Below are 114,379 nucleotides of genomic sequence, written 5' to 3'. Positions count from 1 at the left end.
CAAGCGGACCTGCACATTGACGCCGAGATTGGCCAAAAAAAACCATTCCGGATGGAAACTGCTGCGCACGAAGCTTCCGGGATACGCACAGCGAAAAGTTCAGTCCATCGCCGGTACGGATCGCCGTCTTACGCGCCTTGCGGCCGCACGGTGCATTGGAGTGTCGGCTGCGGGAGAGCCCTGCCTCCCGATCCAGCCCCCTGCATGGATTCAAATGCGTCGAACGACAGACACCCTGACCAGACTGTTTCGAGGACAACCACCGTCAGGGTTCCACCCCTTCTCACCCCCTGCAATCCTTAGATGATGGAGCGTTGCCATGAAGCGAGACAAGGCGGTCGTTGTATTGGGCACTTTCGATTCCAAGGCGGAGGAACATGGCTATCTCAGGGACGTAATCAAAGAACGGGGTTTTCCGGCGCTGACGATTCACGCCGGGACCAGGGCGCCGGCGCCTTTTCCCGTCGACTACGATCTTTACACGGACGTGATTGCGCCCCGCGGCGGCCTGGGCCGGGACGAGGCCATCGAGGCCGTCCTCGAGAAAGGTCGATCCCTCGTTCATGATCTTTACCGGCAGGGTGATTTATCGGCTGTCATCTCGGCAGGCGGAGGAACCGGGACCTATCTCTGCACCGAGATCATGCGCATCCTCCCCATGGGCATCCCCAAGGTCATGATCTCCACGGTGGCCTCCAGGGACATGTCCCGAACGGTCGGAACCAAGGATATCACCATGATGCACAGCGTCGTGGACATGCTGGGCATCAACAGCCTTTCAGCCGGGGTGCTGGAGCGGGCCGCCGGCGCCGTCTGCGGCATGGTGGAAAGCAACGAGCAGTACAAAACCTCCATCACGAAAAAACGGGTCGCCTTGACCCTGTTCGGATTCATCACGGAGGGGGCGGAGTACGTTCGCTCCCAATTAGAGGCGCTGGGATACGAAGTCATCCCCTTCCACGCCAATGGAACCGGCGGCATGGCGATGGAAGAACTGGCATCAGAGGGGTTGTTTGCGGGCATCCTCGACTTCGCGACGCATGAACTGGCCGATGCCCTTCTGGACGGTTACTGCGGAGGCATCGGGCCCGGAAGGCTCGTACCCTTCACCGGCGGCCCCAACCCACCCCGGCTGGTGGTCCCCGGGGGCCTCGATTGCGCGGTGCTGATCTTCGACCGCAATCATATCCCGGCGCCATACCGGGGCCGCCGCATCTTCTTCTACGATTTCCGGTCCGCCGTTCGATTGAGCCGTGAGGAGGCAAGGACGCTGGCGGAACAGCTGGCGGAGAAACTGAATCGTTTCGGCCGGGCAGCCCGGCTGTTTGTCCCTATGCCCGGGTGGTCGGAGGCCGACCGGGAAGGGGCGCCTCTTTACGATCCGGACATGAACCGTTTTTTCCTGGACGCGGTCCGTGAACATCTCTCCCCTGATGTAGCCATCCAGGAGTCAGGGCATCACATCAACTCGAAGGCCTTCGCCGAGCAGTGCGCACGGGAGATGCATGCCATGATCCAGCAGAACAACCCTTAGACGGAATCTTTCCGCCAGGCGTAAAAGCGAGGGCGGCGCGGCGATTCAGAAAGCCGCCTCACTCATTCCGGGCGTCTTCCCGGATCCAGGCCAGGATCCGCGCAGTGAGGGCGCCGATGCCCTCAACCGGGGAGGGGTTGTCGCCGGACAGGGTCTCGAGCATGCGAAGAAAGGCCTTGGCGGGTCTCGAAAGGGACTGGTCCTTGAGGTAGGCTATGCTGACATCGAGGTACAGGTGCTCGCCCCTTATTTCGGGCGTCACCAGCCTCTTTTCCTTGACATCCTGCATCACGGCCGCCTTGACGAGAAAAGAAAACCCTTCACCCCTTCCGACCAGGTCCTTGATAAACTCGACATTGTTGGTTTCCATCAGGATATTCGGGACTCGGCCGTACCTCGCGAAAAGATCGGCCACGCGCAGACGTGTGCCCGATCCAGCGTCCTTCATGATGATCGGCTCCCCGGCCAACTCGGTGAAGTGTACGCTGCCTCTATCCGCAAGCCTGTGAGCGGGGGAAAGAATCGGCAACAGTTCTTCCTGGCTGAAAGGCCTGAAAATGACCGCACGGTTTTCCTCCGCCTTGGCGATGACCGCGATCTCGATACTGAGATCGAGGAGGCTGCGGGTCATCTCGGCGGAGCTGCCCTCGTTCAGAAAGACCTTTATATCCGGATAGTGCTTCAAATAGGCGCTGACGAGGTAAGGCATGAAGTAGCGGGCATAGGTCTTCGTAGTCCCTACCCGCAGGACACCGCGCTTGAGTTCGTGCATCTTGTCGATCGCGACCTCTATCTCCTGCTCGAATTCGAAGACCTTCCGGGCGTAATGGAACAGGGCCTTGCCTTCATCCGTCAGATAGACGTGCCGCCCCTTTTTTTTGAACAGTTTCAGATTGCAGGCTTCTTCGAAGGCCCGGATCTGGGCCGTCACAGCGGGTTGGGTTATAAAAAGCCTCTCTGCTGCTTCGGTAAAACTTCCCGCTTTCGCAGCGTAGTAGAATATCCTGAAATGATTGAAATTAATCATGATCTAGGACCTCACGCCACCCAGCGCTTCCCGCCGTGCCAGGGGCCGCCCAAACCTTCCGCTCGTCTCGAACGGGCCCCGGGGCCGGATGCGGCCTTCGCCATCCCAATCGCTGCCTGCCCCTAAAAACCTGTTTCTCCCGGATACGCATCAAGGGAAATTCCACCCACACTCGCCTCTCGCAACGCCGCCGCATGCTCGGGCCGCTCGCACCGATCTGCGCAGGAGGCGGCAATGCCGGTTCCCCGCCGCGAGAGGATCCGCCGCTCTGACCCCTAACAACTGATTATAGATAAATCTCATTCATAACCAGCGTTTATTAATACCATAAAAAAAATGCATTTGACAGTTTTCTTTGAAAAGGCGATTTAAGGGGTAACGATTGCAGAACAGGATTCCGTCTACGGTCGCTTTCCCCGCATTTCAAGCCTGGGGTGCGCAGGAGACACGGAACTCCGACGGGATGCAGCATGACATTCCTCCAAATTCAAACTGTATTCGAACCATTCCTGATACGGCGACAACTTTTATCGCCGGTTATCTCGAGACTCACGGCTGGAAAATCTGAGCAACATGCTCCTGCCCTGCCAAGCAGGGGATCGAGTTCAATCGAGATGGCCCGCGTTGCCGATGCAGGCGAGAACGCTGGCTTTCTGAACCCGCACAGACCGCTGTGCATCTGACCAGGCAGGTTTTTTGGACGAATATAGGCTTAACGAACAGATACGCGGATATTCATTCCTCCCCTCAATCCAACCTGCTCGTTTCTTACGTATCACGGTAGGGGGGGCAAATTCCTGATATATATTCGATCGCAAATTACGTACTGCATTGCGTAGCAATAGCGTAACCATATTGTCCTTTTTCACTAATTTAAACCAAATGGAGGGCATTTTGAAATGAAAAGCATGAGAGATTTCATCAAACTGGCGGAAGAACATGACGCGCTGAAGCGGATCAAGGCCAAGGTCGATTGGAACCTGGAACTGTCCCACATCGCCAAGCTGAATGAAGAAAAGCACGGCCCGGCGCTCCTTTTCGAGAACGTGAAGGATTACAGCACACCGGTCATTACGAGCGTCTGCACAACCACGGAGCGGCTTTCCATCATCATGGGGATGGACAGGACATCTTCTCTGACCCAGATTATGGAAGAGTGGGTCAAGCTCGGTGACAAGAAGGTTCCCCCGAAGATGGTCGACAAGTCCGCCGCGCCTTGCAAAGAGAATATCATGATGGGCGACGAGGTCGACCTTTACAAATTTCCCACGCCACAGTGGTATCCTCTCGACGGCGGCCGCTATCTCGGCACCGCCCATTTCATCATCTCGAAAGACCCCGAGACCGGCTGGGTGAACCTCGGCACCTATCGCGCCCAGCTCCTCGGCAAGAACAAGATGGGTACCCAGTTCATCAAGGGCAAACATGCCGACATCATGCTCAAGAAGTATCAGGCCATGGGCAAAAAGATGCCGGTCGCCTCGATCATCGGCTGTGATCCTCTGCTCTTCATCCTCGGCGCCGCGCGCGTCTCCGCGTTCGTTTCCGAGTATGATGTCGCGGGCGCCATCCGCAACGAACCGGTCGAGGTGGTCCAGGGCGAAACCGTGGATCTCCCGATCCCCGCGCACGCCGAAATCGTTGTCGAAGGAGAGGTCGACCCCGAAGCCTTCATGGAAGAGGGGCCGTTCGGTGAATACACCGGGTATTATTCCGGCGTCGGAACCGATCCCAGGAACTTCATCGATGTCAAATGCGTGACCCACCGCAACAACCCGATCCTCTGGGGCACCACGGTCGGCCGCGCGGTCACCGACACGCACATGACCATGGCCCTTTCCTACGGGGCAACCCTCTGGCAGCAACTCGTCGCCATGAAGATCCCCGGTATCCGCTCAGTCTACTGCCCACCCGAAGGCTCCGGACGCTTCCTCGCCATCATCTCCATGAAGCAGATGTACCCCGGCCACGCCGACCAGGTGCTAACCGCCGCCATCTCGACGGAGATGGGCGCCTACGGCCTCAAGACCGTGATCGTCGTCGACGAAGACATCGAACCCTGGGATATTCCGCGCGTCCTGTATGCTCTGAGCTTCCGCTTCCAGCCGAACCGCTGCCAGGTCATCAAACGCGGCCGCTCCACTCCGCTCGACCCCTCGCTACCCATCGACGCCAGGGATATCACGGGGCGCCTCCTCCTGGATGCCACCATCCCCTATGACTGGAAAGAGAAGCCCATCCCGATCAAACTCGACCCGGAGATAGTCAAGAAGGTCGAAGCGCGCTGGTCAGAACTGGGGTTCTAACCCTCAAACCGGAAACCCTCCCCCGGGAGGCGCATCCCCCGGCCTTTCAGGGCGGGGGATGCGCCGAAAACCGTTTGGGCGGGCAAGTCCGTTTAAAGCCGGCCGCCGGACGGACAATCGCATGAAGGCAGACGAACATCCATCCAATTCGAGAGGGACGCAAAGATGAAACCGATCCGTTATCAGCAGAAGATGGTCGATGAATTCCTGAAAAAGGGCTACTGGACTCAGGAGACCTTTTATGATTTTTATGATCGCAACGCCCGCGAGCTGGGTGATCGTGAAGCGCTGGTGGACTCGAAGTACCGGGTCACATGGGCCGAGGCCAAAAAGCTGGTGGATGCCATCGCCATCTCGTGGGTGGAAATGGGCATCCCCAAATTTTCCCGTATCATCATCCAGTCGCCCAACAGCGTCTACGGCTTCCTGGCGCGCGTTGCCAGCGAACGCGCCGGCCTCATCTCCCTGACCGTTTACCCCTACCTGCGGGAGAAGGAGCTGGAGTACATGGTCGAACGGACCGAGGCCGCGGCCGTCGTCATCCCGACGGTCTATCGCAAGTTCGACTACCTCGCGATGTACAAGGGGCTCCAGGCCCGCTTCCCCTATCTCAAACATTTCTTCCTCTTCGATGATGCGGTCCCCCCCGACGCCCCGGCAGGCACCCACTCCATCACGAAACTCGCCGAGGGTCGAAGCCTGAAACCGGCCGATGAAGCCGTCCTCAAGGAAAGACGCCTCGATCCCATCTGGAATGTGGGCCTTCTCACCAGCACGACAGGCACTACCGGACTTCCCAAACTGGTCGAATGGCCCATCGCTCCCAGGGTCTGCACGTCGAAGGCCCGCGTCGATATCTGGGGTCTGAACCAGAACGACATCACCATGGCCATCGCCCCCCACGCAGGCGGCGCCGCCGGGACCCTGACCTATTTCGCGGCCCCGTTGGCCGGTGCGAAGACCGTCATGCTCGAGGAGTTCTCTCCGGAAGACGCCATGGCCCTGATCGAAAAAGAGAAAGCGACGGCCATCGGCGTGGTGCCCACGCATCTCGTGCGGATGCTCGAGGTCGACACCAAGAAATACGATCTGAGTTCGCTCCGGTTCATCCGCTCCGCGGGAGGCTACCTCTCGCCGCAGGTGGCCGAAGAGGCAGAAAACGCCTTCGGGGCCGCCATTACGAGCGACCTGGGTACCCAGGATATGGGTTCGGTTTCGGGCTGCCGCGTGGAAGACGCGAAGGAACTCCGCCGCCGCACCGTCGGCCGCATGCTGCCCGGCAACGAAGTGCGCCTGATGGACGAGGAAAACAAAAAGGAGGTCCCGGAGGGTGAGCCCGGAGTCCTCTGGTTCCGCGGCCCCCACGCCCCGGCCGGTTATTACCGGGACGAGAAGCTTACGGCTACGGTCTTCGACGAAAACGGCTGGACCACCACGGGCGACATCGTCAAGTTCGACCAGGGCTGCCTCTGGATCCTCGGACGCGCGAAAGACATGATCATCCGCGGCGGCCAGAACATTTACCCGGCGGAGATCGAAGGGCTGTTGAACGAACATCCGAAGGTGGCCTCGGTCGCCATCGTGGGCTACCCCGACCGCGAAATGGGGGAAAGGTGCTGCGTCTGTGTCATCCCCAAGGCCGGTCAGACCCTGACCTTCCAGGAGATGGTGGACTTTTTGAAGTTGAAGAAACTGGCCATGTTCAAGCTGCCCGAAAAGATGGTCCTCATGGACGCGTTCCCCACGGTGGGCGACTCCGGCAAGATCAACAAGAAGGAACTGAAGGTCGATATCGAAAAGCGGATCGCAGCAGGGGAGATATAGATCATGGCCAAGAAAGTCCTGGTGATATCCACCCTGGATACCAAAGGGCAGGAGACCCTGTATCTGAAAGAAAGGCTCGAGGCCAGGGGCCTCGAGCCCCTTTTGATGGATATCTCGATGCGCGGCGATGAGGCTTCCCCCGCCGACATCGGCCCCGGCCGCGTGGCCGAGGCCGGCGGAAGCAGCCTCCAGGAGGTTCGCGATTCCCGCGAGCGCTCCAAAATCACGAACACCATGATCCGGGGCGGGGCAAAGATCGCCCAGGATCTTTACAAGGAAGGCAAGCTTAGCGGCGCAGTCGGGCTCGGGGGCTCGACGGGGTCCCTCATGGCAACGGATGTCATGCGGGCGCTGCCTTTCGGCGTACCCAAACTGATGATCTCCTCCACCGCCGCCCTGCCGGGCCTTTCCACCCGGTATATCGGGACGGGGGATATCGCCCTCTTTCACTCGGTCATCGAGATCTCGGGCCTCTCGGATCTCCTGAAAAACGTCCTCGACCGGGCGGCCGCCGCCATGGCGGGCCAGGTGCAGGACGACATCGTTTCCCCCCGCTCCGCCGCAGGCAAGGCCATCGCCCTTACCATGCTCGGACCCTGCGAAAAGTGCGCCAGCTCCGTCCGTGACGCCTTGACCCGGGAAGGCTACCAGGTCATCGGGTTCTCCGCGGCCGGCGTCTGCGACCGTGCGATGGAAGACATGATCGCCGATGGACTGTTCAGCGGCGTCGTCGATCTGGCGCCCGGCGGCGTCGGCGAGCACCTCTTCGGTTTCATGCGGGATGCGGGCCCAAGGCGTCTCGAGTCGGCCGGGGAGGCCGGACTTCCGCAGATCATTTCGACTTGCAGCGTCAATCACATGACGCCGGCCAAATCCAAGTACAAGCCGGATTACGCCCAGAGGCCCAAGTACGATCTCGACCGGTTTCGGACCTGGATCCGTCTCTCGGCCGACGAACTGCGGGAGGTTGCAGGGGCGTTCCGGGAAAAACTCAACCGGTCCAAAGGTCCCGTCAAGATCCTTGTCCCCCTTGATGGCTGGTCCTCCGTCGATTATCCGGGGAATGCCACCTATAATCCCGAAGAGGACCGTGTCTTTGTGGAAGAATTGCACAAAGGTCTCAACCCTGGAATCGAGATCGTCGAAGTGGACGCCAACATGGAGGATCCGGCCTTTGCCGCGGCGGTCGTCAAGGCCTCCATCGAGATCCTCTGAATGAAAGATCGCAGCCGGTTTCACAGCAGCGTGCCTCCGATCGAAGAGGACCCAAGGGGGCATCCGTCCGGAAGCGAGGATCAACCGGCTGCCAGATTCGCATGCGGAAACTCTGAGCGGGCGAAGCGCATGAAGAAAAAACCATTTCCGAATGGAGACTGAGCGAGAACCAAAAAGGGATGATCCGCCTATGACATACACGACTACCGGCAAGGATCACGGCTTTCCATCAAGTGTCCGGGGTGTATCTCATCGCAGCGGCCCGAATCCCTTCCCGCTGAAACCCGAACCTCCGGCCAGGCCGGGGGAATGGAAGGGGCTGCCATGAAGCAACGAATCGTCGTGGCCATTTCAGGCGCCAGCGGCGTCATTTATGGCGTACGTCTGCTGGAACACCTCAGTAAAACGGATATCGAAACCCACCTGATCATCTCCCCTTCAGGCAGAAAAAACATCGAGATCGAAACCCGGTATGCAGCCAAGGACGTTGAAGCCATGGCCGCATATTGTTATGATCACCGGGATGTCGGCGCCGCCCTGGCCAGCGGATCCTTTCTCACCTCGGGAATGGTCGTGGCACCCTGCACGATCAAAAGCCTCTCGGGGATCGCCAATTCCTATACCGAAAACCTCCTCGTCCGAGCCGCCGACGTCACGCTGAAGGAAAAGCGCAAACTGGTGCTGGTCGTCCGCGAAACACCTTTGCATAAGGGGCACCTCAGGCTCATGATGACCGCCGCCGACATGGGCGCCCATCTTCTGCCTCCCGTGCCGTCTTTCTATCACAAACCCAAAACCATCGAGGACATCCTCGATCAGACCATTGGAAAAATCTTTGATTACCTCGGAATCGAGCACAGCCTGTTCCGGCGCTGGGGCGAGGATTCATCCGGAAAGCCCCGCCAGGCGTAAGGGTTTGAGCCCAGGGACAACAAAGGAGAGACGAAGATGCTTTTACCTAGATTTGATTACCATGAGCCCGGGAGCGTGGCGGAGGCCTGCGAACTGCTGTCACAGTTCAAAGGGAAAGGAAAAGTACTGGCAGGCGGGACAGACCTTCTGGTCAACCTGAAGAAAAAGGTGTTCACGACTGCGAATGTGATCTCCGTCGGGAAACTCACGGACCTGAAAGGGGTGGAGAAAAAAGACGGGCGTGTGCGTATCGGCGCCCGTGAAAACGTGGCGGATCTGGCTGAAAATGCCTTGGTAAAACAGACTTTCGCCGCCCTCGCCTCGGGCGCAGGCTGGCTCGGTTCCCCGCTGGTCAGAAACCTCGCGACCATCGCCGGCAATGTGGTCTCGGCCCGTCCGGCGGCGGACCTTCCCCCGTCCCTCATCGCCTACGGTGCAGAGGCCATGCTCCAAAAAACGGGCGGCGAGCGCACCGTCCCGGTGGAATCGCTCTTTACCGGCCCGGGCGCCACGATCCTGGCCCCGGATGAACTCCTGACCGCTCTTATACTGCCTGCACCGCTCCCGAACTCAGGAGCCGGCTACCAGAAACTGGGGGTTCGTGAAGCGCTCGAGATCTCCCTCGTCAACGTGGCTGCCTTCATCGCCCTGGACGGTCCGGACGGCCCTATCAAGGCGGCACGGGTGGTCCTCGGTTCGGTCGGCCCCACTCCCATCCGGGCGCCATCGGCCGAAAACGCACTGATCGGTGAAAAACCTTCCGAAGCGCTCTTCGAAAAAGCGGCGAATGCAGCCTCGGGCGACAGCCGTCCGATCGATGACTTCCGCGGATCCGCCGCTTACCGGCGTGCCATGGTGGGAGTCCTTACAAAACGCGCCCTCGATGCGGCCCTCGAGGACGCCCGGGCCAGAAGCTAGAGGAGAATGTGACCATGAAAAAACTGATCCGACTGACCATCAACGGTGAAGAAATGGAATTGGCCGTGGCGCCGAACCTGACCCTCACGGATCTTCTGCGCTACGAACTGGGCCTGACAGGCACCAAGAAAGGTTGCGACGTCGGGGACTGCGGGGCCTGCACGGTCATTCTGGACGGCAAACCCGTCAATTCCTGCCTCGTTCTGGCCGTGCAAGCCAACGGGAAGAGCATCACCACCATTGAAGGCGTGGAAACAGGCAAAGGCCTGCACCCGCTGCAGCAGTCCTTTATCGATCACGGTTCGATTCAGTGCGGCTTCTGTACGTCCGGAATGATCCTCTCGGCCAAGAGCCTGCTCGAAAAAAACCCGCACCCCAACGAGGCCGAGGTCAGGCGCGCCCTGTCCGGGAATCTTTGCCGCTGCACAGGCTACCAGAAGATCGTCGAGGCGATCCTCGACGTCGGACGCGCCGGTTGATGCGCATGAAAAGGACAACTCGAGCCTGCATCGACCGTCCGCTGCATCCAAGCGGTTCACGGTCTGCGCCCTGGATTTCCTGAGCGCAACGGCAGGAAAGAACGCAGAAATCAACACGCGATCAAAGCTATCGAGAGGAGTGAAAGACCATGAGCCAATACAGCGTCATCAACCGCAGGTCGCCAAGGCTGGATGCACCGGCCAAGGCCACGGGACGCGCACAATATGTCGACGATCTGAAGATGCCGGGGATGCTTTACGGTGCCTTGCTGCAAAGCCCGATCGCCCACGCCAAGATCCTGAACATCGACACCTCGAAGGCCCTGAAACTTCCCGGGGTCAAGAGCGTCGTTACAGCCGCGGACGCCGGCCTCGTCAAATACGGCGTCAGCCCGGCCCGTTACGATGAAACCCTCTTCTGCCACGACAAGGTGCGCTATATCGGGGATGAGATCGCCGCGGTGGCCGCGATCGATCTCGAAACGGCGATGGAGGCCGTCTCGCTGATCCAGGTGGATTACGAAGAACTCCCGCTCCTCATGACGATCGAAGACGCCATGGCCGAAGGGGCCCCGCTGATCCACTCGGACTATCCGGGCAATATCTGCGCCGAGGTGCACCAGGAGTTCGGCAACGTCGAAGAGGCCTTCAAGCAGTGCGATCTCATCCGCACCGACAAATTCGTCAACAAGCGTCAGGACGCCGCCTTCCTCGAGGCGCACGGATGTCTGGCGGCCTTCGATCCTCTGGCCGGCGAACTCACCCTGCACACTTCAACCCAGACGCCGCACTATGTCCAGCGCACCACGGCCATGGTGTTGCGGCTCCCGATCGGGAAGGTGCGCGTGATCAAGCCCTACGTGGGGGGAGGCTTCGGCCCCAAGGCCGAAGCGATCCCGATCGAGATGGCGGCCTCGCTGATGTCCATGAAAACGGGCAAGCCCGTTAAAATGATCTATTCCCGGGACCAGGTCTTCCTGCACTCCCGCGCCCGGCACCAGTTCTTCCACGAATTGACCACCGGGGTCAAGAAAGACGGGACCCTGATGGCGTTGACCAACAAGTGCTACCTGGAAGGGGGCGCTTACACGAGCTTCGGGATCGCCACGGTCTACTACGCCGGATCCCTGCTCGGCGGACCCTACAGGCTGCCCAACATGAAATACGACGGCTACCGGATCTACACGAACAGACCCACCTGCGGCGCCCAGCGAGGCCACGGCGGAGTGGCTGCACGGGCAGCCTGGGAGCAGCAACTGGATGCCATCGCCCAGGAACTGGGCATCGACCCGGTCGACTTCCGCCTGAAAAACATGATGGAGCGCGGAGACACCACCTGCAACGACCTGAACATGAGCAGCCTCGGCATGAAGGAATGCATCGAGGCGGTCAAGAACGGTTCGGACTGGAGCACCAAGAAAGGCAAGCTCCCTCCCGGCAAAGGGATCGGAATCGCCTGCGGATTCTTCGTTTCGGGCGCCGGGTATCCCATCTACCGCTCGGATACCTACCATTCGACGGCCGTCCTGAAGCTTCGGGAGGACGGCGGCACGGCTGACCTTCTGACGGCCTCCGCCGAAATCGGGCAGGGCTCCGACACGACGATGGGGATGATCGCGGCCGAGGCCCTCGGGGTGAGACTCGAGGACATCAAGGTATCCTCGGGCAGCACGGACTACGGCGTGGACCTCGGCGCCTACTCGAGCCGGCAGACCCTGATGAGCGGCCATGCGGCCAAAGAGGCGGCCGAAGACGTCAAGCGTCAGGTACTGGAGGTCGTCTCCGAGATCCTCGGCGTTCCAATGGACGAGATGGACATCAAGAACGGCCTGATCCACTTCAAGAAGGACGTGGATTTCAGCGGCCTGCGCACCGCTTACATCAAGGAGCACAGGGGCTGGACCGATCCGCCGACCGGTGACAAACTCACATTCAAGGAAGCGGCCCGCATGGCCTACCTCGCCAGAGGCAGCATCGTCGGGACTGGAAAGTACAAACCCCCGGCACTCGGCGGCAAATTCAAGGGGGCTGCCGTCGGAACCTCGCCGGCCTACGGGTGCTCGGCCCAGGTCGTTGAAGTCACAGTCGACCTCGAGACGGGCCGCGTCAAGGTGGATCAGATGACGGATGCGCACGACTGCGGCCTGGCCATCAACCTGACCTCCGTCGAGGGACAGATGCAGGGCTCTCTCTCCATGGGGCTCGGTGAGGCCCTGTACGAAGAGGTGAAGATCGATGCCAAGGGACGGGTGCTGAACGCCAACCTCGGCGAGTACAAGATCGCTACGGCCCTCGACATGCCCAACGTCAACACCATCGTGGTGGAAACCGGCGAACCGAACGGTCCTTTCGGGGCCAAGGAGGTCGGTGAAGGGGCCATCATGCCCACGATCCCGGCCATCCTGAACGCGGTCCACGACGCCATCGGCGTTCGGATCGACGAGCTTCCGCTCACGCCGGAAAGGGTCTTCATGGCTATTCAGAAGGCCAAGGGGAAGTAACCAGGGGCTGACCCGCTCCCGCGCAAGATGCGGGCGGCGGGTCAAAAGAAAACCGGGCATTCAACCAAAATGAGGGGGGAACATCATGGCAGCACCGATTCAATTTCCGTTCGCAGATGAAATCGTATTGCCACCGGAGATGGAGGGATGGGAGGAAATGTACGCACCCCAGCGTCTTTTCAGCAAGGACCGAGAGGCCTGGGAAAAGCGCCATTTCTGGTACCACGACAAGATCCACGCCGCCGATCCGCTTTACCCGCTGGACGACATCTTCCAGGAAGCCTGGCAGATCGCTCTGTCCCAGTACAACACCAGGGTGTTCTGCATCCCCCCGGCCCAGGGTGTCGCCCAACGGATCCTGGGGTGTTACATGTACATCAGCGCCGTCGAATCGCCCCCGGGAGACGTCATCCAGAAAAAGGCCGAACTTTTCGGGAAGAGGGTCCCCTATACCTTCGAGAATTACGCCCGGCAGTGGGAAGAATGGCTCGTGAAATTCCACAAGCTCGGCCACGACATGGAAGCCATCCACATCCCGAAAGAGCTGTATGAGTTCGTGCCCGAAGAGGACGTCATCCCCACCCCCAAGGGGTTTACCGAAGCCAACGTCCTCATGGAAAACTTCAACGACATCGTCAATCTCATCATCCGGGCCTGGCAGTATCACTTCCAGTATCTCAATCTGGCCTACCTGGCCTACCTGATGTTCGTAGACACCTGCCGGAAGCTCTTCCCGGGGATCAAGGAAGGCACGATCGGCAAGATGGTCGCCGGGGCGGACGTCTCCATGTTCCGTCCCGAAGAAGAGCTCTGCCGCTTGAGCCGCCTCGCCATGAGCCATCGCTCCGTCGCCGAGGTCCTGAAGAAGAAGGGCACCGCCGAGGAGAAGATGAACACCCTCAAGACCACGCCTGAAGGACGGGCCTGGATCGAGGAGATGGACAAGATCAAGAATCCGTGGTTCTATGTCTCGAACGGCAGCGGCTGGTTCCACTACGAAGGCAGTTGGATCAACACGATGGACCTTCCTTTCAGCTATATGCAGAGCTACGTCGAACGCCTCGAGAAAGGCGAGACAATCGAGCGGAAACTCGAGAGCATTTCCGAGGAAAGAGAGCGGATTGTCGCCGAATACAAGGCCCTCATCCGCTCCGAAGACGACCGCAAGACCTTCGAGGATGCCCACAGGGTCGTCCGCTCCATTTACCGCTATGCAGAGGATCACCTTTTCTGGGTCGAACACTGGCTGCATACCATCTGGTTCGAGCGAATCGATCAGTTCGGCAAGATCCTCACCAAGCACGGCGTCCTGGGCGAACCTGAGGAAATTTACCTCTTCAACCGCTTCGAGGTCCCCATGCTCCTCGAGGATCTGGCCACTGCCTGGGCCCTGGGCGAGGGCGTACCCACCAGGGGCCCCTTCTGGCAGGCAAAGGCCGAAAAGCGGAAGAAGATACTCGAGGCAGCGGCGAAGTGGAATCCCACGCCCGCCATCGGGGTGCCGCCCGAACAGATCGCGGAACCGTTCACCCTCATGCTCTGGGGCGTCACGACCGACCTGGTGCAGGAATGGCTGAAGGGTGCGGGTATGGAAGTCGGAGATCTGGATGAAATCACCGGGTTCCCCTCGTCCGCCGGCGTGGCCGAAGGACCCGCCCGCGTGCTCAAAATGCTGGCCGACGTTGCCAAGCTGGAACCCGGAGAGATCATGGTCGCACCGACGACCAACCCCTCCTGGGCGCCCGTTTTTACCAAGATCAAGGCGGCTGTGACGGATATCGGTGGTCTCACATCCCACGCCGCCATCGTGTCGCGGGAATACGGCCTGCCCTCCGTAACGGGAACCGGGGTCGCAACCCAGGTCATCAAGACCGGCGACATCATCCGTGTGGATGGAAGCACCGGCAAGGTGACCATCGTCAAACGGGTTTAATATTTTTTACCCCTTCGCGCCGGGGGCGAGGAAAGGATACCCCGGCGCCCCTTGCGCGAAGGCGCTGCATGGCAGCAACATAGAGGAGGATGAAGAAGATGCCGGAACAATGGATTTACTGGCTGAGCGAACTGTCAAAAGACCATAACGATATTGTGGGTAAGAAGTGTGCGAATCTCGGGGAACTGACACAGGCCGGATTCCACGTCCCGCCTGGATTCGCGCTGAGCGTTGTCGCTTACGACCGGTTCATGAAAGAGACTGAAGCCACCGAGCGTGTATTGAAAATCATTTCAAATTTCAAGGCCGACGCGGAAAATGTGGCCGACACGGAAAAATTCGACATCCTTTCCAAGGAGGTCCGCAGCACGGTTGAATCGGTTGCTTTGCCGCCCGACATGGAAAAGACCATCCGCGAGTACTACGCCGAACTCTGCCGGCAGACCGGCAAAGAAAATCTGTTTGTCGCGACACGCTCGGCGGGTCCCGTCAGCCATCCGGGACAGTATGAAACTTACCTGAACGTGAGCGGCGCGGATGATGTCGTCAAATACGTCCGTAGCGTCTGGGCGAGCACGTTCAACACCCGTTCCATCATCGCCCGCGCACGCTTGGGCCTCAAACTCGAATACGACCCGATCGGGGTGGCAGTCCTCACGATGGTCGACGCAAAGGCAGCCGGCGTCATGTTCTCGCTCAACCCCATCAACGGCGACGAGTCGAAGGTGTCCATGGAGGCCGGTTTCGGCTTCGGCGAGGCCGTGGTCTCGGGCAACGTCAACCCGGACCGCTATCTGATCGACAAGATCACCCTGGAAATCGACGAAAGGGTCATCTCCGATAAAGGGAGCGAATTCGCCTACAACCCCGAGACCCGCAAGATGGAATACAAGGAATTGCCTCCCGACCAAAAGAAGCTCCCCTGCTTGGAAGACCGGGAGATCATCGAACTGGCGCGCATCGCCAAAAAGGTGGAGGCCCACTTCGGCGTCCCGCAGGATATCGAGTTTGCCATCTCCGGGAGCCTGCCGTTCCCCGAATCGATCTATCTCGTACAGGCCCGTCCTGAAAGTGCCTGGGGTAAAAAGAAGAAGGAATCCGTTCTGGGCAAAAAAACCGGTTTTGAATTGTTGTTCGAAAAAGCGACAACGCCCATAAAGCTGAAGCTCGATTAAGGAGATTTTACAATGACCGAAAGCAGTCTGTTAAAGGGCAAAAAAATCCTGGTGGTGGATGACGAGCAGGATATTCTCGACGTGCTGTCAGAACACTTGAGCATGTGCCAGGTCGTTACGGCCTCTACGTTCGAGGAAGCCAAAAAACTGCTCGAATCGCGTCGTTTCGATGTAGCCGTCCTGGATATCATGGGCGTCAGGGGGTACGACCTCCTCGAGATCGCCAATCACCAGGATATACCGGCCCTCATGCTGACGGCCCACGCCTTCACACCGGATAACGTCATCAAATCCGTCAAGGAAGGTGCGGCCGCTTATGTCCCGAAGGAAGAAATATCCCGGATAGAGGACTTTCTGACCGACATCTTGCTCGCGCGCGCCAAGGGTGAAAGCCCTCTGGTCGCCTGGCAGAAGAGACTGCCCCGATCCTATTTCCAGATGAGGTTTGGAGCGGCTTGGGAAACCGCCGATAGAGAGTTCTTGGACACCCTCAGATCCGCCATCCAAACCAGGGCACGTGAACAGAAAAAGAAGGAATGAGAGGCAATCGAGACCTTTTTCGGGCTCATCAGGCTTTCTGAAAGACCGGTGGCCGGTTTCATCGAGGGGATTCCCGGACTTGCTCTGGCCACCGTCGTTGTGCTAAAATAATAATGTGAGCAAGTGGTTTTGTAACACTCGGGGACCCCCGGGAGCCTGACCGAGACCGCCCGTCCGAAACCGTATTTTGCGCCGCCTTCCTTAACCGAGATGGTACGCCATGGCTCAGGACCAGACCTATTGGAATCCGGTGATCGAGACCCTGCCAAGGGAAAAACTCAGGGCGCTCCAACTGAAAAAGTTCAAGCGGATCTTTGCCTGGACCTACGAACATTCCCGGTTTCACCGCGCGCTGTATGCCCAAGCGGGCGTTCGCCCTGAAGATATCCGATCCTTCGAAGATATCCGCGCCGTGCCGAAAGTGGAAAAATCCATGATGCGCGACATCCAGCGGAAAGATCCGTTTCCCTACGGCGACGCCCTTTGTGTACCGCTGGAAGAGGTGACCGAATTCCGGCAGACGAGCGGCACGACCGGTCAGCCGGTTTATCAGCCGGACACCTGGCAGGACTGGGAATGGTGGGCCGAGTGCTGGGCATGCATCCTCTGGGCCCAAGGGTACCGTCCGTCGGATCGTGTCTTTCTGCCTTTCGGGTACAATATCTTCGTTGCCTTCTGGGCGGCGCATTATGCCGCCGAAAAACTCGGCTGCGAGGTCGTTCCGGGCGGGGTTCTCGATACGAAGGCCCGCATCCTCAAGATCCAAGAACTGCGGGCCACTGCGATGATGGCCACACCCACCTATGTCTTGGGCATGGCGGACACCGCCCGCAAGATGGGGATCGACCCTTCTTCCCTTACGATTCGCAGGATCACCTGCGCCGGAGAACCCGGAGCCGGGATTCCCTCCACCAAAAAGCGCATGCAGGATGCCTGGGGAGCCAAGGTTTTCGATCATGCCGGGGCGACGGAGATCGGGGCATGGTCATTCGAATGCTCCGAGCAGCCTTTCGGAATGCACGTCAACGAAGGGATGTTCCTGGTCGAGATCGAAGACATCGACACAGGGGAAATCATCGAAGGGCCCGGCCGGAGGGGCAAGATGATCATCACCGCTTTCGATCGCCAGGCCCAGCCCTGCGTCCGCTTCGATTCCAAAGACGTCATCGAATGGGATCCGGAGCCGTGCAGCTGCGGCCGGACCTTCCGCCTCATCAAGGGCGGGGTCGTCGGCCGCGCCGATGACATCACCAAGGTCAAGGGCGTACTGCTTGCCCCATCGGCCATCGAGGAGGTGGTGCGAAGCATCGAGGGGCTCGGGGACGAATATGAGGTGATCGTCGACAAGATCGGTGACTCGGACCGGATCACCCTCAAGATTGAACTGCTGCCGGATGCCCGCGGGAAACAGCGGACCGTGGAAGCCGCTCTGGTCGATCAGTTGCGGTTGAAAACCAATCTGCGCTACGACCTTCAGTTTCACGATTACGGGCAGCTGCCCCGTTATGAGGTCAAGGCCAAACGGTTCAAAGATCTGCGCAAGGATCATTGAAAGGGAAGGAGCGCGTCGGCGATGGTGGATGAAGCGCAATTCAGAAAAATGGCCGAAATGATCACGGAAATGCGAAGGACGGCCGAAGGCCTCCACGCGATGGCGGACACCTTCCCGGCCGTCAAACGCAACACCTCCCGCATGCTCGCATCCCTGAAGATGCTGTCAATCAATGTGTGCGATCTCGACGACCTGGCCCGAACGGAATGATCCCCAGCGATTTTCGGGCCCCTTCCCGTTCTTGAGCCCCGAAAATAAGTCCATCCGTGCGGCCCCCTCCGATCCTTTCGGGCATCGGGGCTGGTGCGGAAAAATCGCCGACGGTACCTCACCAGCGGACGCCTCCTTACAGCGAGGGTCCATTCCTGATTCCTCAACCCGAAAGGAGCAGGCCCCATGTCGGATTTCATGAAGGTCTTGAAGGAAAGACGCAGCATTCGCCGCTATGAAAACAGGCCCCTACCCGATGACCAACTCCAGATCATCCTCGAGGCGGTCCGATGGTCTCCCTCCTGGGCCAACACCCAGTGCTGCGAGATCGTCGTCGTGAAGGATCCGGAGCAGAAAGAAAGGCTTCAGGCGGCGTTCCAACCGACCAACCCGGCCAGCAAGGCCATCGTCGAGGCCCCCGTTGTCCTGGCCGTCTGCGGCACACTGCAGCGTTCAGGATATTACAAGGGAGAAGCAACCACCAAGTTCGGCGACTGGTTCATGTTCGACCTCGGCATCGTCACCCAGAGCATCTGCCTCGCGGCTTGGGATCTGGGGCTCGGAACGGTCATCACGGGACTCTTCGACCACGGCAAGGCTGCCCAGGCCTTGGGCATCCCGGAAGGCTGCGAACTCGTTTCCCTGATTCCCGTGGGATATGCCGCCAAGGAATCATCCGCTCCGAAACGGCGCGAGATCGCAGAATTTACACATTACGACCGATTCTAGCCTTCGGCCGCACACGCGCTACACCCCCCCATCCAGAAAGACCGGGGGGCGCCCTGGTTTCAGGAGCGACCCCGGCTCGATCGTCGACGGATGATTCTCGAGGCGGAACTCCCAGCCGAAAGGCGGTGCGCGCCGCAGTGCTCTGGATCAGAAGTTGAAAACCCGGTCCAGTTCGCTGTCCGGTACATCGAAGACGTGGTTGTGAGGCGCGAGCTTCTCGAGCTTGAAAAACTCCGGGAGACGATCGTCGGCCGCCGTGAAACCGGCCCGGGCGTTGAACTCCCTCTCCATTTTGAGGACGCGGCCGCCAAGCGCGTTGAAATCGTCCACGCTCATCCTGATTCCGTATTTCGCGCTGATCATGTCCGCCACAGCCACCATGGCATCCGGGATGTCCATTACCGGAAAGGCCACGAAAAGGCACAGCCCGGCCGTGTCGATAGCCGCCGTCGCAATCTGCAGCCCTCTCGATAGATCCACCTGGCCTGCTACGGAGAGCGGGTCCACATCACCCCCCACCTTCATGATGTTGGTGGCGACGGCGTAGCCGGCCGTGTGATCGGCGCCCATCGGCGAGGTGGCATAAGTGACCCCGACCCCTTTGACCGCCCGCGGGTCATAGGCCGGCAAGGCCTGATTCTTGACGACCGCCACCCGGCGGACGCCGAAGACCTTTCCAACCGCCCCCGCCCCCGAACCGAGAATCCGGCCGAGAGGAGAACCCTTCCCGATCTCCGCCAGGAGTTCTTCCGCGCCGGCCGTATCCCCAAAGGCCTTGAGCCCGGCCTCCATGGCCACAGCCACCGCGTTCCCCGTCTCGATGGTGTCCAGGCCGATGTCATCGCAGCCGCGGTCCATCCGGGCAATGGCGTCGAGATCGTCGATGCCGCAGTTGGGGCCCCATGCCCAGACCGTCTCATACTCCGGCCATTTGCTGACGTAGTTTCCCTTCGCATCGAGGTAAACACCCGAGCACCGGATGACACAGCCAGCCATACAGCCATGGGAGCAGTCGCCCTTGCGGGCTGTTGTAACCCTGTTGAGCGTCTCGCCGCCGACCTTGTCGGCCCCTTCGAAGCGCCCCGAACTGAAATTGCGGGTGGGAAGCCCCCCTGCCTCATTGATAATATTGATCAGGATATCCGTGCCGAAGTTTGTCAGGCCCTGGCTGGTCACCGGATGGGTCTGGAGGGCGTTCAAGAAACGCTTGGAAGCCTCCCGGAAGGCGTCCTTGTCGGCCAGGGGGGCAGCCTCCCCGCCGGCCGGGTCGATGACGATCGCCTTCAGGCCTTTGGAGCCCATCACCGCGCCGAGGCCTCCGCGCCCGGCATGCCGCGTCGGGCGCCCTTCCCGGTCCGTAAACGCGACCGATGCGGCGCCGAGCTTCCACTCGCCCGCCTGGCCGATGCTCACATATCCCACCCGATCCCCATACGTGTCCTTGAGCTTTTCGACCGTCGCATAGTTGCCCAATCCCTTCAATTCATCGGCCGGCAGGAGTTCGCAGCGGTCCTTGGCTACATGCAGTCTGAAAAGCTTCCCTTCCTGCGGCTGACCCTCCACCACGATGGCGGCGATCCCGAGCCGCGCGAGGTAGCTGCCCGCCTGACCGCCGGAGTTGGCCTCCTTGATCGTACCCGTCAGGGGGCTCTTCCCTCCGACCGATATCCGCCCCGAGTTGGCGCAGTTCGTCCCTCCCAGAAGACCCGGAGCAAAAATCAGTTTATTGAGAGGCCCGATCGGAGAACAAGTGGGCTCCACCTCGTTCAACAGGAAAGCCGAGGTGAGGCCGCGCCCGCCAAGTCCCTCATAGGTTTTCGGCAACGGTTCCCGCTCGATGGAACCATCCGTCATATTCACCCTGATCACGTCAAACATGGCAGCCTCCTGTATGGGTTCTCGGTTCGATTGTATGCAAGAATGGCACAAACGCAGGCCCGATGCAAGCCGTTTTTTACAGCATTTTCAAGAAATTAGATCATTTATGACATAAGACCCTCCCCGGTGTTCTTTCTGAGCACCAGCACAGACTGGGTCAGGAAAATAGGCCAGATGGTCTTGCGGTAAAGGAGTTCCGTACCGCCGCCGGCCGCCTCCAGCACCTCCTCCGGCTGCAGGGGGCGTTCATCGTGAAAGATCCAGAGCCCGACCATCTCCGCCGCAAACCGGGACAAACGATACAGAAAGGTGGGCGTGGGAAACGAGAGGATAACGACCCCGCCTTTCTCCACGAGCCGGAAATGGGCCTCCACCGCCCGGCGGGTATCCTCGGGAGGAAAATGCTCGATCAGCCCCACGCTGAAGGCCACATCCACACCTGGGCCAACGGTCGGATCGAAAACGCTCCGCTCGTGATACACAAGCCCCTCATCGGCCGCAAACCGCGCCTTGAGCACCTCCAACCCGACCCGGTTATTGTCGATCACATGATATTCCCGGGGCGAAAATGCATCCCGGATCGCTTCGTAAAAACAACTGCCGCCGCCCCCCAGTTCAGCGATGCGCAGCCCCCTGCCCCCGTGGGGAGCGAACCTCCGGATCACATCCAACAAGACCCGAGTCGTGATCTTCCGCGAGTAGGCCGCCGTGCGGTAGGGTTTCCTGTAATAGGCGTCCCAATCCGTCTGTCTCCTCCCGCGTCCGCCCTTGAAGATGAAATCCCTTTGAACGGCGAAGTTTCCAAAATAGATGATGCCTTCTGAAATCAGTTTGGCAACGGCCACCTGCAAAGGAAACAGCACGAGCAGAAGTTCGATGATGCTGTAAGAAACGAGGCCGCTCAAGATCACCAGCATCACGTATTTGGGGAAAACGTTGGCGTGCTGCTGCTTCGAGAGGAAGACCAGCTTCCGGTTCACGGCGTAGTTGAAGATCAAGGCCACGAATCTGGCCGCAGCCTGGCTCAAGAGAATGTTCGATCCGATCGAAAACACAAGCAAGAATATAATGTAGTCGATGACGGCCGTCAGCATGGAGGAGATCATGAAGCGCAAAAGCGTAAAATAGATTTTTATGGAATCGATCAAAGGATTGAAGTGCGAACTCCGGTTCCCATTCAAATAGACCGTTGCAATCCTCTGCTCGAGGATACCTCGGTCTTCCCGTTTGCAGGCGATCAGCATATCCAGTTCAAATTCATACCCGTTCGATTCGATCCTCAGCAGCGTCGGAATCATGTCCATCGGGATGCCACGAAGTCCGGACTGGGTATCCGTCAGTTTCTTCCCAACCAGAAACCAGAAGATATGACGCGTCACGATATTTCCGAACTTGCTCCGCAAGGGCACGTTTCGATCGAACCCCCGGCTGCCGACGACAAGCCGGTCCGAGTCGCTGCAGAGGGCCTTGCCGACCTTCACGACATCCTCCGGAAGGTGCTGCCCGTCTGCGTCGGCGGTCACCACACCAACGGCATCGGGCAACTCGAGATAGGCGTGGTTGAGGCCGGTCTTCAACGCCGCCCCTTTTCCCAGATTGACGGCATGGCGCCTGAGCGTCACCTTGGCCATGGCGGTGATCTCCTTGAAAACACCGTCACAGGCGGGGGCGCTCCCGTCGTTCACCACGATGATGTGCCTGATTTCCGTCTCCGCCAGGCGCTGCACGAATCCAACCAATTCCGGCGAAGGATTGAAGGCCGGTATGACCACAACAACGTTCATGAAGGTCCTCTCTCGATCCTGATCAACAAATAGGTGCTCAACGGTCTTCCAACCAGGACAAATTCCCCCGTCTTCAGCCGATCGCGGATGATCTCCTTGACCGCCGGCGCCGCCCTGTCATCCAGAAGGAGGTATCCGACCGCTTCGTCCTGAAGCGTCCGCAGAAAGGGGCCAACGGACGTAAAATCCTCGTAGGCAAAGAGGTGTTCAAGCCCTGGAAGGTGTAAGATGATCTTGTAGAAGGTCGCTATCTTTCCATCGAATCCCGGGGCTTTGGCATAGACGTAAAGCGCCTTGTTCATCCCGGGGCTGTTGATGGATTGCTGGAGATGGGACTGCCGCTCGAACAGCTCATCTTCGTCGAGAAGGCAGCCCCACAAGACGAGAGATGCCGGCAGGACAACCAGGAAGACCCCCAGTCTCAGGGAACCGAAGCCACGAAGCCCGCTCCTCCATCCCTCCTCGTAAGGCATCCTCCCTATGTCTCGGCGGGCATCCGTGCCGAGAACAACGCCTTCATGCGACCCCGCCCTTCTCCTGATCCACGCCATCCCCTCTTCGACGCCGATGCCGGCGGCCATTGCGGCAAGCGGCACCGCCAGGGCGATATTCCGGATGTCGTAGCTGAAGAAAAGCGCCCACAAGAGGGTGAACGGCAAAACGAGCAGCAGGGCGATCCAGCGCCAAACGCAATCCCGCCAACTGAGCGTCATAGCGGCCAGGATGCATCCCCAGAAGGCCAGAAGACCGGGCGTAGCCCTCAGCAGGTCGACGGCGTGCTGAAAACGCCCCAGAAGGGATCGGCCCTTGTGGATGGTGATCATCAGGAAGCCGGTGTTGGATCGATCCAGCCCTGCCATGATCTGAATGAGTTTGTAGAGGTACCAGGGCAAGACCAGGGCGGCCAGGAGGCCTATGACGACCAGCAGGAGCCGCGCCTTTTCCTTGCGATCCAGACAGGCGCCGCCTCTTGCAGGCATCAGAAAAACCAGCAACGGATAGATCGCCGCGATATAGAGTCCGGCCTGTTTGGTCAGAGCGCAGCCTCCGCTGCATAGGGCGCCCAGCAGGATGTGCGCCCTGAATCCGCGCTTGTCGGAAGCATCACCGGCCAGGAGCAATGCATAGACGGATGCCGCTGCGAGAAAGGCCACCGGCAGATCGGCATAGCCTGCAAAATTGAATTTGCCGAGCGTCCCCCACAGCAGCGCGCCTGCCAGAGACACCCCGAGGAGATAGCCGATCCGCTTCAAGCGGAAGAAAAGATCGAGAGGGATGCAGAGGATCGCCAGGGGGAAAAGGGGCATGATGGATTTGGCAAAAAACTGGAGGATCGCATTCCCCATCAACCCATACGAGAGGGACCAATTGGCCGGCAGGAGCTGCGGATAGGCATAAGTGGCAGAAGGCAGCCTGTTGTCCGCCCATTCGACGGCCCATCGATTCCAGGAAACGACGGCGTCCCATTCGCTGAAAACCGATCCGGCATCGGCGATCCACTTGCAGAAAAAGGCCGTCAGCATCACGAAGGCCGACAAAAGAAAAGCGTCCTCGATCATAGAACGTGAAAAAGCCCGCCGCCGGCCCCCGGGCGGTTCTTCCTCCTCCGGCGCAGGTCCGGCCGCGAAAAGCACCGCGACCGGTTGGTTCAGGTTCCGCCTGGCAAACCACAGAAGCAGCCCGCACTCACCGAGAAGCAGCAGCCGCAGGGTGAAAGGCCGAAAAAGCTCAAGCCCGACCAGGACCACCGCCACCCCATGGTTGATGACCAGGCTGAGCGCGAAGGAAAGCACGGCCGTTCGAAACACCCCTCTGGAACTCCCGAGCGCCAGCAGAACGATAAACCCCGGGAGAAACACCATCTGCAGCACCGACACAACACCCCAGAAGAAGGTCCACGGATTTCTTTTCTCGAGCCGAAGCACAATAAAAAGGTCCTCCGTACCCGAAGGCCCCCCGGGCGCGACGGCACCCACCCTGTCAGCGGTTCCCCTGCCCCATCCCGCGGACATCCGCCGACTGCCGCCGGTCCTGGCCCACGTCTCACCGGAGCCGGGGCTGCCTCTCACCTCGAAAACCGCCTGGATGCTTGTGCCGTCGGAAAAATAAACGTGGATGGATGGATTCGCGCCGAGGCCCGAGGCCTCGGGTTCGGCATAGAGGTTCAACGCACCTTCGGCCGGCATTGGAACACCCTCCCCGGTGTCAAGGAGGGTGCCGGCAGGCCCCTTCGTACCGACCCCAAGGAGCCGGGACCAAGAAGCCAGGGTACTCCAGCGCGGACCGATGGCCCGCCAAACCGCTGGATGGCTGCCTTCGCCCGCCGCCAGATCGATGCCCCTGATCCCCGCGGCCTCCCCATACCCCGCATTTGCCGCGATACATGCACAAAGCAGCAGAATCACCCATCCGCTTCTCAAGCAAGAACCATCGATCCGCATAGACCTCCAGGGGCGTCGACCCGCACTCGCTTTCAATGTCCCCAGAAATAACCCTCCCGCTCCCTGCGTCCGCCTTTTGCACGGCCGAGCATGGTCAATGGAACGGTTTCATCGCGTTTTTATCCGGAAGGGGCCTTCGAGACAACCCCGAACCCGGTCCGAAGGTTTGCCAGCCTGAGCGCTCCAGGAAGAGCGACCCGGCGCAGGCATCCCATTTCATCGATCTCGGTAGATACCCGCCTCCACCCATTGGGAATCCCGACGATTGCGCCGGGCATCCACTCCAGGATGAATGATCTCTGTATATAATCCTCGCCCAGTAAAATTGCAAAGAAAGCATCTCCCGGCCCTGCTCGAGGCTCTTACCATCCACCCTCCTGCCCAACGGAGCCCCGCCAGGAACAAAAAAATCGTCGCCGCACAAGCAAACGTGCAGATTGACACCGAGATTGGGCAAAAAGACCATTTCCGGATTGGAAACCGGATTGTACTGGGAAATCATTTCCGGATGGACACTAATTATTTTGCAAAGCGCATAGGGCTATGATAAATATGAAAAAATGCAGAAGAACACCTGGGATGACCATTACGCACGCCGCGCCCGGGAAGAGAACTGGCTCGCGCGTTCGGTATACAAACTTCAGGAGATCGATCGCAGATTCAGGATCATCAAAAAAGGAGACCGGATCCTCGATCTTGGCTGCTACCCGGGGTCCTGGTCGCAATACGCCATAAGGACAACGGGGCCGCAAGGCCATGTGGCAGGTATTGACCTGAAAAGACCCGAACGCCTATCCGCTCCCAAGTTTCAGTTCATCCAGGCCGATATCTTTTCCATCGACATTCAAACGCTGCGACAGAGCCTCGGGCCAAGAAACGTGGTCCTAAGCGATCTTGCACCCCAGACGACAGGGGCCTCGGCTACCGATACGAGCCGATCTCTGGCCCTCGCCGAGCAGGCCTTGAAGATCGCAGCGGCCCTGCTCGAAAAATCGGGGCGGTTTGTCTGCAAACTTTTCGAGGGGGGAGAAATCAAGGTCTTTCAGAACGCCACAGCCGCCCATTTTGAGCGGGTAAGCCTGTTCAGGCCCCAGGCAACAAGGAAACGCAGCCGGGAGGTCTATATCATCGGAGTCGGCTTTACCGGATGACGGGTTTGCCCGGGCGGCGTCGAAGAAAGAATTGTGCGCTGCCCGGCCATAGGCGCAAAACCCCGGCCGGGAGGGACTGGATTGGAAAGCCGCGCCAGAACGGTCCGGAAGAGCGGCTGCGCAGGGAACTTGGCATATCGACGTCGGGATCGGGCACGAGGGCCGTTGTCCGGCGAAACGAGCATATTAATCAGTGCGGGGAGGCTATTTATGTCAGGCCATTCAAAATGGAGTTCCATCAAACACAAAAAGGGCGCGGCAGATGCCAAGCGGGGCAAGATCTTTACAAAGCTGATCAAAGAAATCACCGTCGCCGCCAGGATGGGGGGTGGAGACCCCGACGGCAATCCACGGCTGCGATCGGCCATCATTGCCGCCAAATCGGAAAACATGCCCAAGGAAAACATCGACAGGGCGATCAAGAAAGGGACCGGTGAACTCGAGGGGGTCTCCTACGATGAAATCACATACGAGGGATACGGCCCCGGGGGTGTCGCCGTCCTGGTGGAATGCCTGACCGACAACCGTAACCGCACCGTGGCGGAGGTCAAACATCTCTTCGAGCGCAACGGCGGGAGCCTCGGCGAACCCGGCTGTGTCGCCTGGACCTTCGAGAAGAAGGGTTTGATCGCCATCGACAAGAGCAAGGCCAACGAAGAGGCCCTGTTCGAAACCGCCCTCGAGGCAGGGGCGGAGGATGTGCGCGACGAAGAAGACCAGTTCGAGGTCATTTCAGACCCGGCCGACTTCGAAACCGTCAGAGAGGCGATCGAAAAGACCAAACTGGATTATGAACTGGCGGAGATCACCATGATCCCCAAAAACACCGTCAAGCTCGACGGGAAGAAGGCGCAGCAGATGCTCAACCTGATGGCGGGCCTCGAAGACAACGATGACGTCAGTCACGTCTATGCCAATTTCGACATCTCGGACGATGTCCTGGAGGCGATGGGTTAGATGTTGGTCCTCGGCGTCGATCCCGGCTCCAGGGTCACTGGATTCGGCCTGGTCGAAAAACGCGGGAACAGACTGGCCTGCGTACATGCAGGGATCATCCGGCCCGAGAAGGACGTCTGCTTTCAGGAAAAGCTCCATCTTCTCTTTCAGTCCCTGGTCGACATCATTCAGGAATACCGCCCGAACGAGATGGCCATCGAGGATATTTTTTACGCCAAGAACGTCAAGAGCGCCCTCAAGCTCGGACACGCCAGGGGAGCGCTACTGATCGCAGCGGCTCACTGCGGGGTCGGCATTTTCGAATACACCCCGCTCGAGATCAAAAAGGCCGTGGTGGGGTACGGCCGGGGAACCAAGGAGCAGGTGCATTACATGATGAAGATGATCCTGGGCATTCGGGGCGATCTTCACCTCGACACGACCGATGCCCTGGCGGCGGCCGTCTGCCATTTGAACGGGGCGCCCTTTCGGACGGCTGCAGTCCACGCCGGGGGGTATGCGAAATGATCGCCTTTCTGCGCGGCACCCTGTTCAAAAAAAAACCCCAATCAATCGTCGTCGATGTGAACGGGGTCGGCTACGAGGTCCTGGTACCGCTTTCAACCTTTTATCATCTGGCCGAGGAGGGGAGCGCCGTCGCCCTTCATATTCACACACGTTTGCGTGATGACACTCTGCAGCTGTTCGGGTTTCATACCGAAACCGAAAAGGAACTGTTCCTCATGTTGACCACAGTATCCGGGATCGGCCCTAGATTGGCGGTCAACATCCTGTCGGGGATCGGTCCGAACGATCTGTTCGACGCCATCGCGGAAGGGGACGCACCCGCCCTGCAGACCATCCCCGGCGTGGGCAAAAAGACCTCCGAACGGATCGCCCTCGAACTGAAAGACCGCGCCGTCAAAGCGCGCAATCGACTGGAAACGCCGGTCGCCGAAACAACCGCGACACCCAGGGGCCATCGACTCGTGGATGATGCACTTTCGGCGCTTCTGAACCTCGGTTATTCTCCGAAGGCAGCCAGGGAGGCCGTCGAAAAATCCAGTTCGGCCGTCAGCGAGCCCAATCTCGAAGCCATCATCCGGGAGGCGCTGCGGCTCCTCGCCTAGTGCCATGGAACCTTTACAGATGCGGACATGGATGCTTGAATTCGATCACTAGAGGCTACACGATACGAACCGTTCGCTGCATTCTCGATAAATCTATAGGATCACCGGCGTAAACCCATGCCCGAAAGAATCATCGACCCTCTATGCCAGCCGGACGAAAGTCCGGCGGAACTCAGCCTGCGGCCGCGCAACCTGGATGAATATATCGGGCAGGACGAGATGAGGCGCAACCTGCGCGTCTTCATCGAAGCGGCCAAAGGCCGAGCGGAAGCCCTGGACCATGTCCTGTTTCACGGCAGCCCGGGCCTGGGCAAGACCTCCCTCGCACACATCATCGCGAATGAGCTCGGGGTCAACATCCGCAGCACGTCCGGCCCGGTCGTGGAAAAGGCCGGGGATCTCGCCGCTATCTTGACCAGCCTCGACCCTCACGATGTCCTCTTCATCGACGAAATCCACCGTTTAAACCACGTCGTCGAAGAAATTCTCTACCCGGCGATGGAAGACTATGAACTCGATCTTATTATCGGACAGGGCCCTTCCGCCCGAACCATGAAGATCCCCCTGCCCCCCTTCACCCTGGTGGGTGCCACCACCCGCGCGGGGCTCCTGACGCCGCCCCTGAGGGACCGGTTTGGCGTAATCCTGCGGCTCGATTTCTACAAGCCGCAGGACCTGCACAGGATCATCATACGCTCGGCCGCCATCCTTCAAATACCGATCGAGGAGGACGGCGCGCTCGAGATCGCCGGCCGTTCCCGCGGCACACCGCGGATCGCCAACCGCCTGCTGCGCAGGGTCCGTGATTTCGCACAGGTGGAAGGGGAGGGTATCGTTACCGGAAAGCTGGCCGGCGGTGCGCTCGACCTGCTCGAGGTCGATCGATGCGGCCTCGATAAGATGGACCGGACCATTCTCCTGACGATCATCGAGAAATTCGAAGGGGGACCTCTCGGGCTCGAAAGCCTGTCGGCCGCGGTCAGTGAAGAAAAAGGGACCCTGGAAGATGTCTACGAACCGTACCTCATTCAGGAAGGCTTCATCAAGCGCACGCCGCGGGGCAGGGTCGCCACGGCCAAGGCCTATCGCCACCTCGGCCTGGATAGAGACCGGCGTGCAATACGGCAAGAGCGGTTTTTCTAAACGCCCAGGCAGACCGCGGCCCCTTACTCAGGGCGATGTCCGGCATCCGGTCCGCCGCGCTAAAGGCGGCCGAACTGCCCTCTTCCGGGGCCCGCGACACCTCCGACCGGCAGAGAGATACCGTTGGAGTTCGAACCCTACTCCGGATGCATGCCATTCCAGCATTTCAGGCAGAGTTCCCCTTCCGGGATACCCAGCGCCGCCACAAAGTCATCCAGGCTGTTGTACTTGACCGAATCGGCCCCGATGTTCTCCGCCACCCAGTTTTCCAAGGCCCGCAAATCGTCCATGCACGCAATATTCCCCTTCGGGATGTACTTCCGCGCGGCCAGTTCGTCGTAGCTGCGGGTGGAAATGCCGAAGTCGCAGGGGTACATCAACGGCGGGCAGGCCACCCGGACATGGACCTCCCTCGCGCCGGCCTGCTTCAGATCCTTGACCTTGTGAAGGATCTGGGTTCCCCGCACGATGGAGTCATCGCAAAGGATAATCCGCTTGCCCTTGACGGCGTAGCGAAGAACGGAAAGCTTGCGCTTGGCCATCTGCTCGCGCGCCATCTGCGTCGACTGGGTATAGCTTCGATCGGCATAGCGGTTGTAAAGAAAAACCTCCTGGTAGGGGACGGAAGACTGGATGTGATATCCGATGGCATGCCCAATCCCGCTCATCGGCACCGGGGCGACGATGTCGGCCGTCAGACCGCCTTCGTCCAGGTCGCGCTGCGCCAGTTTGGCACCGATCCGATTGCGGGCCTCCTGCACGTAAACCCCCTCCAGGATGGAATCGATGCTTGCCGTATAGGCCCATTCGAAGGCGCAGTAAGCAGGCCGGGGCGCCGGCAGCTGCTTCAGGGTCTTGAATCCGTTCGGGCTGACGAGCACGATCTCCCCCGGCCGAACATCCCTCACGAGTTCCATATCCAGATTGTGGAGGGCCCGCGACTCCGAGGAGACGGCGAACCTGCCCTCCCCGCGCCCGAGGCACAAGGGCCGGAAACCGGATACGTCGCGCGTCGCATAAACCCCTTCCTGAGAGAGCACCACCAGGGAGTAGGCCCCTTTGACCTTTTCCGCCAGGGCGGCAATCCCCGAGACGAGATCGCCGGCGTTCAGGATGATCATGGAGATGATCTCGATGTGGTAGCCTTTGTAGAAGACCATGCCACGCGCCATCATCTCCTGCATCAAGGCCTTGGCATTGATGATGTTTCCGCTGAAGGCCAGGGCGACCTCACCCAGCTTGGAACGCCACATGACGGGCTGCCTCTCCTTGAGGCTCACGTGCCCGATACCCGACCGTCCTTTCAGATACGCGATATCCGTATCCGTCATGGTGTTCGCCACCTTGCCGTAATGCGTAACCTGCAGGATCCCCTCATCGCCGTAAGTCGCCATGCCGCAGTATTGCTGGCCCCGATGCTGCAGAAAATCGATCCCCTGGTAAATATCCTGCACGCAGGCATCGGGAGAGCAAATCCCGAAAAGCCCGCAGTTTTCCTGAAAATTCTTCATCCTTTCACCGTTCCTCCCCGAAACACCCGGCTCCCGACCCAGCGGACATCCATCCGAAAATGAGTGTTCAGCTCGATCAGGTTTCTATCCCGGAAATGAGGATTTTCCTTCACAAGTTTCGCTCGCTCAGTCCCACCCCTTCGGGGCGGGTCCCGGTTTGGCCAATATCGAGGCAATCAAGTGTTTGTGCGGAGGCGACCTGCAGGTCGCCGCACAAGCAAACATGCAGATTGACGCCGAAATTGGCCAAAAAGACCCTTTCCGGAAGGAAACTATCGGATGTCGGCATGATACGCCTGCAACGACTTGACAGCCCCGTGCCCCCGCCGGACGGCCGAAATTCCGCGGGCCGCGGCCAGCGCCGCAGCGAGGGTCGTGATATAAGGCACCCGGTACTTGATGGCAGCCTTACGGATATAAGAATCGTCGTGCTTGCTCAACTTTCCGCTCGGCGAATTGATCACCAGCTGGATCTCGTTGTTCTTGATGGCGTCCACGATGTTGGGACGGCCCTCATGCATCTTGAAGATCCGCTGCGAGGGGATGCCGGACTCCTCCAGAAACCGGCAGGTCCCTTCGGTCGACCGGATGCTGAATCCAAGTTTGTGGAACTGACGGGCCACCTCCAACACCGCCGGCCGATCGTTTTCGGACACCGTAATCAGCACCGCACCTTCGGAAGGCAGGGTCTGCTGCGCAGCTTCCTGCGCCTTGAAATAGGCCAACCCGAAGGAATCCGCCATGCCGAGCACCTCTCCGGTCGACCGCATCTCCGGTCCGAGGATCGGATCCACCTCGGGAAACATGTTGAACGGAAACACGGCTTCCTTGACACCGAAATGCGGGATGGCGCGGGGCCGGATATCGAGATCGCCCAATTTCTTCCCCAGCATGAGTTCGGTCGCAAAACGGGCCATCGGGATGTTGCACACCTTCGAAACGAGCGGGACAGTCCGGGAGGCGCGGGGATTGGCCTCCAGGATATAGACCGAGTCCTCGGCGATCGCGTACTGGATGTTCATGAGCCCCACCACCTTGAGTTCCACGGCGATCCGCCTGGTGTACTCATAAATGGTGTCCAGATGCTTGGCAGGGATGCTGATCGGCGGGATGACGCAGGCCGAATCGCCCGAATGGATCCCCGCGAGTTCGATATGTTCCATAACGGCCGGCACGAACGCGCTTTCGCCGTCCGCCACGGCGTCCGCCTCCGACTCGATGGCGTTTTCGAGGAACTTGTCGATGAGAATGGGGCGCTCGGGACTGACATCCACGGCGGCCGCAACGTAGCGGCGCAGCATCTCCTCATCGTGGACGACCTCCATCGCCCGCCCGCCGAGGACGTAGGACGGCCGAACCATCAAAGGATATCCGATCCTGGCGGCCACATCGAGCGCCTGTTCCAGGGTGCTGGCCATGCCGGACTCGGGCTGCGGGATGCCCAGATCCTGCATCATGTGGCGAAACCGGTCGCGATCCTCGGCCAGATCGATCGTATCCGGCGAGGTCCCGAGGATCCTGACCCCGGCCCGCTCGAGTTCATTGGCGATGTTGAGCGGCGTTTGCCCGCCGAACTGGACGATCACCCCTTCGGGTTTCTCCTTTTCATAGATGCTCAGGACATCTTCCACCGTGAGGGGTTCGAAGTAGAGTTTGTCGGACGTATCATAATCGGTCGAAACCGTCTCGGGGTTACAGTTCACCATGATGGACTCGAACCCGGCATCCCGCAGGGCAAAGGCCGCATGCACGCAGCAATAGTCGAACTCGATCCCCTGCCCGATCCGGTTGGGCCCGCCGCCGAGCACCATGATCTTGCGCCTGTCGCTGACAGGGACTTTGTCCTCTGCGTTATAGGTGGAGAAATAATAGGCCGCATCCTCGACACCGCTGACCGGCACGGGCTCCCAGGCCTCGGTCATTCCCAAGGAGATGCGTTTCGAGCGCAGCGACTCCTCCGACACGCCCAGCAGCCCGGCAAGGTAACGGTCCGAAAACCCGTCTTTTTTCGCGCGCATCAGCAGATCGTCCGGCAGGCTCTTCCCTTTCCATGAAAGGATTTCTTCCTCCAACTGCACCAGTTCCCGCATCTGCTCGATAAACCATGCCTTGATCTGGGTCTTCTGATGCAGGACCTCGATCGATGCCCCTTTGCGCAGGGCCTCATACATGATGAACTGCCGCTCGCTGCTGGCCTCCGCCAGCCTGTCCATCAGATCCTCGAGCGGCCTCTGATGAAAATCCTTGGCGAAACCGAGGCCGTACCGGCCGATCTCGAGAGAACGGATGGCCTTCTGGAACGCCTCCTTGTATGTCTTGCCGATGCTCATGACCTCGCCCACGGCTCGCATCTGCGTCCCCAGACGGTCCTCCGACCCCGGAAACTTCTCGAAGGCCCAGCGAGCGAACTTCACTACGACGTAGTCCCCCGAAGGCGTATACTTCTCGAGGGTCCCTTCGCGCCAGTAGGGCAGCTCATCGAGGGTGATTCCGCCCGCCAGCATGGCCGAGACCAGCGCGATCGGGAAACCGGTGGCCTTCGATGCCAGCGCCGATGAACGGGAGGTCCGGGGGTTGATCTCGATCACCACCACCCGGCCGGTCTCGGGATCGTGGGCGAACTGGATGTTCGTGCCGCCGATTACCTGGATGGCCTCCACGATGTCGTAGGAATATTTCTGCAATCGCTGCTGAAGCTCCGGGGCGATGGTCAGCATCGGCGCCGTGCAGTAGGAATCGCCGGTGTGGACACCCATGGCATCCACGTTTTCGATAAAACAGACGGTGATCATCTGGTTCTTGGCGTCGCGGACGACCTCCAGCTCCAGTTCCTCCCAGCCGCGCACGGACTCTTCCACCAGGATCTGGCCTACGAGGCTCGCCGCGAGGCCCCTCCCGGCGATGACCCTGAGTTCCTCGACATTGTAAACGTGCCCGCCGCCGGTGCCCCCCATGGTGTAGGCCGGACGGATCACCACCGGGTATCCCAGCTCATCGGCGATCTTCTCGGCCTCTTCGACGCTGAACGCAGGCTTGCTGCGGGGCATTTCGATCCCCAGGCGGTTCATGGTCTCCTTGAAGATGATGCGGTCTTCCCCCCGCTCGATCGCATCCACCTGAACCCCGATGACCTTGACGCCGAACTTCTCGAGGACGCCCGCACGGGCGAGTTCGGAGGACAAGTTGAGGCCCGATTGTCCGCCCAGATTGGGCAGGATGGCGTCGGGGCGCTCTTTTTCGACGATCTCGGCCATGGTCTGCAGGTTGAGCGGCTCTATATAGGTCGCATCGGCTATCCCGGGATCCGTCATGATCGTAGCCGGGTTGGAGTTGACCAGCACGATTTCGTAGCCCAGTTTGCGCAGGGCCTTGCAGGCCTGTGTACCGGAATAATCGAATTCGCAGGCCTGGCCGATGACAATGGGCCCCGATCCGATGATCATCACCTTCTTGATGTCGTCACGTCTTGGCATACTTATCTCCCTGAAAATAGGTTCTCCCGCCACGGTTCAAAGCCCGCCCTCTTCCGCCGTACGCTGTCTTTCGGGCCTTCCTGCCACCGACGGACGGCGCCCTTATTCACCTGAAAAAATGGGTTGGAATGCTGAAACCCACGGAGTCTGAGGAGGCTGAAGCCCTGATCGGGTGTCATGAACGGAGTCGGATCACCGCACGGCCCAGCTGCAACCTGCCCTCTCCGGCCCTGCCGGAAAGCGCTGAATGCCGTTGACCGACGCGGATCAGGATAATAGAGGATCCAAATTTTGGGTGGAGCTAATATAGAAAAGGGCTCAGGGCCTGTCAAGCGGTTTGAGCGGATCCGAAACGAAGGCTTCGAGCATTTCAACATGCTGGTTTTCTTCATTAATAATCTTTTGCAGACCTTTTGAAACAGCCGGGTGGGCTATAGCCGCCTGGATCATCTGATAAAAGAGGATGGTGTCCCTTTCGAATTCGAGGGCGGCTCCCAGAACCTCCCTGACGGTGTCGACCCGCCCGAAATCCACCTCAGCCAAAGAAAACCGCTGCTCGCCCAGGATATCTCCGAGGAGCCGGCGTCCAAAATCCCGCAGGGATTCATCCCGTGTTTCGTCGGCGCATTCCTTCTTGAGCGCCTCGAACCAGTCCACATGCTCCCGCTCATCGGCGGCCAACTTTTCCAATACGCAAACGATGTCCGGACGTTTCGCCCCTCGGGCCGCCTCCGCATAGGTGCGCTCCCCGTTCCGCTCGATCTGGATCGCCAGATCGACAATCTCCCCCAACTCGAACATACGGCCCTCCTTCATGAAAATTCGGATGGAAGCAGACGCCCCGCGCCGACCCGCAGATCAGCCCGTCACTCGAAACACCCGCCTCTCTGTAAGAAACCCCATGAAAACCGATGATTCGATATCCTATCCACCGGAGAAGCGTTTCCAGGCGGACGACATGCCCCCTCCGCCCTCCGATGAATCCGTTCAGGAGGTACTATTCTCTTGCCAATGTCCGGAATTTATGGTTTTTATGCCTCAGAAACCGGCGCAAGGCCGACCCACGACGTTTCAAGGAGAATCCTCATGTACACACTCGTTCTGCTCCGTCACGGAGAAAGCCTCTGGAACAAGGAAAACCGCTTCACCGGCTGGGTCGACGTGGACCTGTCCGAAAAGGGCCTGGCGGAGGCCCGCGAGGCCGGCAGAATTTTGCGCGGGGAGGGTTTCACCTTTGACTTCGCCTATACTTCCCTTCTCAAACGCGCCATTCGAACCCTGTGGATCACCCTTGACGAAATGGATCTCATGTGGATCCCCATTCGGCAGAACTGGCGTCTGAACGAGCGCCACTACGGAACCCTGCAGGGGTTGAACAAGGCCGAGACCGCCGAACGGCACGGAGAGGCCCAGGTACTCATCTGGCGCCGCTCCTACGATATCCCGCCCCCGCCGCTCAGCCGCGAGGATCCTATGTACCCCGGCAGCGACCCCCGCTACAGGGACATCGACCCCGCTGAACTCCCGTTGAGCGAGTGCCTCAAAAATACCGTCGATCGCTTTCTGCCGTATTGGTCGAACGTGATCGCACCCACGATCCAGGAGGGCAAGCGGGTCATCATCGCCGCCCACGGCAACAGCCTGCGGGCCCTTGTAAAATATCTGGACGGCATCCCGGAGCAAGACATCGTCGGGCTGAACATCCCCACGGGCATCCCGCTCGTCTATGAACTCGACCGGCAGATGAAACCCCTCAGAAGCACCTACCTGGGGGACCCGGAAAAGGTCAAAAAGGCTCAAGAGGCCGTCGCCAACCAGGGGAAAAAGCGCTCCGCTTAGGCCCGGGCCTCCCTCTGCTCGGCGGTTTCCTCAGCGATCCTGCCAAAAGCCGGCAGGAATTCTTTCCAGATCTGCATCCCGATCCGGTTTTGCGTGCTGACGATCTCTTCGAGGATCTGGCGGTTCGTCAGCGGGTTCACCAGGACCGCCCGCAGTACGACGATATTCTGAGGCCTGTAGCGCGTGGATTCGAGGGTCGTGCGGGAAACGAAGGTGCTGTCGTCCCTTCGGAGGGCCTTGTGCAGCTTGATATTCAGCCCGTTGATCAGATGGTTGAGCTTGCGGATCTTCTGCTCCAGTTCCTTGACCTCGTCCCTGCAGTTTGGAGAACAATCCCGCAGGACCCCCTGCAGGGTGCGAAGCCTTTCCTGGGCGGCCTCCGGAATGAACCGGTAAGCGAGGATAAACAACTGGGGCTTGCTGATGGTCTCGAAGTTTCCGCAGTGGTCCAGGATCTCCTTCAGCCGTTTGGTGGAAAGCTGCGCCTGCTTGAACAACAGCCCGTAGCCGTCCCGCCCCATGATCTTCAAGGCGGCCCAGGGTTTCAGGCAGGCGAAGGGCCGTGAACCCTCGATCGTGAACCGTCCTGTATCCACCGAATTTCTGCGAATGACGTACTGAGAGGAATGTCGGATCACATGGAGGTCCCTCTCACTCCGGAAGAGGACCATCCCCATTGTCATCGGGCAATAGAGCAGTTTGTGCGCATCGATGGACACCGAATCGGCCTGCTCGATCCCCTTGAAGAGCGTCCGGTACTCGTCCACGAGGAGGGCGGAACCACCCCAGCAGGCATCCACATGAAAATGCGCACCCACCTCCCTCGCGATCTGCCCCAGTTCGGCCAGATTGTCCACGTTGCCCGTCTCGGTCGTCCCTGCGATACCGATCACCGCCATCACCTTTACCTTTTCCTTATCCTGCTGGAACTGCCTGATTCGGCGGCGCAGCTTGCGCAGATCGATGCGGTTGCACTCATCCACCGGTATGGTGACGACGTTTTCCTCGCCGATGCCGATGATACTCGCCGCCTTTTTGATCGAATAATGGCCGCGGGTCGACACCAGCACCACGGCTCGATCGAAGCCATAATGGCTCAGAGCCCGGCCTATTCCGGCGCCCCTCGCACCGGGAAAATCCCCATCGGGGGGGAAGGCCTTTTCCCGCGCCACCAGCAAGGCCGTCAGGTTGGCAATGGTCCCGTCGGCGGTGACATTGCCCAAGGCCACCCGGGGGTCCTGGATGTGCTTCTCGTAAAAACGCTCCCGGCGACCGAAGACCAGTTGATGCATCCAGGCGATGATTTCCCGCTCGACAAAGCTCGATGCCTTTGCCGTCTCTATCTTGACCTGATTCTGATTGAGGGCGGCGATGATCATTTCGAGCAGGATCATGAAGTAAGGCACCGCGCTGATCATGTGCCCGATATAGTAAGGATTGCCGACCTTGACAGAGTGTTTGATAATCTTCTGCTTGATCTCCGCCAACACGTCTTTGATCAATTGGGGTTTGTCAGGGACCGTTGTCTGATTGAAAATCCGGGTCAAATCAGGCAGACTGATGCTGCTGTGGATACCGCCCTTTTCCTGAAAAAATTCGTGAAGCATTTCCAGCAGTTCACGGCCGAACTCGATGAACTTGTCCGGCGAATCGGGCATGATGAAAAGTTTTCTGAGATATTCCAGGTTTGCCTTAACCGTTTTGGGCGCTTTATCCATGACGATGTCTTTCATCCAGGAGAGGCATACCAACCTTTTCGATGGCAAGGCGCAAAAAACTTGGAAATGGCCCTTGCCCCCATACGCCTTCAAAACGTATGATACGGTCGGGTTTTCTGCGGGGCAGGGAAACCGGCAGACGCCCCGAGGTTCCAGAGCGTGAGTCAGAAGAGCCGCCTCCGCTTCGGGGCGTGAGCGGCCCTATTCCTTTGTACATGCAATCTGTGAAAAAATCCCGCAGGAAACTGCAGGCGCCAAAGGGGCTTTCGACCCCGCCTGCCGGCGGCGGCCGCCCCTTTTCCGCTCAAACCGGGGGGATCCCCTGAAGCCGTGGGCTCGTCGGATCCAGCTTTGGATCGAACATCGGTCCGTGCCTGGTGAACAGCCTTCCTTAGGGCCCTTAACGTCGCAAACGCCTGCATTCTCCGTGGCGGCGCGGATTTTCACCAACCGGGACGCACCTGGGGCAGGTCTGTATTATCGAGTGTTTTGATATAATGAAATTTTGGCTTAGAAGTCAAGCCTCTTGCCGATCAGGGAGAAATCCATGCAAACGTTCTCCATGCGTAGTGAAATCGCGGGCCGGATCGCCCGCCTCCAGACCATGCTCGACACCAGTGGACTCGACGGCGCATTGCTGGTTGAAAAAGTCGATGTCTTTTACTTTTCCGGGTGCGACCAGGACGCGCACCTTTGGATCCCGACCTCCGGGAAGGCGCTCCTCATGGTGCGCAAGAGCATCGAACGCGCCAGGCAGGATGCGCGCCTCGACGCGATCGTGCCCCTCGGCTCCTTCTCCCAACTTCCCGACCTGATCGACGGCCACCAGCATTCGCCGCCGCGGCGAATCGGTCTGGAACTGGATGTCCTGCCGGCCAGGCTCTATCTGACCTACATCAAACACTTCCCGCAGTGTACTTTTGAAGACGCCACCAGCCTCGTACGCCGCGTGCGGATGATCAAATCCCCTTATGAAATCGATTGCATCACCCGAGCGGCAGCCATGGCGGACAACCTGCTGGCCCAAGTGCCCCTTATCATTCGAAACGCACCGACCGAATCCGCATTGGCCCTCGAACTGGAGGCCTGCTACCGCCGCATGGGGCACCCTGGCATCCTGCGGACGCGGGCCTTCAACTCAGAGTGCTTCTATGGACATGTGCTCGCCGGCAAGAGTTCGACTGCCCCGAGCAACGCTCCCGGGCCGACCGGGGGCGAAGGTCCGGGTCCATTTTATTCCCAGGGGGCCGGCCACGGCCCCATCCGGCCCCACGAACCAGTCATTGTCGACTACACCGCCAATGTGAATGGGTATGTCGCAGATCAGGCAAGAATCTTTGCCATCGGGTCGTTGTCGGAAAAATTCCAGCGCGCCCACCGTGTCATGTGCGATATTCAGAACGCCGTCGCACGGCGGGCGCTGCCGGGGACCCCCGCCTCGGATCTGTATGATCTGGCACTTCAGATGGCGGACGAGGCCGGCCTTTCGAAAGGATTCATGGGCTACCCCGAAGCGGTCCCTTTTGTGGCCCACGGGGTCGGGCTCGAACTGGACGAGTGGCCGGTGATCGGGCGCGGGATCCCCATGACTCTCAAGGAGGGGATGGTCATCGCGATGGAACCGAAATACATCTTCCCGGGGGAAGGGGTGGTCGGAATCGAAAATACGTTTCTGGCCACCCCGGACGGCCTTCAAAAGCTCAATCATTTTCCGGATGAGATCTGTATCGTCTGACATGCAAGAGATACCGCGCGGCGAAATCTCTCAACCGCCGGAACGGCCGGGGGGGGTCATCCTCCCGCCAGCAGGAACGGGCGACGAACGGCCAGAGCAGGAAAGGACCCATGCGAAAAAACACAGCCAAGAAGAAGCTCGCGGCCGGATCTCCGCCCGACAGAAAGAAAAGGATCCTCACGGCGTTTCTGATCTTTCTCGTCGCCTATCCTCTCTGCCTCGTCGCGTGGATAACCCTCCTCAAGCCCACCTACGGCGGCATCCTGGGCGAAACCGGCACCTATCTCGCGGCAGCGACCTTCCAGACCCGGCTCGAAACCTTCAAGAAGGGAAAAGAGGTCCTCGACATCGTTCACGCCAAACCTGTCCTGACCCCCGAAGGCGTAGCCGACACCGTCATCCAGCTCAAGCTGAACATCTCCAATTTTTCGTTCAACCTGCCGCTCACGTTGGCAATCATGATTGCCCTCACACCGATTTTCCGATGGCGTCCGATGCATTTCTGCGAGGCCATCGGGTTGATCATCCTCGTCCACCTGCTCTTCGTCTACTTTTTCAACGCAGCGCATATCTATGGCTACCTGACCAATCTGAGGGTCATCGAACCCTCTGCGGTGAAAACTGCCTTCTGGGAATTTTCCTGGACCTTCATAGACAATCTCGTCATCCGCTTCGAGCCCTTTCTGGTCATCGTGTACCTGTGGCTCCGCGAAAGGAAACGGCTGTTGCAGCATAGCGTCACCCCGGCCCCGCGGGGCGTTAAGCGCCGATGACCTTCATCAACGCCTCCTCGGAGATCATGCCTTCCCGCAGGATCTTCGGTGCATCGCCGCTCACATCGAGCACGGTCGACGGCGCCAACCCCGCTGTCCTGCCTCCATCGAGGATCAGATCCACATGCCCTTCCAGTTGGGCCGCCACCTCCCGGGCATCGACGCAGGGAGGAGAGCCGGACCGGTTGGCGCTCGTGCCGGTCACCGGCCCGCCCAGGCCGGCCGGCAATGCCGCGGCCAACGGGTGACTGGACCAGCGGATTCCGATCTTACCGGTGCCCGCGGTCAGCAGCCTGGAAACGGAAGGATCGGCGTCGAAGACCAATGTCAACCCTCCAGGCCAGAAAACACGCATCAAGCGCCGTGCAAGCGGAGAGACACGCAGGGCCAAACCCTCCGCCGCCGCGGCCCCATCGACCAGGATCAGCAGCGGTTCTGCGGAGTTGCGCCCCTTGGCGGCATAGAGACTTCGCAGAGCGGCCTCATGACCAATATCCGCGGCCAACCCGTAGAAGGACTCGGTCGGAAAGGCCACCAGGCCCCCTCTCCTGAGGACCTCCAGCGCGCGCGCCAAGGCGGGGTGACGCTCATAAGGCGGCTGCACCGCAACGACCTCAGTCGTCCGAACATCTAAAGACCCCAACGATCTTCGTTCCGCTCCGCCGCGGCGGTCATCTCCCGGCGGTACTCCATGAAGCGCCGGGAAGTCTCACTGTCCTGCAAGGCCAGGATCTGGACCGCGAAAAGGGCCGCATTCTTCGCCCCCCCTCCGCCGATCGCCATCGTAGCGACCGGCACGCCGGGCGGCATCTGGACCGTCGCCAGAAGCGCATCCAGCCCTTTGAGCGGGGAAGAGTCGATGGGCACACCGATGACCGGCAGGAGGCTGTTGGCAGCGAGGGCTCCGGCCAGATGCGCGGCCCAGCCGGCTCCGGCGATCAGGACCCGAAGGCCTCTCCCGGCAGCTCCCATCGCATATTCCTGAGCCCGTTGGGGCGTCCTATGGGCCGAGAGGATCTTCACCTCGCAAGGTATTTCCAGGTCCTGCAGGGTCTGGACGCACGGCAGCATCACATCGCGGTCGGATGCGCTCCCCATGACCACGCCCACCAGCGGTTTTTCTCCTGACATAGATCGACCTTTCCAGACGGCTTCGGCCGCCGAAAACGGTTTCAAGGATTCGTCCCGGGCAGCGCGACAGCGCCGGTCCGGGAATCAGGCCTGCTTTGCCATTCCCACCAGGGGGTAGATGATCATCCCGCAAAGCCAGGCAATATCCTCGGCCGAAAGAGCGCCGATGATGCTCCGATCGAAGAGGATGTTTCCCTCAGGCGGAAACTCGTCGTCTCCCTGCCACAAAATCAGCAGCACCGGCAGCCCCGGCAGGGCTTCGACGATAACGGACGCATCCCCTTCTTGCGCCTGTTTTCCGTTGTAGGCCTTTTCCGCCAGTGTCACCAGGCGCTCCGGCTGCTCACCAAAGGTCTGCACCATGGGGTTCTTGGCCCTCCGCAAAAAGGGATCCAGATAAAACTTGCCGTCGGGGATCTCCTGATAAGCGACCCATTCCCCGCTCGGCGCCCCCGGGCCGGTCCCTTCCAGAAAATGCAGCAGAAGGACCTGCTGCTGGATGGGGAGTTCTTCGCCGGTCTCTTCATAAACCGGCAGAACCTCGGGCCAGCAGACCTTCACCGAGCGGTTGAGGAAATGGATGAACAGACACGGGTCATGGCCCTCCGCCCATTCAATGCGCCCTCCGGTCCTGTCCGCCACCCGCTTCGGGTTCATCTCTTTCAGGGCGTTCCTGGCGATCTCCGCCGCCTTCTTGTAGTCGTCAACACGTGCCATATCGAACCTTTCCCGGGAATGCCACTCTGTCGGTTCCTCCCGTTTTCCTCCCGCAAGGGGTTTGTTCGCTGACCTCTTTGATCGGCCGGCGGCGCCGACCGCCGGAGCGGCCCACAGCCGCACCACAAACCCTCGTTTTTCGCAACCGCAACCGGATATTCCATCTGGGGCCCTGCCTGACGGCTCCTTTCAAACCCCACCCACCAGGTCCTCTTGCCCGCCCTGGCCCGGACAGGGGACCGACCCCTCATTGAACCACCGTTCGAAAGAAGGCCCGTTCGCCTGTCAGGAAATCACAGCAGACCAGCACGCCCTATCGGGTGCATGCCGCTTTAGGTCCTGACAGGTCGGGATGGAAGTGTTATAGTTTTATTTAAGGCATGATTTCAAGCCCCTTTTGTATAAGCAAAAGGGATGCCATATTCACCAGACGATGCGTATTCGAACCTATGCCGCGCAAGAGAAAGAAAAAACGGACGGCGCCCACTCCGGGCGCGGAAAAATCCCTGGACGGGCCATTCAACCCGGTCCTGGACATCCGTCCCAAACAGCGCCAGCCAAAAGAGCCTCCGACCCCGGTTGCTGCGGCCCCACCGCAGGCGCCCCGGGAAATCCCGGACGAGACGGATATTTTTCTCCGTGCCATGACGGACGTCAAACCCCTGGTGCGCGCAAAGGCCATTGTCACACCGCAGCCGGACCCGCAGCTTCGTCCGCCGCATGCCACGCGGGACGACGAACTGGAGGTGATGGCGCACCTCTCCGACCTGGTGAGCGGCGCGGCGGAACTCGACATCACCTTCAGCGACGAATACATCGAAGGGTGCGTCCCGGGATTCAGCCGCAAACTCATGCTGCGCCTCAAGCGCGGCGAATTTCCCGTTCAGGATTACATCGACCTGCACGGCCTGACGAAGCAGGAAGCGGAAACGCAGCTGCGGGATTTCCTGATGCGCAGCCACCAACTGGGGCTCCGCTGTGTCCTGGTCGTCCATGGGCGCGGATTGAATTCCGAGAACAACATCCCGGTGCTGAAGGAGCGTCTGCCCGTGTGGCTCAATCGCGGCAGTGTGAAACGCATCGTACTGGCTTTTTCGACCGCCAGACCCTATGACGGCGGTACGGGCGCCATCTATATCCTGCTCAGAAAATGGCGCAGCGGAAGCTGACGGATCGACTGGCGCATTGATTTTCACAGAACGCCTTGTTATAAGGTTCCGGTGCAGATGACCCCCGCCGGCAGGCAAGAAACTTGCGTCCGGCACGCAATGGACCCGGAACGCCCGGACAAGGCCCTGAGGATAGTTTAAGACTTATGAAACTCGGCATCATCGGACTTCCCGAAGCTGGCAAAGCGACGGTTTTTGCGGCACTGACCGGCGCCAGGGGCGACAGCCCCGGGCAGAGTGCCGGCGCCTCGGACCCGCGGATCGCAACGATCACCGTTCTGGATCAGCGGATCGACTATCTGAGCGACATCTATCAGCCCAAGAAAATCTCCCAAGCGCGGATCGAATACCTACTGCCCTCGGAGATCCCCTCCGTAAAGGCGTCCAAGGCTGAAAGAGCACTGTGGTCCCAGGTCCGCAACTGCGACGCCCTGCTCCACGTCGTCCGGAATTTCCCGGCCTTGGACGGAGCCCCGCCCGAGAGCGAAAAGGACTTTCGGCAGGTCGAGGAAGAGATGATCCTAAACGATCTCGTCGTGGTGGAAAAGCGGCTCGAACGGCTGGAACTCGATCGCAGGCGCGGCAAACCGCCGGAAGGGAAAGAACCTGAACGGCTGGGCGCCTGCCGGGCCATTCTGGAGAAAGGCATAGCGCTCCGCTCGGACCCGGAACTCGCCGAGGCGCAGGAACTGCGGGGCTTCACGCTCCTTTCGGCCAAACCGATGCTGATCATCCTCAACAACCAGGACGAAGACGAGACCCTGCCGGAGTGGTCCACGGACCCCACCGGCGCCGACCGGATGGTGGTGCGCGGCCGTCTCGAAGAAGACATCGCCCACATGCACCCCGAAGAGGCCGAGGAATTCCGCGAGGCCTATCATATTGCGGAATCCGCACTCGACCGCGTGATCCGGCGTTCCTTCGAACTCCTGAACCGCATCTCGTTTTTCACGGTGGGCCCGGACGAAGTCAAGGCCTGGCCCATCCCGGACGGCACACCCGCCCTCGAAGCGGCGGGCGCGATCCATTCCGACATCAAGCGGGGCTTTATTCGGGCCGAGGTGTTTCATTTCGACGATCTCAAGGAAAAAGGCTCTTTTCTCGAATGCAAAAAGGCGGGTCTGGTGCGTCTCGAAGGAAAGGATTACCGCGTGAAGGACGGTGACATCATTACCTTCCGTTTCAATGTCTGAGGGTTTTCCGCGGCCGACCTTGCCCCGATCCGGGGTGATTGGACGAACACCCCGGCGGTGCCCCGCCGGCCTGAACCGTTGAACCATTTACGAGGTCTCTCAATATGAAAAAGATCCAGGTAGGCATCATCGGCGCCGGCGGATACGGCGGCTGTGGCGCCGTAGAACTTCTCAACCGCCATCCTGCAGCTGAAATAGCGGCCCTGATCGACCAGCAGGATATCGGCAAGGCTATCAGCGACCTCTATCCCCACCTGACCGGCTTCTGCGACCTCCCGCTGCGCAACCCTCAGGATCCGGACCTGCCCGAGCATTTCGACGTAGTCTTCTTCGCCACCCCGGACGGCGTCGGGCAAAAAGGGGGGCCGAACTGGCTTCGGAAAGGCACCAAGGTCATTGATTACAGCGGCGATTTCCGCTTCAATGACGCCGACACCTACGCCGGGTATGCCGCCCGGATCGGAAGGACCGAGCCCCACGCATCGCCGGATATCCTGCCCAAGAGCGTTTACGGCCTGGCGGAACTGCATCGCGACGGCATCTCGCGATCCGATCTGGTGGGGAACCCCGGCTGTTTCGCGGTCAGTTGCATCCTGGGCCTGGCCCCGGCCGTCAAGGAAGGCCTGATCGATCTGGATGGCATCATCTGCGACGCCAAGACAGGCGTCTCCGGCGCCGGGAAAAAGCCCTCGCCCACCTTCCACTACCCCGCGCGCTACGAGGCCATGAACGCCTACAAGGTTTCCGGGCATCAACATGTCTACGAAATCGAAAGGGAACTGGGGCTCCTGGCCGGCACAGCGGTCACCATCACCTTCACACCCCATGTCGTTCCCCTGTGCAGAGGGATCCTCTCCACCATCTACGGCAGTCTGAAGCCCGGCCGAAGTCTTCCGCAGGTCCTCGACGCCTACCGTTCCTTTTACGGAAAAGACATCTTCGTAAGGGTCTTCGGCCCCGAAAAGCCCCAAAGCAGTATCAACGTGCGCGGCAGCAACTTCTGCAACCTGAGCGTCAACATCGATGAGAGAACCGGCAAACTGATCGTTGTCAGCCACATCGACAACCTTGTCAAGGGCCAGGCAGGCAGTGCCGTACAAAACATGAACATCATGTTCGGGCTGGATGAAAACACAGGTCTGATGAACCCCGGCATCTTCCCGTAAAAGCATTTTGAGATGGCCGGATTCGCCAGGGCTCTTGATCCTCCCCATGGCGAAAAGCTCGGTAAAGGGTATGCGGCTGAGGGGGCCCCGAGGGTCCTCTCAGCCTTCAGGAGGGAGATGCAGAGAGAAGAACGATGACTCGCCGACCGGGAAGGCCGGTAAACATCCGAGGCCGGTTTACAAACCCAGAACCTCGGAACACTGCTTCCAGATGGATCTTACGCTTTCGACCGCCTCCGATCGCTCGTCATATTCCACAATGGTCTGGCCTACGACCATGGACCGGGTAAACACCGGGTCGAAGGGGATGCGGCCTAGGACCGTAATCCCGTTTTCGCGCGCGAAGGTCTCGATACCTTCCGCCTCTTCCGGATTGAGATCGTATTTGTTCACACAAACCATGGCCGGGACCCTGAAGTGGGCGGCAAGCTGCGCTACCCGCATCATGTCATGCCGCCCTGACACCGTAGGCTCCGTGACGATCAAAAGCCCTGCAGCCCCCCCGATCGCAGCGATGACGGGGCAGCCGATCCCCGGAGGGCCGTCCGTCAGGATCAGCCCGAGATTTTTTTCTTCGGCGATCCGTTTGGCCTCCTGCCTCACGAGGCTGACCAGCTTGCCGGAATTTTCCTCGGCAATCCCCAACCGTGCATGCACCATGGGTCCATAGCGGGTCTCCGATACGAACCAGTCCCCGCACCGGTTCAGTGGAAAATCCACCGCCTTCTCCGGGCAGAAATAGACGCAAACCCCACACCCTTCGCAGTCGATCGGGTCGACCTCGAACGCTTCGCTGATGGCTTCAAACCGGCACAACTCACGGCACAACCCGCACTGCGTGCATCGCTCCGGCACAATCACCGCCGTCCGGCCGCTTTCAAACCCATGGCTTTCTTCGACACGCGGAGCCAGAATCAAATGGAGATCGGCGGCATCCACATCCGCATCCGCCATGACCTTTCCCCCTGCCAAGGCGGCAAAGGCCGCCACGAGGCTCGTCTTGCCTGTTCCTCCTTTGCCACTGATAACCACCAGTTCCTTCATGCCGACACCCCCTTCCTTGCAGCCGCATCCTCGATATCCCGATAGAGTTGCACAAACCTCTCCTTCCAATCGGGGAATGCCTCGACTACTGGAATCCCACGGGAGTAGGCCTCGGCGATCCGCCGCTCGAACGGGATTTCCATCAGGATGGGGATGTCTTCTTTCTTGGCATAATCATAGACCTTCCGATCGCCAAGGTCCGACCGGTTGATAATGAGGCCGCACGGGATGCCCAGAACCCGCACGGCGCCTACCGCCAGTTCCAGATCATGAAGGCCGAAGGGTGTCGGCTCCGTCACCAGGAGGATGAAATCAGCCCCTTTCATAGCGGCGATCACCGGGCACGACGTGCCGGGGGGCGCGTCGATGATGGTCAAACCGTCCACAGGGGCCTTGGCTCTGACCTTTTTGATCAGCGGAGGCGCCATGGCTTCTCCGATCCGCAGCCGGCCGTGCACGAAACGGATGCCGTTCCGCCTGCCCTCTTCAATGACACCGAGTTCCCGCGCCTTTTCGCTGATCGCCTTCTCCGGGCATACCTCCATGCAACCCCCGCAGCTGTGGCAGAGTTCCTCGAAAGGCAAAACCGTCTCGCCGATCACGATGATCGCCTTGAACTGGCAGATCTCGCCGCACTTGCCGCACAACGTGCATTTGCTCTCGTCGACCTGAGGAACCGGGGTCGTCGCAACCTCGGGACTGCCCAGATCCGTCTGCAGAAAAAGGTGTGCGTTTGGTTCTTCTACATCACAATCCAGAAATACAAGGGGTTCGTCCAGGGAAAGGGCCAGATTGGTCGCGATAGTGGTCTTGCCTGTTCCCCCTTTTCCGCTGGCTACGCTAATAATCATGTCTTTCAACCTCGTTCCGAGGGTACGTCTGTCTTCCTCGTCTGCTTCAGCATATAGTCGCTCAAGGCTTCCTGGAGGGTTTCGCCGGCGAGCACGGCGCAGTGCTGCTCCTCTTCGGGCAGCCCCCCCAATCTTTCGAGAATCGCTTCACCGGTCAGATCGAGAAGTTCGTCCGGGCTCTTGCCCAGCGACATCTCAGCCGCAAACGATCCGCAAATGGCACTCGATCCACAGCCATCCGTATCGAAAAGGGCCGCACCCACCCTGTCTCCTTCAAATTTCAGGAAGATCTCCATCGTGTCGCCGCAGGATCCTCGCACTCGCGCGTATCCATCGGCGTCATCCATCCGACCATGATATTTTGGGTTGAGCCACCGTTGGAAAGCAGCTTCACCATAGGCCGCTTTGGTCTCCTCGTAGATCTTTTCCTGAAGTTCCTGAACGAAATCCTCCAAGTCACCTTTCATGGATCAAACCATCCTCCTCTATCGATAATTAGCATCCAGCCGGGAATGCTTTTCTCAGCACGACCCCGTTTCCAATCCGGGAATGAGGATTTTTCTTCACAAGCTTCGCTTGCTTAGTCCCACTTCGGCACGGGTCCCGTTTTGGCCAATGTCAATGAAATCAAATGTTTGCGTGGAGGCGACCTGGCGGCCGCACATGCAAACTTGCAGATCGACGCCGAGATTGGCCAAAAAGACCCTTTCCGGATGGAAACTCATTAGGATCCTCCCGCCGGACACCAGACTCCCGGAGATATTTACGGCTGCTGGATCCCCCTGATTCCAGGAGAAAAATCCATTGAAACGCCGCGCACCGGAAATCACCCGCAGGGTCGACCCTGGGAGGCATTATGTCTCAATCACGCTGGAAGCACAAGCCGTCTCCCGGCGCGAAGGGCATCGCTATACACGTGTCATGGGGGCGCCACACTTCGGACATTTCATCTCGAAACACGGCGTCCCCCGCTCATGCGGCAACCGCTCCCCACACTGGGGGCACGCACACTCACCACCCGGCCCAAGACCGCGCCCGCCTCCGGCACCCCGGCCCTTACCCGATAGCTCTTGACCCCGGCCTCCGCCCTGGCCTGAACCCTGTCCTTGCGGCGTCATGTCGTACCTCCTTTCCATACCGGACTCACTGCTCAATGATCACAGACGTTAGTGCCCGTCACCAGAGCATCCGCCAGATACTGATTGACAAGAGATTCTGCGGTCCCCATCGGGGCGCCTACGATCACCTCGATATTCTTTTCCCTCAATGCCTGCTGAGCCATCTCACCCAGTCCGCCCGCTATCACGACACTGACCCCCTGTTCATGAAGCCACTGCGGAATGACGCCCGGTTGATGGGGCGGCGGATTGCGCAGGTCCGTACCTACAATCTTGCCGCCTTCGGTCTGAACAAAGGCAAATTGCTCCGAATGACCGAAATGCGCAGATAATTTCCCATCTATGACCGGAACAACCACCATTTTCCGGCTCTCTGCAGCAGGTGCTGCGCGATCGCCGCCTTTGCCGGTTTGCTGCGCCGGGGAAGGCCGCCCGGCTGCGGGCATGATCTCCACGATCTGATCGACCATCTTGTTGAAGGCCTGGGCATAGGGCAGGTCCGGCTGATCGAGGATCGCCATATTCCCCGAATCGCCGTTCTGCACCACCTGGAGTTCGATCGGCAAGCTCGCCAGAAAACGCAGGCCCTCGCGCTTTGCGGTCAGCATGCCGCCGTGTTCCATAAACAGCGGGATCATCTCACCACAGTGCGGGCACTTCAACCCGCTCATGTTCTCCACCAGCCCGAGGATGTCCATCTTGACCTGCCGGCAAAAATGAATCGATTTACGCACATCCGCCAGGCTGACTTCCTGAGGCGTCGTCACAATCAACGCCTTTGCATCCGGGATCGTCTGAGCAACCGTAAGCGGTTCATCACCGGTCCCCGGAGGGGAGTCGATCACCATGTAATCGAGATCCATCCACTCCAGATCGGAAATAAATTGCCGAATGACGCCGATCTTCAGCGGTCCACGCCAGATGGTCGCGACATCCTTGTCGTCCCCGAGAAGACTCTCGATGGAGATCACCTCCATGTTCGGCAGGTACTGGACCGGTTTCGCTTTCCCCGAGCGGCTGCCCTCGCCGATCGTCCCCTGCAATCCAAGCATCCTCGGGATGCTGGGACCATGCAAATCCACATCCATGAGCCCTACCTTGAACCCGCGTCTCGCAAGGGCAACCGCAAGATAAGCGGCGACGCTGCTCTTGCCGACGCCCCCCTTCCCACTCATGACAAGGATTTTGTTCTTGATGTGTCCCAGCCGCTCCTTGATCTCCAGGTCCTGAATCTCGTGGGCCTGCTGTTGGATCGAACCGGCACCTTGTTTCTGTTGAGCGCTCATATTTCAAAACCTCCCTCTTGCGTTATTTATATCCACCCAGAAAAGATCTTTCACCGAGCCGATGCACCCATTTGCGCCGGTCTTGCGGTCAACCGAATGCAGAGCCCCACACGCGGTAAACCTACCGACAGCAGCGGGGCCGTCAGGCCTCGGAATCCAAATAGATGAATTCTAGTATGAAAAATGTGTGCAGACAAGGTTTTCGCGACCCAAGCCCTGTATGCCCGACAGATCGACTCGCTTCAGCGGGTCTGCGCCCTTCAGCAGGATTACGCTCGGGTCCTTCCCGGCCTAAACCGGATCGGCGGCAAACCTCCTGAGGCCCGGCAAACTGCCCCTTAACCGTCTTTAGAGTAATCCGCTCGGGATCGCTTCCGGCATCCACCTTTTATCCCGCTCGGACACCCCGGATGATGCTCGTGTCGGCAACCCGGCATGAGAAACCGGGGCTGAAAAAGGTTTCCGTCCAGATACGCCTTCAATACCTCCTCCACAGGGCCGGAAATCCACGCTATAACGGAGATTCCGCTCCCTGCGAGCGAGCGCGCGATCGCTTTGGTGACCGCCCCGCAGATCAGCGTTTCAACACCCAGTCCGCGCAGCAGGACACAACGGCTGTTGGTCGTATTTGTTTCGAGAAGGGCCTCGAATCGCCCTGTTTCGTGCTGATTTTTCACTTCGACCACCAGCACACGCGAGGCCGTATCGAAAACCGGAGAAACCTTCCCCTCCCAAACCGGAATAGCAACCTTCATCGGAATCATCACCCCAGACAACCGGTCGGCCGCATCAACTCTTTCCCATCTCCTTCATCCGAGCTTCGAGGGCCTCCAACTGCCTCCGCAGGGCCTTGACGCTCTCGTCCAGTCCCCGCAGTTCCTCCGCATTCGACCCGCCGCCGGGGGATGTGCTTTGACCCATCGTTGCGTCCCCTGACCACCCTGAGCCGCCGCCTGCGGTTCGACACCCCATGCCGCCGCCGCGGCCACCCCCTCCGCCCTGCCTTCCGCTCATGGAACCTTGCGCAGATGCCGCGTTCCCTCCAAGACCATAATGATCTTTGACGTTCGCGTTCGTAGTGCTTTCCAACTCTCCGCGCCGAAACCGCTCAAGGGTCTCGCGAACCGTCCCTCCCTGTCCAATAATCACGCGAACGCCCGCTGCGGAAAGTGTCCGCATGGCATTCGGCCCGCAGTTCCCGGTGATCACGACGTTGGCACCTTTGGAAGCCACGAACTGCGCGGCGTTGATGCCCGCGCCTCCCCCCAGCGCAACGTTTCCGTTGTCGAACACCTCGTATTCCATGGTCTCCGGGTCGACAACGATAAACCGTGCACACCGCCCGAACCTGGGATCGATGGGCCCATCCAGATCATTGCCGCTGACGCTGACAGCTACTTTCATACCTTGTTTATCTCCTTTCATTTCTACAATTCTTTCGTTCAAATAACCGGGCAAGACTGCTCCCGGCAGGCTCCGGCTCAAATCAACGGACCGGCCATGAATCGTGACGTAGCCCCTCGACCCGCCAACCCATTCACCCGCGGAATCGATGGTCGCCCGTTACGCGGATATTCCTCTCGACAAGAGTCTGTATTGGATAGGCTAGATGCATTGTTCGTGCCCAAAAACACGAAGCAACAATCGGAAGTTGTAATTCGCAGAATAAACAGTATGTTAAGAGATGCGGAGCGCCGGTCTTCAAACGGCCTGGCCTATTAACCTGCCTGCATTTTTGCAGGACAACATCGCATGACATTGCAGTAATGCAAACTTAGAAAGTCTCGATCCGGAAATAGCCTTTTTGCCAATCTCGAAGCCAATCTGCACGTTTGCTTGTGCGCCGACCACCAGGTTGCCTCGGCACAAACGTATGATTTCATAGTTAGTTTCCATCCGGAAATGGTCTTTTTGGCCAATCTCGGCGTCAATCTGCACGTTTGCTTGTGCGGCGACCCACAGGTCGCCTCCGCGCAAACGCTTGATTTCCTTGATATTGGCCAAAAATCCTCATTTCCAGATCGGAAACTGGGTTCTATAAGAAAATCATTTCCGGATGGACACTAGTTATTCGCAAAAAATCCATATTTCTGAAGTGGAAACTGGGCCATGATGGATCATATTCTTTGGATGGACACTGGAAATGTCCATTCCAGAAGCCATGAAGCCCTCATCGTCAATCAAGGGATGCCCCATTTTGAGCATCAAATCCTCTGCCACATACCCACTGGCGCATATTCGATCAAAGCGACCCACACCAGGATAAGCGTTACGATGCAGCCACCGCATTTCTCTCTTCCTGTGCCATCAACCCCTTGATGAAGATAAAACGGAAGGTTTTAACATACTTTTCACCGTCGATGTTATCCCGGTTCAAGGCCCACTGATGCAGCACGCCGTCATGAATCGCCATGAAGGTCAACGCAGCAAGTTCAGGGTCCAACCCGGCATTGATCAACCCTTGTCGAATACCGTCCCTGATCAATTCACTGATGAACTTCTGATATTCTCTATACACAGCCTTCAATGCAGGCTCAAAATCAACATCGGCATTCAATTCAGTAGTAAGAAAAGTCAGGAAAAGACAAAGATCAGGGTTTTCAAGTGCAAATCTGGAACTAAAAGTGATCGCGCAATTCAATTTCTCAATAGCATTTCCAATATGTGAATTGACAGTTTTAATCATTTTATCGATATATTCAATTTTAAATTCATGAATTATCTTTATAAGCAGTTCACCCTTATTTTGAAAATGTGCATACAGAGCACCCTTAGTAAGCCCAACCTTTTTAGTAATATCATTGATAGATGTCCCATGATACCCATTTTGTACAAATAATACTAAAGCTGCCTGCAATATACGCTTTTCAGTCAAACCACTGCGTTTCATTTATTCCATCCATATTGATACAAATAGCTACTAAATCTATCTCAACCAGAAGATCATATTTCAAATATTTAAACTACACTCAAACTGCAGCAACCTTAACCTGCGACATCGCGATTCGCATTACATTATGTGGAAACGCATTCACCTTCGTTTCCATTCGGAAGTAATTTCCCGGTACAACCCATTTTCCAATCCGGAAATGAGGACTTTTTCTTCACACGCTTCGCGTGCTCAGTCCCACCGCTTCGCGGCGGCTCCCGCTTTGCCAATATCAAGGAAATCACGCGTTTACGCGGAGGCGCCCTGTGGGTCGCCGCACAAGCAAACGTGCAGATTGACGCCGAGATTGGCAAAAAAGACCATTTCCGGATGGAAACTAATTCAATACTTGCATCCACACACGGTGATAGAATTTATCATGTGAGACAAAAATTTTTATTTTAAGCTTTAAAAAGTATAAGTCCGAAATTACCAAAAACAATCATAATTTCAGCATCATTCTTCGCACCAGATCATAGTGAGTGGAGTTCTTCTGAAATTCACGAAAAACAAGCTCTTCCTTTTCAATACAATCGCCTAAAGCGCTTTCCTGCCCCTCACGCATCAGCATCTTGATGGCAGCGCATGTCTCTTCAGATAATTTCGCTATCTTCTCCGCGAGCTGGACAACTGTAGGCAAAAGAGCATCATCCTCAACCACCTGATTGATAAGACGATTTGCAAACGCTTCAGCAGAGGATATTTTTCTCCCCGTGAGGAGCCATTCCATCGTCTTAGGATACCCGACCAGTCGAGGCAAACAAAATGTACTGCCGAATTCCGGCGTAAGCCCAATGTGGACGAAAGGGGCGCAGAAGTAGGCGCTATGAGCCGCGATACGGATATCGCATGCGAGCGTCAAAGTCATTCCAACGCCAACGGCAGCCCCATTCACCGCGGCCAGCAACGGCTTCGGAAAACGGTAAAAAAGCTCCGGAAACGATTTTTTATAAAAATCCGATGCTTTTCCTTCCCGAATGAACTTTTCATAATCGTCACGAAAACGCTGTAAATCGGCACCTGCACAAAATGCACGACCATTCCCTGTTAGCACAAGGACCTTGACGTCGCTGGAGGATTCAGAAAAACGCACAGACTCTGTCAACTCGTCAATCATTCGATCATCTATAGCATTCATAAAATCAGGTCGATTGAGTGTAATGAGCCCAACCCCACGGTCTATTTCATATACAATAGAATTTTTATTCACGAATCACTCTGACATAATATTCGAATGTTTGTTGTCCAAAGCAAAACGATCCAATATTAGACAAACCCTATTACTTTCCATCCGGAAATGATTTCCCGGTACAACCCAGTTTCCAATCCGGAAATGAGGATTTTTTGCCAAAATCAAGGAAATCAAGCGTTTGCGCAGAGGCGACCTTTATGCCGCCGCACAAGCAAACGTGCAGATTGACGCTGAGATTGGCAAAAAAGACCATTTCCGGATGGAAACGAATTAGAGTTTCATTCTCCTTCCGTTACACGCGATACTTTAACATTTCAAGAAACTTATCGCTTTTTTCCTTCCAATCGGCACCAAAACGTTTATCATAGTATGGTCCGAACCTTTCCATCCATCGCCACCACGAATGACGACCTTTCGCCCGACCCTCCAACACATCCTCTAAATACACTGCGATTTTCGATAGCTCTTCTTTAGGAACGTATAGATCAGCACCCTTCTTAAACGATTCTAAAGTATTCTCCAAACTCAGTGCGTGTGCGGTTAGCATAACTGCAATGATCTTTTGTTTTTTTGCAGTCTCGAGCAGCTTGTATCCGTCAACACCCATTATATCCAGCACAGCGATATCGAAATTCTCATTTTCAAGAAGAGCTTTGGCAGTTTCAAAATCGGTAGCCGTTTTAACATTACACATACTAAGAATATCCGTTAAAGTTTCAAGAACATCAGTCTCATCATCTACAAGAAGGATCTTTTTCCCTTCCAACAGATCTTTATTGTCCATAATCATTCCATCCGCAATTTTTCTGAACAAAAGATTTTTTTAAAATCGTTTACGCGCCGCGCACTACCCGAAAACCATTCATCAATGAAAACGACATAAATTCAGCAATATAAGCAAACAATATCAATTTACATAAACAGATTAGGCAACACCATAACAATAGAAGGAAATACATTCAATAATGCAAGGACTAACAAGCAGATCAAAATAGCTGGAACGACAGCAATGGCTATTTTTGAATAGGCCTCATCCATCACCAGTGCGGCGACAAATAGATTGGCCCCCAGAGGCGGTGTACAATAACCTATCCCCAGGTTGATGGTCAAAATCACTCCAAGAAATATCGGATCGATATTCAGCGCTTCCACAGTGGGCATCAGCAAGGGGGTGACGACTATTATTGCGGAAAGCGGATCAATAAAAGTCCCAAGAAACAGGAAAAATATATTGATGAGCAGTAAGAAAACATATTGCGAATGAATATTTTCTACTACAAAGGCGGACAGGTCCTGCGGAATTTGTTTCAAGGTCAAATAATCTGTAAATATACAAGCCCCGGCGAGAGTAATCAGCAGAGCCCCCGTAGTGATACCGGATATCTTCAATCCACCGACAAATGATTTAATATTTAATGTGCGATACATGAAACATTCGATGATCAATGCATAAACGCAACCAACGACAGCAGCTTCAGTCGGAGTAAAAACGCCCCCGTAAATCCCACCCAGGATGAGAAACGGGAGGGCAAGTGCCCAGAAGGCGTTTTTAAATGGCTTGAATAGACCGTCTGAACCGAAGATGGGATCATTCTTTCCTGGTTGTACCCCATATCCATGTCTACGGCACACGACCGCAGTGTAAATGGAAAGAGCGATCGCCAGAATAATGCCGGGCACAAATCCTCCCAGGAAGAGCTTGGCCATGGAGACATTCGCCACAACGGAATAGAGGATCATCAGGATGCTCGGCGGGATGATGACACCCAGGATGCTGGCCGTCGTCAGCAATCCCACGGCAAACGCCTTTTCGTATCTCGCCATGGTCATCGCCGGGACCATGATGGCCCCAATCGCTACGACCGTCGCAGTCGCCGACCCTGAAATGGCCCCGAAAATCGCGCAGGCGGTAATGCCGGCGATGCCTAACCCCCCTGGAATCCGGTACATCAATGCTTTAGTAAATTCAATCAAATATCGGGAGGATTTACCCTCCTTCATAATATTGCCCAACAAAATAAAAAACAAGATTGCCTCTAGAGGAAACGAATCCAACTTCGAAAACAAGCCCTCTGCAACCATAAGATAAGGCAAATTGGTAAAGAGCAACATCAAAATGATAGTCGTTGCAATAAATGCCAATCCAATCGGTACTGTCAGCAAAAAGCTGCCCAATAGGACAATGACTAAAGCTATTGTCTCCATATGATAACCTTCTGGCTAAGGTTTAATGAATGTGGCTTTTCATTCGGTGCAGCCGAAATGGTATCGCATTCGCTGGCAATCAGTTTTTAAAAAGAGACACTAATCTCGACAAGTATTTCACAAACATAAGAAATGTCGTTGCAGGGATAATGGCATAGATGAGGTACATCGGCATGGAGAAGGAAGCTGCAAACGAACTACTTTGATGCAATATTTTAGTAAAATCATATGAATAGTAGCAAAGCATTGCAGAAATTACCAAACAAACGAAAATAGCGAAAAATTCAGTAAATACATTAAACCAATTTTTATTTATAAATCGCTGTAGTGCGTCGATACGAATTTCGGTCTTTTTTTCTATAGACTGTGAAACTCCCAAATATATGATCCATATCATAACATATCGGCTGGCTTCTTCCGGCCACGTTGGCGAGTTATTCAATACATATCTATAAATTACAGTTATAAATAATATAACCAAATTGAACGCAAAAAGCAGTACGATCGCTGATTTTTCAATTTTGGATATCCATTTCATCAATCCAGACAACATATGACCTCCCCTCCTAATGGAACATGGGAAACCCCATGTTCCATCTTTTGGTAAGGTAGTTTCCATCCGGAAATGAATTCCCGGTAGAACCCAGTTTCCAATCCGGAAATGAGGATTTTTGGCCAATATCAAGGAAATCAAGCGTTTGCGCGGAGGCGACCTGTAGGTCACCGCACAAGCAAATGCGCAGATTGACGCCGAGATTGGCCAAAAAGACCATTTCCGGATGGAAACAAGGTAACAATTACTTTGTAAAACCCACTTCCTCATAGAAACGATTCAGAAAATCTTCGCCTATAACATCTCGATACTTATCATGAATAGGATTCGCAATCTCTTTAAAGGCATTTCTCTGATCTTCAGAGAGGGTGATAATTTCAACACCGGCATCTTCGTAAATCTTGAAAATTTTATCGTCGTATGCCTTGCTTTCAACTCTCGCCACAGCGGAAAATTTGGCAAAAGCATCTTTCAGCAATTTCTGATTGTCGGTCGACAAGGAATCGAACCAAGCCTTATTCACGAGGTATAGAAACCAGCCATGAATATGCTCGGTCTTTGTGAGATGCTTTGCAACTTCATACTGTTTACTGGCATGAGAACTATCCAGCGTCCCGTCTGTGGCTTCAATCACTCCTTGCTGAAGAGCCGTGTATATTTCTGGGAAAGCGATCGGGGTAGGCGAAGCACCTAGAATCTTGTATAGATCTACCAATACCGGGGTCGGAAACACGCGGATCTTTACTCCGGGGAAGTCCGCCGGCTTCACCAAAGGCTTCTTGACAGACAAAATATTAAAGAATCCGTAGCTCCCAATTCCCATCAGTTTCAGGCCTTTTTTCTCGAGAGAAAGACCAATTTCACTCATCATCTTGCTGTTGGCAAGTTTTTCCACATCTTCCCAACTCCGGATTACGAAAGGCATCATCAAGATGTTCGCTTTAGGCTCTATGGTGGAGATAGCCACTCCTGTGATGGCTCCGGCCTGGACCGCCCCGATCTGGAGCTTGTTGAGGCCGGCACTCTCAGCACCCAACTGCCCGGATGGATACAACTGAACTTCAATAGCCCCCTTGCCTTCCTCTTTCAGATACGCATTCATCTTTTCCATCGCTGTATTGACCGGGGAAAACGGCGGGGCTATGCTGTACAATCCCATTTGAATCTTATCAGCCGCTAGAGCATTATGAGTCCCAATTGAACAAATCACTACCATCGTCAATACTGCCAGCAAACAGATCGCTTTTTTCATTTTTTCAACTCCTTTTCCATATTGTATCATTGACAACTATACTTTTTAGACCTATCCATTTTGTGCATATTCATAAAGCTATGCTAATTACTGTCTTTTAAAATAGCCCTGAGGCTAACTTTTTCTAGTTTTCCAGTAACAGTTTTTGGCAGTTCTTTCATAAAGTGGACACGCTTGGGGACTTTGTAATTGGCGATGTTACTGCGGCAAAACAGTATAATTTCTTCTTCAGTAACCGATTGCCCAGTCTTCAAAGCAATACAGGCCACAGCAATTTCACCTTTTGCCAAATCTGGTATTCCTACGACTTGTACTTCTGCTATGGCAGGATGAGTATAGAGTAAATCTTCAATTTCTTTTGGGTGCGGCTCTTTTGGAACCACGCTAAAAAATAACAATCATAGCGAGTTAGGCACTGTGCAAGCCTAGGCATTGGTTGTTTGTGGATGAAATAGCATATCGGGGAGACGATATACCCTTTTTTCTAGATCTCCCAAGGGCAATAGCTCGGGACAACGATGAAAGCACTTTTTTGCGGAGATGATCATTTTTTGCTGGACTTTGCCCCATTTCTTTGTTATGGAAAAATGGTAAAGGAGGACTGGGATGATCACCGCAATAGACAATCAGCGATTCTGTGGTCGGGAGTTTACGCGCGAAGAGCTTTTTTTGATGCAAGAAGTGGTCGAGACCTGTGCAGGAATCAGCCGAACCGAACTCTCGCATACGGTGTGCGAGTTGCTGGAGTGGCGCCGAGCCAATGGCGGACTGAAAGCTTGCGAATGTTTGGACTTTTTGGAACGGCTGGAAGGCCAGGGGTTTTTGAAACTTCCGGAAGCTCGGCAGATTGGACCGAAGAAAGGCACGAGGCGGCACATTGCGCCCCAGACAGGCGAGCAACCATGGGCCGGACTGGCGGGGAGTGTGGAGTCGTTTTTGCCCTTGGATGTGGAGGTGGTGAAGAGCCAGAAACAGCGCAGTCTTTTCAAGGATCTTGTGAGCCGGCACCACTACCTGGGATATGCCATGCCGTTCGGGGCGAGGCTTCAATACCTGGTCTACGTGATGAAGCCAGGACGGCAAGTGGTCGGATGCGTACAGTTTTCCAGCCCGGCCTGGCGGATGAGGGTCAGGGATCGATGGATCGGCTGGGACGATGCGGCACGGGAGCGAAGTCTTCAACGGATTGTGAACAACAGCCGGCTGTTGGTGCTGCCAAGAATACGCAATCTGGCCAGTGCGTTGCTCTCCTGCGTGCTTCGGCGACTGCGAAAGGACTGGCGGGATCATTATGGGATCGATCCCTGGCTGGTGGAAACGCTGGTGGACCGGGAACGGTTTCACGGAGGGTGTTACCGGGCCGCCAACTTTATCGTTCTGGGGGAAACCAGTGGTCGAGGCCGGATGGACCGCGCCCATCAGCGTCATGGAGCGGAAGTGAAAACCGTGATGGTCTACCCACTTGTCAAGGATGCAGCGATAAGGCTCCGAGACGGCTTCGGAGGGTAAGGAACGATGAATGCATTGGCCGTATTGTCGTCCCGGGAGCGCTTTTATGAGCAGTCGAGGCAGGGGTTTGAAGAAATGGTTGGGCGCCTGGATTCCGAGGAGGTTCGCTCGATGACCCATAGTGAGATTGAACGGGAGCTCGAGAAGATGGGTCGGGAACTGATGCGCAAACTCTTGCAGGAGCATTTGGAATCCCGGGGTCCTGGAGAAAGTGCACAACCCGTTCAGGGCTCCGATGGCGTCAAGCGGCCGCGGGCGAGGCTTCAGAAGCGAGAGTTCGAGACGATTTTCGGCACGGTCTCGATAAAACGCGCGGGCTACGGCCAGGAGGGGAGCCGTAGTCTGCATCCGCTGGATGCCGAGCTCAATTTGCCCGACAAAAAGTATTCCCTTGAACTGAGCCGCCGTGTGGCAGAAAAAGCTGCAAGGAGCTCCTTTGACGAGACCTTCGAGAGCATCGGTAAAATCACTGGAGGTCATGTCCCGAAGCGTCAGATCGAGGAACTGGTCAGGCTTGCAGCCCAGGACTTCGATGCTTTTTACGAGACCCGTCAAGCACAATCGGCAGTGGTTGAAGAAAATGACTCGATTATGGTGATAAGCGTCGATGGCAAAGGGGTAGTGATGCGGACGGAGGATCTTCGAGAGCAAACCCGTAAGGCCGCCAAGGCGCGTAAGCACAAGATGGGCGCGAGGCTTTCCAAGGGGGAGAAGAAAAACGCCAAGCGCATGGCTACTGTGGCCGCCGTTTACACGATTGCGCCCTTTGTGCGTAAACCGGAGGACCTGGTTCCCGAAACCGACTCTGAACGTGTCGAGCTGCCTCGCCCCCGGCCTGAGAGAAAACGGGTTTGGGCGAGTCTGGAGAAGACCCCGGAAGAGGTGATCGAAAAAGCGTTCGAGGAGGCAGTTTGTCGGGATCCCGGGCATCGAAAGAAGTGGGTGGCACTGGTTGACGGCAATAAGACCCAGATTCGCCTCCTGCGCCGCATAGCCAAAGAGAGAGGTATCGATCTGACCATCATTCTCGATTTCGTTCATGTAACAGAGTATCTTTGGAGTGCGAGCAGGGCGTTTCACTCCGAGTCCGGTGAAAAGCTGGAAAATTGGGTTCGCGTGCGGCTTCTTGAAATCCTGCGGGGAAAGGCCGGGTATGTTGCTGGAGGCATACGCCGCAGCGCCACATTGCGAGACTTTACCCCGCCAGAACGCAAACCCGTCGATGTCTGCGCCAATTACCTGCTCACCTATGGACCCTATCTGAAATACAACGATTACCTTGCTCAAGGATTTCCCATTGCTACGGGAGTCATTGAAGGCGCTTGTCGCCATCTGGTCAAAGATCGCATGGAAGTGACTGGCGCCCGATGGAGCTTGAACGGGGCCGAGGCCGTGTTGCGTCTCCGTGCATTGCGCTCCAGCCACGATTTTGATGAGTACTGGGAATTTCATGAAGTACAGGAATATGAAAGAAACCATCGAAGCTTTTACGCCGGTGGCATCGTACCCTCCACAATCAAGCCAACACACGCTCCCGAACGTAGCCGTAGTCATCTGAAGATCATTAAATAAGGGAAATATTTCCGTTCAAATGTTTGATAACATACGATGAAAAATGCTGCTCAAAGTCGTTCTAAAAGAGCCGCACCCATTTCTTTTGGATAAATATTAAAGCCACCCGTAATGATCATATCGTTTTTACGGTCTTTGATGTAACAATAACCATCTTCATCAACATATCCCATATCACCGCTGTGAAACCAACCATTCTTCATAACGGCTGCAGTCGCCTGCGGATTGTTCCAATAACCCTTCATAATATTAGGGCCCCTGATAGCTAATTCCCCGACCTCGTAAGGTTTTACCCGGGTCCCGTTTTCATCAAAGATCGCCGTTTCAATCTCCGGCACAATCGGCACGCCGCATGAGTTTGCCTTCTGGATCCCTCTCCCGCTGAGCGGGTTCATGAGAACGACCGGTGCCGCTTCCGTTGTGCCGTATCCTTCGCTCAACGGGGTAAATTTTTGATTCCAGGCCTTCAAAATGGGCTCCGGGGTTACCGCCGCGCCCGTTACGCAGTAGCGTAAGTGGATCCTTGCCGCATATTCGTCCACCTTTGGGTGACTCATAATAGCGTAGTACATGGTCGCCACCCCGTGAAACGCGGTCGCTTTGCGTTTCGCGAGCGCCTGCAGGCAGCCCTCCGGATCGAATCGGCCCAACCACACTAAAGTCCCCCCAACGAACCAAAGCTCCGCCATGACGTGGGTCAAAGCGTAGGAATGGAAAAGAGGCAGGGCGCACACTGTGGTATCCTTGTACGTCGTTTCCGCCCAATCAGCGCAATGCCGCCCATTCGTCCAAAGATTGTTGTGGGTCAGCATCACCCCTTTGGGTTTGCCGGTCGTTCCCGAGGTGTACAGGATTGCGGCAAGATCGTCCTTCCCCACTGGAACCGAATCGAAATCCACCCCCTGGTCCTGAATCCACTTATCATAAGATAGCGCTCCTCCCTCCGTTCCCGCTCCAATCACCATGATCTTCGGAGCGTTGTCACCGGCTTTTTCAATAATTTTCATGGGCTCGGCTACAAGATCAGCGGTCGTCACTATCAGCTGCGGTGTGCAATCATGGACGATATAGTCCAGTTCCCGCTGCTTCAACATGACATTCAGTGGATTGACTACCGCTCCGGCTTTCACTATGCCGAAAAACCAGAAGAAGAATTCCGGTATATTGGGGAGAAAGAGCGTGACACGCTCGCCTTTTTTCACTCCGAGTTCAACAAGACCTGAAGCGATGCGGCTCGCATTTTCGTTGATTTGTTGAAAGGTCCATTGCTGGTCATCGAATATCAAACCGATTTTGTCTGGATGGGCAGTGGTCGTATGTTCAAGGTAGGTTGCCAGGTTGATTCCTCTCATAAATTCCTCCTTCTGACGAGGCTGGAGGTCAGCTCCATGGGCTTCAAGTTGAGGGTTGATCTTCATTCACCGGTTAAAAATCTGCTTCTGAACCTGACAACATCACCTCCTTTCCCTTCCTGCCTCAAGAAATCGGCTAAGACCAATTCCAAAGAGCGTGTAATACGCATGCAACTCATCCACCAGCCGAAAGTTCCCTTTTCAGTATAGTCCAGTGTCCATCCGGAAATAATTTCCCGGTACAACCCCGTTTCCAATCCGAAAATGAGGATTTTTTCCTCACACGCTTCGCGTGCTGAGTCCCACCGCTTCGCGGTGGGCCACGGTTTGCCAATATCAAGAAAATCAAGCGATTGAGCGAAACCGACCTCTAGGTCGCCGCACAGGCAAACGTGCAGATTGACGCCGAGATTGGCAAAAAAGATCATTTCCGGATGGAAATGAGCTACACCGTTTCCATCAAGGTTGCAAATCCCTGCCCTCCCCCGGCGCAGAGCGCGCCCAAACCCAATTTAACGTTCCGCCGCCGCATCTCATGCAGAAGTGTCACCATGATCCGGCAGCCCGTGCAGCCCACGGGGTGCCCAAGGGCAATACCGCTGCCGTTGACATTGGTGATCTCCCGGTTGAGCCCCAATGCACGCTCACATGACAAATACTGGGCCGCAAACGCCTCGTTGACTTCCATCAATTCGATATCGGAGAGCTTGAGGCCGTTTCTCTCCAGCAATCTTCTTGTGGCCGGCACGGGGCCGTCACCCATATAATCCGGGTCGACCCCGACGACGGTTGTATCCAGGATACGCGCCAAAGGCTCGATTCCGGTTTCTTCGAGCTTGGCACGGCTCATCAGGACCATGGCGGCGGCGCCATCGTTTATTCCGGAGGAATTCCCCGCCGTGACACATCCTCCAGGCTTGAAGGCGGCCGGCAATTTGGCCAACTGCTCGAGTGTCACCTCCCTCGGGTGCTCATCCGTATCGACGACCTTTACATCCCCTTTTCGCTGCCGGATCTCCAGTGGGGTGATTTCCTCCCTGAATCTTCCGGACTTGATCGCCGCCAATGCGCGCGACTGGCTCGTATGGGCCAATTGGTCCTGATCCTCTCTGGAAATCTTATCTCTAGCCGCGACATTCTCGGCCGTGACACCCATGCCCGCTCCCAGGGGATATTCCTGCATCGCCTTCCAGACCAGATCATACAGCTCCGTATGCCGAAGCCGTTGACCCCAACGGTTACTGTTGGAGATATAGGGCGCATTCGACATACTCTCGACCCCGCCAGCCACCATAATATCGCCCTCACCGTCTCGGATGGCGCGCAGGGCACATGCCACCGCCTGCATCCCGGATCCACAGGTCGATGAAACCGCAATCCCTGCAGTATGCAAAGGCAAGCCGGATTTCACCGCAGCAATGCGCGCGATGTTGTTCGCCAACGGATCAAAACAGTTCCCAAAGTAGACTTTATCGACCATCGTTTTTTCGAGACCGGCTCTTTGAATCACCGATTGGATCACCGTTACCGCAAGATCGGTGGCCGAAAACGATTTCAATGATCCGCCAAACGAACCGATCGGTGTTCGTGTTGCCCCAACGACATAAACCTCTTCTTTCACTTTATCCTCCCTCAACACCCTCTGAATACAGGTTTCCTCTTTTCAAAAAATGCCTCGATGCCTTCCTGCCCGTCCTCGCTGAGGACAGCCATGGCGGCGAGGCCCGCCTCCAGTTTCAAACCCTCCCTGAGTGGCAGGGTCTGCCCCGCAAGCACCGCTTCCAAAGCGAAACGAACCGCCAGAGGCGGCTTCCCGACCATCTTCAGCGCGAACCCCCGGACAGCCTCCATGAGTTGATCACCGAGAACAACCTGGCTCACGATCCCAAGGGACAAGGCCCTGGAGGCATCGATCACAGAACCGCTGAGGATCAACTCCAGCGCCACCGCAGACCCCAGCAGCCGAGTTGCCCGCTGCGTCCCCCCCCAACCGGGTATGAAACCCAGATTGATTTCAGGAAAACAAAACCGGGCGTCTTCCGAAGCGATGCGAAAGGTGCAGGCCAATGCCAGTTCGAACGCCCCGCCGAATGCGATCCCGTTGACCGCCGCAATCGAGGGTTTGCCAATCTCGTCGAGCATGCCGAACACCTCCTGCCCGAACTTGGACCAGTCCACCCCGAGCGCCCGTTTCTTTTCCTCGAGAAAGGTATGGACATCCGCTCCGCTGCTGAAGGCCTTGGGCCCCTGCCCCGTAATAACGACGACTGAGCAGTCTGTGCTGTCCTTTGCAAGACGTAGATATTCCTCAAGCCTTTGAAGGGCGGACTTATTGAAGCTGTTCATGTGCGAAGGGCGATTTATGGTAATCGTCCAAACACCTTGATTCTTATCGAGCAGCATTTCCGGTTCATTCATACGAACCTCCTTCGAAACGATAACATTGTGCAATGAAGTCATGATCCATCCGGAAATGAGGATTTTTTGCCAATATTAAAAAAATCAAGCGTTTGCGCGGAGGCGACTTCTAGGTCGCTGCACAAGGAAACGTGCAGATTGACGCCGAGATTGGCAAAAAAGACCATTTCCGGATAAACACGGATTAGAAATCCAGTTTGACCGGCACGGGATTCTTCGGATCAGACCAGTCATAAAATCCCTTCCCGGTTTTTTGCCCATGGTATCCCAGGATCACCATTTTTCTGAGAAGAGGCGGCGGCGCGTAGCGAAGGTCCTTGTATTCTTCGAACATCGTATCGGCCGCCTTGCATATCAGATTGAGCCCGATCATATCCGCGAGCATCAGCGGCCCGACAGGATGGCCAAGGCCCAGCTTGATACCCGCGTCGATGTCCGTAACACCGGCAACCGAGTTCGCCACCGCCCGAATGGCATCCAGCAGAAAGGGGGTCAGCAGCAGATTGACGATAAACCCCGCGTTATCTTTGGCCACAATGGGAAACTTATTGAGGCTTTTCGCGAACGTCCGAAGCTCCTGCAGCGCTTCCGGTGCGAGAGAAATGGTCTTGATGATTTCGACAAGAGGCATGACGGGGGCCGGATAAAAAAAATGGAGCCCGGCAAAGCGCTCCTTCCTTTTCGTCTCAGCCGCCATTCTTGTAACGGATAAAGACGACGTATTGGTGGCAAACAGGGTGTCCGTCTTGCAGCACACATCCAGCGCCTTGAAAAGCGCATTCTTGGTCTCGAGGTCTTCAAAAACGGCCTCGATGATGAGATCGCAATCCGAAAGGCCCTGCAAATCCACTGTTCCTTCAAGGCTTTTGATAAAGCCGGCCTTCTGCTCCGCCGTCAGGCGGTCCTTTTTGACCAGTTTTTCAAAGGAAGCATCGACAGCGGCCACCCCCTTGGCCAAGGCTTCCTGATCCATTTCCCTTACGATGACCTCATATCCACCTTGAAGCACTACCTGAACAATGCCTGCCCCCATTGCACCGCATCCAAGGATCCCGACTTTTCTAACCGCCATTTCCGCCTCCTTAGAATCTGCCCAGGAGCTGCCGGGCTATCGTGTTTTTCTCCATCTCCTTGGTCGCTTCGTAAATCTCGACAATCTTGGCGTCCCGGTAAAAACGTTCGATATCGTATTCATTGATGTAGCCGTAGCCGCCGTGCAGCTGAAGGGCGTCGTCGGTCACGCGGACGCCTGTTTCGCCGGATAGCCATTTAGCCATCGCGATGAGCTTCGGATCCGTTTTGCCATTGTCCAACAGCCAGGCAGCCTGATACGTCAATACACGGGCCGCCTCCACCATGGTCGCCATTTCGGCCAATTTGAACTGGACGGCCTGAAATTTTCCGATGGCGCTGCCGAAGGCCTGGCGCTTCTTGACATGCGCAATGCTCTGATCCAGGGCACCCTGCCCCACACCGACCCCTTGAGAGGCCGCGACGACACGATTCATATTGAAGAGTTCCATGATCTGTTCAAAGCCCTTCCCCTCTTTGCCACCGATGAGATTGCCGATCGGGACCCGGACATCACTGAAAGCGAGTTCGGCCGTATCGGAAGCGCGGATACCGAGCTTTCCTTTGATCTTCGATGCCTCGAATCCTGCACGATCGGTCTCCATCATGATAATGGAGTAGCGGTCATAGCGGTTTTTGGCTTCCGGATTCGTGATGCAGAATACCGCCAGATAATTGGCGATGGTGCCGTTCGTGATGAAGATCTTCGATCCGTTGATCAGGTAATCCTCACCGTCCTTGACGGCTGTCGTCCTCACACCGAAGATATCGCTGCCCGCATCCGGCTCCGTGACCGCCGTCCCCATGATGGCTTCCCCCGCTGGAATTGGAGGAAGATATTTCTCCTTCTGCTCCTTCGTACCGTGGTTTTGCAAGGTCTCCGCGCCAAAAGAGGACAAAAGCACACAGCCGCAACCGGGATCGACCCGCCAGAATTCCTCCGTAATCAGGCAGCACTCCAGCAACCCGAGATCCGCCCCCCCATTTTCCTCCTTGATGTAAACACCCACAAAGCCCAGTTCACAGGCCTTCCGCCAAAGATCCTTCGGAAACTCTTCACGGCGGTCGTATTCCTTGGCCACTTCGCGGATTTCGCCCTCTGCAAACTCACGGGCCGCCTTCTTGATATCCTTCTGTTCCTTGCTCAGTTCGAAGTTCATACCTGCTCCTTTCGACGCCGAATCATGATGGGTAGCAGAACAGCTGCTTCCTGAGATATTGAAGATAGAGTCACAAGACCAACCACACGAAGATAAACAGGGCCCTCCTCGCTGCGGTCGCTAAAAAATACTAAACGGTTAGTATCCTTATATGGCTTTTCCGCAAATGTCAAGGGTTTTTTGACCGAACCTTTCCGGTGCCCATCCGATAAACAGATGCTCAACCCCTGGCAGGCTTTGATTCGGAGATAACGGTTCTATGGAAAAAACCAAGAGGATCGATCGGCTACGAAAAAGATTCCAGAATTGGACTGCAAGAAGGCGGGAGCAAACAACATGATCGGTTTCAATCAGTTATGCAGAATGCACCTCATCGGAAAAAGGAATGACCGCCTATTCGAAGCGGACCCTCCTTATTCGACCTTTAAAATCCATTTATTTCATTACTGGCAAGGCCTTGACCCGGGGGCCATCCACCCCTTGGGGATCTTCGAGCCTACTCGGCCGCATTGGAATGGTCTTGTCTCCCTCCTTGGCGGGGTGCATCTATCTTCAGCCTGTTCATCTTGCGCCACAGGGTGGAAGGATGCATACCCAGCTTCCGTGCGGTCTCTTTCCGGTTCCAGTTCTTTTCACGGAGGGCCGTCAGGATGAAACTCCGCTCCACGTCCTCGAGCGACATTTCCGGATCGAAGGTCTTCTGGGAAGGATTGTCCCGGGCCCGCCACTTGCGGGGGAAGAGATATTCAGGGAGGTGCTCCAGCCCTATGAACCCGGACTTGCAGACGACGGTGCCATATTCGATGATATTTTCCAATTCGCGGATGTTTCCCGGAAAATGGTGCGCCATCAGGATCGGCAATACCTCAGGCAAAAGCCCCTGGATCTCCTTGCCCGAAAGCCGGCTGAATTTCTTGATGAAGTACTCGACAAGCAAGGGAATGTCCTCTTTGCGGCTGCGCAGAGGCGGCAAACGCAGCTTCACCACGTTGATACGGTAATAGAGATCCTGCCGGAACCGGCCGTCCCGCACCAACTCCTCGAGTTCCTGATTCGTAGCCGCGACGATCCGTACGTCAGCCTTGTGCGAGGTAGTCCCCCCAAGAGGCTCGTAGGTCTTTTCCTGAAGAACGCGCAGGAGCCGCACCTGGAGGGCGGGTGAAACATCGCCGATCTCGTCCAGGAACAAGGTCCCTCCTTTCGCCAGCGCCAAACGGCCGGGCTTGTCCTTTTTGGCGTCCGTAAACGCACCGGCCTCATAGCCGAACAGCTCCGATTCGAGCAGGCTGTCCGGCAGGGCCGCGCAATTCAAGGCGACCATCGGCCCGTTTCGCCGTGGGCTCAGCGAATGGATGGCCTTGGCGAAGAGTTCCTTGCCCGTCCCGCTTTCGCCCACGAGGAGAACCGTGGCATCACTTTCCGAAACCTGCTCCAACACCCCGAAAAGACGCTGCATTTCCTTGTTTTTGCTGATGATGTCGAAAAAGGACTGCCGTCCCCTGAGCTCCTTGCGGAGTTCCTCGACCACGCTGAGATCTCTGAAGCTTTCCACGCCCCCGATGACCCGTCCATCCTCTTCCTCGAGCAACGCAGTCGATATGCTGACCGGGATCCGATCCCCGGCGGAGTTCACGATGAAGATGGCCTGATTCAGAACCCGCCGGCCGGTCTCCATGGTTCGACGCAAGGAACACTCGCTTTCACAGATACTGGCCCTGAAAACATCCCAACAGTGCCTCCCGAGGGCCTCCTCTTTGGAAATGCCGGTTATCTTTTCGGCGCTGCGGTTGAAGGAGGTGATCCGCCACTGGGCATCTACCGTAAAAACCCCGTCGGCGATGCTGTCGAGGATGATCTCCGTCTGTTGCTCATGGGTGCGGCTGCTCATCGTCTGGATCTCTTTCCCTTGCACGCTGGATGTGCGCTAATGCTTCAACCGGATGAGGCATTCGTAGGCCTCCTTGATCCGCACAAAGGCCTCGTGATCTCCGCCCGTGTCCGGATGGGCCTCCAAGGCCTTCCTGCGATAGGATTGCACGACTTCCCCTCTGCTCAGGGTCCGGAAAACCAGGGGTTCCAATCCAAGTTCCCGGCACGCCCCCACCTCCTCGGGACTCAGACCGTGGGCGCCTGAAGGAGAGGAGCGGTACAGGCGATGGCGACTGATGAAATCCTGGATATCTTCGTCCCACACGCTGTGAGGATCCCATCCCTGGTCGAAATAGAGCATGACATAGCGGTTCAGGTAAGGGTGCAGGATGCTGTGGTCATCCCGCCGCACCCCTCGGAAAAAGCGTTCATCCCGGTTCAGCCGGCAAAGGTCCTCGAGGAAAAAGTGATCCACCCGCTCGGGGTCCAGCATGCCGGGATGATTCCGGCTGACGAGATGGCTGAAATGGGTCTGGAGATGGAGGGCCGTAAACAGATAGGCCCGAATCTCCCGCTCCGGCAACTGCCGCTCCATGTCCTCGAGGATATGCTCGATCTCGTCCCGGCTTTTCTCGAGAAGAACATTCAGAAATTTCCAGCTCTTTTCTTCGAGGTTACCGATGTCCACACGGCCGCAGCGCAGGTAGTGCAGCCTGCGCTTGTCAAAGGAGTGCAGACCTTTTTGAAGGGCATCCATTTCCCGGGACGAATAGGTGCGCCGACGCTTCGGGCTATAGCCTCCGCGGTCGAAAAGATCCACCACCCGCCGGATCTCCGGATCCAGAAAAGGCAGAAACAGCCTCTCCAGCTCATCGGTCGAAAAGAGGACATCCGCCCGTTCGAGATCCCGTTCGAGATCTTCATCGATATAGAAGCTGTTGCCCCCCGGGTACTCGATGAACGCTCCCGGATCCTCTCCCAGGTGACAAAGTTCCCTGTACTGCCAAACCCCATCGACCTCGAAGGATTCCGCGATCGCATATTCGAAAGCACCCCGACGGTAGGTGCGTCTGAGATACAATAGAGGCTCCTTTCCTGTCCGTTCCTGCCTGCGTCCCCCTGCCTCACCCCTTCGGCGGAACACCCGGCGAAACGGTGCCGGCTTTGCAGCACGCCCCGGATATCTCCATCTCCCTGCCAACCCCGCCGGGAACGAGCTTCGAACCCAAAACCGCCCTCATCTCGTCTTGATAAAAGGTGCAGTGCGTGGCGCACACCCAATCGAGCACCCCCAGCCGGCCGAAATCCCGGCAGTCGTGAAGCCCCCCAAGGATCCCGCAGACGGGGCCTCGCCGAGAGGCCTCATCGAGGATCGAAGACACCCCGGGATGGGAACACCCGACCACCACATAGAACCGTCCCTCCTCCTCGACAACGAGACTTTGCTCAATCCCTGCGAGTTCCCCGGTCGAGTATAGATGCTCATCGATCCGCTCTGCATCACGGACCGGAATGAAATCCCGGGGGGCACTCGGATGGAGCGCCGAAACAGGTGCAAAGACAGGGCATCGCCGAATCTTCCTGAAGGCGCTGAGGCCTCCAGTGTGATCCCAGTGGCCGTGCGATATGAACACCCTATCCACCACGGCCGGGTCGACACCGCACAGACGCATGTTCTTCATCAGGATCCTCCCGTCGGCGCCGGTGTCGAACAGAATGCCCTTCCCGCCTGTCTCCACAAAACACGCAAACCCCCAGTCCGCTTCGACGTGAGGGAGCACCGCCGTGTTGTCATAAAGAATGACCACCCGCATGAATTTCCTCTCATCCTGCCCTGCCAACGCAAAGCGCCCTTTATCCCCAACTCCTATCCTGAAATGGCTTCTCTGCCGATCCCGGAGTCGATCTGGACGGTTGCACGTGCCGCGACCTGCAGCTCGTCTCCTCGCAACCGCTTGATGTCACTGATATGGGCAAAACCCTCATTTCCGGGTGGGAAACTCGCTTGTACAGGATAATCCGTTCCCGGTGGAACCTTTCTATAGAAAAAATCTATACCTGGCATAATATCTTCTTGTTATTTTTGTTGATCCAAAATTGCGGCGACAATATAATTCTAAACGTCGTAGGACAAGTTTCTTTCATCTTTTAAACGTAAACTCAAGCCGTTTTTCCTACAACGACACGTCGCGAATCAGCGTGGCGAAAATGATCCTGTTTCGGGATGGAAGTGTATCCGGGCTCCACAATCATTGTCTGATGAAAACGGCCTCGCGCCCACGCGAAGCTGATGTCAGCCCAAAAAGCCTTGTCGATATGAGCCGTGTTCTAAAACGATGAAAATCAGCCGACTCAAGATGTATTCCAACGTTCAGCCACCTCTTTTAATAATAGCGATGGTGGGGGGCTCCCGCAACCCGGTCTCCCGACCCTTGTTTAGATTCCATCCGGAAATCGTCTTTTTGACCAATCTCGGCGTCAATCTGCACGTTTGCTTGTGCGGCGACTACCTGGTCACCTCCGCGCAAGCGCTTGATTTCCTTGATATTGGCCAAAAATCCTCATTTCCGGATTGAAGACTGGGTTCCATAGGGAAATCATTTCCGGATGGATACTATCTATCCGAAAACAGCCGACAAAACAGGAAATTCTCCAAGATCTGAAACGGGGGTTTATTGATCAATACGAAGGAAATCAAACTCTTCCAAGGATGCACCCCTGTAAGATCACCCTGTCGACGGCCCCGTTTCCGCCCGACTTCAAACGGTACAAGAAAAAATATTTCCGCAAGGAAATGAAACGGTGCACATCATGCGTGATCCCATCCGCTCCGACATGGTCGTCCTGGATGTCATCTCCAGGCATCGCGAAACCGAAGCGGTCTTCAAACGTTATGACCAGAAGGCCGGCGTCTGCCTCTGCTGTGAGGCCCTCTTCGACACCATCCAATGCATGGCGGAGAGATTCGATCTCGACTTGGAAGCGCTTCTGACCGATCTGATCGCAGCGACGGCCTCGGAGCGCAGTCCCACCCCTTCAGGGCGGGACCACACTTAGTTTCCGTCCGGAAATGGTCTTTTTGACCAATCTCGGCGTCAATCTGCACGTTTGCTCGTGCGGCGACCACCAGGTCGCCTCCGCGCAACCGATTGACTTCTTTGATATTGGCCAAGATCCTGATTCCCGGATTGGAAGCTTTGTCGTGCCGGATGCTCTTTTCCGGATAGACACGAGTTCGTGTCTATCCGGAAAAGACGATGAGGCACGACCAGATTTCCGAACCGGACAAGGACAGGGTGTGCACCCCTGCCGCAAACCAGGCACTCCCTGTGGAAAACACCCCGAAATAACCGGATTGCGGACCTATTCAGATAAAGGCTCTTCCTCATGGTCTCACCGAAACTGGCCTGCTGCAACCTCATCGCGGATATCCCCCGCCTGAAGGCGTTTGCCCTCGAACATGGGTTCGACGGCATCGATTGGAGTTTCACCCCCGAAAACCTCCCGCAAACGCCGGCGGAAGAATCGGCTCTGTTTCGCTCGATCCAGGGTCTGGCCCCATTGGAAGTGCGCTACCATTGTGCATTTCACAAGACCGATCTTGGAGATACCGACGAGGAAAGGGCCAAGAACGCCATGATCCTCTTTCAGCACCTCTGCCGAATCGTCTCCAAAATGAACGGACACTATCTGACCCTCCACGTGGGACTCGGGCGCAACACCACCCACCATCTTTCCTGGGACCGAACCATTCGGCGTCTCACCAAGCTGGTTCAGATCGCCAGCGCCATGAACGTGAGAATCTGCCTCGAAAACCTGGCATGGGGGTGGACCAGTCGACCGGACCTCTATGAAAAGCTGATCCGCAAATCGGGCGCATGGGGCACACTGGACATCGGTCATGCCCGGGTCAGCCCGTCGATCAAATCTCAGATCTTCGAGATCGAAGACTTCATCAGCCCCCACCCCGAGCGTTTCCTGAACGCCCACGTCTACCACACGGAAACCAGCCAGGGGCACCTGCCTCCATCGAAGATCGATGACCTCGAAGCTCGCCTGGAGCTTCTGAGCCGGCTTCAACTCTGCACCTGGTGGGTGTTGGAACTGCACGAAGAAGCGGCGCTGCTTCAGACGCTCAAATTCGTCCGCCAATTTCTTCGGAGACATGCCCGCGAAAAGGCCCTGACCGTGACGGGATAACTCTCCTGAGGCCACCCGCGGGCCACCCCCACCCGGACCTTCGTTCGGGATGTCTTTTCGACCCCGCCGGCGGTTCCAGCTTCGGTGCGCCTTGACACGGCGTCACATCCTGGTATACTCCCCCCGGAAAGTGAATCAACCATTCGAAAGGAAAAGCAAAATGGACGTACTGGTCGTCGGCGGCGGTGGTCGTGAACATGCCTTGGCCTGGAAATTGGCCCAATCCGAAATCGTAACAAAGGTTTTTGTCGCCCCCGGAAATGCCGGAACCGCAATGGAACGGGGAATGGAAAATCTTCCGATCCCATCGGATGACATCGACGCCCTGGCGGTCTTCGCCGCCCGGGAAAAGATCGGCTTGACCGTGGTGGGCCCCGAAGCCCCCCTGGTCGCGGGCATCACGGATCGCTTCAGGGCCCGCGGGCTTGCCTGCTTCGGCCCCAGCGCAAAGGCCGCCCGCCTCGAGGGCTCGAAGCGGTTCGCCAAGGATTTCATGGCGCGTCATCATATCCCGACCGCAGCCTACGGCGCCTTCATTGACCTCGAGGCCGCCAGGGCATTCATCGAGAAGACCTCCCTCCCCTTGGTCATCAAGGCGGACGGCCTGGCCGCGGGGAAAGGAGTCATCATCGTGAACACCCCGGAAGAGGCCATCGGCACCGCCCGAGAAATGCTCTCGGGCACCGCCTTCGGTGGGGCCGGAAAAACGGTCGTGATCGAAGAATTCCTTGCGGGCGAAGAAGCCAGTTTTACGGTGATGGTGGGAGGAGAATCGATCCTGCCGCTCGCCACCAGCCAGGATCACAAGGCCCGGGACGATGGCGACCGGGGGCCCAACACGGGGGGCATGGGGGCCTACTCCCCCGCTCCCGTCGTATCGGACCACGTTTACCAGCGCGTCATGCACGAGGTGATCGAGCCGACGGTGCGCGGCATGGCCCTCGAAGGGACCCCATACAACGGCTTTCTATACGCAGGGCTGATGATCGGTCCGGACGGAAGCCCCAAGGTCCTCGAGTACAATTGCCGCTTCGGCGATCCGGAAACACAGCCGATCCTGATGCGCCTGCGCTCCGATCTGGCGGGCCTGTGCCTCGCCTGTCTGGGAAACCGCCTCGAGCGTGCGTCCGTCGAGTGGGATCAACGCGCTGCGCTGGGGGTCGTCATGGCGGCCGGCGGTTATCCGCTCGCGTATCGCAAGGGCGATCCCATCACCGGTCTCGATGAAGAAAACCTGGACGATGTCAAGGTCTTCCACAGCGGCACCGCCTTTCGGAACGACGCCGTGGTCACGGCCGGCGGGCGTGTCCTATGCGTAACCGCGCTTGGAGAGAACGTGCGCGAGGCCCAGGCCAGGGCCTATGCGCGCATCGGCCGCATCAACTGGGACGGGGTTTACTACCGAAGGGACATCGGGTACCGCGCCGTGGAACGTGAACAGTCCGCAGGGGTCTGAATCAACGGACAGGCTGGTTGAAGTAACCGAGTTGCACCTGCGGCAAGTCCTCCCGCAGGCGTTCCACAAAGGCGCGCATCCCCATGGCGGGCGATGACGAAAAGGGCATGTGGTCCAGGTACTGCTGGGGGTCGATGCAAAGATTCTTCAGGTGGATAAAGTTCAAATCCGTCGCCCGCACCAATTCCTCCAATGCCGTGAACTCCGCCTCCTGGTCGGTGATGCCGGGGAAGACCAGATAGTTGATCATCGTGTAGAGACCGGCGGAGCGAGAGAGGCGGATGCTTTCCACCACGTCGGCGAAGCCGTAGCCCTTCGGGCGGTAATAGGCCTCGTAGAAATCCTCCCGCGCACTGTTCAGGCTGATGCGGATCGAATCGAGGCCGCAATCGATCAAATGTCCGACCCGGTCGGGCCAACTCCCGTTCGTGTTCAGATTGATCGTCCCGCCTTCGGTCAACCGGCGGATCTGAAGGATGCTCTCCCCCATCAGACGGTATTCCGTCAAAGGCTCCCCTTCACACCCCTGCCCGAAGCTCACGATCGCCTCAGGCGCCGTTTGCAGGTGCCGCACGGCGAGAGCGACGACTTCGGCTGCATCCGGCCTGAACGACAACCGCTCATGCGACGCCTCGGCGAAACCCTCCGGCTGAAAGGAAAGACATCCAAGGCAAGCGGCGTTGCAGGAGCGGCTTACGGGCAGCGGGGCCTCCCATCGGCCGAGAAAAAGGTTCTTGGCGGCAAAGCAGTGATTCTTGGTGGCGCACTGGACGAGATGCCGCGCGAGAGGCCCTAGCCCGTGCTCCCGGCGGTACGTTTTGATAGCGGGCAGCAGATCGTCGTCATCGTAATAACGGGGATCCCATTTGTGGTTGTACTCGATCTGGAAGCCCGCAGCCCAGTACCGATCTTCCAGGGAGCCCACGGCCGTATAGGCCCACATCGGCAGCGTGTAATCCTTGTTCCGATAATCCGTCGCAGGCAAGTGGCTTCGGACCCATCCGGGCTCGAGAAAAGCAGCCACGGCAAAAACAGGCTCCAGGCCGTGCGTCGTTTCTTCCTCCAAAACCATTTCGCTCCGGCCGGTCTCCGGGTCGAGCCCGACGGGAGGGCAGCGGGGGATAAAGAACAGTTTGCTGAATTCGGGCATCTCGGTCAGGGCTTCCACTTCGAGAGGGGCGGGCGCACCTCCTGAGAAACCGACCATCCGAAGATAGGGATGTTCATAGATATTCCCCGATGCATCCGCATAAAGCAAAAAAGGCAGGTTCTGAACCCTTTCTTTCGACTGCGTTTTGTTCTTCTCAGACACCACCGATCTCGATCCCCCTCTATACCACCTGCAGCGGCTGCCTCTCCGATTTCATCCGGCCTTCCCGCCGCACGATGGCCAATCCTGTTTTTCCGTGCCGCTCAAAGCGCCATCGGCAGGCCTGCCGCTTCACAGCGGCTTCCGCATCTGCCCATTCCCCTGATCAGCGCCGCTGTCAGCCCGGAAATGATTTCCCTATAGAACCCGGTTTCCATTCCGGAAATGAGGATTTTTTGCCAATATCAAGGAAATCAAGCGTTTGCGCGGAGGCGACCTGTAGGTCGCCGCACAAGCAAACGTGCAGATTGACGCCGAGATTGGCCAAAAAGACCATTTCCGGATGGAAACGAGTTTAGCATCCATCCCGCCGGATAACAAACCATATGCGGTTGACCCGCATCGTTTTTCACCTTAGTATATCAAACCTGTGCATTTCCTTAAACAGCCTCTCGCCAGGAGCGACCTCCCTGAAGCCAACCAACAGACATAATGCCGTGAACAACGCCCCGGATACTCCAGCCACGCAGGAAAACATGCGGGCATCCGATCGACACAGATCCCCCGGCGCCGGGCGGCAGTTCAGGCTCGTCAAGTTTTTCGCCTATGCCAGCTTCGTCGTCCTGCTCCTTTTCAGCTTTCCTTTTTCCGTTGTCATCTCCCGGCAGGCCAAGGACATCCTCATGCAAAGCTACGAGAACTACGCCCGCCTGCTGGGTCAAAACCTGGACCACCAGGTCTTCCAGAATTTCGTTCTCCCGGTGACAGGCCGCTACGGAATGGTCCGGCTCAGGGAGCAGAAACAGTATGAGTGGATGGATCGGATCGTCCGGAACACGATCCACAGCTTCAAGATCGATCTGGTCAACATCTACGACATCGGCAAAGGGGTCATCGCTTACAGCACCGACTCGCGCCTGCTCGGAAAAATGGCCCATCAGAGCCTCGGCTACAAACGAGCCGTCGTCGGTGAAACCACCTCGGGGCTCATCTCGGAGGGAGATGACCTCTGGGGACTGGGAATCGAGATCTTCGGAGGGGAAAAAAAGCTTCGAACCTACATCCCCTTCAGGGGAGCGGATCCGTTCACGGGTGACAAGGGCTACGTGCTCGGCGTTTTCGAGCTGATCCAGGACCTCTCCGAGGAGTACGAGTCCATCGTGCGGTTTCAGTACCTCGTTTTCGGCCTCTCGATCCTGATCATGGGGCTGATCTTCGTCGTCCTGCTGCTGATCGTGCGCAAGGCGGAGAACATCCTGCATGAGCGGGCCCGGCAGCAGCGTGAACTCGAGTCCCAGTTGAACCAGGCCGAACGGCTGGCCGCCCTCGGCCAGATGGTCGCGGGGGTCTCCCACGAGATCCGGAACCCCTTGGGCATCATCCGCAGCACGGCGGAGTTCCTGGGGGGGATGCCGGATATCGGCGAACATCAGAAGATGCTTTGCGGCGTCATCGTGGAGGAATCGAGCCGACTGAACAACATCGTCACAGAGTTCCTCGATTTTGCGCGACCTCAGACCCCCCGTCTACGCGATTGTCAACTGGAAGACATCCTCCGCAAAAACCTGGTTTTTCTGTCACCCGAACTCGAGAAGCACGACATCCGGATGCAGCACGACCTGGACGGCAAGGTCATGCCGATCAAGGCCGACCCGGACCTGCTCTACAGGGCCTTCCTGAACGTATTCATCAATGCCGTCCAGGCGATGGATCAGGGGGGGGAACTCCGGATCCATGCCAGAGAGGATGACGGATACTACAGCCTCGGTATCGAGGACACCGGGTGCGGAGTCAGCGAGGAGAATCTGACGCGCATCTTCGACCCGTTCTTCACCTGCAAGGACCGCGGATCGGGTCTTGGACTCGCCATCGTGAGAAACATCATCGAAGGGCATCAGGGGACCATCGAGATCGAGAGTGAGGAAGGGAGCGGCACCCGCGTAACCATCGAGCTGCCGAAGGAGCCCCTGTGAATATGAACCGAGCGGAGAAAGAGGGTTTGGTCTCATGGAAACCATTCTGATCGTCGACGACGAAAAGAATTATCTGGTTGTCATGGAGGCCCTGCTGGCCTCGGAAGGCTATGAGATCGTCACGGCCCAAAATGGATTCGATGCGGTGCGGCTGGTGGAAGAATCCGATCTGGACCTCCTGATCACCGACATGAAAATGCCGGGGATGAGCGGCATGGAACTCCTCGAAGCAGCCAAGAAGATCCAGCCCGACCTTCCGGTGATCATGATGACGGCCTACGGAACGATCGAAATGGCCGTGGAGGCGATGAAAAAGCACGCCTACGATTACATTACCAAGCCGTTCGAGAACGAGCAGCTCAAGCTGACCGTCAAGAAGGCCTTGGAAAACAACCGTCTCATCAAACAGAACCGGTTTCTCGCCAAGGCCCTGTCGGATCGTTTCCGCTATGGAAACATCATCGGCAAAAGCAAACCGATGCTCAAGGTCTATGACCTGATCGAAAAGGTATCGCACTCCAGGGCCTCCGTCCTGATTACCGGACCTTCCGGAACCGGCAAAGAATTGATCGCCAAGGCCATCCACTACGGCAGTCCCCGAAAAGATCTCCCCTTCGTCTCCATCAACTGCGGTGCCCTGACGGAAACACTGCTCGAAAGCGAATTGTTCGGCCACGAAAAAGGGGCTTTCACGGGGGCTGTCGCGATGCGGAAAGGCCGTTTCGAGGTCGCCGACGGCGGGACCCTCTTTCTTGACGAGGTGGGCGATATGCCGGCCGCGCTTCAGGTAAAACTCCTGCGCGTCCTCCAGGAAATGGAATTCGAACGGGTCGGGGGAACCAAGACCATCAAGGTGGACGTGCGGGTGATTTCAGCCTCAAACCGCAATATCAAGGAGGATGTAGCGGAAGGGATTTTCAGGGAAGACCTCTTCTACCGGCTGAATGTCATCAACATCGAGGTCCCGCCGCTCAAGGAAAGGCTCGACGACATCCCGCTGCTGGTCAAGCACTTTATCGAAAAATATCGCGAGAACGCGTCTGAAAAGCCCGTTGAGCTGAGCCCGGAGGTCTGGAAGATTTTTTATACCTATACATGGCCCGGGAACGTCCGGCAGCTCGAAAACGTGATCGAACGGGCGGTGATCCTGAACCCCGGACGGTTCATCACGCTGGACGACTTGCCGGAAGAGCTGGTGGGGGCTGAAGCGGAGCTCGATGTGGACCGCTTCATTCCTCCGAACACCTCCCTCTCGCAAGCCCTCGAAACCATCGAAGAGAAAATGATCCGGCGGGCTTTGGAGCGCTGCGCAAACGTGCAGTCCCATGCCGCAAAAACGCTCGGGATCACAAAGAGCCTGATCCAGCACAAAATGAAGAAGTACCGGATATCCATCTAAAAGTTCAATTTCTTGTACCGATATTTAACCTGTATTGTCAGCCTGTTATACAACCAGACCTCCCTTGCTTATAAACCGGGGTACAAATTTTTGTACTTCGCGACAGGGTCTCTGAAAACCGGCGGGGCAAACGCCACAAAAAACATTCTGTAATTTCAGTGATTTATAATTTTTCTCTCTTTCGCGAAAACTTTGGCAAGCAACTTGCAGCATAAGTTTTTCAAAAATCACTCTTTCCTCCTGAAAATCAGCCGCTCTTTGAGCGGCTGATTTTTTTTCGGGCTACGAGACGCCCATCACGGCATCCCTCGAGGATCCCTGTCCACAAACCACCGCGCTGCTCAGAGGATCCCCCTGAAATACCGGATGGTCTTTCCCAGACCGTCCTCAAGAGGGGTCCCGGGCCGCCAATCGAGACGCTCCATCGCAAGCCGGATATCCGGGCGTCTTTGCAGGGGATCATCGGAAGGCAGGGGTTCATGAACGAACATCGATGAACTCCCGGTCAAACGAACGATCCGCTCGGCCAGTTCCTTGATCGAAAACTCATCCGGATTTCCGAGGTTCACCGGACCGGTGAAATCATCGGGCGCGGCCATCAAACGCATCAAGCCCTCGATCAGATCGTCCACAAAACAGAAGGATCTGGTCTGCAAACCATCCCCGTACAGCGTAATGGGCTTACCGTTCAAAGCCTGCATGATGAAATTACTGACGACGCGACCGTCGTTGGGGTGCATTCGAGGGCCGTAGGTGTTGAAGATACGCGCAACGCGGATGTTGACCCCGTTCTGCCGATGGTAGTCGAAAAACAGGGTTTCGGCGCACCGCTTGCCCTCATCGTAGCAGGCCCGCCTCCCGATAGGATTCACATGCCCCCAATAGGCTTCACGCTGCGGGTGCTCACGCGGATCTCCGTATACCTCGCTCGTAGATGCCTGCAGGATCTTCGCCTTGACCCGCTTGGCCAATCCGAGCATGTTGATGGCCCCCATCACGCTCGTTTTGACCGTCTTGACGGGGTTGTACTGGTAGTGGACCGGGGAGGCCGGGCAGGCGAGGTTGTAGATCTCGTCCACTTCGAGCAGGATGGGCTGAACCAGATCGTGGCGAAGCAGTTCGAAGTTGGGCTTGTCGAGCAGATGCGCTACGTTCCGTTTGGAGCCGGTGAAAAAGTTGTCGAGGCAGATGACATCGTTTTCCTCCGCCGCCAAACGTTCACAGAGGTGAGAACCCAGGAATCCGGCCCCACCCGTAACCAGTATTCTTTTCTGCCAATGAAGCATCCTTTTCCCTTTTGGCCTTGTGAAGCCTGCTGTTGCTGAATCCATGCCTGCTCGTTTACCGGGACCCGATTCAATCCCTTTTCTAGGTCGGTCTCTCAACGCCCATTTTGGGCAGCCTGGTCATCGGTCAGCATAACGGCCCTATCACGGATAAAAGGGTGGGCCGCCACATGGAAGGTGCAGGAAGATCTTTTCCAGACGGAGACTTCAGGTGAAATGGGTGAGCGGTGGCTTCCCGATCGCGTAGACATTGAAACCCATCTCGAACAGGCGGCAATGGTCCAGGATATTCCTCCCGTCAAAGATGAACGCGGGTTTACCCATGGAAAGAAGGATCTTCTCGTAGTCGAGATCCGCGTAAAGCCCCCACTCGGTCAGAAGTGCAATCGCATCCGAACCCGCCGCGGCTGCGTAAGGGTCCTCTTCGTACCGGATGTCTCCCTCGATACCCTGCATATCCAGCCGTGCCTGCCGTATCGCCTTGGGATCGGAAATCACCAGCCTTACCCGCTCCTCCAGCAATTTGCGGGCCACGAATATGGCGGGGCTCTCCCGGGTATCACCCGTATCGGCCTTGAAGGCGAAGCCAAACAGCGTAACCTGCTTGCCAGCCAAGGTATTGAACATGGCCTTCAGCATGTTCAATACAAAACGCTCTTTCTGATAATCGTTGATGCGCAGCACCCCCAGCCAGTAATCCGCCACCTCCTCCAGACCATACGAACGGCACAGATACACCAGATTGAGGATATCCTTCTTGAAGCAGGAACCGCCAAAACCCACGCTCGCGTTCAAAAACTTCGGTCCGATGCGTCGGTCCATTCCGACGGCCTCAGCCACCTCGGCCACATCCGCCTCCGTGCGCTCGCACAGCGCACTGATGGCATTGATCGAAGAGATCCGCTGGGCCAGAAAGGCGTTGGCCACGAGCTTCGACAACTCACTGCTCCAGACATTGGAGGTGAGGATGCGCTCCCGCGGCACCCAGTGGGTGTAGAGCCGCACGAGTTCATCCCTTGCGCGGATCCCCTCGGGCGTTTCGGCTGACCCGATGAGGACCCTGTCCGGGTCCACCAGGTCTTTGACAGCCGTTCCTTCAGCCAAAAACTCGGGGTTCGAAAGAACATCGAAGCGGACAGGGTGCCGGGTCGTATTGAGGATCCTCTCCATGGCCTTAGCCGTCTTTACAGGAAGGGTGCTTTTTTCGACGATGATTTTCGGCGATTCGGCATAGTGCCTGATCTCGCGTGCCGTCTTTTCCCAGTATTGCAGATCCGCCGCCATACCCGCTCCCACCCCGAACTGTTTGGTAGGCGTATTGACGCTCACAAAGATGATATCCGCCTCCCGGATACCGTTCGGGATATCGGTACTGAAGAAAAGGTTGCGGCCACGCGCCGATCTGACGACGTCATCGAGGCCGGGCTCGTAGATGGGCAGGTCGGCCGAATTCCACCGGGCGATCCTCTCGGCATCGATGTCCACGACGGTCACACGATAGCGCAGGCAGCGATCTGCAATCACGGCCATTGTGGGCCCCCCCACATAACCGGCACCGATACAGAGAATGTTCCTTTCAAAAGTCATACCCTCACCTTCTCCCTGAAACACCTTCAGATCGACGGCAGGCGGTGTTGTGGTGCCGCTTCGCCGGCCTTCCGCGTCTCCCCAAAAAACTCCTTCCATGCAGATTTAGTGGACCGGCGCCCCTTTGTCAATCGGTATCGGTTCGTGCGCAGCTGCGCTTGTGCTGCCCCGTATACCAGTCCACCTGGCGGCAGATCCCACGGATGATACGGACATCCCGGGCCCGCAGCGGCATCCGCGAAAGGAAGCGGCGGATGTTGATCATCCAGTGCTCCGGATTCTGCCGATCGATGAAGCCGATCTTGGTCAGCACCGCCTTCAGATGATCGTACATCCCCTCGAGCTCGAAGCGGTCGGCCAAACGCGGCAGCGTCTCCTGCGGTGCCTCGGCGGCCGCCAGGAAAAGCTCGTAACAGACCACCATCACGGCCTGGGCCAGATTCAGTGAGGAAAACGAGGCCGTGGGGATAGTGACGATGCTCTGACATTGCCGCAGATGTTCATTGGAGAGCCCCCTGTCCTCGGGTCCGAAAAGAATGGCGACCCGATTTTCGCTCGTGATGGGGATGAGGGCCTGAGCGAGGCCCCGGGGTTCCATCATGGCCGGCCGCAGTGTGCCGGTGCGGGCGGTCGTACCCACCACATACTCGAAGGGACCAACCGCCTCGCTGAAATCCTCCTTGACGTCCATCGCCTCGATCAGATCGATCGAACTGCCGGTGGCGGTTTTGAGGACCCTTGAAAGATCACAGTTTCTGGGGTTGACCACCGTCAGACATGACAGACCCATATTCTGCATGGCACGGGCCACCGAACCGATGTTTTCCGGGATGTGGGGCTCCACCAGAACGATGCCGATCCGATCAAGCCTTACGCAGTCCGCCATCTTCCAAAATCCTCAAAATCTTGGCCATCAGTTCATCGCTGTCAAAGGCGAACTCGACGGTTCCCTTCTCCACCTCGAAATAGATCAGGAAACAACCGTGCTCCACCGCCACATCCTCCAGAACCGCCCTGAAGCGAAGCGCCTCGGGGTGGTCGGAGTCGTCGACCTCCTCCGAAAACAGATCGACCTCGATCACACCATAAGACTCCATAGACTCACCTTTTGTATTGCGTCCAAAAAAGCAGGGTTCCCAAGGCAACGATGCCGGACCCAATCCTGAAAATCCAATCGAACGAGAACCAATCGATGAAGAACCCTCCCAGCATGGGCCCCGCAAGCATGCCAAGGCTGTGTGCCAGTGCCAGCAGCCCCATCAGGCTTCCCATGGCCCCGGCTTCGCGGCCTTCGATCACGCCCAGGGCCATCACGGGCGGAAAGGCAATTCCTCCTGCCAGGCCGAAAAGGCTGTTGGCCAGGACGAGCCCCCAAAAGGTCGAGGCCTCATTCAAACAGAGCATTGCGCCGACCCCCATGAGCCCGCCTACACCGATCATGAGGCCTTTGCTGATCCGGTCCGCGAGGTAGCCCATCGGGGCCTGGCAAACCGCGGCGACCAACACGTTCACCATGACGACGAGGCCGATGGCGGAACTCGAAAGCCCGAGCCGGGTCCCGGCGCCGAGCGGCAGGAAGGTCCAGGTAATCCCGATAGCCGTCGTAAAGGTCGCGCGGAATATAAAAAGCGCCCTCACGGCCGGAATTCCCAGAAGTGCGAAATATCCCGGACCGGCGGGGCGATCCGGGCCGGAGGTTTCCTTCGGGACATTCTGCGCTCGCGGCTTTTGCCCACGCGGCAGGAAAATCAAGCTGAGGAAAAATCCGCACAGGGCAAGGGCACCCATACTCAGAAAGGACACCTTGATATTAGCCCAATCCTCGAGCACCCCCCCAAGCACCGGCCCGGCGCTCAAGCCGAAATAGAGGGCGATATTGAAGACCCCCATCATGCGCCCCTCCCAACCCGATGGGGTCATATCGCCCACATAGGCCTGGGCCACCGGCAACACCATGGCCGAGGCGAACCCCTGCGCCAGCCGGATCGCGACCAGAGACCAGATCCCCTCCGTAGCCGCAAAAGCCAGCGACACGAGGAAATAACCGAACAGCCCGAATACGATGAAGGGTCTTCTGCCCCGCCGGTCCGACCACTTGCCGAAGTAGGGAACGAACAGGCTGCGGGTCAAAGAGAAGGAACCGAAAATAAGGCCGATCTCGGAGGCCCCGGCGCCGAGTTCGTGGGCATAAACGGGCAAGAGCGGCGCCACCAGGCCCGCACCCATGGTGGTCACGAAAACGGCGGAAAACAGCGTCAAGAATATTCTGAAAGGGAAGGCCATCAAACGGCAACATCTCGATAATCAGGCATAAGGAAAGCATCGGATCGTCCACGGATCAAACTGAACGATGAAAACCCTGGCAGGAGACCCCGCGGTTTCAGCGCGGACGCGCCGAGGCATCCTGGACGGATAGGGTTCCTGCTGCCCATCCATCCGCACCAGAACAGTATAAACCATCCGCCACCCGATTCAAGGCTGTTGAAATGAATTGCCGGTTGCAAATGATAGAATATTTTTATAAACTTATAGTTTATGCTGAATTCGGAACACTTTTGAGCTGATCCTGGCGGAGCAACGACCGATGCAAACACACCGGAACAATATCCTGGATCACATCGGACATACACCCCTCGTCCCGATCCATCGCCTTAATCCCAATAAATCCGTCGAAATCCTGGCAAAGCTCGAATACTTCAACCCCGGGGGATCCATCAAGGACCGGCCCGCCCTTTACATGATCGAAGAGGCGGAACGGAGTGGAGAACTCACCCGGGACAAGATCATCCTGGAGGCGACCAGCGGCAATACGGGGATCGGTTTGGCGATGGTCGCCGCCGTGAAAGGCTACCGCATCCTTCTCAGTATGTCGGAATCCGTCAGCGAGGAGCGGGTCAAGATCCTGAAGGCCTTCGGGGCGGAGATCAAATTCACGCCGGCCCATATGGGAACCGACGGGGCGATCGAGTTCGCCTACAACCTCGTGCGCGAGACCCCGGACAAATATTGGCTGGCAGACCAGTTCAACAGCGAAAACAACTGGAAGGCGCACTACATGGGAACGGCCCTCGAAATCTGGGAGCAGACCGGAGGGCAGGTGAGCGCGATCGTCGCGACCATGGGGACCAGCGGAACCCTGATGGGGCTTGCGAAGCGTTACGCCGAAATGGCGCCCCACGTCCTGATCGTAGGCGTGGAGCCTTACATGGGGCACAAAATCCAAGGCCTCAAGAACATGAAGGAGTCCTACCAGCCCGGAATCTTCGACAAGCGGATCCTGAGCCGCATCGAAAACATCGACGATGAGGAAGCCTTCGAGACCGCCAGGCAGCTCGCCCGAAAAGAGGGCATGCTCGTCGGCATGAGTTCCGGTGCCGCCATGGCCGTCGCTCTGCGTATCGCCCGCGAAACACCCGAGGGGAAGATTGTGGTCCTTCTGCCGGACAGCGGCGAGCGCTATCTCAGCACCACGCTGTTCACCGCCAAGAAGCGCTCAGGGCTCCACATCTACAACTCCTTCAGCCGCCGGAAAGAAGAGCTGATCCCCATCGAGGAAAATCACGTCAAGATGTACTGCTGCGGCCCGACGCTCTGCCAGTATATCCACCTCGGACATGCGCGGCGCTTTCTCTTCGCGGATCTCCTGCGGCGCTACCTTGCCTTCAAGGGGTATCGCGTCACCCTGGTGATGAACCTGACGGACTTGGATGACCGCACGATCCAGGGCGCCGAGAAGGCCGGCATGCCTTTGAAGGATTTTACCGAGCGGTTCAATCGGGCTTTCGCGGAGGATATCGATCGTCTCGGCATCGAACCCGCCACGGTTTACCCCAAGGCCAGCGAGCATGTCGAAGAGATGATCGATCTCGCCCGCAGGCTGCTCCAAAAAGGTTATGCCTACGAGAAGTTCCGCTCCATCTACTTCGACATCTCGCGCTTCAAGCCCTATGGGAGCCTCTCGCACATCGACCTGACGAAGATCCGGGTGGGCAAGACCGTGGATCTCGACAACTACGAGAAGGACAACCCACGGGATTTCACCCTCCTCAAACGCGCCACCCTGAGCGCCCTCAAACGGGGGATCTTCTACCAGACTCAATGGGGAAACGTCCTCCCGAGCTGGCACCTCGAGTGCTCCGCCATGGCCATGAAGTACCTCGGGGCCACCTACGACATCCACACGAGCGGCATCGAGTTGATCTTTCCACACCATGAAAACGCCATCGCCATCAGCCAGGCCCTCACCAACCAGCCCCCGGCGAACTACTGGGTACACCATGAAAACGTGCTGGTCAAAGGCAAGCGGACCTCAAAGGCCGCTGACGCCGAAGGGCTTACGCTGCGGGAAATTTTCGAACGGGGTTACAGTGGCCGGGATATCCGATACTTGATTCTCAGCCGCCATTACCGCAAGCCCATCATGTTTTCCTGGGCAAAGTTGAACGCCGCCCGGAACACCATCGAGCGGCTGGACGGGTTTGTTCAGCGGCTTCACAACTGCCCCGACGGCCGCAATGAACCCGAAGCGGATCAGATTGTCTATGACCTGCGCCACGCCTTTATCGAAGCCCTGGACGACGATCTGAACGTCGCTGCCGCCCTGGCGGCCGTATTCCACTTCATACGCCGCATCAACAGGGTTCTGGACCGCAATACGCTCGCCAAGGCGGACAAACAGAAGTTTCTGGAAATCCTCAAGGCCGTCAACGGCGTCCTTGGCATTCTGGACCTCGAACCCGCCGTAATCGAGGGCGAGATAGAGGAGTCCATCCGTGCCCGAGAAGAGGCACGCCGCCGCAGGGACTGGGAAACCGCCGACCGCATCCGCGGTCAGCTCAAGGAACGCGGCATCGAACTCCTGGACACCCCCGAAGGCACTATCTGGCAGCGCACCTCTGCAGACACCTCATCCTGAACACCGCACACCAAGCGCGCACATCATTCAAAAAACATAAAAAATGGGGTCCCGGAGGACCCCACGTAACCACTTGAAATCTGGCGGAGAGAGAGGGATTCGAACCCTCGGTGCAGGTTTCCCCGCACACTCGCTTAGCAGGCGAGCGCCTTCAGCCTACTCGGCCATCTCTCCGTATCCCTGCGCCGCTTCGAAGGTCGAGGCTACGCAAAAAAGCCAGGAAGGCGTGGCGGAGGGAGTAGGATTCGAACCCACGGCCCCTTTCGGGACAGCGGTTTTCAAGACCGCCGCCTTAAACCACTCGGCCATCCCTCCGGCCAGCAAAATGCTATTTATAACATCCGATCAGACATTAGTCAAAAAGTTTTCCCCGGTTAAGATCTTTCAGGCCCCGGGTTCCATCCCGAAATGGCCTCTTTCCTCACCGGCTTCACCTGTTCATTGCACCTGATCCGGCTTTTTCTCGGTCCGCTCGATGTCGGCCTTGGCCATCAACTCGCCTGCATAGACCTCCAAGGCCTTCTGGACCTTTTGCTCCTTCAGGAATTCGCCGATCCGATCCTTCACCTCCTCGAAGGAAACCTTGGATGCAGGGATCTTTTCGACCGTCCGGATGAGGTGATAACCAAACTGTGTCTCGACAATCCCGCTGACATTGCCGGGCTCCAAAGCGAAGGCGGCATCGGAAAAAGGCTTCACCATCTTATCCGCGGGGAAAGGACCCAGGTCTCCACCGTTCTTGGCACTGGGGCACTCGGAGATCTCTTTGGCGATCGCCCCGAAATCCTCACCCTTTTTCAGCCTTTCCTGGGCCGTCTCGAGTTTTTTGCGCGCAGCGGCCTTGGTTTCCTCATCGGCATCCGCAGGAACTTTGATCAAAATGTGGCTTGCCTGGACCATATCAGGCTTCTCGAAATACTGGGGATTCTTGTCGTAATAGTCCTTGATCTCGGCATCCGAAACCGAAATCTTCTGAACCACCTCCTTTTCGAGCAAGGCCTGAATGGTCATCTTCCGCTTCGTCATGCTGGTCATTTCCTCTTCGGAAAATCCCATTTTGGCCATCTGTGCCTCGGCCTCTTTCTCGTTTTCGAACTGCCCTTTGAAACGGTTGACGCTTTCGGCTACCGTCTCATCAGAGGCCTCCAGCTTTTGTTTCTGAGCTTCCTGATAAAAAAGCTCCCAGGCGATCAACTGCTCCAGCATGTTTTTTCTGAGCGCAGGCATCTGCTCTTTGCCGACCGGCCGCCCCATCTGCATCAGACGACCACTTACCATGGTCATTTCCTGCTCGAGCTCCCCCTCCGTGATAGCCACGCCATTGACCTTGGCCACCACTTCCTTGCTCTTCTCGGCAGCCCCGCCGCCTTCTTTCGCAGCCTCTTCCGCAGCCCACGAAAACCCCCCAGCCAGCAGCAGCAAAGAAGTTACCAAAAGCCCCATCACCCATTGTTTCACTCGCCGTGTACGCATGCACCCATTCTCCTTCGTCAGGTTGTGAAGTATTCCCCGTCGTTGCATTGGAGTGCCTTTTCTCCCTTGGGGCAAAAAAAATAAAACCCCTGAAGGGTCCTGGAATCACAGAGGTCCTCGAGACCTGCAAAAATTCCGGAAAGGCCGACCGTCACCGGGGTATATCTTATGTTAGGATATCCGATTTGATAACCCCCAGCAAGATGTTATTCCGATTCCGCAAACGCCGATTTTGAGCGGGCCCTTTCCATCCCCTTCCAACCCCTTCGGTGAAAGAAGATGTCTTCAGTTTCCTGCCGAGAAGAAATATCGCACCAATAGCACCCGGTATTTACAGAAAGGAGCAACTCTGATAGATTGTTTCCATTCGGAAGCGCCTACCGGACATGGGCGCCTTTCCGTCCGGAAATGGTTTTTTTGGCAAACCGGGTCCCGCCGCGAAGCGGTAGGACTAAGCACGCGCACCATGTGAAGAAAAATTCCTCCTTTCCGGACTGGAAATTTTGTCGTGCCGGATGCTCTTTTCCGGATGGATATCAAATGATCTTTTCCAGATGAAATCCGTTCTTCTCTATCGAGGGGCCATCCATGATGAAGCGATTCATTCTACTTTCCCTTATCGGGGCAGTCATCCTGACCGTGCTGCACATCGAATGGGTTTGTGCGCAGGGCACCCTAAAAATGAGCACAACCACCAGCACAGAAAACAGTGGACTTCTGGATTTTCTGCTGCCGGAATTTACACGCGAAACGGGGATCGACGTCCGAGTTCTGGCGAAAGGGACCGGCGCCGCCCTGCGGGACGGGATGGACGGGAACGTGGACATCGTCTTCGTACATGACAGACCCCGCGAGGAGCGGTTCGTGGCCGAAGGCTTCGGGGCCTACCGCCTGCCCGTGATGCACAACGATTTCGTCATCCTGGGTCCTTCAGAAGACCCCGCCGGGATCAAAGGCCTCAGGGAGGCCTCCGCTGCCATGAAAAAGATTTACGAGAACCGCTCGAAGTGGATATCGAGAGGGGATGACAGCGGCACCCATGCCAAAGAACAGGCCCTTTGGCATGCGGCCGGCGCCCCAATGATCATCGGAAGCAGGGTGGTCACCCTTTCCGGTCAATCGAAGACCATCGATCAGGCCGAACCGGCATCCTCCGCAGACTGGTATGTCTCCATCGGTCAAGGGATGGGCAAGACGCTGACCTTTGCCGAAGAAAAACAGGCGTACACCCTGGCCGACCGGGGGACATTCCTCCAATACAAGTACGGCCGGGACCAGGGGTTGGACCTCGAGATCCTGTGCGAAGGCGACCCTGAACTCTTCAATCCCTACGGGATCATCCCCGTCAGTCCGGAGAGGCACCCCCATGTTCAATTCGCGGCAGCGGAACGTCTGGCGAAATGGCTGGTCTCCCCCCGGGGACAACGGTTGATCGGCGAATACCGGATCCATGGCCTGCAAGCCTTCTTCCCGGACACCATCGCCTCCGAGCCGTGAAGCCTTCTTGACCGGACGCCATTGGCCTTGGGGCACCGCCTTCCATGGAATTTCTGAGCAAGAGCATCCTTTCAGCCTTTCTGCTCATCCGCGACCTTGACCCGGAACTCATCGCCATTGTGCGCCTTTCGCTCGAAGTCAGCTGCCTTTCAACGGCCCTGGCGGGCATTGCGGGCGTCCCGGCAGGGATCTTCGTCGCTCTGAACGAATTCCCCGGGAAGCGGCTCTGCATCACGATAGGCAACACCCTTCTGGCCCTCCCTACGGTTGTGGTAGGCCTCTTCGTATACGCATTCATTTCGAGGAAGGGGATATTCGGCCCTCTCGACCTCCTCTATACGCCTGCCGCGATCGTCATCGGCCAAACCATCCTCCTTTTCCCCGTAATAACCACCTTCGTCTTGTCAGCCGTAGCGCGCCTCGATGAACGGTACCACAAGACAGCCATGACTCTGGGAGCCGGCCCCTTCCGCCTTGCGTGCACCATTGTCAGAGAGAGCCGTTTCGGCATCATGGCAGCCTTCATTCTGGCCTTCGGCCGCGTCATTGCCGAGGTCGGCGTCAGCATGATGCTCGGCGGAAACGTGAAAGGCTATACCCGGACCATTACCACCGCCATGGCCCTGGAGTACGACAAGGGCGAATTCACACTGAGCGTGGCGCTCGGGATGGTCCTTCTCGCGGTAAGTTTCTCCGTCAATATCCTGTTTCATTTCATCCAGGGCAGATCGAGGGCCTGAGCGCATGATATATCAGATCTCCAACCTGGTCAGATCAGCGGGTCTAAGGAAGATCCTGGACATTTCCGACCTCGTGCTCGAAAAAGGCCGCATCACCGGCATCCTGGGGCCCAACGGCGCAGGGAAGACCACCCTTCTCGAGACCCTGGCCTTTCTGCAAGCTCCAACCAGCGGAAGGATCCTCTTTGACCACGAACCTGTCCCATGGTCGTCCTCACGGGCCTTGAGGCGTCTGCGTCGAAAGGTGGTTCTGGTTCAGCAGCATCCCATCCTGTTCACAACAACGGTCTTCAAGAATATCGAGTACCCTCTGGCTGTCAGGAACATCCCGGCCGCCACACGCAGAAACCTGGTTGAAGAACTCCTCGACACCGTCGATATGAAGCCCTTCCGATCCTCTGAAGCCCACCGTCTTTCCGGAGGAGAAACCCAGCGTATTGCCATTGCCCAAGCCCTCGCATGCCATCCGGAGGTGATTCTTCTGGACGAACCGACCGCCAATGTCGACCGGGAACATGAAGGGCAGATCGAGACCCTGATCGAAACCATCAACCGCTCGAAGGGTATTACCGTGCTCTTTGCGAGCCACAACCTGGATCAGAGCAACCGGCTGGCTGATCGAACCGTGTTCCTCTACGAAGGCCGTGCGACCCGCGCCGCCTACGAAAACGTTTTTCGCGCGGAGGTCACTCTCGAGGGCAAGGCTGCGATCCTCTGGGAGTCAGGCAAACGCATCGAACTGAATCTTCCCGGGCAACCCCCTCCAAATTCCCATTACATTGCTATCGACCCGCATTCCCTCCAGATCCTTCATCGGAAACCGGACGCATCTTCCCATTCCAGCTTCCAGGGCAGCCTGGTGGAACTCCGGCTCGAGAAGGGCAGGGTAAGCGCCCTGGTGGACGTCGGTCTCCCGCTTACCGTATGGATGGACGAACGTGCATTTCAGAAATCGGATTATCATATCGGCGACGCCGTCTCCGTCACCTTGGAAGGGACTGGAATTGAATGGCTTTGAAGAACCGCCGCCTGATCAGGGTTTCCAGTTGGTTTCCATCCGGATGACCTTTTTTCTTCGCCGGCTTCGCCGCTCGGCACCACCCCCCGGGGATGGGGCCTGGTTCAACCCATCCCGGCATGAATTTGCACGAAGCATTTCCGTGGGCCCATTGGGATGAAACGGTCGATTCCATGAATCCAGGCTTCTGTAAAAGACAAACGATCCCTCGCCCTGACGGGGCTCCGGATTCATCTCAGAATTCACCCGAGGAGGAACACGCAATGACCGGACAAAAGCTGTTCACAACCCGCGAGGTAGCCCAGTTTCTGAGCATCAACGAGAAGATGGTGTACACGCTGGTATCCGAAAAAGGCCTGCCCGCGACCAAGGTCACCGGCAAATGGCTGTTCCCCCGTGATCTGGTCGAACGCTGGATCGAACTGAACACCCTCAACCATCCCGGCCTGCCGGGTCCTTTGCCGCCCTACGACGGGCTTCTGATCATCTGCGGCAGCAACGACATCCTCCTCGACCGGGCGATCTCCCTTTTCAACCGCCTGCATGACAGCCACGTAGCCGTTTTTGGCAACCTCGGGAGCCTCGGCGGGATTCGCTGCCTGAAACGGAATCTCTGCCATATCGCTTCCAGCCACCTCCTCCAGGCAAACGGGGAGGAGTACAATTTTCCCTTCGCGCGGGAGGAACTCGGCCAGGTGCCGGCCATCGTCAATTTCTGCCGCCGTGAACAAGGCCTGATCCTCCCACGGGGCAATCCTCGGAACATCGAGGGGGTCAAAGACCTGGCAAAACCCGAGGTCAGGATCATCAACCGGCCCGTGGGGACGGGAACCCGTCTGCTTCTGGACAACGAACTGGCCAAGGCCGGAATCGAGGGCGATAAGATCGCGGGATACCGTCATGAAATGGAGCGCCACATCGATGTCGGTCTTGAAATCCTCGCCGGACGAGCCGATGCCGCCCCCGGCATTCGGGCAGTGGCGGGTTTGCTCGAACTCGATTTCCTGCCCATCCGCTGGGAACGGTTCGACCTGTTGATACCCAAGGACCGTTTTTTCGACCCGGGGGTGCAGATGTTTCTGGGCCTCCTGCACGAAAAGGCCTTCAAGGAGTTGGCCGGGGGGCTGCTGGGATACGGCCTCGATCATTCCGGGAAGATGGTCTTCCCGCAAGCTATCCCCGCCGCGGCCGATGCAGCGTAAGAGATGCCGTCCGGACCGTCCTGAGCCGTTTCCCCATTGACTTCGAACACCAGCCGTGCGAGAAATGGAGGGCAATCGAGTTCGGGTTTCTGACGCCTCCCTTCGGGCCGAATCTCTTCATTACCATGGGCATCACCCGGAAGGACCCCCTCGAGGTCAGCCGCTCGGTGGCCCCGTTTCTGACCGTGCTCCTGGTGGACGCCCTGGCGCTGATCACCTGTATTCCATCCAAATCACTCTTTTTGCCGGAGATCTTTCTGATGTAATTTCCAATGCAAAAGAGATCTTTCCGGACAGATCCTTCCGTAAACAGCGAGGTCCCGCAACGATGACCTTCACACAGCTGTCTGCAGACCATCTCGAGGCGCTGGGCGCCATGCTCGGTCCCGGCTCCCTCTCCACAGGGGAGTCCAACCTGGACCTCCATGCCTGCGATCAATCCCATCATCCGCGCTGCCGCCCGGAGGCCGTCCTCTGGCCGACCCGAGAGGAAGAGGTCTCGAAGGTCCTTCAATACGCCGACGAACATCACATACCGGTGACGGGCTGGGGATCCGGTTCGAGTCTCGAAGGGAACCCCATTCCCGTGTCGAAGGGCATCGTCATCGATTTCAGCCGGATGAACCGCATCCTGGATATCCGCCCGCAGGACTTCCAAGCGGACGTCGAACCGGGGGTCATCTACCAGGATCTCAATCAGCGACTGCGGCATTCCGGGGTATTCTTTCCGCCCGACCCCGGCGCGCGCGCAACCCTCGGAGGGATGATCGCCAACAACGCCAGCGGAACCCGCACCGTGCGGTACGGCTCTACCAAGGACTATGTGCTGCGGCTCAAGGTCGCCCTGGCCGGAGGGGAAATCATCGAGGTCGGCAACCGCGCCTCCAAGAGCTCTTCGGGCTATGACCTGCTGCACCTGTTCGTCGGGTCCGAGGGCACCCTGGGCCTGGTGGTGGACGCCACGGTCCGCCTCGTCGGGATCCCGGCGGAATGCTCAGCCGTCATCGCCGCCTTCGAATCGGTTGCCTCGGCCGGCAAGGCGGTCTTCGAGATCATACGCGGCGGTCTGGACCCGGCGGCGCTCGAAGTGCTTGGCCCTGAATGCATCCGGCTGATCAACCGGGAAAAATCCCTCGCCCTGAGGGTACACCCGACCCTTTTCATGGAGTTCAGCGGCCCCTCGAAAAACCAGCTCGCCGAGATCCTCGAGATGGTGCGATCCATCACCGATGAAAACCAATGTTTGGAATTTCGGTCAGGTCTCGGGAAGGAAGAGTGGGACACCCTTTTCAGGGCCAGGCACGAACTGGGAGAAATGATCATCCGGAGCCACCCCGGCCGCGGCTTTCTGACGACGGACGTGGCGGTGCCGATCTCCACCTTTCCTGAAGTGCTGGATTTCGCGGCCGAGGAATCGACGACCCTTCCCCTGCCTTTCTACATCTTCGGCCATGCGGGGGACGGCAACATTCACATGGCGATGATGGGCAAACGAGGTGATGACGCCGATTGGGCCGCCATCGAGACGGTGAACCGGAAGCTCGTCCTCAAGGCCATTTCGGTCGGAGGCACCGCCACCGGCGAGCATGGAGTCGGCATCGGAAAGCGGCGGTTCATGGAAACAGAGCACGGCCGAAGCCTCGCCTGGATGATGCGGGTGAAAAATCTGTTTGACCCGAACGGCATCCTCAACCCGGGGAAAATATTCCCGGTGCCATGAAGCCTTCGCCGCAACCCGAAGACCCGCGCAAACCGGTCGGACGCCCTTGCAGGAAACTCCTCTGTAACCTTCAAGACGGCGGCCGCCCCGGATGGACCTTTCTTTCTTGACGTAATCACCTTTTACCGCTATCTTTTGAGCTACATGTTTTTAGACTATTCTTTTTTAAACATTAATCGTGCGCGTCCAGACACGATTTCGGGCATCGACACCTTTCCAGACCCAGAATCTGCTGGCCCTGGAATCCCGCCCTGACATCAGCCGTTTCCACCCGGAAATGCATCATGACATAAACCGTTCAGGAGTTGCTACATGGCCTGGGATTGGGACAAACTGCAGGAACAGAGGAAGAAGGCATCGGGCGGAGATGCCGGACCGCCTCCCAACGTCAACGAAATCTTCGAGAAGTTCAAAAGCTTCAAAGGCTTCAAGGGCAGGATCCCGGGCGGGACGACGCTGATTATCCTCGTCATTCTTCTCTTTTACCTGGGATCTACCTCCGTCTACACCGTCGCGGTCGATGAGGTAGGCATCGTGCAGAGGTTCGGCAAGTATGTCCGAATGACACAACCCGGCCTCAGCTTCAAACTGCCCAATGGAATCGAAAAGGTCAGCAAGGTCAAGGTCCGGTATGTCTTCAAGGAAGAATTCGGGTTTCGGACCGTGGAAGCAAACGTCCGATCACGGTATGCAGCGAGCGCCCCTTATGAAGGCGAATCCCTCATGCTGACCGGCGACCTGAATGTGGCCGTGGTCCCCTGGATCGTCCAATTCCGCATCAACGATCCCTACAACTATCTCTTCAAGGTCAGAAATGTTCGGAACACCCTGCGCGATCTCTCGGAATCCACCATGCGCCTGGTCGTAGGCGACAGAAGCATCAATGAGGTCATCAGCAAACGTGAAGAGATCGCCAACCAGGCGCAGGAACTCCTTCAGAAGGAACTCGACGAAGCGGAAACGGGGATCAAGGTTGTCACCATCGAGATGAAAAAGACCAACGTCCCGGAAACCGTGCAGCCGTCTTTCAACGAGGTCAACCAGGCAGTCCAGGAAAAGGAGCGTATGATCTACGAAGCGCGGGAAGAATACAACAAGGTCATCCCGGCGGCCAAAGGCGATGCCGAAAAGACCATCCGCGCCGCAGAGGGGTACGCCCTCGATCGTGTCAACCGGTCACAGGGCGATGCCACTCGATTTGAGGCAATGTACGACGAGTACGACAAGGCCAGGGATGTCACGCGCAGACGGCTCTATCTCGAGGCTATGCAGGAGATCGTACCCAAGATGGGTGAAAAATATATTGTCGACGCGGAGCAGAAAAATTTCCTGCCGCTTCTCAACCTCGGCCGGCCGCAAGGAGGGAGCAAGCCATGAAACTGAAATTCGTTCTGATCCCCCTGCTCATCCTTGCCGCTGTGGTTTACTCCTCGGTCTATGTGGTTGACGAAACCGAACAGGTCGTCGTCACCCAGTTCGGCCGAGCCATCGGCAGCCCCAAGACCGAACCCGGACTCTATTTCAAGCTGCCGGTCATTCAGCAGACCAATTACTTTCCCAAGAACCTTCTCGAATGGGATGGAGACCCCGGGCAGGTCCCGACCCTGGACAAGACCTTTATCTGGGTGGACACCTTCGCCCGCTGGAAGATCGTCAACCCGCTCCTCTTCTTTGAAACCGTCAACAACGTCACGGGGGCAATGGCCCGCCTGGACGACATCATCGATTCAGCCGTCCGCAATTTCATCACCTCCTACCCCTTGATCGAAACGGTCCGAAAGACCAACCGCGAACTCGACACCTTCGAGGTCGGCATCACCGATCTGGCCGACACCCGCTATCTTGGCGAAGTCACGCTTGGCAGACAGAAGGTCATCAAGGGCATCCTGGAGCAATCCCAGCCGAAGCTGGACGATTTCGGCATCCAGTTGGTCGATGTCAAGCTCAAACGCATCAATTACGTCGAGGAGGTCCAGAAATCGGTCTATGCCCGGATGATCGCCGAGCGGAAACAGATCGCCGAAAAGTTCCGCTCGGAGGGCAAGGGTGAAGCCCGCAAGATCGAGGGCAACCGAGATAAAGAATTGAAGCGCATCTCCTCCGAGGCCTACAGGACAGCCCAGGAGGTCAAGGGAAAGGCCGATGCCGAGGCCACCCGGATCTATGCCCAGGCCTACAACAAGGATCCGGAGTTTTATTCTTTCCTCAAATCCCTCGACCTCTACCGCAATGCAATGGACAAGGAGAGCGCCCTGATCCTTTCGACCGATTCCGATCTGCTTAGATTTTTCAAGAGCTACGAAGGGAAAGCCGCGATGCCCACAATAGATTAGGTAGCTTCCACCCGGAAATGGTCTTTTGGGCCAATCTCAGCGTCAATCTACACGTTTGCTTGTGCGGCGACCTGCAGGTTGCCTCCGCACAAATGCTTAATTTCATAGATATTGCCCAAACCGGGACCCGCCCCGAGGGAGTGGAACCAAGCAAGCGAAGCTTGTGAAGAAAGATCCTCATTTCCGGATTGGAAACTTTGCCGCGCCGGATGCTCTTTTCCGGCGGTTTGCCGTCATTGTCTTTTGAGACAGGGGGTTAGCGCCTATGGTCAGGACCGAGATTTCTCTGTTTCTGAAAAACGCGCCCGGTGAACTGGGCGCCCTCGCCGGCCGTCTGGCCAAAGCCGGCATCAACATCGACGCCCTGACGATTCAGGATGCCTCCGATTACGTACAGGGCATCTTCAAGGCCAGGGGCAAGTCCCTCAAACGCATCGCCCCGGCCGCCAGCTACGGGTCGATGCAGAAAGACTCAGCCGATTACGCCCTCATCCGCCTGCTGGTCGATAAAACGGACAGGGCTATGGATCTCCTGACAAAGGGCGAATATGTCTTCGACATCATACCGGTGATCGCCCTCGAGATCGAACACCGGCCGGGGACGCTGGCGGCGATGGCCCAAAAGTTCGGGGAGGAGGGCATCAACATCAACTATGTCTATGGATCCGCGCTTCCGAGGGGAAAGAAGTCCTTATTCGTATTCTGCCCCGAGGATATCGAACTGGCCGCGCGCATCTTCAAGGATTGACGGCACCGGCTCATCCGACGCGGCCAGATCGAGCAGCTTCAGCTGGATCCTTTCCGTACCCTGCCAAGTGTTCTTTTCTGGAACAAATGCCAGGCTGACCCGTTTTCCCTTCGCCGGTGCGAGGTCGCCCATACCAAAACCGATGGCATCAAGAACACATCCATCCTGCACGACACTCATCTTCAGATGATTGTCGCCCACCAACCGCGATTCGAAAACGGCAACATCCCGCACCATCAAACAAGGCTCGGGGTTCCCCGCGCCGTAGGGCGCCAGCGCGGCAATTTCGGCAAGCGTGCGAAAATGGATGTCGCTCAATGAGACGACCGCATCGATATCCAGCCCCGGTGTCAGACTTGCTTCGTCCAACCGCTCCTGGGCAAGCCGTTCAAGGTCTTTTCGAAAGGCGTCGAGATTATCCCGCTTGAGTGCAAAACCGGCGGCATGGGCATGCCCCCCGTAGCGTTCGAAGAGGTGGGACATCTCGCTGAGGGCCCCGAAGAGATTGAATCCGTCGATGCTCCGCCCCGATCCGATCCCCAGTCCATCCTGAAGGCTCAGCACCACCGCCGGTCTGTGGTATCGGTCCACCAGCTTCGAGGCTACGATGCCCAGAACCCCCGGATGCCAGTTCTCACCACACAACATGAGGGTTCTCAGGTTGTCGATATCCTCCATGGAGGCGATCTGCGCCTCGATCTGTCTCAGGATCTCCTTTTCGAGCCGCTGCCTTTCATGATTCAATGCGGTCAGCTCCCTGGCCGCGCGCTCGGCCTGGGCCGTTTCACGCACGGTCAGGATCTCCAAAGCCAACCCGGCCCCGCCGAGCCGACCGGGTGCGTTGAGCCGCGGGGCCAACCGGAAGGCCACGTCGTCGGCCGTCACAAACAACCCGCCTATCTGGGCAGCGGCCTTCATGGCCGCGATCCCCTCCCATCTGCTCTCGGCCATCATTTTGAGACCGCTGCTGACCAGGATGCGGTTCTGACCAAGCAACGGCACGCGATCCGCCACCGTCCCCAAGGCCACCAGGTCAAGATACTCACGCAGATCCGGCTCTTTCCGGGTCTCGAACCATCCCCGCTCCCGCAGGGCGGTGCGGAGGGCAACGGCGAGAAAAAAGGCGACACCCACACCAGCCAGTAGCCTCAGAGCGGGAGGACCGCCTTTTCTGTGAGCATTGACAACCACGCACGGGGAGCGATAATTCTCAGGGACTCTGTGATGATCGGTAACGACCACCGTCAAGCCCACGCGCTGCGCTGCAGCGACGGCCCTATAATCCGAACTGCCGCAATCCACGGTGATCAGGAGCTTCGTGCCGTCAGCGGCGATTCGGCGGACGGCCTCCCGGTTCATCCCGTACCCTTCGCGCAGGCGATTGGGGATATAGGCGGATGCCTTCACGCCAATCGCATCGAAAAAGTGGATCAGGACGGCCGTAGCCGTAATACCGTCCGCGTCGTAATCCCCGTAGACAGTGATCTTCCAATCCTGTTCGATGGCGTGCTGAATGATCCGCACCGCTTCCGCCATATCGGGAAACGACATGGGATCGTGAAGAGAGGCCAGACGTGGGTCAAAAAAATCCTTTGCAGCCCGTGGATCGCTCACCCCCCGATGGAGCAGGAGATGCGCCTGCAAGGTGGTGAGACCCGCTTGCCGGCTCAAGCCGCGGGTCTCGGGGAAAACGGGCTTCAGTTTCCATACGCTGTATCGCGACACCCCCCGGGCCCTCAGGCGTCTTTCCGGCTGGGTGCGAGCAGGCATTCTTCCACCCTGCGCACATCCGCAGCGACATCCACTTCAATGGAGTCAAAAGAGGCCTCGACGACCCGCATTCTGAAACCGTTTTCGAGTACACGCAGCTGCTCGAGCTTTTCCGCGGATTCGAGCCGCCCCTCCGGCATCCGGCTGAACCGCTGCAGGAAGTCCATACGATAAGCATAAAAGCCGAGATGTTTGTAATACACTCCCGCTGCACCCTGCTCACGGTAAAAAGGGATGGGGGCCCTGGAAAAGTAAAGGGCGAAGCCGGCAGCATCCGTCACAACCTTGACGTGGTTTGGATTGGCAACCTCTTCCGGGTTTCTGATCCGGAATTTGAGGGTGGACATGCAAAGGTCGGGGTCTGCGATGAATGGTCCGACCAAGTCCGTCACCACGGACGGATCGAAAAGGGGTTGATCACCCTGAATATTGACGATGACGTCCTCGTCTTTCACCCCCAGCGAGGTCGCGGCCTCACAAATCCTGTCGGTCCCGGACACATGATCCGGCCGCGTCATGATGACGCGGCCCGCGAAGGACGTCACGCAATCCGCAATCCGAGAGTCGTCCGTAGCGACATAGACACCCGCGAGGGCCGTGCACTGCACGGCCCTCGCGTACACATGCTGGATCATCGGCCTGCCGGCGATCAGCACCAGCGGCTTGCCAGGCAGACGGCTGGATTGATACCTGGCAGGGATAAAGGCGTAGATATCCATCTTGAGGATCTATGGCTTGGAATAGCTGGCGCAGGCGTTTTCTGATTCCCAGGCGATCACCCTGCTGACGTGGATCCGCCCGTCGTCAAGCTCCGCGGCAAGGCGCTCGAAGATGTAGCGCGCGATGTTTTCAGAGGATGGATTTTCTGTCCGGAAGGGATCGAGGTCATTCAAAAAGCGGTGATCCAATACATCCAGCACCCTCTGAGTGGCATCCTTGACCACCCTGAAATCGACCAGCAGCCCGTCGTCGCCAAGGGTATCCCCTTCAACGAAGACCTCGATGCTCCAGTTGTGCCCATGGAGCCTCTCGCAGCCGCCTTCGTACTCGCGCAACTGGTGGGCCGCCGCAAAATGCGTAACGATCTTCAATTCATACATTGGGCCGGAACCCCCTATTTTTCATCTGCAGGGCTCTGGTCCGCGCCGGATTCCCAGACTTTCCCGCACTCGGTGCATCTCCCGTTGACAATGATTCCCGTGCAGCTTCCATCCGGGCACAACACACGGTTCTCGAAATCGAACTCATCCTCCCCCTGGTCGGCTGAAACCGCGGGCTCTTCACGCCCCTCCATCGCGGCTCCGCACTGCATACAATACAAGGCCTCTTCCAGATTCTCCACCCCGCACTTCGGGCAGGGGCGCCCGGGAATATCCTTCTCGCAGAAAGGGCATTTCATCGCATCTTCCTTTCTTCATCTATGGGCCGGACCCGACTTTCACCGCAAAGCCCCGCCAAACAGAACCCGCCCCACATACCTTCGGGGAAACCCGCCCGTATATTCCTAGCCAAATAAGACCCCGCTGTCAATCTTCCTCTCACCCATACCCCAAGAAAACAGCGCGACCGCAAACCCAAAAACACGACATGCGGCAGAAATCCTGTCTGCAGGATGCCCGGCGGTGTCTGCTTTGCCATCAGCTCTTCTTGGATGTAATGGTTTGAAAAGACCCTATCTGCTGCTTTACCCGGGCGCTTTTGCACTTCGGACAGCGCACCTTTGTCTTTTCATGTTCGGACAGTGTCATCACCAGGGTGAACCCGGTTCCGCACTTCTCACAAAGATAATCGTACGACGGCATGTCAATCCCTCCATGCCCGAGATCCACCGCCCTTCGAACTGTCAGCCGCCTGTCCCAGGCAATGGCTTCACATCGCCTTACCTCGGGATCCAAAGTCCCGGTTCAGCCCAATGCGCCCAAAAGGAGGCACCAAGTGGGCACCGGCTCGTCCAGAGCCATTCCCTCATGTCGAAACCTTACCACAACCGGATAAATTTACGCCCCTCGCGCAGCTCCCCCCGCACCTTTTCCATGTGTCTGAGAGCGGCGATCTCCTTTTCGAGATCCGTTGGTTTGAGCCCCAACGCCTTGCATAGGGCCTCCGGCTCTACGCCGCCGGTCTCTTTCAGAATCGAGAGGATGCTCGCCTGCCGCTCCGTGACCTCAGAGGCGTGCCCCATGCTCCGCTCCAAGGATTTCGCACTGTGCACCGCCCAAGGGTCACAGGTGCGAGCCGGAGACAGGGCATCCATGTAGCAGTCCTCACACATCACTTCCTGATTCAAAAGACGTTCTTCACCCGACTCAATGGCACTGCCGCAACGTTTGCAATTCATCATCTTTCTTCTCCTGAACTCCTCCTTGTTCAATCTGTCCCAGAATATGCAGGCAGGTAGACGCTGAATGTCGTCGTGCCGTTGCCGCTGGTCACCTCCACCTTTCCTCGCAAGAGCTTGACGATCCTGTTGGTGATATATAGGCCGCGACCTTGGGCCCCGCCCTCAACCATCGAGGCACGATCTTCATTCGACATCTCGCCCGTGTTGCTGACCTCGGCACATGCCCAATCGCCTTGCGAGTAGGTGCTGATCGAGATCGTTCCGCCTCTCAAAGGGATGGCCTTGGTCGCATTATTGAGGATATTGTCGAACACCCTTTCGAGGTTGATCAGAAAACACTTCACCTTTAAGCTAGGATCGAAAGGGCCTTCTTTCAAGGTAATGTTCTGTCTCAGCTGCTCCCGGATCGCTTCGCGGTTGATCTCGAAGCGCCTTCTGAGGACGTCGGTGAGGTTGACCACCTGCTCCTGCCCGACGTGGTAGATACTGAGCGCCAGTTCCTGCAGCCGGCTGGTCTCTTCCAGAAGGATATCGGCATATTTGAGGATCTGATCGCGGCTTCCGACCGGATCCTCTTCGACCATCCGCTTCAGACGACGTGCGAAACCCGCCGTTGCAATAGCCGGATTCTTGAAGTCATGCAGGGCATCGTCCAAACGCTCCATTCTCTGGGCCTTCATCAACTCGCGCCCCATGAAAATGAGCAGATCGATCTCGTCCTCACGGTATCTCTGACGCTGTTCCAGTGCATCGAAGGTCATAAAATGGGTGACATTGCCATTCACCCTGAGCGGTATGTAGAGGATGGAATTGATGTTGTAAATCTGGGCAAACCGCTTCAGGCTGTCCGATATCAGCATGCTGCGCCGAGGATCCACCACCAGCAGGTAGGATGGATTCAGCGTCTCATAGATTGAATCCCCGTCGTACCCGCGCAGGTTCAGCAGAACCTCGAAGGCTGGCTCACTGCTTACCGCAAAGCTCTTCCCGATGGTGTGGTACCCGCCGCTTTCCGGAAAGCCCGCCTCGAGAACCACCCTGGTGAGGTCCTCCGTCACGGAAAAGAGGGCACAACTCTGGAGATTGACCATGTCTGCCAGCTCAGGAACCACCCGGTTGAAGATCTCCTTCAGCTTGATCCCCCCGCGCGTACCCAGCGCGCGGAAGATGTGCTCGGTCACAAATGCCTTTTTCTCGTTTGTCCTCTGGAGGAAAAGGATCTTCTTCTTCGCCATGACGAAACTCAGACGCCGTGCCATCAGCATCGCCATCTGAATCTCCAGGGGGTGAAATGTCCGGTTCCGCTCCACAAAATAGATCTGGATAACGCCGATCGTGTCGCGTTCATCAGGAAAAAACCGGGTGATTTCCAGCGGAATTCCCATCATGGAATGAACGTTTTTCCGGCCGATCGATTCCTTGTCGAGATATCGATCGTCGTTCAACAGATCGGGGACGAGGCATGGCTGCCTTGTGCGGACAACCTCGCCGGCGATGCTCCCTTCGAGCGGGATCAATTCCGAGCGATGATGCTCCTCCCCAAACGGATAGGATCCATAGGACAGCATCTGCTCCGTAAACGGATCGTAAACGCGGATAGAGGCTGAGTGGGCCCCGAGAAAATCCACCATGAACTGCGTGGCCTTCTCAAATATCTCTTTCTGGGATAGGTCCGGGTTGATCTCCACGAGTTCGTCGATCAGTCCCGTCACCCGCCTCAGAAATTCGGAAAGGACATGCTCCTCCACCCATTCTATCAACATCGGCCAAAACGACTCCTCGGCGGTGACCTCTACGGCCCAAGGCTCCTGCCGCAGTGCCTTGATCAAATCGTCCGAATTTGTCAGCATAAAGGATTTACCCCAAAACGTTATGGCAGAAATGACCTTCTCCTTTAGATACCAGCAAGCAGCCTTAAAGTCAAGCAACCAACAATCGCTCAATCAACCATAATTTTATTAAAAACAAAATCATCATCAAACATTCATTACTTTCAGCCGATTTTTAGAAGCAGCGGAAACCTGTTCCTTGCATTTTTTAAGCTATATGGGTATTATAATGAAGTAAATGTCCTGTTGGAATCCGTAGTCTACCTAAAAGGGCTTAGACAAAAGCGGTTCACGTTTGATAGGTGATGTTTTTGAATCACCCTGCTGAGCCGGTATAAATCCGGACAAGCTGATACGGAGTGCCGATCCGGCATTCAGTTTATCCTACACCAGGCACGCATAGGCACAAGAGGTCATGAACTGCATGGACAAAGGCAGCTTGACCCCTATCGCTGAGCAATTCTTACAAGTGCCGTTTCGCAGCACCACATATTGCCAACACAGAAAGGCGACTCTTCGCTGTCAGCCCCTTCAGGGCTGGAACCTATTGATACAAAACAAACAAGCCTAGTTTCCATCCGGAAATGGTCTTTTTGGCCAATCTCGGCGTCAATCTGCACGTTTGCTTGTGCGGGAACCACCAGGTCGCCTCCGCACAAACCCTTGATTTCCTTGGTATTGACCAAAACTCCTCATTTCCGGATTGGAAACTGGGTTCTACCGGGAAATCATTTCCGGATGGATACAAGCCTAGCGGGATCTTGCCGGGTTCCGGCGGGATAAAAAGGGGAAAGCACCTGTTTTTCATGGATCGAAGAGGATGTCTAGAATTGACGGAGCACTTTGGCCCGGCGGGAAGGTGCACCGCTTTTGCCGCAGCAGGGGCTTGGAAGAAGCAACTGGTGAGAAGGAGACCTTCGATGTTTGTCGGACGGCCGAGCCCCTTAGCATTGGGAATCGGAGCCTTTTTTTGCGTATTTTTCCTTATGCACTACTCCGCGTGGGCATTGAAAAGCTTCATCTTATCGCCCGACAGGACTTTATACGGCGCGACACGCTGGGTAAAGGTCAATGAGAAGGACACGCTGCTCGATATTGCGCGGGAATTCGACCTTGGATACAATCAGATTGCCGCCGCAAACCCGAAGGTCGATCCATGGGTCCCCCCCGAGGGATCTCTCGTAAGCGTTCCTTCGGCCCTTGTAATCCCCCAGGAGAAGATAAGCCCCGGCATCGTGGTAAACTTGGCGGAGATGCGCCTTTACTACTTTTTAACGAACGGCGAACACGAATATCTCATCACCGCACCCGTCGGCATCGGTCGCGAGGGATTTCTCACCAAACTGGACGATTATAGGATACAAAGTAAAACGGACAATCCGACTTGGGTTGTTCCCCAGTCAATCAGAGAAGCAGAACCCAACCTACCGCCCGAGGTACCGCCCGGACCGGACAACCCTCTCGGCGACTACATATTCCGCCTTTCTAAATTCCAGTATGGAATCCACGGGACGAACAAGCCATGGGGGATTGGAAGGAGAGTGAGCCACGGCTGCATCCGCATGTACCCGGAGGACATAGCCGCACTCTACCCCATTGTGCCGACAGGAACAATCGTCCGCATTGCCTACGAGCCGATCAAAATCGGATGGGGAAATGGAAAATGCTGGATCCAGGTGTTCGATGATTTCGAGAATCGAATCGCCGATCCATTTTCTACAGCGCTAAGCGGACTTACCCAATGTGAGGATGCCCTCGGCCCCCTCGATGTCGATTTCAGGGCCCTTCACAGGGCCCTGAAAGATAAGACGGGGGTACCTACTCCCGTTGCGGAACAGCGGAAACATTGAGCGCCGGATGCCCTACTTTCGAAGAGATCTTTCGAAGATGCGCTCCGTTTTATCGGCGACGGCCTCGGCGCGCTCCGCCGCATCCGTCGCTTTTCCCGCGGCCATATCGGCCCTGTTCGCGGCCTCCTCAGCGTTGGCTGCGGCTTTTTCGAGGCGTACGCCCATGCCTTCGAGCTCCTCTTCTATAGCCTCTGCCTTTGCCGCGGCGGCCTTGGCCTCAACGGCCGACTGCTTGGCACTCTCCAAGAGAGCTCTGTCCTCCTTATTGAGAGTGGCACAACCGGCAAAACCTGTCAGGGCTACAAAAGCGGAAAAAATAAACGTGATTAATAACGCTCGATTTATTTTTTGTAACAACATTGCAAAACCTCCCTTCTAATATGATCTCCAACTTAAATGAATTAAATTAAACAAAAACTATTATACGAATAACTTGTTTGAATATGGCATATACACTTATAAAAAGTCAATTAATAACGATTATTCTTCTGACTGTTTTTGCCTTCCCCACCGGATGGACCGAATCAGCACTCGCGGAATCGAATGTTTTAATCATAGACAAGCACAAAAAAAGCTTAGTCCTTTTGAAGGATGGCTCGCGGTTTTCGGAGTTCCCCGTTGCCCTCGGCATAGACCCTGATTCGGACAAATACAAAGCCGGCGATGGAGCAACCCCTGAAGGATTGTATTCCATCACCTCTAAAAGAGAAAAAAGCCGCTTCCACCGATTTTTGGGCATCTCTTACCCAAACTTGGAGAACGCGGCCAAAGCGCTAGCTCAAGGCGTCATATCCTCTAAAGAGTACAAGAAGATAGCTCACGCCGCTCAAAAATCGGCGCAGCCCCCCAGTGGCACCCGCCTCGGCGGCGCCATCGGGATCCATGGCGGAGGGGTCTTCAGATCTTTCGGCGGGGCTTTAGAGACAGACTGGACTGAAGGCTGCATCGCATTGGACAATAAGGATATCGAAAAGGTCTTCGCTTTTTGTCAGCCCGGAGACCCGGTCATCCTGTTCAACAGTCGCAGAAACCTTTACGGCCTTATCAGACCCTTTACCCACCCTGTAGATATCGGCAGCGACGGCATACCGACCTGCCCCGACGGGATTTGCACCTATCAGGCTGAGATACTTGCCCCTGTGGGCAGGTTCGTCATTACCGTCAAAGAGGGAAAAGCATACGGGAAATCCCTTCAGGTCACAGCCTATACCGGATGCAGAGCCCGCGAGAACCCCTTCCTTTCCCTCCTGGATCGCAATGCGGACGGCCACCTATGCCCCATGGACAGCGTAAACGGTACTATCGCAAATGAAAAGACACCTGATGGTACTTACCATCTGATTCAGGAAACGGTTATCAGGATTCTTTCCAGCGGGGGCATCCCCTCCAAAAACTACAAACGATAGCGATCCGGCGCTTCTTCCGTTTCATTTCTTTCTTGCGTGCTTTCTATCCGTACCTGTAGCCAATAGCACTTTCAGATTTTATTAATTTCAGGTTAAAAAACCCAGAATATAGCACAGCAAAAACCATTCATTACTGATTTACGTTCATTCCAAATTTTTCCGCTATCATCAGCGATGGGTTACAAACGCTCTTTACCTATCAATTCCATATATAAAACATTGCCCTGATGCACATAATGATATATACAAGGGATTCATTTTTCATCATCTTTATTTTACACGCATTATGAATGAATTCGCGAATTTCATTCGATTATAAAGTTGTTCCTGTGCGATCTAGAATACTTATTTGCAGGAGATCATTTGTATGAACCCTTCCAAACGAGACGAATTTCTGGTGTTCGGATCACCCGATATCAGGGAACCTGAGATAGAAGAGGTTGTAAAATGTCTGCGATCCGGGTGGCTTGGCACCGGACCGAGAGTGGCCCGCTTCGAGCGCGATTTCGCAGCCTATAAAGATGTTCCAGAATCGCAGGTTGCCGCCGTCAACTCCTGCACGGCCGCTTTGCACGTAAGCATGATTGCCGCCGGCATCGGCCCCGGTGACGAAGTCATCACCTCACCTTTAACCTTCTGTGCTACCATCAATGCCATTATCCATAGCGGAGCGACCCCCGTCCTTGCCGACATCGATCCGATAACCATGAATATTGACCCGATTGAGATTGAAAAAAAATGCACCTCGCGAACCCGGTGTATTCTCCCTGTCCACATGGCAGGGCGCCCTTGTGAAATGGATTCAATCCTCTCCATCGCCAAAAACAGAAACCTGCTAGTCATCGAGGACTGCGCCCACGCTATCGAAACCGAATATCACGGTAAAAAGGCTGGTACGATCGGCGATTTCGGCTGTTTCAGCTTCTATGTGACCAAAAATGCCACCACCGGCGAAGGCGGCATGATTGTAGCGAAAAACGAGGAACATATCGCGCGAGCCAAGATCCTAGCATTGCACGGGATGAGCAAAGACGCCTGGAGACGATTCAGCGACACCGGCTATAAACACTATTTTGTCGTTGATTCAGGCTTCAAATATAATATGATGGACATCCAGGCAGCCTTGGGCATCCATCAACTTGCCCGGATCGAGGAGAACTGGAATCGCAGGAAGGAACTGTGGGAGATTTATCAGGCAGAGCTAAAAACCCTCCCGCTCACATGCCCGGCAGCACCAGCACCCGCTACCCGACATGCTTTTCATCTTTACACAATACTCATCAACAAGCAACGATGCGGTCTCTCAAGGGACGAGTTTCTCGACCAGATGACAAGTCACGGCATTGGCCTGGGGGTGCACTATATGAGTATTCCTGAACACCCCTTCTACCAAGCCCGTTTTGGCTGGAAGCCTGAAGATTACCCCATCGCAATGCGAATTGGCAGACAAACAGTTAGTCTACCCTTATCTCCTAAAGTAACCAGCAACGATATATGCCATATCGCATCCCTGTGTCGGTTTTGATAATAAGGATAAGCAATGACTCTGGCATTGCACCGTTCGATAAGAACGATTATTTCATTTTGTATCATTATTCTCTTTATTGTTTGGATATCATGGTATATAAGCAAAAATTGGAGCGAATTTCAAACAATATATATTGTGTCAATTTTCAATTTGATTGCACTATATTGCATTTTTATAACGGGTCTTTTTTTATCAGCTATCTATACAAAACATTTACTATCTTCATTTAGCCTTAACTTAAGCCTCGCTGAATGCTTTTTATTGACTGTTGCAACTACAACAGCTAATTATTTTACTTTTTTCCGAGGTGGCGCGGGAGTTCGTGCTTTTTATTTAAAAAAGAAACATAACTTTCAATACGCAGATTTCTTAAGTTCAATTTTAGTTTATTATTTAGTACAATTTTTCGTGAATGGTATTTTAGGTATATTTGGTTTCATTTTACTGATTTGTGACGGATTACCATTTGATTTCCCACTATCTATTTTTTTCTTAATGGCATTAATCTCTAGTGCTTTTCTGCTTTTTTCCAATATTCATTTTACAAGATTTGAATCTTCTCCACTCAATAAAATAATTAAAATTATAAGTAGAGGCTCAATCATAAGCAGAAACAAACGAATATCTTGTTTTATTTTAATTAACAGTTTTTTTTATGGACTACTTGTATCTCTTCAAACTAAAATCGCCTTTTCTACCTATGGTGTTCACTTAACGTGGGGAGCGTCAATTTTTTACTCAGCTGGCCAAATACCCATATCCCTTCTGACATTAACCCCTGCAGCCTTAGGTATACAGGAAGCATTTACCGTCTACTTAGGAAATTCACTAATGTATTCTACAAGCGAAGCGATTCAGGTACAGATAATTATCAGATTTGTTTCCATCACTACCTTAGCTGTATTTGGCCCTTGGGCCATTTCCAAAATTACTTCTCAGAATCAGTTTAAAATAAGCATATAAATTACTTCAAAATCATTTTTTACAAATTACATATAAATAGTTAACATGCAAATAAAAAATTTATACTTTAGTGTATTTGGACAGATTATCACAAAATTTTTAGTCCCTATCATAAGAAAATTGAGAGCTCCCCATATGCTTTGGGGCTACTATGATCCCTCCGGCGCTTGGCGACCAAGAACCAGGATAAGCGATAGTGTATTTTTTTATCACCCCGAAAAAATCTTTATTGAAGACAATGTGTTCGTATGGCATTACTCGATTCTTGATGGAACTGGAGGTCTCCGCATTGACAAAGGAACTCAAATAGGTGCATGGGTCGGAATTTTTACTCATAGTTCACATATTGCCATTAGAGTCTATGGTGAACATTATACGGAAGTAGCTGAATATGAAAAAGCCGCTTTTTTAGTTGCGCCGGTTAATATTGGCCGTTATGTCTTCATTGGTGCAGGCGCAAAAATTCTACCAGGTGTAACAATAGGCGATGGTGCTTTAATATCAGCAGGAACAATTGTTAACAAAGATATAGCGCCCTTTGACATTGTTGCCGGAAACCCCTTTTTGGTCATTGGTGACACGCGCAGCATTGACAGAGAATTTATTCGTTCAGACAATAATTTATTAAAATGGTATAATGAATGGGCAGAAAATGTTATTACGGGCAGAGAAAAATAAGGTTAATCGTTTTCTTTATCTTATTAAATATTAAGCACGAAGAAATCATCATCAAAATCTAATCTGGATACTAACATTTACTGATATAAACTACATTAGACTTTTCAACGAATTATATGATTTTGGTATTTTAATATGTCAATGCTGATAAACATAGAATTATTAAATTGATATAATTTTAATATTCTAATAAAATCAAAGTGTTTTTGTGCTTTTAGCTAAACAAGTTAGCGCCTGGCTTGCAATCATATTTATGTTAAATTCTTTCCTCGTTAACTCGAGAGCATTCGCGTATTTACCTATACTTTTGCTAAGCCCTGATATAATTGCCTTCGAAAAGGCATCTGCGCAAACGGAAGAGGCTGTAATTCCCACTTTATATTGTCCTATAAGGCGGTGTAAATCTCCCACCGGCGTTGTAATAACTGGACATAAACACTGCATCGCATCGGAAAAAATAACGGGGATGCTTTCAATCCGTGAAGGAATGAGCACGTAATCGGTCCAAGCTAGAAGTTTGACTGCCTCCTTTCGATCCAGGTAACCTCGCTGAACAACTGGACGACCCGCACGCCTGAGCCGAGCGCACTGTGCCGTAACTACTTTTTCCAATGGGCCGCCGCCACAGATCCGGATTTCCTTGATCCCGTTCCATGCCAGTTCGGGAAGGCTGCTGACACTCTCCAGCAGCAGATCCACACCTTTGTTGGGGTGCCATCTCCCCAAAAAGGCAAGATTGTAGGGCGGGGCTTCAGTAAGACGTTTTGGTTCAGGAAGGACGCAGTTACGCGAACTGGGCAGGAAATCGCATCGCAGACCGCCGCTGATAGCCTCCACATCCTTCGCCAGAGCCATCCCGTCGGCAAACCTTAGGCAACTCGCTCTCAGAACCCGCCTGAGAAGCCACCTTCCCACCGGATTAGCCCCAAAGCTCCAGATGTCGCTGCCAAGCGCCCAAGTGGTAAATGGCACTCCTCGCTTTTGACAAGACATTTCCGCCCAGTAACCCGATGGCAACACCCACAACGCAAAAACATGATCGACCCTGTCTTCGTTCAGTACAGACTCGAGGGTCTTTTGTCCGCTTCTCAATGTCTTGAGGATTGCATACCAATGTTTCGGCTGTCCAAACTTCAGCAGAGATAGCGGAAGGAAAGGAACCTTGAAACGACGAACCTGAAGGGCCCCCTCTTCGTTTGAGCAAGCCCGCATCCCTGGAGCCACAACGGTTGTCTTGACGTAGCGCGAGAGAGCATCGGCAAAATCGGCCACAAATGCGCCTGCGGCCTCTTGTCCTGGAAGAAAGCCTTCGTCGGGATAAGAACTGGTGACCAGAACGATATGCTTCATCCTATCCATAAGGCAGCATAGTTATCGGTGGAGCCAAAAAAAGAATGCCGCTCCATTGTGACTACCCACCCCTTTCAAAACGCATCTGGCAGATCTGTTCGGAAATCAGGCCCAGCATAAAAATGAGAACCGATGTCGTCAAGAGCAGTGCGCTCATATTGGTGAATCGGCCTGCAGTAAAGAATGTATACAGATAATAGCCGAGGCCTGTCAGAAACATCAAGATGGAAGCCGGCAGGAAGACGCGGAAGGGGGCGTACAAGGTGCAGATCTTGGCCAAAATCAATAGGAACTTAGCACCATCCGCCAGATAGCTGATGTTGCTCTTCCCGGTCTTCCTGCTTTGCAGGTCGATGGGCACATATTTGAGGGATCTACCGCTGCGCAACACCGCCAGGGTGATGGTCGTAGGATAGGAGTAGGTATTCGGCAAGAGAGCGAGAAAATCTTTAGCTATATCCGCCTTGATCGCCCGGAAACCGGACGTGAGATCCTGGACTTCGAACTGGGTGACATAGGAGGCTAACCAGTTGTAAATGCGATTCCCTGCCGCCCTGCGCCAATTCGCCTGCTGCCCTTTTCTCCTTGCCCCCACAACCATGTCGAAGTCTGGAAAAAATTCGAGGAGGCGGTCGATATCCTCTGGTCTGTGCTGTCCATCTCCATCCATGAGCACGAGGATATCGCCCGACGCGATCCGGATGCCACTCTTCACTGCCGCCCCATTGCCGATGTTATAGGGATGGCTGTAGACAACAGCGCCCGCTTTCTGCGCAGCCTGAGCCGTGTCATCTGTAGAGCCGTCATTGGCCACAATGATCTCGAAATCCGGGTGAAGCTCCCTGATGCGCCCCACAACGGCCCCAATCGCCTCTGATTCATTGAAGGCAGGAATAATGACCGATACATCCCCTCTTGACATCGCTCCATCCAATCCGGCAGTCTTATCTTCCATTTTTCAGCACGCAGTCGCTCGCCTTATCGTCTGCACCATCTCTCAATCCGGGGCCAGTTCGAGCACAGCATACCCGTTTTCGGCAAAAAGGGCTCGAGTTTCCTGTTCGAGAAACATCCTGAGTCGCTGTTTTTCACCCGCTTCCAAGGTTTCGTCGGTCCACTTCCTAATAAGCTGTTCATAGACAAGCAAATGGGTGATTCCTTCCTGCTTCAGCCGGGCCCGGATGTCTGACGGCCCCAGCGACCGCTGAACCACCCCGCTGAACCGATCGATGCCTTCCCTGTCATCGATCACATAATCACGACCACAATAATAGCCGCGTTTTCCAAGGAACAGAAATAAAATGCGTGCATCCGCAGGGAGATGACTGTTGATATAGGACATGGCCGGATATTCGGGGCGATAATGTGTGATGTAAGCCTCGCGCGAAACCGCACCGCTCAGATAATCGAAGGGATTTACCCATCTGAACTGCTCACGTATATAAAGGGCATTCGGCAAAAACATGCCAGCCAGCAGGACTGAATAAAGGGCTAAGGAAAGCATTTTTCGATGTCTTTGTGCTTGCATATAAGACATGACTGTTAAATTCCTCACGCCAAATATTCCAAGTATCACAACGGATGGGATCAAAGGTACAAGATAGCGGACCCGCATAACAATGCTGAAGAGTGTAAAGGTAAAATACGTGATCGAGAAAAACAGCAATGCGTTCTTTTCCCGTACAACAGCGGCTGTCTCTTTTTGCTTGGCGAAGAAGGCACAAATGGGGAGCACAAGCAAAAACGGATTCAGCCGCCCGTCGAAAAACCGTCCATTGCCGTCCTCCCCCTGAAAGAAGACCCTCACCGGAAGCATAACGATCTCCCACCACGATTCCCCGTACACGATGCGCCGGTACGTCAGCAGAGAAACCGCTGGTTCGCCGCCATCGGCCCCGCCCCCGAAAACACCCTGCAGGAGAGGGAAGATTGGATTGCCTGTCCAGATGGCATTTCTCAGCATCCACGGCGAGAAACACAATAGGGCTATGAGAATGAAAAAGGCCCCATAAGCGGGGCCATAGCGGCGTGCGGCCGCGTCCAGATTCGAGCGAACAAACAGCAATACAACGATAAGGCTATGCAGAAAACACACCAATAGACCGTTATACTTGGTCCCCATGCCAAGTCCACAGGCAATGGCCGCCCCCGAAAGATAGCGCAGTTTGAATCCGCTCTCCGCCCACTTCAGGATCATCAGGATGGAGGCAGTGGAAAAGAACGCAAGCCCGAGGTCGACATAAGCGGTGATCGAAAGCTTCACGACAATCGGGGTCGACAGGAAAAAAAGCGCTCCGAGCAACCCGTGGGCAAGGTCGATCCGGCGCCTCAGATAGCCGAAAATCATTCCTGCCGTCATCAGGGCGAACGAAAAATGGATGAACTTCGGCAGGATGTCGTTCTTGAAATAGAGGGGGATGATGTAGAGAAAATCGAGATTCATTGGGTAATAGGAAAAAGGGAGGCTGGGGATCTCGTAGATTCCCCCATGCTGAAGATACAGCTTAGGGATGGCCAGATGGTGCACCAGGGCATCCCTGCTGACTGGGGGTACTGAGGAAAGAATGCTGACGGCGGCGATGAGCGAGATCAGCCCAATGATGCAGGCAACCGTCAGGGGGCTGCAATGGCGCCGGTCCATCGCTCAGAAGATCTTTCTGCCCGAAAAGATCGTCGCAGCCGCA

At 56.5% G+C, this 114,379-nt stretch carries 110 protein-coding genes and 2 tRNA genes (1 of these 112 running past the window's edge); 50 read left to right on the top strand and 62 right to left on the bottom strand.

Features of this window, described 5'->3' with window-relative positions; genetic code table 11:
• Positions 1–319: 319 nt before the first annotated feature.
• Complete coding sequence (locus tag ACZ500_RS24160) at positions 320–1,534, top strand: Tm-1-like ATP-binding domain-containing protein (protein WP_464229985.1); 1,215 nt, start codon at positions 320–322, stop codon at positions 1,532–1,534.
• A gap of 58 nt (positions 1,535–1,592) precedes the next feature.
• Here the strand turns inward: ACZ500_RS24160 and ACZ500_RS24155 are convergent, their stop codons facing one another.
• On the bottom strand, positions 1,593–2,561 hold the full coding sequence (locus ACZ500_RS24155; RefSeq protein ID WP_464229984.1) for a LysR substrate-binding domain-containing protein: 969 nt from the start codon (positions 2,559–2,561) through the stop codon (positions 1,593–1,595).
• A gap of 899 nt (positions 2,562–3,460) precedes the next feature.
• Between ACZ500_RS24155 and ppcB the strand changes: the two genes are divergently transcribed.
• The 13 genes from ppcB to ACZ500_RS24090 all read left to right on the top strand — a co-directional run bounded on the left by ppcB (position 3,461) and on the right by ACZ500_RS24090 (position 18,855).
• The gene (ppcB, locus tag ACZ500_RS24150; protein WP_464229983.1) at positions 3,461–4,867 is read left to right on the top strand and encodes a phenylphosphate carboxylase subunit beta; all 1,407 of its coding nucleotides are present in this window, start codon (positions 3,461–3,463) and stop codon (positions 4,865–4,867) included.
• A gap of 165 nt (positions 4,868–5,032) precedes the next feature.
• The gene (locus tag ACZ500_RS24145; RefSeq protein WP_464229982.1) at positions 5,033–6,691 is read left to right on the top strand and encodes an AMP-binding protein; all 1,659 of its coding nucleotides are present in this window, start codon (positions 5,033–5,035) and stop codon (positions 6,689–6,691) included.
• Positions 6,692–6,694: 3 nt separating this feature from the next.
• Positions 6,695–7,906 (top strand): Tm-1-like ATP-binding domain-containing protein, encoded by a 1,212-nt coding sequence (locus tag ACZ500_RS24140; protein ID WP_464229981.1) that lies wholly within the window; start codon positions 6,695–6,697, stop codon positions 7,904–7,906.
• Positions 7,907–8,230: 324 nt separating this feature from the next.
• The gene (locus ACZ500_RS24135; protein ID WP_464229980.1) at positions 8,231–8,818 is read left to right on the top strand and encodes a UbiX family flavin prenyltransferase; all 588 of its coding nucleotides are present in this window, start codon (positions 8,231–8,233) and stop codon (positions 8,816–8,818) included.
• Between the two features lie 36 nt (positions 8,819–8,854).
• On the top strand, positions 8,855–9,736 hold the full coding sequence (locus ACZ500_RS24130) for an FAD binding domain-containing protein (protein ID WP_464229979.1): 882 nt from the start codon (positions 8,855–8,857) through the stop codon (positions 9,734–9,736).
• 14 nt (positions 9,737–9,750) lie between these two features.
• Positions 9,751–10,215 carry a (2Fe-2S)-binding protein gene (locus tag ACZ500_RS24125; protein ID WP_464229978.1) on the top strand — a complete coding sequence of 155 codons (465 nt, stop codon included), beginning with the start codon at positions 9,751–9,753 and terminating at the stop codon, positions 10,213–10,215.
• 149 nt (positions 10,216–10,364) lie between these two features.
• Positions 10,365–12,716 carry a molybdopterin cofactor-binding domain-containing protein gene (locus tag ACZ500_RS24120; protein WP_464229977.1) on the top strand — a complete coding sequence of 784 codons (2,352 nt, stop codon included), beginning with the start codon at positions 10,365–10,367 and terminating at the stop codon, positions 12,714–12,716.
• A gap of 85 nt (positions 12,717–12,801) precedes the next feature.
• Positions 12,802–14,649 carry a PEP-utilizing enzyme gene (locus ACZ500_RS24115; RefSeq protein WP_464229976.1) on the top strand — a complete coding sequence of 616 codons (1,848 nt, stop codon included), beginning with the start codon at positions 12,802–12,804 and terminating at the stop codon, positions 14,647–14,649.
• Positions 14,650–14,747: 98 nt separating this feature from the next.
• A complete protein-coding gene (locus ACZ500_RS24110) occupies positions 14,748–15,824 on the top strand; it encodes a PEP/pyruvate-binding domain-containing protein (protein WP_464229975.1) in 1,077 nt (358 codons plus the stop codon).
• A 12-nt stretch (positions 15,825–15,836) separates the two neighbouring features.
• A complete protein-coding gene (locus ACZ500_RS24105; protein ID WP_464229974.1) occupies positions 15,837–16,364 on the top strand; it encodes a response regulator in 528 nt (175 codons plus the stop codon).
• 220 nt (positions 16,365–16,584) lie between these two features.
• The gene (locus ACZ500_RS24100; RefSeq protein ID WP_464229973.1) at positions 16,585–17,916 is read left to right on the top strand and encodes a phenylacetate--CoA ligase family protein; all 1,332 of its coding nucleotides are present in this window, start codon (positions 16,585–16,587) and stop codon (positions 17,914–17,916) included.
• A 21-nt stretch (positions 17,917–17,937) separates the two neighbouring features.
• Complete coding sequence (locus tag ACZ500_RS24095) at positions 17,938–18,126, top strand: hypothetical protein (protein ID WP_464229972.1); 189 nt, start codon at positions 17,938–17,940, stop codon at positions 18,124–18,126.
• Between the two features lie 186 nt (positions 18,127–18,312).
• Positions 18,313–18,855, top strand: coding sequence for a nitroreductase family protein (locus tag ACZ500_RS24090; RefSeq protein ID WP_464229971.1), 543 nt, complete (start codon positions 18,313–18,315; stop codon positions 18,853–18,855).
• A 147-nt stretch (positions 18,856–19,002) separates the two neighbouring features.
• Here ACZ500_RS24090 and ACZ500_RS24085 read toward each other — a convergent pair whose 3' ends face one another.
• The 4 genes from ACZ500_RS24085 to ACZ500_RS24070 form a co-directional block, all read right to left on the bottom strand.
• Complete coding sequence (locus ACZ500_RS24085) at positions 19,003–20,733, bottom strand: aldehyde ferredoxin oxidoreductase family protein (protein WP_464229970.1); 1,731 nt, start codon at positions 20,731–20,733, stop codon at positions 19,003–19,005.
• 104 nt (positions 20,734–20,837) lie between these two features.
• Entirely contained in the window at positions 20,838–22,517 is a 1,680-nt protein-coding gene (locus ACZ500_RS24080; protein WP_464229969.1) for a GtrA family protein, read from the bottom strand.
• The gene (locus ACZ500_RS24075) at positions 22,514–24,922 is read right to left on the bottom strand and encodes a hypothetical protein (protein ID WP_464229968.1); all 2,409 of its coding nucleotides are present in this window, start codon (positions 24,920–24,922) and stop codon (positions 22,514–22,516) included. The genes ACZ500_RS24080 and ACZ500_RS24075 overlap by 4 nt, the downstream gene beginning before the upstream one ends.
• Before the next feature lie 130 nt (positions 24,923–25,052).
• Positions 25,053–25,424 (bottom strand): hypothetical protein, encoded by a 372-nt coding sequence (locus ACZ500_RS24070; protein WP_464229967.1) that lies wholly within the window; start codon positions 25,422–25,424, stop codon positions 25,053–25,055.
• A 94-nt stretch (positions 25,425–25,518) separates the two neighbouring features.
• Here ACZ500_RS24070 and ACZ500_RS24065 point away from each other — a divergent pair, with 94 nt between their 5' ends.
• The 5 genes from ACZ500_RS24065 (at position 25,519) to ruvB (ending at position 29,318) form a co-directional block, all read left to right on the top strand.
• Positions 25,519–26,109 (top strand): SAM-dependent methyltransferase, encoded by a 591-nt coding sequence (locus ACZ500_RS24065; RefSeq protein ID WP_464229966.1) that lies wholly within the window; start codon positions 25,519–25,521, stop codon positions 26,107–26,109.
• Positions 26,110–26,319: 210 nt separating this feature from the next.
• Positions 26,320–27,066: a YebC/PmpR family DNA-binding transcriptional regulator gene (locus ACZ500_RS24060; protein ID WP_464229965.1), complete on the top strand. Its 747-nt coding sequence runs from the start codon at positions 26,320–26,322 to the stop codon at positions 27,064–27,066.
• Entirely contained in the window at positions 27,067–27,573 is a 507-nt protein-coding gene (ruvC, locus tag ACZ500_RS24055; RefSeq protein WP_464229964.1) for a crossover junction endodeoxyribonuclease RuvC, read from the top strand.
• A complete protein-coding gene (gene ruvA, locus ACZ500_RS24050; protein ID WP_464229963.1) occupies positions 27,570–28,175 on the top strand; it encodes a Holliday junction branch migration protein RuvA in 606 nt (201 codons plus the stop codon). Before ruvC ends, ruvA begins: the two co-directional genes overlap by 4 nt.
• A 117-nt stretch (positions 28,176–28,292) precedes the next feature.
• Positions 28,293–29,318 carry a Holliday junction branch migration DNA helicase RuvB gene (gene ruvB, locus ACZ500_RS24045; protein WP_464229962.1) on the top strand — a complete coding sequence of 342 codons (1,026 nt, stop codon included), beginning with the start codon at positions 28,293–28,295 and terminating at the stop codon, positions 29,316–29,318.
• Positions 29,319–29,455: 137 nt separating this feature from the next.
• Here ruvB and ACZ500_RS24040 read toward each other — a convergent pair whose 3' ends face one another.
• The 4 genes from ACZ500_RS24040 to ACZ500_RS24025 all read right to left on the bottom strand — a co-directional run bounded on the left by ACZ500_RS24040 (position 29,456) and on the right by ACZ500_RS24025 (position 35,118).
• On the bottom strand, positions 29,456–30,829 hold the full coding sequence (locus ACZ500_RS24040) for an amidophosphoribosyltransferase (protein WP_464229961.1): 1,374 nt from the start codon (positions 30,827–30,829) through the stop codon (positions 29,456–29,458).
• A gap of 109 nt (positions 30,830–30,938) precedes the next feature.
• Entirely contained in the window at positions 30,939–31,118 is a 180-nt protein-coding gene (locus tag ACZ500_RS24035; RefSeq protein ID WP_464229960.1) for a hypothetical protein, read from the bottom strand.
• Entirely contained in the window at positions 31,102–34,302 is a 3,201-nt protein-coding gene (gene carB / locus ACZ500_RS24030; RefSeq protein ID WP_464229959.1) for a carbamoyl-phosphate synthase large subunit, read from the bottom strand. The genes ACZ500_RS24035 and carB overlap by 17 nt, the downstream gene beginning before the upstream one ends.
• A 318-nt stretch (positions 34,303–34,620) precedes the next feature.
• On the bottom strand, positions 34,621–35,118 hold the full coding sequence (locus ACZ500_RS24025; protein ID WP_464229958.1) for a ferritin-like domain-containing protein: 498 nt from the start codon (positions 35,116–35,118) through the stop codon (positions 34,621–34,623).
• A gap of 270 nt (positions 35,119–35,388) precedes the next feature.
• Here ACZ500_RS24025 and gpmA point away from each other — a divergent pair, with 270 nt between their 5' ends.
• The gene (gene gpmA / locus ACZ500_RS24020; protein ID WP_464229957.1) at positions 35,389–36,141 is read left to right on the top strand and encodes a 2,3-diphosphoglycerate-dependent phosphoglycerate mutase; all 753 of its coding nucleotides are present in this window, start codon (positions 35,389–35,391) and stop codon (positions 36,139–36,141) included.
• Here the strand turns inward: gpmA and ACZ500_RS24015 are convergent.
• The gene (locus ACZ500_RS24015; protein WP_464229956.1) at positions 36,138–37,874 is read right to left on the bottom strand and encodes an aminotransferase class V-fold PLP-dependent enzyme; all 1,737 of its coding nucleotides are present in this window, start codon (positions 37,872–37,874) and stop codon (positions 36,138–36,140) included. The genes gpmA and ACZ500_RS24015 overlap by 4 nt on opposite strands.
• 532 nt (positions 37,875–38,406) lie before the next feature.
• Here ACZ500_RS24015 and ACZ500_RS24010 point away from each other — a divergent pair.
• Positions 38,407–39,594: a M24 family metallopeptidase gene (locus ACZ500_RS24010; RefSeq protein WP_464229955.1), complete on the top strand. Its 1,188-nt coding sequence runs from the start codon at positions 38,407–38,409 to the stop codon at positions 39,592–39,594.
• A 110-nt stretch (positions 39,595–39,704) separates the two neighbouring features.
• Positions 39,705–40,367: an exosortase H-associated membrane protein gene (locus tag ACZ500_RS24005; protein ID WP_464229954.1), complete on the top strand. Its 663-nt coding sequence runs from the start codon at positions 39,705–39,707 to the stop codon at positions 40,365–40,367.
• Here the strand turns inward: ACZ500_RS24005 and ACZ500_RS24000 are convergent.
• The 3 genes from ACZ500_RS24000 to ACZ500_RS23990 all read right to left on the bottom strand — a co-directional run bounded on the left by ACZ500_RS24000 (position 40,354) and on the right by ACZ500_RS23990 (position 42,215).
• A complete protein-coding gene (locus tag ACZ500_RS24000; RefSeq protein ID WP_464229953.1) occupies positions 40,354–40,971 on the bottom strand; it encodes an L-threonylcarbamoyladenylate synthase in 618 nt (205 codons plus the stop codon). The genes ACZ500_RS24005 and ACZ500_RS24000 overlap by 14 nt on opposite strands.
• 26 nt (positions 40,972–40,997) lie before the next feature.
• Positions 40,998–41,498, bottom strand: a complete 501-nt coding sequence (gene purE, locus ACZ500_RS23995) for a 5-(carboxyamino)imidazole ribonucleotide mutase (RefSeq protein ID WP_464229952.1) — start codon at positions 41,496–41,498, stop codon at positions 40,998–41,000.
• An 84-nt stretch (positions 41,499–41,582) separates the two neighbouring features.
• Positions 41,583–42,215, bottom strand: a complete 633-nt coding sequence (locus ACZ500_RS23990; protein ID WP_464229951.1) for a DUF3786 domain-containing protein — start codon at positions 42,213–42,215, stop codon at positions 41,583–41,585.
• Positions 42,216–42,664: 449 nt separating this feature from the next.
• Here ACZ500_RS23990 and ACZ500_RS23985 point away from each other — a divergent pair, with 449 nt between their 5' ends.
• The 3 genes from ACZ500_RS23985 to argC all read left to right on the top strand — a co-directional run bounded on the left by ACZ500_RS23985 (position 42,665) and on the right by argC (position 45,743).
• Positions 42,665–43,384, top strand: coding sequence for a Smr/MutS family protein (locus ACZ500_RS23985; RefSeq protein WP_464229950.1), 720 nt, complete (start codon positions 42,665–42,667; stop codon positions 43,382–43,384).
• Between the two features lie 146 nt (positions 43,385–43,530).
• On the top strand, positions 43,531–44,577 hold the full coding sequence (locus ACZ500_RS23980) for a DUF933 domain-containing protein (RefSeq protein ID WP_464229949.1): 1,047 nt from the start codon (positions 43,531–43,533) through the stop codon (positions 44,575–44,577).
• A 104-nt stretch (positions 44,578–44,681) separates the two neighbouring features.
• Complete coding sequence (argC, locus tag ACZ500_RS23975; protein WP_464229948.1) at positions 44,682–45,743, top strand: N-acetyl-gamma-glutamyl-phosphate reductase; 1,062 nt, start codon at positions 44,682–44,684, stop codon at positions 45,741–45,743.
• Between the two features lie 177 nt (positions 45,744–45,920).
• On the opposite strand, the gene ACZ500_RS23970 is transcribed toward argC, so the two are convergent.
• From ACZ500_RS23970 to ACZ500_RS23935, 8 genes are all read right to left on the bottom strand, one after another.
• Complete coding sequence (locus tag ACZ500_RS23970; protein ID WP_464229947.1) at positions 45,921–46,787, bottom strand: ATP-binding protein; 867 nt, start codon at positions 46,785–46,787, stop codon at positions 45,921–45,923.
• On the bottom strand, positions 46,784–47,638 hold the full coding sequence (locus tag ACZ500_RS23965; RefSeq protein WP_464229946.1) for an ATP-binding protein: 855 nt from the start codon (positions 47,636–47,638) through the stop codon (positions 46,784–46,786). The genes ACZ500_RS23970 and ACZ500_RS23965 overlap by 4 nt, the downstream gene beginning before the upstream one ends.
• Before the next feature lie 5 nt (positions 47,639–47,643).
• A complete protein-coding gene (locus tag ACZ500_RS23960; protein WP_464229945.1) occupies positions 47,644–48,105 on the bottom strand; it encodes an iron-sulfur cluster assembly scaffold protein in 462 nt (153 codons plus the stop codon).
• A 96-nt stretch (positions 48,106–48,201) separates the two neighbouring features.
• Positions 48,202–48,363, bottom strand: a complete 162-nt coding sequence (locus ACZ500_RS23955; protein ID WP_464229944.1) for a hypothetical protein — start codon at positions 48,361–48,363, stop codon at positions 48,202–48,204.
• Between the two features lie 425 nt (positions 48,364–48,788).
• Positions 48,789–50,042 (bottom strand): iron-sulfur cluster carrier protein MrpORP, encoded by a 1,254-nt coding sequence (locus ACZ500_RS23950; RefSeq protein ID WP_464229943.1) that lies wholly within the window; start codon positions 50,040–50,042, stop codon positions 48,789–48,791.
• Between the two features lie 338 nt (positions 50,043–50,380).
• On the bottom strand, positions 50,381–50,797 hold the full coding sequence (locus tag ACZ500_RS23945) for a NifB/NifX family molybdenum-iron cluster-binding protein (RefSeq protein ID WP_464229942.1): 417 nt from the start codon (positions 50,795–50,797) through the stop codon (positions 50,381–50,383).
• Between the two features lie 34 nt (positions 50,798–50,831).
• Positions 50,832–51,446, bottom strand: coding sequence for a NifB/NifX family molybdenum-iron cluster-binding protein (locus tag ACZ500_RS23940; protein ID WP_464229941.1), 615 nt, complete (start codon positions 51,444–51,446; stop codon positions 50,832–50,834).
• A gap of 297 nt (positions 51,447–51,743) precedes the next feature.
• Positions 51,744–51,938, bottom strand: a complete 195-nt coding sequence (locus tag ACZ500_RS23935; protein ID WP_464229940.1) for a hypothetical protein — start codon at positions 51,936–51,938, stop codon at positions 51,744–51,746.
• 6 nt (positions 51,939–51,944) lie between these two features.
• Here ACZ500_RS23935 and ACZ500_RS23930 point away from each other — a divergent pair, with 6 nt between their 5' ends.
• The gene (locus ACZ500_RS23930; protein WP_464229939.1) at positions 51,945–52,109 is read left to right on the top strand and encodes a hypothetical protein; all 165 of its coding nucleotides are present in this window, start codon (positions 51,945–51,947) and stop codon (positions 52,107–52,109) included.
• Between the two features lie 202 nt (positions 52,110–52,311).
• Here ACZ500_RS23930 and ACZ500_RS23925 read toward each other — a convergent pair whose 3' ends face one another.
• From ACZ500_RS23925 to ACZ500_RS23885, 9 genes are all read right to left on the bottom strand, one after another.
• A complete protein-coding gene (locus ACZ500_RS23925; protein WP_464229938.1) occupies positions 52,312–52,932 on the bottom strand; it encodes a TetR/AcrR family transcriptional regulator in 621 nt (206 codons plus the stop codon).
• A 481-nt stretch (positions 52,933–53,413) separates the two neighbouring features.
• Complete coding sequence (locus ACZ500_RS23920) at positions 53,414–54,109, bottom strand: enoyl-CoA hydratase/isomerase family protein (RefSeq protein WP_464229937.1); 696 nt, start codon at positions 54,107–54,109, stop codon at positions 53,414–53,416.
• Between the two features lie 142 nt (positions 54,110–54,251).
• A complete protein-coding gene (locus ACZ500_RS23915; protein ID WP_464229936.1) occupies positions 54,252–54,416 on the bottom strand; it encodes a hypothetical protein in 165 nt (54 codons plus the stop codon).
• Between the two features lie 39 nt (positions 54,417–54,455).
• Positions 54,456–54,947 (bottom strand): response regulator, encoded by a 492-nt coding sequence (locus ACZ500_RS23910; protein ID WP_464229935.1) that lies wholly within the window; start codon positions 54,945–54,947, stop codon positions 54,456–54,458.
• Positions 54,948–55,075: 128 nt separating this feature from the next.
• Positions 55,076–56,368, bottom strand: a complete 1,293-nt coding sequence (locus ACZ500_RS23905; protein WP_464229934.1) for a TRAP transporter large permease — start codon at positions 56,366–56,368, stop codon at positions 55,076–55,078.
• A gap of 79 nt (positions 56,369–56,447) precedes the next feature.
• Positions 56,448–56,906 (bottom strand): TRAP transporter small permease, encoded by a 459-nt coding sequence (locus ACZ500_RS23900; RefSeq protein ID WP_464233113.1) that lies wholly within the window; start codon positions 56,904–56,906, stop codon positions 56,448–56,450.
• A gap of 28 nt (positions 56,907–56,934) precedes the next feature.
• Positions 56,935–57,141, bottom strand: coding sequence for a hypothetical protein (locus ACZ500_RS23895; RefSeq protein ID WP_464229933.1), 207 nt, complete (start codon positions 57,139–57,141; stop codon positions 56,935–56,937).
• Positions 57,142–57,165: 24 nt separating this feature from the next.
• The gene (locus ACZ500_RS23890; RefSeq protein ID WP_464229932.1) at positions 57,166–58,173 is read right to left on the bottom strand and encodes a TRAP transporter substrate-binding protein; all 1,008 of its coding nucleotides are present in this window, start codon (positions 58,171–58,173) and stop codon (positions 57,166–57,168) included.
• An 83-nt stretch (positions 58,174–58,256) separates the two neighbouring features.
• Complete coding sequence (locus tag ACZ500_RS23885; protein ID WP_464229931.1) at positions 58,257–58,571, bottom strand: AMP-binding enzyme; 315 nt, start codon at positions 58,569–58,571, stop codon at positions 58,257–58,259.
• A 208-nt stretch (positions 58,572–58,779) separates the two neighbouring features.
• On the opposite strand from ACZ500_RS23885, the gene ACZ500_RS23880 reads away from it, so the two are divergent.
• Positions 58,780–59,682: a DUF4338 domain-containing protein gene (locus tag ACZ500_RS23880; RefSeq protein WP_464229930.1), complete on the top strand. Its 903-nt coding sequence runs from the start codon at positions 58,780–58,782 to the stop codon at positions 59,680–59,682.
• A gap of 6 nt (positions 59,683–59,688) precedes the next feature.
• Complete coding sequence (locus tag ACZ500_RS23875; protein WP_464229929.1) at positions 59,689–61,254, top strand: ISKra4 family transposase; 1,566 nt, start codon at positions 59,689–59,691, stop codon at positions 61,252–61,254.
• Positions 61,255–61,304: 50 nt separating this feature from the next.
• Here the strand turns inward: ACZ500_RS23875 and ACZ500_RS23870 are convergent, their stop codons facing one another.
• The 10 genes from ACZ500_RS23870 to ACZ500_RS23825 all read right to left on the bottom strand — a co-directional run bounded on the left by ACZ500_RS23870 (position 61,305) and on the right by ACZ500_RS23825 (position 70,938).
• The gene (locus ACZ500_RS23870) at positions 61,305–62,606 is read right to left on the bottom strand and encodes a class I adenylate-forming enzyme family protein (RefSeq protein ID WP_464229928.1); all 1,302 of its coding nucleotides are present in this window, start codon (positions 62,604–62,606) and stop codon (positions 61,305–61,307) included.
• A gap of 62 nt (positions 62,607–62,668) precedes the next feature.
• Complete coding sequence (locus tag ACZ500_RS23865; protein WP_464229927.1) at positions 62,669–63,034, bottom strand: hypothetical protein; 366 nt, start codon at positions 63,032–63,034, stop codon at positions 62,669–62,671.
• A gap of 17 nt (positions 63,035–63,051) precedes the next feature.
• On the bottom strand, positions 63,052–64,227 hold the full coding sequence (locus ACZ500_RS23860) for a thiolase family protein (protein WP_464229926.1): 1,176 nt from the start codon (positions 64,225–64,227) through the stop codon (positions 63,052–63,054).
• A gap of 11 nt (positions 64,228–64,238) precedes the next feature.
• On the bottom strand, positions 64,239–65,024 hold the full coding sequence (locus ACZ500_RS23855) for an enoyl-CoA hydratase/isomerase family protein (RefSeq protein WP_464229925.1): 786 nt from the start codon (positions 65,022–65,024) through the stop codon (positions 64,239–64,241).
• Between the two features lie 38 nt (positions 65,025–65,062).
• Positions 65,063–65,191, bottom strand: coding sequence for a hypothetical protein (locus ACZ500_RS23850; RefSeq protein WP_464229924.1), 129 nt, complete (start codon positions 65,189–65,191; stop codon positions 65,063–65,065).
• A 17-nt stretch (positions 65,192–65,208) separates the two neighbouring features.
• On the bottom strand, positions 65,209–66,096 hold the full coding sequence (locus ACZ500_RS23845; protein ID WP_464229923.1) for a 3-hydroxyacyl-CoA dehydrogenase family protein: 888 nt from the start codon (positions 66,094–66,096) through the stop codon (positions 65,209–65,211).
• Positions 66,097–66,106: 10 nt separating this feature from the next.
• The gene (locus ACZ500_RS23840) at positions 66,107–67,255 is read right to left on the bottom strand and encodes an acyl-CoA dehydrogenase family protein (RefSeq protein ID WP_464229922.1); all 1,149 of its coding nucleotides are present in this window, start codon (positions 67,253–67,255) and stop codon (positions 66,107–66,109) included.
• 496 nt (positions 67,256–67,751) lie between these two features.
• The gene (locus ACZ500_RS23835) at positions 67,752–69,143 is read right to left on the bottom strand and encodes a sigma-54 interaction domain-containing protein (protein ID WP_464229921.1); all 1,392 of its coding nucleotides are present in this window, start codon (positions 69,141–69,143) and stop codon (positions 67,752–67,754) included.
• Between the two features lie 36 nt (positions 69,144–69,179).
• Complete coding sequence (locus ACZ500_RS23830; RefSeq protein WP_464229920.1) at positions 69,180–70,205, bottom strand: J domain-containing protein; 1,026 nt, start codon at positions 70,203–70,205, stop codon at positions 69,180–69,182.
• Between the two features lie 43 nt (positions 70,206–70,248).
• Positions 70,249–70,938, bottom strand: coding sequence for an MBL fold metallo-hydrolase (locus ACZ500_RS23825; protein WP_464229919.1), 690 nt, complete (start codon positions 70,936–70,938; stop codon positions 70,249–70,251).
• 997 nt (positions 70,939–71,935) lie between these two features.
• On the opposite strand from ACZ500_RS23825, the gene ACZ500_RS23820 reads away from it, so the two are divergent.
• The 4 genes from ACZ500_RS23820 to purD all read left to right on the top strand — a co-directional run bounded on the left by ACZ500_RS23820 (position 71,936) and on the right by purD (position 74,780).
• Positions 71,936–72,181: a hypothetical protein gene (locus ACZ500_RS23820; protein ID WP_464233112.1), complete on the top strand. Its 246-nt coding sequence runs from the start codon at positions 71,936–71,938 to the stop codon at positions 72,179–72,181.
• Between the two features lie 13 nt (positions 72,182–72,194).
• Entirely contained in the window at positions 72,195–72,566 is a 372-nt protein-coding gene (locus ACZ500_RS23815; RefSeq protein ID WP_464229918.1) for a hypothetical protein, read from the top strand.
• Positions 72,512–73,324 (top strand): TIM barrel protein, encoded by an 813-nt coding sequence (locus tag ACZ500_RS23810; RefSeq protein ID WP_464229917.1) that lies wholly within the window; start codon positions 72,512–72,514, stop codon positions 73,322–73,324. Before ACZ500_RS23815 ends, ACZ500_RS23810 begins: the two co-directional genes overlap by 55 nt.
• A gap of 160 nt (positions 73,325–73,484) precedes the next feature.
• Positions 73,485–74,780: a phosphoribosylamine--glycine ligase gene (gene purD, locus ACZ500_RS23805; RefSeq protein ID WP_464229916.1), complete on the top strand. Its 1,296-nt coding sequence runs from the start codon at positions 73,485–73,487 to the stop codon at positions 74,778–74,780.
• A gap of 1 nt (position 74,781) precedes the next feature.
• Here the strand turns inward: purD and ACZ500_RS23800 are convergent, their stop codons facing one another.
• Together ACZ500_RS23800 and ACZ500_RS23795 are read right to left on the bottom strand one after the other, a co-directional pair.
• Entirely contained in the window at positions 74,782–75,987 is a 1,206-nt protein-coding gene (locus tag ACZ500_RS23800; RefSeq protein WP_464229915.1) for a radical SAM family protein, read from the bottom strand.
• 280 nt (positions 75,988–76,267) lie between these two features.
• Positions 76,268–76,426 (bottom strand): hypothetical protein, encoded by a 159-nt coding sequence (locus tag ACZ500_RS23795; protein ID WP_464229914.1) that lies wholly within the window; start codon positions 76,424–76,426, stop codon positions 76,268–76,270.
• A gap of 160 nt (positions 76,427–76,586) precedes the next feature.
• Between ACZ500_RS23795 and ACZ500_RS23790 the strand changes: the two genes are divergently transcribed.
• Together ACZ500_RS23790 and ACZ500_RS23785 are read left to right on the top strand one after the other, a co-directional pair.
• Complete coding sequence (locus ACZ500_RS23790) at positions 76,587–78,062, top strand: ATP-binding protein (RefSeq protein WP_464229913.1); 1,476 nt, start codon at positions 76,587–76,589, stop codon at positions 78,060–78,062.
• A 34-nt stretch (positions 78,063–78,096) separates the two neighbouring features.
• The gene (locus ACZ500_RS23785; protein WP_464229912.1) at positions 78,097–79,461 is read left to right on the top strand and encodes a sigma-54-dependent transcriptional regulator; all 1,365 of its coding nucleotides are present in this window, start codon (positions 78,097–78,099) and stop codon (positions 79,459–79,461) included.
• Positions 79,462–79,802: 341 nt separating this feature from the next.
• Here ACZ500_RS23785 and ACZ500_RS23780 read toward each other — a convergent pair whose 3' ends face one another.
• The 5 genes from ACZ500_RS23780 to ACZ500_RS23760 form a co-directional block, all read right to left on the bottom strand.
• On the bottom strand, positions 79,803–80,747 hold the full coding sequence (locus ACZ500_RS23780) for a UDP-glucuronic acid decarboxylase family protein (protein ID WP_464229911.1): 945 nt from the start codon (positions 80,745–80,747) through the stop codon (positions 79,803–79,805).
• A gap of 207 nt (positions 80,748–80,954) precedes the next feature.
• Entirely contained in the window at positions 80,955–82,334 is a 1,380-nt protein-coding gene (locus ACZ500_RS23775; protein WP_464229910.1) for a nucleotide sugar dehydrogenase, read from the bottom strand.
• Between the two features lie 127 nt (positions 82,335–82,461).
• Positions 82,462–83,220 (bottom strand): RNA methyltransferase, encoded by a 759-nt coding sequence (locus tag ACZ500_RS23770; protein ID WP_464229909.1) that lies wholly within the window; start codon positions 83,218–83,220, stop codon positions 82,462–82,464.
• Entirely contained in the window at positions 83,198–83,431 is a 234-nt protein-coding gene (locus ACZ500_RS23765; RefSeq protein WP_464229908.1) for a hypothetical protein, read from the bottom strand. The genes ACZ500_RS23770 and ACZ500_RS23765 overlap by 23 nt, the downstream gene beginning before the upstream one ends.
• Before the next feature lie 4 nt (positions 83,432–83,435).
• Complete coding sequence (locus ACZ500_RS23760) at positions 83,436–84,593, bottom strand: MFS transporter (RefSeq protein ID WP_464229907.1); 1,158 nt, start codon at positions 84,591–84,593, stop codon at positions 83,436–83,438.
• 325 nt (positions 84,594–84,918) lie between these two features.
• On the opposite strand from ACZ500_RS23760, the gene cysS reads away from it, so the two are divergent.
• On the top strand, positions 84,919–87,249 hold the full coding sequence (gene cysS, locus ACZ500_RS23755) for a cysteine--tRNA ligase (protein ID WP_464229905.1): 2,331 nt from the start codon (positions 84,919–84,921) through the stop codon (positions 87,247–87,249).
• Between the two features lie 81 nt (positions 87,250–87,330).
• Here the strand turns inward: cysS and ACZ500_RS23750 are convergent.
• The 3 genes from ACZ500_RS23750 to ACZ500_RS23740 form a co-directional block, all read right to left on the bottom strand.
• A tRNA-Ser gene (locus ACZ500_RS23750) sits at positions 87,331–87,423 on the bottom strand.
• A gap of 53 nt (positions 87,424–87,476) precedes the next feature.
• A tRNA-Ser gene (locus tag ACZ500_RS23745) sits at positions 87,477–87,564 on the bottom strand.
• Between the two features lie 123 nt (positions 87,565–87,687).
• Positions 87,688–88,722 carry a peptidylprolyl isomerase gene (locus tag ACZ500_RS23740; protein ID WP_464229904.1) on the bottom strand — a complete coding sequence of 345 codons (1,035 nt, stop codon included), beginning with the start codon at positions 88,720–88,722 and terminating at the stop codon, positions 87,688–87,690.
• 588 nt (positions 88,723–89,310) lie between these two features.
• Between ACZ500_RS23740 and ACZ500_RS23735 the strand changes: the two genes are divergently transcribed.
• From ACZ500_RS23735 to ACZ500_RS23690, 10 genes are all read left to right on the top strand, one after another.
• The gene (locus ACZ500_RS23735; protein ID WP_464229903.1) at positions 89,311–90,219 is read left to right on the top strand and encodes an ABC transporter substrate-binding protein; all 909 of its coding nucleotides are present in this window, start codon (positions 89,311–89,313) and stop codon (positions 90,217–90,219) included.
• Between the two features lie 44 nt (positions 90,220–90,263).
• A complete protein-coding gene (locus tag ACZ500_RS23730) occupies positions 90,264–90,959 on the top strand; it encodes an ABC transporter permease (protein WP_464229902.1) in 696 nt (231 codons plus the stop codon).
• Between the two features lie 4 nt (positions 90,960–90,963).
• Positions 90,964–91,977: an ATP-binding cassette domain-containing protein gene (locus ACZ500_RS23725; protein WP_464229901.1), complete on the top strand. Its 1,014-nt coding sequence runs from the start codon at positions 90,964–90,966 to the stop codon at positions 91,975–91,977.
• Positions 91,978–92,240: 263 nt separating this feature from the next.
• Positions 92,241–93,179: a substrate-binding domain-containing protein gene (locus tag ACZ500_RS23720; protein WP_464229900.1), complete on the top strand. Its 939-nt coding sequence runs from the start codon at positions 92,241–92,243 to the stop codon at positions 93,177–93,179.
• 125 nt (positions 93,180–93,304) lie between these two features.
• A complete protein-coding gene (locus ACZ500_RS23715) occupies positions 93,305–93,445 on the top strand; it encodes a hypothetical protein (protein ID WP_464229899.1) in 141 nt (46 codons plus the stop codon).
• Between the two features lie 62 nt (positions 93,446–93,507).
• Positions 93,508–94,899, top strand: coding sequence for an FAD-binding oxidoreductase (locus ACZ500_RS23710; RefSeq protein WP_464229898.1), 1,392 nt, complete (start codon positions 93,508–93,510; stop codon positions 94,897–94,899).
• A gap of 312 nt (positions 94,900–95,211) precedes the next feature.
• Positions 95,212–96,276, top strand: a complete 1,065-nt coding sequence (hflK, locus tag ACZ500_RS23705; protein WP_464229897.1) for an FtsH protease activity modulator HflK — start codon at positions 95,212–95,214, stop codon at positions 96,274–96,276.
• Positions 96,273–97,232 carry a protease modulator HflC gene (hflC, locus tag ACZ500_RS23700; protein ID WP_464229896.1) on the top strand — a complete coding sequence of 320 codons (960 nt, stop codon included), beginning with the start codon at positions 96,273–96,275 and terminating at the stop codon, positions 97,230–97,232. The genes hflK and hflC overlap by 4 nt, the downstream gene beginning before the upstream one ends.
• A 17-nt stretch (positions 97,233–97,249) precedes the next feature.
• Entirely contained in the window at positions 97,250–97,399 is a 150-nt protein-coding gene (locus ACZ500_RS23695) for a hypothetical protein (RefSeq protein ID WP_464229895.1), read from the top strand.
• 98 nt (positions 97,400–97,497) lie between these two features.
• Complete coding sequence (locus ACZ500_RS23690; protein ID WP_464229894.1) at positions 97,498–97,980, top strand: amino acid-binding protein; 483 nt, start codon at positions 97,498–97,500, stop codon at positions 97,978–97,980.
• Here ACZ500_RS23690 and recJ read toward each other — a convergent pair.
• The 7 genes from recJ to ACZ500_RS23655 all read right to left on the bottom strand — a co-directional run bounded on the left by recJ (position 97,924) and on the right by ACZ500_RS23655 (position 103,941).
• Complete coding sequence (gene recJ, locus ACZ500_RS23685; RefSeq protein WP_464229893.1) at positions 97,924–99,750, bottom strand: single-stranded-DNA-specific exonuclease RecJ; 1,827 nt, start codon at positions 99,748–99,750, stop codon at positions 97,924–97,926. The genes ACZ500_RS23690 and recJ overlap by 57 nt on opposite strands.
• Entirely contained in the window at positions 99,717–100,469 is a 753-nt protein-coding gene (gene kdsB, locus ACZ500_RS23680; RefSeq protein ID WP_464229892.1) for a 3-deoxy-manno-octulosonate cytidylyltransferase, read from the bottom strand. The genes recJ and kdsB overlap by 34 nt, the downstream gene beginning before the upstream one ends.
• 9 nt (positions 100,470–100,478) lie before the next feature.
• Positions 100,479–100,850: a 6-carboxytetrahydropterin synthase QueD gene (queD, locus tag ACZ500_RS23675; RefSeq protein ID WP_464229890.1), complete on the bottom strand. Its 372-nt coding sequence runs from the start codon at positions 100,848–100,850 to the stop codon at positions 100,479–100,481.
• Between the two features lie 14 nt (positions 100,851–100,864).
• Positions 100,865–101,149 (bottom strand): zinc-ribbon domain-containing protein, encoded by a 285-nt coding sequence (locus ACZ500_RS23670; protein WP_464229889.1) that lies wholly within the window; start codon positions 101,147–101,149, stop codon positions 100,865–100,867.
• A gap of 238 nt (positions 101,150–101,387) precedes the next feature.
• The gene (locus ACZ500_RS23665) at positions 101,388–101,498 is read right to left on the bottom strand and encodes a hypothetical protein (protein ID WP_464233111.1); all 111 of its coding nucleotides are present in this window, start codon (positions 101,496–101,498) and stop codon (positions 101,388–101,390) included.
• A 230-nt stretch (positions 101,499–101,728) separates the two neighbouring features.
• Entirely contained in the window at positions 101,729–102,091 is a 363-nt protein-coding gene (locus ACZ500_RS23660) for a hypothetical protein (RefSeq protein WP_464229888.1), read from the bottom strand.
• A gap of 26 nt (positions 102,092–102,117) precedes the next feature.
• On the bottom strand, positions 102,118–103,941 hold the full coding sequence (locus tag ACZ500_RS23655) for a GAF domain-containing sensor histidine kinase (protein WP_464229887.1): 1,824 nt from the start codon (positions 103,939–103,941) through the stop codon (positions 102,118–102,120).
• Between the two features lie 563 nt (positions 103,942–104,504).
• Here ACZ500_RS23655 and ACZ500_RS23650 point away from each other — a divergent pair.
• Positions 104,505–105,770, top strand: coding sequence for a L,D-transpeptidase family protein (locus ACZ500_RS23650; protein WP_464229886.1), 1,266 nt, complete (start codon positions 104,505–104,507; stop codon positions 105,768–105,770).
• Positions 105,771–105,782: 12 nt separating this feature from the next.
• On the opposite strand, the gene ACZ500_RS23645 is transcribed toward ACZ500_RS23650, so the two are convergent.
• Positions 105,783–106,016, bottom strand: coding sequence for an alanine-zipper protein (locus tag ACZ500_RS23645; RefSeq protein WP_464229884.1), 234 nt, complete (start codon positions 106,014–106,016; stop codon positions 105,783–105,785).
• 197 nt (positions 106,017–106,213) lie between these two features.
• Between ACZ500_RS23645 and ACZ500_RS23640 the strand changes: the two genes are divergently transcribed.
• The 4 genes from ACZ500_RS23640 (at position 106,214) to ACZ500_RS23625 (ending at position 110,345) form a co-directional block, all read left to right on the top strand.
• A complete protein-coding gene (locus tag ACZ500_RS23640; RefSeq protein ID WP_464229883.1) occupies positions 106,214–107,176 on the top strand; it encodes a L,D-transpeptidase family protein in 963 nt (320 codons plus the stop codon).
• 367 nt (positions 107,177–107,543) lie between these two features.
• Positions 107,544–108,701: a DegT/DnrJ/EryC1/StrS family aminotransferase gene (locus ACZ500_RS23635; RefSeq protein WP_464229881.1), complete on the top strand. Its 1,158-nt coding sequence runs from the start codon at positions 107,544–107,546 to the stop codon at positions 108,699–108,701.
• A 15-nt stretch (positions 108,702–108,716) separates the two neighbouring features.
• Positions 108,717–109,667, top strand: coding sequence for a lysylphosphatidylglycerol synthase transmembrane domain-containing protein (locus ACZ500_RS23630; protein ID WP_464229880.1), 951 nt, complete (start codon positions 108,717–108,719; stop codon positions 109,665–109,667).
• A 135-nt stretch (positions 109,668–109,802) separates the two neighbouring features.
• The gene (locus ACZ500_RS23625) at positions 109,803–110,345 is read left to right on the top strand and encodes an acyltransferase (RefSeq protein WP_464229879.1); all 543 of its coding nucleotides are present in this window, start codon (positions 109,803–109,805) and stop codon (positions 110,343–110,345) included.
• A gap of 195 nt (positions 110,346–110,540) precedes the next feature.
• Here ACZ500_RS23625 and ACZ500_RS23620 read toward each other — a convergent pair whose 3' ends face one another.
• The 4 genes from ACZ500_RS23620 to ACZ500_RS23605 all read right to left on the bottom strand — a co-directional run.
• Complete coding sequence (locus ACZ500_RS23620; protein WP_464229878.1) at positions 110,541–111,695, bottom strand: glycosyltransferase; 1,155 nt, start codon at positions 111,693–111,695, stop codon at positions 110,541–110,543.
• 61 nt (positions 111,696–111,756) lie between these two features.
• Positions 111,757–112,650, bottom strand: coding sequence for a glycosyltransferase family 2 protein (locus ACZ500_RS23615; protein ID WP_464229876.1), 894 nt, complete (start codon positions 112,648–112,650; stop codon positions 111,757–111,759).
• Between the two features lie 42 nt (positions 112,651–112,692).
• A complete protein-coding gene (locus tag ACZ500_RS23610; protein WP_464229873.1) occupies positions 112,693–114,336 on the bottom strand; it encodes an ArnT family glycosyltransferase in 1,644 nt (547 codons plus the stop codon).
• 3 nt (positions 114,337–114,339) lie between these two features.
• Positions 114,340–114,379: the final stretch of an ABC transporter permease gene (locus tag ACZ500_RS23605; protein ID WP_464229872.1), read on the bottom strand. It continues 743 nt past the right edge of the window; 40 of the gene's 783 nt are visible here — the last part of the coding sequence; its start codon lies off the right edge, out of view; it ends in the stop codon at positions 114,340–114,342.

This window comes from Desulfatiglans parachlorophenolica, assembly GCF_055394735.1.
The sequence above is the reverse complement of the archived record's forward strand: the minus strand, read 5'-3'. Positions and strand labels throughout refer to the sequence as shown.

Excerpts from the sequence above, each read along its gene's own strand:
- ACZ500_RS23855 (WP_464229925.1), bottom strand. The coding sequence starts at position 65,024 with ATGAATGAACCGGAAATGCTGCTCGATAAGAATCAAGGTGTTTGGACG.
- cysS (WP_464229905.1), top strand. The coding sequence starts at position 84,919 with ATGCAAACACACCGGAACAATATCCTGGATCACATCGGACATACACCC.
- ACZ500_RS24160 (WP_464229985.1), top strand. The coding sequence starts at position 320 with ATGAAGCGAGACAAGGCGGTCGTTGTATTGGGCACTTTCGATTCCAAG.
- ACZ500_RS23725 (WP_464229901.1), top strand. The coding sequence starts at position 90,964 with ATGATATATCAGATCTCCAACCTGGTCAGATCAGCGGGTCTAAGGAAG.
- ACZ500_RS24080 (WP_464229969.1), bottom strand. The coding sequence starts at position 22,517 with ATGAACGTTGTTGTGGTCATACCGGCCTTCAATCCTTCGCCGGAATTG.
- ACZ500_RS23905 (WP_464229934.1), bottom strand. The coding sequence starts at position 56,368 with ATGGAGACAATAGCTTTAGTCATTGTCCTATTGGGCAGCTTTTTGCTG.
- recJ (WP_464229893.1), bottom strand. The coding sequence starts at position 99,750 with ATGCCTGCTCGCACCCAGCCGGAAAGACGCCTGAGGGCCCGGGGGGTG.
- ACZ500_RS24010 (WP_464229955.1), top strand. The coding sequence starts at position 38,407 with ATGCAAACGTTCTCCATGCGTAGTGAAATCGCGGGCCGGATCGCCCGC.
- purD (WP_464229916.1), top strand. The coding sequence starts at position 73,485 with ATGGACGTACTGGTCGTCGGCGGCGGTGGTCGTGAACATGCCTTGGCC.
- ACZ500_RS23955 (WP_464229944.1), bottom strand. The coding sequence starts at position 48,363 with ATGAGTTTCCATCCGGAAAGGGTCTTTTTGGCCAATCTCGGCGTCGAT.
- ACZ500_RS23890 (WP_464229932.1), bottom strand. The coding sequence starts at position 58,173 with ATGAAAAAAGCGATCTGTTTGCTGGCAGTATTGACGATGGTAGTGATT.
- ACZ500_RS23785 (WP_464229912.1), top strand. The coding sequence starts at position 78,097 with ATGGAAACCATTCTGATCGTCGACGACGAAAAGAATTATCTGGTTGTC.
- ACZ500_RS23730 (WP_464229902.1), top strand. The coding sequence starts at position 90,264 with ATGGAATTTCTGAGCAAGAGCATCCTTTCAGCCTTTCTGCTCATCCGC.
- ACZ500_RS24125 (WP_464229978.1), top strand. The coding sequence starts at position 9,751 with ATGAAAAAACTGATCCGACTGACCATCAACGGTGAAGAAATGGAATTG.
- ACZ500_RS23735 (WP_464229903.1), top strand. The coding sequence starts at position 89,311 with ATGATGAAGCGATTCATTCTACTTTCCCTTATCGGGGCAGTCATCCTG.
- ACZ500_RS23695 (WP_464229895.1), top strand. The coding sequence starts at position 97,250 with ATGGTCTTTTGGGCCAATCTCAGCGTCAATCTACACGTTTGCTTGTGC.
- ACZ500_RS23925 (WP_464229938.1), bottom strand. The coding sequence starts at position 52,932 with ATGAAACGCAGTGGTTTGACTGAAAAGCGTATATTGCAGGCAGCTTTA.
- ACZ500_RS23865 (WP_464229927.1), bottom strand. The coding sequence starts at position 63,034 with ATGATCTTTTTTGCCAATCTCGGCGTCAATCTGCACGTTTGCCTGTGC.
- ACZ500_RS24065 (WP_464229966.1), top strand. The coding sequence starts at position 25,519 with ATGCAGAAGAACACCTGGGATGACCATTACGCACGCCGCGCCCGGGAA.
- ACZ500_RS24155 (WP_464229984.1), bottom strand. The coding sequence starts at position 2,561 with ATGATTAATTTCAATCATTTCAGGATATTCTACTACGCTGCGAAAGCG.
- ACZ500_RS23880 (WP_464229930.1), top strand. The coding sequence starts at position 58,780 with ATGATCACCGCAATAGACAATCAGCGATTCTGTGGTCGGGAGTTTACG.
- ACZ500_RS23670 (WP_464229889.1), bottom strand. The coding sequence starts at position 101,149 with ATGAAATGCCCTTTCTGCGAGAAGGATATTCCCGGGCGCCCCTGCCCG.
- ACZ500_RS23825 (WP_464229919.1), bottom strand. The coding sequence starts at position 70,938 with ATGCGGGTGGTCATTCTTTATGACAACACGGCGGTGCTCCCTCACGTC.
- ACZ500_RS23835 (WP_464229921.1), bottom strand. The coding sequence starts at position 69,143 with ATGAGCAGCCGCACCCATGAGCAACAGACGGAGATCATCCTCGACAGC.
- ACZ500_RS23990 (WP_464229951.1), bottom strand. The coding sequence starts at position 42,215 with ATGGCACGTGTTGACGACTACAAGAAGGCGGCGGAGATCGCCAGGAAC.
- ACZ500_RS23610 (WP_464229873.1), bottom strand. The coding sequence starts at position 114,336 with ATGGACCGGCGCCATTGCAGCCCCCTGACGGTTGCCTGCATCATTGGG.
- argC (WP_464229948.1), top strand. The coding sequence starts at position 44,682 with ATGAAAAAGATCCAGGTAGGCATCATCGGCGCCGGCGGATACGGCGGC.
- ppcB (WP_464229983.1), top strand. The coding sequence starts at position 3,461 with ATGAAAAGCATGAGAGATTTCATCAAACTGGCGGAAGAACATGACGCG.
- ruvC (WP_464229964.1), top strand. The coding sequence starts at position 27,067 with ATGTTGGTCCTCGGCGTCGATCCCGGCTCCAGGGTCACTGGATTCGGC.
- ACZ500_RS24040 (WP_464229961.1), bottom strand. The coding sequence starts at position 30,829 with ATGAAGAATTTTCAGGAAAACTGCGGGCTTTTCGGGATTTGCTCTCCC.
- ACZ500_RS23980 (WP_464229949.1), top strand. The coding sequence starts at position 43,531 with ATGAAACTCGGCATCATCGGACTTCCCGAAGCTGGCAAAGCGACGGTT.
- ACZ500_RS23895 (WP_464229933.1), bottom strand. The coding sequence starts at position 57,141 with ATGGTCTTTTTGGCCAATCTCGGCGTCAATCTGCGCATTTGCTTGTGC.
- queD (WP_464229890.1), bottom strand. The coding sequence starts at position 100,850 with ATGTATGAATTGAAGATCGTTACGCATTTTGCGGCGGCCCACCAGTTG.
- ACZ500_RS23935 (WP_464229940.1), bottom strand. The coding sequence starts at position 51,938 with ATGGAAACTAACTATGAAATCATACGTTTGTGCCGAGGCAACCTGGTG.
- ACZ500_RS24095 (WP_464229972.1), top strand. The coding sequence starts at position 17,938 with ATGGTGGATGAAGCGCAATTCAGAAAAATGGCCGAAATGATCACGGAA.
- ACZ500_RS23950 (WP_464229943.1), bottom strand. The coding sequence starts at position 50,042 with ATGAGCGCTCAACAGAAACAAGGTGCCGGTTCGATCCAACAGCAGGCC.
- ACZ500_RS23875 (WP_464229929.1), top strand. The coding sequence starts at position 59,689 with ATGAATGCATTGGCCGTATTGTCGTCCCGGGAGCGCTTTTATGAGCAG.
- ACZ500_RS24085 (WP_464229970.1), bottom strand. The coding sequence starts at position 20,733 with ATGTTTGACGTGATCAGGGTGAATATGACGGATGGTTCCATCGAGCGG.
- ACZ500_RS23655 (WP_464229887.1), bottom strand. The coding sequence starts at position 103,941 with ATGCTGACAAATTCGGACGATTTGATCAAGGCACTGCGGCAGGAGCCT.
- ACZ500_RS24005 (WP_464229954.1), top strand. The coding sequence starts at position 39,705 with ATGCGAAAAAACACAGCCAAGAAGAAGCTCGCGGCCGGATCTCCGCCC.
- ACZ500_RS24115 (WP_464229976.1), top strand. The coding sequence starts at position 12,802 with ATGGCAGCACCGATTCAATTTCCGTTCGCAGATGAAATCGTATTGCCA.
- ACZ500_RS24130 (WP_464229979.1), top strand. The coding sequence starts at position 8,855 with ATGCTTTTACCTAGATTTGATTACCATGAGCCCGGGAGCGTGGCGGAG.
- ACZ500_RS24070 (WP_464229967.1), bottom strand. The coding sequence starts at position 25,424 with ATGGTCTTTTTGCCCAATCTCGGTGTCAATCTGCACGTTTGCTTGTGC.
- ACZ500_RS24100 (WP_464229973.1), top strand. The coding sequence starts at position 16,585 with ATGGCTCAGGACCAGACCTATTGGAATCCGGTGATCGAGACCCTGCCA.
- ACZ500_RS23770 (WP_464229909.1), bottom strand. The coding sequence starts at position 83,220 with ATGGCGGACTGCGTAAGGCTTGATCGGATCGGCATCGTTCTGGTGGAG.
- ACZ500_RS24060 (WP_464229965.1), top strand. The coding sequence starts at position 26,320 with ATGTCAGGCCATTCAAAATGGAGTTCCATCAAACACAAAAAGGGCGCG.
- purE (WP_464229952.1), bottom strand. The coding sequence starts at position 41,498 with ATGTCAGGAGAAAAACCGCTGGTGGGCGTGGTCATGGGGAGCGCATCC.
- ACZ500_RS23915 (WP_464229936.1), bottom strand. The coding sequence starts at position 54,416 with ATGGTCTTTTTTGCCAATCTCAGCGTCAATCTGCACGTTTGCTTGTGC.
- ACZ500_RS24140 (WP_464229981.1), top strand. The coding sequence starts at position 6,695 with ATGGCCAAGAAAGTCCTGGTGATATCCACCCTGGATACCAAAGGGCAG.
- ACZ500_RS23710 (WP_464229898.1), top strand. The coding sequence starts at position 93,508 with ATGACCTTCACACAGCTGTCTGCAGACCATCTCGAGGCGCTGGGCGCC.
- ACZ500_RS24135 (WP_464229980.1), top strand. The coding sequence starts at position 8,231 with ATGAAGCAACGAATCGTCGTGGCCATTTCAGGCGCCAGCGGCGTCATT.
- hflC (WP_464229896.1), top strand. The coding sequence starts at position 96,273 with ATGAAACTGAAATTCGTTCTGATCCCCCTGCTCATCCTTGCCGCTGTG.
- ACZ500_RS23945 (WP_464229942.1), bottom strand. The coding sequence starts at position 50,797 with ATGAAGGTTGCTATTCCGGTTTGGGAGGGGAAGGTTTCTCCGGTTTTC.
- ACZ500_RS23960 (WP_464229945.1), bottom strand. The coding sequence starts at position 48,105 with ATGAAAGGTGACTTGGAGGATTTCGTTCAGGAACTTCAGGAAAAGATC.
- ACZ500_RS23630 (WP_464229880.1), top strand. The coding sequence starts at position 108,717 with ATGACTCTGGCATTGCACCGTTCGATAAGAACGATTATTTCATTTTGT.
- ACZ500_RS23920 (WP_464229937.1), bottom strand. The coding sequence starts at position 54,109 with ATGAATGCTATAGATGATCGAATGATTGACGAGTTGACAGAGTCTGTG.
- ACZ500_RS23930 (WP_464229939.1), top strand. The coding sequence starts at position 51,945 with ATGGTCTTTTTGGCCAATCTCGGCGTCAATCTGCACGTTTGCTTGTGC.
- ACZ500_RS23810 (WP_464229917.1), top strand. The coding sequence starts at position 72,512 with ATGGTCTCACCGAAACTGGCCTGCTGCAACCTCATCGCGGATATCCCC.
- hflK (WP_464229897.1), top strand. The coding sequence starts at position 95,212 with ATGGCCTGGGATTGGGACAAACTGCAGGAACAGAGGAAGAAGGCATCG.
- ACZ500_RS23660 (WP_464229888.1), bottom strand. The coding sequence starts at position 102,091 with ATGATGAATTGCAAACGTTGCGGCAGTGCCATTGAGTCGGGTGAAGAA.
- ACZ500_RS23795 (WP_464229914.1), bottom strand. The coding sequence starts at position 76,426 with ATGGTCTTTTTGGCCAATCTCGGCGTCAATCTGCACGTTTGCTTGTGC.
- ACZ500_RS23690 (WP_464229894.1), top strand. The coding sequence starts at position 97,498 with ATGGTCAGGACCGAGATTTCTCTGTTTCTGAAAAACGCGCCCGGTGAA.
- ACZ500_RS23775 (WP_464229910.1), bottom strand. The coding sequence starts at position 82,334 with ATGACTTTTGAAAGGAACATTCTCTGTATCGGTGCCGGTTATGTGGGG.
- ACZ500_RS23800 (WP_464229915.1), bottom strand. The coding sequence starts at position 75,987 with ATGGTCGGTTTCTCAGGAGGTGCGCCCGCCCCTCTCGAAGTGGAAGCC.
- ACZ500_RS23815 (WP_464229918.1), top strand. The coding sequence starts at position 72,195 with ATGGTCTTTTTGACCAATCTCGGCGTCAATCTGCACGTTTGCTCGTGC.
- ACZ500_RS24120 (WP_464229977.1), top strand. The coding sequence starts at position 10,365 with ATGAGCCAATACAGCGTCATCAACCGCAGGTCGCCAAGGCTGGATGCA.
- ACZ500_RS23625 (WP_464229879.1), top strand. The coding sequence starts at position 109,803 with ATGCTTTGGGGCTACTATGATCCCTCCGGCGCTTGGCGACCAAGAACC.
- ACZ500_RS23900 (WP_464233113.1), bottom strand. The coding sequence starts at position 56,906 with ATGAAATGGATATCCAAAATTGAAAAATCAGCGATCGTACTGCTTTTT.
- carB (WP_464229959.1), bottom strand. The coding sequence starts at position 34,302 with ATGCCAAGACGTGACGACATCAAGAAGGTGATGATCATCGGATCGGGG.
- ACZ500_RS23970 (WP_464229947.1), bottom strand. The coding sequence starts at position 46,787 with ATGAAGGAACTGGTGGTTATCAGTGGCAAAGGAGGAACAGGCAAGACG.
- ACZ500_RS23615 (WP_464229876.1), bottom strand. The coding sequence starts at position 112,650 with ATGGAAGATAAGACTGCCGGATTGGATGGAGCGATGTCAAGAGGGGAT.
- ACZ500_RS23845 (WP_464229923.1), bottom strand. The coding sequence starts at position 66,096 with ATGGCGGTTAGAAAAGTCGGGATCCTTGGATGCGGTGCAATGGGGGCA.
- ACZ500_RS24145 (WP_464229982.1), top strand. The coding sequence starts at position 5,033 with ATGAAACCGATCCGTTATCAGCAGAAGATGGTCGATGAATTCCTGAAA.
- ACZ500_RS23635 (WP_464229881.1), top strand. The coding sequence starts at position 107,544 with ATGAACCCTTCCAAACGAGACGAATTTCTGGTGTTCGGATCACCCGAT.
- ACZ500_RS24090 (WP_464229971.1), top strand. The coding sequence starts at position 18,313 with ATGTCGGATTTCATGAAGGTCTTGAAGGAAAGACGCAGCATTCGCCGC.
- ACZ500_RS24025 (WP_464229958.1), bottom strand. The coding sequence starts at position 35,118 with ATGAAGGAGGGCCGTATGTTCGAGTTGGGGGAGATTGTCGATCTGGCG.
- ACZ500_RS23910 (WP_464229935.1), bottom strand. The coding sequence starts at position 54,947 with ATGGACAATAAAGATCTGTTGGAAGGGAAAAAGATCCTTCTTGTAGAT.
- ACZ500_RS23840 (WP_464229922.1), bottom strand. The coding sequence starts at position 67,255 with ATGAACTTCGAACTGAGCAAGGAACAGAAGGATATCAAGAAGGCGGCC.
- ACZ500_RS23665 (WP_464233111.1), bottom strand. The coding sequence starts at position 101,498 with ATGACACTGTCCGAACATGAAAAGACAAAGGTGCGCTGTCCGAAGTGC.
- ACZ500_RS23985 (WP_464229950.1), top strand. The coding sequence starts at position 42,665 with ATGCCGCGCAAGAGAAAGAAAAAACGGACGGCGCCCACTCCGGGCGCG.
- ACZ500_RS23640 (WP_464229883.1), top strand. The coding sequence starts at position 106,214 with ATGGCATATACACTTATAAAAAGTCAATTAATAACGATTATTCTTCTG.
- ACZ500_RS23780 (WP_464229911.1), bottom strand. The coding sequence starts at position 80,747 with ATGCTTCATTGGCAGAAAAGAATACTGGTTACGGGTGGGGCCGGATTC.
- ACZ500_RS24015 (WP_464229956.1), bottom strand. The coding sequence starts at position 37,874 with ATGAAAGACATCGTCATGGATAAAGCGCCCAAAACGGTTAAGGCAAAC.
- ACZ500_RS24035 (WP_464229960.1), bottom strand. The coding sequence starts at position 31,118 with ATGCCGACATCCGATAGTTTCCTTCCGGAAAGGGTCTTTTTGGCCAAT.
- ruvB (WP_464229962.1), top strand. The coding sequence starts at position 28,293 with ATGCCCGAAAGAATCATCGACCCTCTATGCCAGCCGGACGAAAGTCCG.
- ACZ500_RS24105 (WP_464229974.1), top strand. The coding sequence starts at position 15,837 with ATGACCGAAAGCAGTCTGTTAAAGGGCAAAAAAATCCTGGTGGTGGAT.
- kdsB (WP_464229892.1), bottom strand. The coding sequence starts at position 100,469 with ATGGATATCTACGCCTTTATCCCTGCCAGGTATCAATCCAGCCGTCTG.
- ACZ500_RS23870 (WP_464229928.1), bottom strand. The coding sequence starts at position 62,606 with ATGAGAGGAATCAACCTGGCAACCTACCTTGAACATACGACCACTGCC.
- ACZ500_RS23740 (WP_464229904.1), bottom strand. The coding sequence starts at position 88,722 with ATGCGTACACGGCGAGTGAAACAATGGGTGATGGGGCTTTTGGTAACT.
- ACZ500_RS23765 (WP_464229908.1), bottom strand. The coding sequence starts at position 83,431 with ATGGAGTCTTATGGTGTGATCGAGGTCGATCTGTTTTCGGAGGAGGTC.
- ACZ500_RS23940 (WP_464229941.1), bottom strand. The coding sequence starts at position 51,446 with ATGAAAGTAGCTGTCAGCGTCAGCGGCAATGATCTGGATGGGCCCATC.
- ACZ500_RS23965 (WP_464229946.1), bottom strand. The coding sequence starts at position 47,638 with ATGATTATTAGCGTAGCCAGCGGAAAAGGGGGAACAGGCAAGACCACT.
- ACZ500_RS24110 (WP_464229975.1), top strand. The coding sequence starts at position 14,748 with ATGCCGGAACAATGGATTTACTGGCTGAGCGAACTGTCAAAAGACCAT.
- ACZ500_RS23650 (WP_464229886.1), top strand. The coding sequence starts at position 104,505 with ATGGTCTTTTTGGCCAATCTCGGCGTCAATCTGCACGTTTGCTTGTGC.
- gpmA (WP_464229957.1), top strand. The coding sequence starts at position 35,389 with ATGTACACACTCGTTCTGCTCCGTCACGGAGAAAGCCTCTGGAACAAG.
- ruvA (WP_464229963.1), top strand. The coding sequence starts at position 27,570 with ATGATCGCCTTTCTGCGCGGCACCCTGTTCAAAAAAAAACCCCAATCA.
- ACZ500_RS23620 (WP_464229878.1), bottom strand. The coding sequence starts at position 111,695 with ATGAAGCATATCGTTCTGGTCACCAGTTCTTATCCCGACGAAGGCTTT.
- ACZ500_RS23820 (WP_464233112.1), top strand. The coding sequence starts at position 71,936 with ATGCGTGATCCCATCCGCTCCGACATGGTCGTCCTGGATGTCATCTCC.
- ACZ500_RS23720 (WP_464229900.1), top strand. The coding sequence starts at position 92,241 with ATGACCGGACAAAAGCTGTTCACAACCCGCGAGGTAGCCCAGTTTCTG.
- ACZ500_RS23850 (WP_464229924.1), bottom strand. The coding sequence starts at position 65,191 with ATGGTCTTTTTTGCCAATCTCGGCGTCAATCTGCACGTTTCCTTGTGC.
- ACZ500_RS23715 (WP_464229899.1), top strand. The coding sequence starts at position 93,305 with ATGGGCATCACCCGGAAGGACCCCCTCGAGGTCAGCCGCTCGGTGGCC.